Source organism: Pseudomonas sp. HS6-2, assembly GCF_049325675.2.
Classification (GTDB): Bacteria; Pseudomonadota; Gammaproteobacteria; order Pseudomonadales; family Pseudomonadaceae; genus Aquipseudomonas; species Aquipseudomonas putida_N.
This window is the reverse complement of sequence record NZ_CM143906.1, coordinates 2,882,764-2,996,303: the sequence shown is the minus strand read 5'-3', so window position 1 is coordinate 2,996,303 and position 113,540 is coordinate 2,882,764. Positions and strand designations below refer to the sequence as shown.

The following is a 113,540-nucleotide window of genomic DNA, read 5'->3' as shown; positions in this document are numbered from 1 at the left end:
GGCTGTACACCTCTCGGCACCCGAAGGTGCCAGCCAGGCATTTCACCGCTACAATGCCGCCCTAAACCGTGACAGCCCGAACCTATAACGACATGTCCCTTCCAAAGAATCACCTGGAACTGCTCAGCCCTGCCCGTGACGTGGCCATCGCCCGCGAGGCGATCCTGCACGGCGCTGATGCCATCTACATCGGCGGCCCGAGCTTCGGCGCGCGCCACAACGCCTGCAACGAAGTCAGCGATATCGCCGAACTGGTCGAGTTCGCCCATCGCTACCATGCACGCGTGTTCACCACCATCAATACCATACTCCACGACAACGAGCTGGAACCGGCGCGCAAGCTGATTCACCAGCTCTACGACGCCGGCGTCGACGCGCTGATCGTGCAGGACCTGGGGGTGATGGAGCTGGATATCCCGCCCATCGAGCTGCATGCCAGCACCCAGACCGACATCCGCACCCTGGAGCGGGCCAAGTTCCTCGACCAGGCCGGGTTCTCCCAGCTGGTACTGGCCCGCGAGCTGAACCTGCAGCAGATCCGCGCCATCGCCAGCGAAACCGACGCGGCCATCGAGTTCTTCATCCACGGTGCGCTGTGCGTGGCCTTCTCCGGCCAGTGCAATATCTCCCACGCCCAGACCGGGCGCAGCGCCAACCGCGGTGACTGCTCCCAGGCCTGCCGCCTGCCGTACACCCTGAAGGACGACCAGGGCCGCGTGGTGGCCTTCGAGAAGCACCTGCTGTCGATGAAGGACAACAACCAGACCGCCAACCTGGCCGACCTGGTCGATGCTGGCGTGCGCTCGTTCAAGATCGAAGGCCGCTACAAGGACATGGGCTATGTGAAGAACATCACCGCCCACTACCGCAAGGAACTCGACGCCATCCTCGAAGGCCGCCCGGAACTGGCCCGCGCCTCCAGCGGCCGTACCGAGCACTTCTTCCTGCCTGACCCGGACAAAACCTTCCACCGCGGCAGCACCGACTACTTCGTCACCGACCGCAAGGTCGACATCGGTGCCTTCGACTCGCCAACCTTCACCGGCCTGGCCGTGGGTGTGGTGGAAAAGGTCGGCAAGCGCGACATGCAGGTCGTCACCGAGGTGCCGCTGACCAACGGCGACGGCCTCAACGTGCTGGTCAAGCGTGAAGTGGTGGGCTTCCGCGCCAACATCGCCGAGCCGCGTGGCGAATTCGAGGAAGACGGCCAGAAGCGCTACCGCTACCGCGTCGAGCCCAACGAAATGCCGGAAGGCCTGCACAAGCTGCGGCCGAACCACCCGCTGTCGCGCAACCTCGACCACAACTGGCAGCAGGCCCTGCAGCGTACTTCATCGGAGCGCCGTGTGGGCGTGGAATGGCACGCGGTGCTGCGCGAACAGCGCCTGACGCTGACCCTCAGCAGTGAGGAAGGCGTCAGCGTGCAGGTGGCACTGGACGGCCCCTTCGGCGCTGCCAACAAGCCACAGCAGGCACTGGACCAGTTGCATGACCTGCTCGGCCAGCTGGGCACCACGATGTACCACGCCAACCGCATCGAGCTGGATGCACCGCAGGCGTTCTTCATCCCCAACTCGCAGCTCAAGGCCCTGCGCCGCGAAGCCATCGAGGCGCTGACCGAAGCCCGCGTGAAGGCGCACCCACGTGGAGGGCGCAAGGCCGAGACCACGCCGCCACCGGTGTATCCGGAGTCGCACCTGTCGTTTCTGGCCAACGTGTACAACCAGAAGGCCCGCGACTTCTACCACCGCCATGGCGTGCAGCTGATCGACGCGGCGTACGAAGCCCACGAGGAACACGGCGAAGTGCCGGTGATGATCACCAAGCACTGCCTGCGCTTCTCGTTCAACCTGTGCCCCAAGCAGGCCAAGGGCGTGACCGGCGTGCGCACCAAGGTGGCACCGATGCAGCTGATCCAGGGCGATGAAGTGCTGACCCTGAAGTTCGACTGCAAGCCGTGCGAAATGCATGTGATCGGCAAGATGAAGAACCACATCATCGACTTGCCGACGCCAGGTAGCGCGGTGGCTCAGGTGGTGGGACACATCAGCCCGGAAGACCTGCTCAAGACCATTCCGCGCGGGCCGCATTGATTTAGAGTCTGTAAGGGCCTCTTCGCGGGACGCGCCCGCGAAAGGTCCGACAAAGACACAAAAATGTCTCAGATGAGACACCAGGGCTTGATCCCCCTCCTGTTTCCTGCACAATGCCAAGCATGCACCCATGCGAGGCCCATCGATGCAACCCACGCCCCACGACGAACGCCTACTCAAGGCCCTGGCCCACGCCATCGTGGTCCACCCCCGCGCAACCCTCAAGGAGCTGGCCGAGACCGCTGGCGTCAGCAAGGCCACCCTGCACCGCTTCTGCGGCACCCGCGACAACCTGGTGGCCATGCTCGAGAACCACGGCGAGCAGGTGCTCAACCAAGTCATCAGCAATGCCGCGCTGACCACCGCCGAACCGCTGGACGCCGTGCGCCACCTGATCGCCGAGCACCTCAAGCACCGTGAAATGCTGGTATTCCTGATGTTCCAGTACCGGCCCGATACCTTGCTGGGGGACAGTGAAGACCTCCGTTGGCTAGCCTATACCAAGGCAATGGATGGCTTCTTCCTGCGGGCGCAGCAGCTGGGAGTGTTGCGTATCGACATCAGTGCGGCGGTGTTTACCGAGATGTTCATCACCCAGATCTACGGCATGGTCGATGCCGAGCGGCGTGGGCGAGCGGCCAGTGCCAATTCGGCGGTGGCGCTGGAGCAGTTGTTCCTGCATGGGGCTTTGGCCAGGGCTTGAGATCGGTGCTGGCCTGACACAAAAAGGCCCCTGGGCACAAGTCTCAAGGGCCAACGCGGTTGATCATCCAACCAAAGGAGCCTGTGCTCAGCCGCGCGCCGGCCACCCGCCGCCCAGGGCGCGGAACAGGTCGACCAACGCCAGCTGGCGTTGGGTACTGGCCTCGATGTAAGCCGCCTCATTTACGAAATCGCTGCGCTGGGCATCCAGGTAGCGCAGGTGGCTGTCGATCCCGCCTTCATAGCGTGCCTTGGCCAGTGCCAAGGTCGCCCGGCTGGTATCGGCCAACGCCCGCCGCGCCACTTCCTCACGCCGCAACGTGTCGGTTGCAGCCAAGGCATCGGCCACCTCGCGGAACGCCGACTGGATCGTGCCCTCATACGCCGCCACCGCCGAATCCTTGCGCGCCTCGGCCAGGCTCAGCCCGTCCTGGTTGCGCCCGGCATCGAACAGCGGCAACGACAGCTGCGGCATGAAGCTCCAGCTGCGCGAACCGCCGTCGAACAGGCCGGACATCTGCGCGCTCGACGTGCCGAAGCTGCCGGTCAGGCTGATACGCGGGAAGAACGCGGCCCGTGCTGCACCGATGTCGGCATTGCGCGCCCGCAGCTGATGCTCGGCGGCGAGGATATCCGGACGTCGCTCCAGCAGCGCCGACGGCGCGCCAAGCGAGATGTCCTGCAGCACGCTCGGCGCAGCCTGGCGTTCGGCCGGGATGGCCTTGCCCGCATCCGCGCTGCCGACCAGCAACACCAGGGCGTTATACGCCTGGCGTTGCTGTCGCAAATTGCTTTCCAGTTCGGCGCGGGCCTGCTCGACCAGGCCCAGCGCTTCCTGGTGGTCCAGCGCGGTGGCGGCGCCTGCCGCTCGGCGTTGGCCGATCAGCGCCAGCGAATCCTCGCGGCTGGCCAGGGTCTGGCGAGTCAGGGCCAGGCGCCGCTCGGCACCGTCAAGGCTCAGGTAGGCCTGGCTGACTTCGGCGATCAGGGCGATACGTGCGGCGCGACCGGCTGCCTCGGTGGCCAGGTATTGCTCCAGCGCGGCATCGCTGAGGCTCTTCACCCGGCCGAACAGATCGACTTCATATTCCGGCAGCGATACGCCCACCTGATATGTGCTTGTCACGCCCTCCTGTCCATCATTGGACAGGCTGCCCGGCACATGCTGCCGATTGCCCGACGCGCTGGCATTCAGGCCTGGTACGCGATCGGCCCGCTGGATCCGGTATTGCGCCCGGGCCTGTTCGATATCGAGCAGGGTCTGGCGCAGCGAGCGGTTGTTGCCCAGCGCCGTGCCAACCAGCTGGCGCAGGGCCGGGTCGACGATAAACGCCTGCCAGTCCAGTTGGTCCACCTGCCGGCCCGCATGCCCTGCCCCGTCTTGCCACTGTTTGGCCACTGGTGCCTCGGGGCGCTCATAGGTCGGTGCCAGGGAGCAGCCGCTGGCCAGCACGGCCAGGGCGAACGGCACCACAAGATTACGCATGACCATCATTCACCTCGGCAGCTTGAGCGTGCGGCGCCGGCTTGCGCTTGAGCAGCGACAGCACCCAGACAAAACAGATCGGCACGAACACCACACCCAGCAAGGTGGCACTGAGCATGCCGCCGATCACTCCGGTGCCGATGGCCCGCTGGCTGGCGGCACCGGCACCACTGGCAATCGCCAGGGGCACTACGCCGAGGATGAACGCCATGGAGGTCATCACGATCGGCCGGAAGCGCAGGCGCGCGGCCTCGATGGCGGCGTCGCGCAGGCTGTAGCCCTTCGCCCACAGTTCCTTTGCGAACTCGACGATGAGGATCGCGTTCTTCGCTGCCAGACCAATGATGGTGATCAGGCCGACCTTGAAGTACACATCGTTGGGTAGGCCGGTGACCATCACCGCCAGCACCGCGCCCAAGGCACCAATGGGTACGATCAGCATTACCGTCAATGGGATCGCCCAGCTTTCATACAACGCCACCAGCAGCAGGAACACCACCAGGATGGCCAAGGCGAACAGGCTGGTGGCCTGACCGCTGGAGACCTTTTCCTGGTAGGACAGGCCGGTCCAGGCATAGCCGATACCCGGTGGCAGATCGCTGACCAGGCGCTCCATCTCGGCCATGGCCTGACCGGTGCTGTAGCCCGGCGCGGCGTCGCCGGCGATGCGGATCGACGGGTAGCCGTTGTAGCGCACGATCTGCACCGGCCCTTCTTCCCAGCGGGTGGTGACGAAACTACTGAACGGCACCTGCTGGCCATCGGCGTTCGGTGCGTACAGGCGCAGCACGCTTTCAGGTGTCATCCGCTCACCCTGTTCGGCCTGCACCACCACGCGCTGCTGGCGGCCGGCGTTGGTGAAGTCGTTGATCACCGCCGAACCGAAGGCGGTGGCGAGGGTGTTGTTGATGGTCTCGAAGCTCACACCCAGGGTGCGGGCCTTCTCGCGGTCGATGGCGACCTGCAGTTGCGGCGCCTCGGCCAGGCCTTCCATCATCGCGTAGAGGATCACCGGGTTGCCGTTGGCCTGGCCCAGCAACTGGTCACGCGCCGCCAACAGGGCTTCACGGCCCAGGCCACCACGGTCGAGCAGGCGCAAGGCAAAGCCGCCGGAACTGCCCAGGCCATCGATGGGCGGTGGGTTGACCGCCATGATCGCGCCGTCGCCATAGCCCGCGAACTGGGTATTGATGGCGACGGTTTCGGCGTCAACTGACTGTTCCTTGCTGCGCACTGACCAGTCCTTGTAGGTGGGGAACGCCAGTGCGGCGTTCTCGCCCATGCCCGAGAAGCTGAAGCCGCTGACCATGAACGCCGAGGCCAGCGCCTCGCGCGACATCAGGAACTGCTCCAGCGCCTGGCCGGTGGCATCGGTGCGCACGCGGCTGGCACCTGGTGGCAGCTGCACGTCGACGATGGCATAGCCCTGGTCTTCCACCGGCACGAACGACTCCGGCAGGCGCAGGTAGAAGTAGCCGAGCATCGCCAGGATGCCGGCGTACACCAGCATGTAGCGCCCGGCGCGTTTGACCAGCGCGCTGTTCATGCCCGAGTAGCGCTCGGTAAGGCGGGCGAAGCCACGGTTGAAGGCGCCGAAGAAGCCGCGTTTCTCGTGGTGCCCAGGGGCCACTGGCTTGAGTAGCGTGGCGCACAGGGCCGGGGTGAAGGTCAGCGCCAGGAAGCCGGAGAACAGGATCGACACGGCCAGCGACAGCGAGAACTGCTGGTAGATCACCCCCACCGAGCCTGCCATGAACGCCAGCGGCAGGAACACCGCCGAGAGCACCAAGGTGATGCCAATGATGGCCCCCGACACCTGGCCCATGGCCTTGATCGTCGCCTGCCCCGGCGACAGCCCCTCCTCGGCCATGATCCGCTCGACGTTTTCCACCACAACGATGGCGTCGTCGACCAGGATGCCGATGGCCAGCACCATGCCGAACATGGTCATCATGTTCACCGAGAAGCCCAGCAACTTCATCACTATCAGCGTGCCGAGCAGGCACACCGGCACCACGATCGACGGGATCAGGGTGTAACGGATGTTCTGCAGGAACAGGAACATCACCAGGAACACCAGGACCATGGCTTCGATCAAGGTATGGATGACCTTCTCGATGGCCACATCGACAAAGCGCGAGGTGTCGTATGGCACCGAATATTCGACGCCTTCGGGGAAGAACTCACTCAGCTCGGCCAATCGCTCCTTGACCAGCTCGGCGGTTTTCAGCGCGTTGGCACCGGGCGCCAGCTGCACCGCGCCGGCCACCGCCGGCTTGCCGTCCAGGCGCGAGGAGAAATTGTAGCTCTCCAGGCCAATTTCCAGGCGCGCAACATCAGCCAGGCGCACCAGCGAGCCATCGGGGTTGGCGCGCAGCACCACACGGCCAAAGGCCTCTGGGTCGTTCAGGGTGCCTTGCACCGCCAAGGTGGCGGTCAGTTCCTGTTCGCTGCTGCCCGGCGTGCTGCCGAAGCTGCCGGCCGGCACCTGCACGTTCTGCCCGCGGATGGCGTTGCTCACGTCATCGATCGACAGGCCATAGCCGACCAGCTTCTGTGGGTCGACCCACACCCGCATGGCCGCTTCCGAAGAGAAGAACTGCAACTTGCCGACACCGGGCACCCGGCGCAGCTCGTTGTTGATGTTGCGCGCGGCATAGTCACCCAGGGCGGTGGTGTCGGCCTTGCCGGCAACATCCTTGTAGCTCAGGGCGTAGATCAGCAAGAAGCCCGCGCTGGTCTGCTCGACCTGGATGCCCTGGGTGGTCACCGCCTGGGGCATGCGTGCCTCGGCCTTTTTCAGGCGGTTCTGCACGTCCACCTGGGCCAGTTCCGGGTCGGTGCCCGGCTCGAAGGTGACCACCACCTCGGCCATGCCATTGGAGTTGTTGGTGGACTCGAAATACAGCAGGTTCTTGGCGCCGTTGAGCGACTCCTCGATGATGCTGGTCACCGACTCCACCAGCACCTTGGCCGAAGCACCCGGGTAGGTGGCGGTGATGGTGATCTGCGGCGGTGCCACGTTGGGGTACCGGGCGACCGGCAGCAGCGGCATCACCAATAACCCGCCCAGGGAAATGAACAGCGCCATGACCCAGGCAAAGTTCGGCCGCTTGATGAAGAACTTGGACATCTCGCTACCCTCGCCTTACCGCGCCGCGGCCTGTTGTGCCGGGGACGGGGCCACCGGCATGCCGGCAGCCAGGCCCGCCGGGCTGCCGACGATCACCTGGTCGCCCGGGTGCAGGCCTTCGGTGACCTGCCAACGGGCGCCCTGCATGGCACCGGTACGCACGCTGCGGGCCTCGGCGATGCCGCCCTTGCCGACCAGCATCACCCGTGCCTCACCGTCGCTGCCGCGCTGGATGGCGCGTTGCGGGACCAGGATCGCCTGATTGTCAGTGCCCTGGGGTGTCAGCACACGCACATACATGCCCGGCAGCAGGATGCCGTCGGCGTTGTCGAAACGCCCACGCAGGGTCACCTGCCCGGTACCGCTGTCAACCGCAACGTCGGTGAACATCAGCGTGCCCTGGCGTTGGTAGTCGGTACCTTCCACACGAGCGGTCAGGGCCGGGTTTTCACCTGCCGCCAGCACGCCGTCCTTGAGCGCCTGGCGCAGGCGCAGGGCGTCGGCAGCGGACTGGGTGAAATCAATGTAGATCGGGTCGAGTTGCTGGATGCGCGCCATCAGCGTGGCGTCGCCCTGCCCGACCAACGCACCTTCGGTGATCAGTGCACGGCCGATGCGGCCGGAGATCGGTGCCTTGACCGTGGCGTATCCGAGGTTCAACTGCGCCGTCTCGACATCGGCCTGGGCCGAACGCACGGCCGCCTGGCCGCTGCGCAGGTCGGCGCTGGCGCTGTCGAAGTCTTGCTGGCTGACCGCTTCGATTTTCACCAGCGGCTGGTAGCGGCGCACCCGGGCCTGGGCCTCGAGCATCACCGACTGGGCCCGCGCGAGTTCAGCCTCGGCACGCGACAGCGCGGCCTTGAATGGCGCCGGATCGATCTGGAACAGCACGTCACCGGCCTTGACGTCGGCGCCCTCTTCGAAGCGTTTGTGCAGGACGATGCCGGCCACCCGGGCGCGGACTTGCGCCACGCGCATCGGCTCGACCCGGCCAGGCAGGGTCGAGGCCAGGGCCAAGGGTTCGGCGGCGACCGTGACGGTCTGGACGGGAACGGTGGTGTTGGCGGCGGACGGTGGCGTTTCCTGCTCGCCGCAGCCGGCTAAAGCGACGGCAGCGGCCAGGCAACTGGCCATTCCTAGTGCACGCAAGTGCCTCATGATTCACCCGAGCTATAGATAAAAACGGCCCGAATGATATTTCCGCAAGCTTAATGAGTCAATTTTGTCTCATTTGAAACTTTGTGAAGATTTGTGAAGCCTGGGGCTGCTGCGCAGCCCCGCTTTTGAACTTACAGAATGCCCAACCCGCGCGCGGTGCGATCCACCGCAATCCGGGTCTTCTCCACTAACTCATCCAGCTCACTGTGGTTGGCCACCAAGGCCGGCGCCATGATCATCCGCCCCAAAGTCGAACGAATGATCACCCCCTCCTCGAAACCATAAGTACGGCACTGCCAAGCCAGGTCATTCTCATTGGCATAGCGCTTGCGGCTACCCTTGTCCTCGGCGAACTGCAGCGCCGCCACCAGGCCAGCGCCTTGCACCTGGCCAATCAGCGGGTGGTTGGCGAACACTTCGCGCAGGATGCGCTGCAGGTACGGCCCGGTGTCCTCCTTGACCTGGCGCACGATGCCTTCATCACGCAGCGCCTTGAGGTTGGCGATGGCCACTGCCGCTGCCACCGGGTGCCCGGAATAGGTCAGGCCGTGGGCAAACACCCCGCCCCGCTCGACCAGTGCCTCGGCGATGCGCTTGCTCAGCACCAGGCCACCCATCGGCACGTAACCCGAGGTCAGGCCCTTGGCAATCGACAGCGTGTCTGGCTCGAAGCCGAAGTATTCGTGGGCGAACCACTCGCCGGTGCGGCCAAAGCCACCGATCACTTCGTCGGCGCACAGCAGCACGTCGTACTGGCGGCAGATGCGCTGGATTTCCGGCCAGTAGCTTTCCGGCGGGAAGATCATCCCGCCCGCGCCCTGGAACGGCTCGGCGATGAAGCCGGCGACGTTCTCGGCACCCAGTTCGAGGATCTTCTCTTCCAGTTGCAGGGCGCAGCGGCGGCCGAACTCGGCCGGGGTCTGGTCACCACCGGCGGCGTACCAGTACGGCTCGTCGATGTGCGCCACATCCGGGATCATGCCGCCCATTTCGTGCATGAATTTCATGCCGCCCAGCGCGGTGGCCGCCAAGGTCGAGCCGTGGTAGCCGTTCCAGCGGCCGATCATGATCTTCTTGCTCGGCTGGCCAACGACTTGCCAGTAGCGGCGCACGGTGCGGATCAGCACCTCGTTGGCCTCGGAACCGGAGTTGGTGTAGATGGCGTGGCTGTAGTGGCCCGGCAGCAGGCTGAACAGCAGCTCGGACAGCTCGATGACCGCCGGGTGAGTGGTGTGGAAGAACATGTTGTAGTAGGCCAGCTGGTCCATCTGCGCGGTAGCGGCGGCGGTCAGGTCCTTGCGGCCGTAGCCGAGCTGGGTGCACCACAAGCCCGACATGCCGTCCAGGTAGCGCTTGCCGTCGCTGTCCCACAGGTGCAGGCGCTCGCCACCAACCATCACCCGCGGGCCTTCGGCGTTCAGCGCCTTCTGGTCGAGGAAGGCGTGGATGTGGTGGGCGGCATCGCCGGCCTGGTAGTCACGGGTGTCGCGCTGGGCTTGCAGCTTGGCTTGGAACGGTGCGTTCATTGTTGTTCTCCAGGGTAAAACGCGGCGTGCAGTTGGCCCTGCCAGACCGCTGACAGTAGAAATCGGGTGGGGTGAAGCGGCGCGATCAGCGCCTTCGCAGGTAGCTTTCCAGCGGGTCCTTGCTCAGGCCTTCCTGGGCCTGGGCCAGCGAGTCGATGAACAGCGAAAACAGCTCGGACTGCTTGGCGATGTCGAGTTTAGTGTAGAGGTTCTTGCGATGGGTCTTGACCGTGTCCTCGCTGATGCCCAGGCGCTCGGCCAGGGAACGGGTCGAGTGGCCGCGCAGCAGGTACTGGGCGATGCGGCACTCGCGCTCGGTGAGCAAGGAGGAGCCGAAGTTGTTCAGCGCGGCGTTGATCTGCCGGCCCAGGGCGCTCTCGAAACGCCCACCCAGGGCATCGACATCCAGGTGGCTCCACTGCCGCCGCACCGTGGCCACCACCCACGGCGCCACGCACTTGAGGTCATTGACCTGTTGGCGGTCCAGGCGGCGGGTGCTGGCCAGGGCCACGGCGATCGTCAGGTGCTCGTCGAGCGGCACGATGAAGTTGAGTTCGTCTTCCAGGTGAGCGTGCTGATAGAACGCCAGGTAGTACTCGCTACGCTTGAAGTGGTCGGGGGCGACATCGCTGAGGCGGTAGCAACCAGGGGCGATGCCGTCCATGCAGGCCCGGTAGAACGGGCACAGCAGGTAGTAGCCTTCGAGGTACTTCTGGATGTTGCCCTCCGGCAGCCAAGGGCCTTCCTCGTCCTTTTCGAACAGCGCCGACGGCAACCCCTTGCGCGGGTAGAGGAACACGGTGATGGCTTGGCACGGAGCAATCAGCTTGAGCGCGGCGAACAGCGCCTCGACAAAACCTGGCGACCCCTGGGCGTCGACGACACGTGCTATCTGCGCGTACCAGTCGGGCGATTTCAGCCGGTCTTTACTCATTGTCGTGGTCCCGTGCCAGGGTTGTTGTGGCAGGGATTCTTGCATGGGACCTGGTTCCAGACCATCACCCTTCGGGGTGAGCCCCTGGCCCGGTTCAGGGTAAGGCTGGTCCCAGGAGTGGGCTCAGCTGATGGCCTCGAGAAACACCCAGGACGCTACCGCAGTCAGGACCAGCACAGCAGCCACAACGAAGTTCATGTAGCGGTAAACGTTCTGAGTCATCACAGCGCCTCCCCAAATCCTCGGTTTTCAGGGAGACAGCAATTCCCATTCCACATCGTGCAGCTTGCCTATCTCATGCTTGGCTGCTTGTGGGCCTCCAACCGCTGAACGTCCCTGGCGAACCATATCCCTACCGCAATCACCATCAGGCAGATGAACACGACGTCCCATGCCCTGTGCTCGATGGCGGCCACGATCGCGAAAAACTGCAGGGCACCAGCCCACCATAGAAACGGTCTGATTTTCGAGTAGCGCATAACCCACCTCACCACCCCCAACTATTGAAAGTCTAGTTGCATCTTGAGGGGGGCGATGTGTCCTTTCCGGCACAGAGGCGTCCCATAGGGACTGAACCGGAATGGATTAAAGTGATGCGAAAGGAATTGGCAATACTGGTTGCGCTATGCGTGCTCTTCACAGGCTGCGCGAACATGTCGCCGGGAAGTAGCCGGGACACCCAGGCGCAGGGCATCCCTTGCGATGGCGACCCGCCCAATCAGCCTGGCTGCTACTCCCGCGAGAAGCGGACTGGCTGGTGGAACGAACGCAGTTACTGAGTGAGTTCGCGCGGTAGCGCTTGAGCAACTTGGTGCTCACGATGTGGGCACTTAAACAGTTGCGCTATGATTCGGCCATCACCAAGGGAGCAGCATGATGAAAAAGCTATGGATGGGGGTGGCGCTGGCCATGGTCCTCAGTGGTTGCGGGACTGTGCGCACAGTGTCCGACGAGTCGAAAGCCGTGGACGACCTGGCGAAATGGCAGACCAACTGCCATACGATTACCCGAGCGTACAGTGGCGTCGCTTATCAGTTCTGCAACTTGAATGGGCCACAACGAACCGGGTCGCATTGGGCGCCGTTTCCTATTCTGATGGACATGGCAGCATCGGGCATTGCCGATACAGTCATCCTGCCCTACACCGGCTACCAGCAGTACAAGCGCGGCAATGTGGCTATTCGCAGGCTCGAGTATTGATACAAAGCTAAAGGCCCCGGGTATTTCAGGCTGGCGGAGCTTAAATAGGCGGCGCCGGGCGCTGTAGCAAACTTGGCCGGCATCGCAAAGCAGCCTGATGCTGTCCGTCAACGCCCTGCCCTGCAACTGGTGTGTCATTCCAGCCCCCGCCGGCAATCGCCCCATGCCCACACCCACTTGGACTATCCTTGCCATCTCCAGCCACTCACATGAAGGATGCGCAGATGCCCGACGATGAGAAGCTGAGTTTTGCCGAGGCTATGGAACACTGGGTGAGAACAGTTGATTCGCTGCGGGCTCGAGAGCGCGCAGGGACTATCGCCCGACTGGAAGAGATTGAGAAGGATCGGCTAATGCAAGCCTTCCTCAGTAGTGCGTTAGGCTTGCATAACAGCATGAAATCCGAAAAGTCATAAGTGATAGCGGTATGCGCCCCTCAAAGCAGCTGTTCTGCAGTCTGTCCGAACGAGTATCGGTAGCCCCTACAAAATGCTTCCCACTCCTCATCCGACCATCCTGACCTGCGTTTGACTTGTCTCAAGTCATGGCGGCCGGCCTGCTTCGCGGTGAGGCGCTTCCTGGCCTTCTCCAGGTCAAGCAGTGCGACTTTCACGCACGCTTCGCTGAAGTCAACAAAGACATGTTTCAAGTACAAGCAACCGTGCTGCCAACGGCCAAGGTTCAATCTGGCAAGCTCTCGGCCATACGCTTCTAAAATCTCGTGGTGGCGCCTAAATCCAAGTGATTTGTCGAGGTTACGGGCATAGTAGTCATCCAGCGACAAATAACCATCCAGAGCTGCCGTCACCATTACTGCATGCCAAGCTCCGTCGCGTTTACGGACTTCGGCGTGGAGTAGCGATGGCGTGGCCACGCCCAATGACGCTGCCGCACGAAGAGCCTTCGCTTCGCGGGCAACAGTCGGATACCCAAACGGGTGTAAAAGGCTTCGATAGACATGCCCGACTTGCTGCTTTTTGTAAAAGGTCTGGCCCTCCAGCTCAATCCGAAGGACGCCACTTTCCCCGCCCCTGCGGATATTGGGGGGCTCCACCCAGTTCCCAGGCGCATTCAGGATGTCCTCTACAGGTGGGTGGGAGGTCCTCAGGCTTGTTGAATTATTATTTGTCATTGAGTACTCACTCATTTGCCAGCCTTGGTACAGCGAGATGCAAAATATAACAGTCACTTCGCAAACAAATCGACAACGTGGCTAAAGTCAAGCCCGCTCCAGGCTTTGCTTAAGCCCTATTCAAAACTTGAAAAACTGACCAGACACCCACCCTGTACGAAAGTCCAGTAACCAAACAGAGTGGTGCCGTAGTAGCGTCGAGGCAGGTCCATAACAGGAAACGCTTTATGACCATTCGCAGCTTGGCGAAAAACCTGCCTCCAGATCCTGACAAGGAAGGTTGGGTGCTTGGGTGGGGCGTTCTTCGGGATAGACATCCATGGCATTTTGTCGACGTCTATGCCGACCAGAAAACAGCCAAGGCGGAAGCGGAACGCCGCGGTGATGGTTACGTTGTGGAGTACGGCTCTCACCGTCTTGGCTCGAAAGAATTTGTGTGCGGCATCACCCTACCTGAGGGCTGAGCAGTCAGCGTGGATGAAGTGCCATTACCTCGCCACTACCCCAGCGGGTGATTCAATACAAAGCCCAGCACAACGTTGATGGCTGACACTGAGTAGCCCTGCTGGGCACATCCTCTGGTTTCATGCACGCAATAAGTGAACTGCCAGGCCGGCCAGTGCGCAGGCGAACAGCACTTGAATCACGCCTCGCTTGAAACGGAACAAGGCAATCGCGGCGCCAACCGCAATTACCGCGGAAGGCCAGTCAAACATCCCGCTGAAGCCCTTCGGCCAAAGCACGTGGTAGCCGAAGAACATGGCGAGGTTCAGGATCACGCCCACGACTGCGGCCGTGATTCCCGTCAGCGGTGCGGTGAATTTTATCTCGTTGTGGGTCGACTCCACCAACGGGCCACCGACCAGTATGAACAGGAACGACGGCAAGAAGGTGAACCAGGTGACGAGGCTCGCCGCCACTGCACCGGCAAGGAACGGGTGCTCAACCCCGAACATCGGATGCACATACCCACCGATGAATCCGACGAAGGCAACCACCATGATCAGTGGCCCTGGCGTGGTTTCCCCCAAGGCGAGGCCATCGATCATCTGGGTTGGCGTCAGCCAGCCGTAGTGCCCGACGGCCCCCTGATAGACATAGGGCAGCACAGCGTATGCACCGCCAAAGGTCATCAATGCGGCCGTGGTGAAGAACCAGCCCATCTGCGTCAGAGTGCCCTCCCAGCCAAACGACAGCGTCAGCAGCCCCATGGGCAGGCCCCAGAGCCCAGCACCGACCAGCAGCAGGCGTACCAGACGCCCCCAGCTGAAACGGGCATGTTCAGGTGTTGGGGTATCGTCATCGATCAGGGCCGGGCCATAGCTGTTCTTCGCCACCCCATGACCGCCACCGATCACGAATTTGCTTGGGGCGAAGCGCCCCCCCGCATAGCCAATGATGGCGGCAACCAGCACGATCAGCGGGAACGGCATGTTGAGGGCGAAGATGGCCACGAACGAGGCCCCGGCTATGGCCCACAGCCAACCATTCTTCAACGCTCGCGAACCAATTCGGTGGGCAGCATGGACGACAATGGCCGTGACCGCCGGCTTGATGCCATAGAAGATCCCCGCGACTACCGGCACCTCGCCAAAGGCGACGTAGACCCAGGACAAACCGATCAGGATGAACAGCGAAGGCAGCACGAACAATGCGCCGGCAATCACCCCGCCCCAGGTGCGGTGCATGAGCCAGCCGATGTATGTGGCGAGCTGCTGAGCCTCAGGACCAGGCAGTAACATGCAGTAATTCAGCGCATGCAGAAAGCGCTTCTCACTAATCCACCGCCGGCGCTCAACCAGTTCCTGGTGCATGATCGAGATCTGCCCGGCGGGCCCGCCAAAGCTGATGAAGCGCAACTTGAGCCAGAACAGGAAAGCTTCTTAGAGGCCGATCGGTTGCTGAGTCGCTTGCGATGGCGGCTGCTCGCTCACCGAGGAGGTAGTATCAACCATTTTGAGCTTCCTCACTTGCGAAAGCCGTCAGCATCGAAGATGCCTCCGGCGACCATTTTCAGTTAATCGTCATCGCCAATGCTCTCTCTCAAGCCGGCGAGGACACGCTCGATACCTGGTGCTTCGGAAGGCTGGTTCCCCCTACATCCAGGTAGTAGATTACGTCTGCCAAGCGTGTCAGACCTCGCTGCTGAACGGCAAAGCTTTCAATGAGGGTTTCGACTGAAACCCGATGGCCGACGTGGCTGAACCTGGCCCCATCAAAATCGAAGCCAAGCGCATCTTTGGGCAGTCACAGTGTGGCTGTTTTTAGCGGACGCCGGGCATCAATAATCGGTATATCCTTTTTCTCCAGGTGTATAAAAGGTCGAACTATCAGGTGCTATTAAGTTCTGCCCCAATGCGAGCTTGGCTACCAGGTCGGGGTTCGATATGAAGGGACGACCGAAAGCCACCAAGTCACCACGCTGAGCGTCGAGATCGGCATTGGCGTGCGCGACGTTGTAGCCACCGGAGAGTATGTATTGGCCGTTGAACGCGGCGCGGATACTGGTTTTCAAGGCAGGACTGACTTCCGGCGCGCCCATGGCGCTGTGATCGACGATGTGAATATAGAGCAGGCCGAGCGCATTCAATTCCTTGATCAGAAGCAGGTACAGCGCGTCCATATCGGCATCTGGCAGTTGGCCGTTGAAGACCCCATACGGCGAGATGCGCATTCCAACCCGCTCCGCGCCAATGGCGTTGACAGTTGCCCTTGCAACTTCGACCGCGAAGCGGATGCGGTTTTCAACGGGGCCTCCCCAGCGATCATCACGCTGGTTGGATGCGGTATTGAGGAATTGGTCAATCAAGTAGCCATTTGCTGCATGCAGTTCAACGCCATCGAAACCAGCCTTTATCGCCAGTTTGGCCGAGGCTGCATATTCGGCGATGCTCTGGGCAATGTCCGCCTCGGTCATGGCGTGGGGGACAGGATGCGGCTGCATGCCTTCGCTGTCGGTCCACATCTCGCCGGGAGCGGTGATCGCCGAAGGTGCCAGAACGCGAGCGCCTGCTGGCAGGTTCGCGGGGTGGCTGACCCGCCCGGTGTGCATCAATTGCACAAAAATCCGGCCGCCGGCCTGATGTACGCCATCGGTCACTCTTCGCCAGCCCTGGACTTGCTCTTCGTTGAACAGGCCAGGGATACGTGGGTAACCCAGGCCATTGGGTGATGGAGAGGTGCCTTCGGTAATAATCAGTCCGGCGTCCGCCCGAAGTCGGTAGTACTCTGCCATCAGTTCATTGGGCAGATTGTCGATCGCCCGACTGCGTGTCAGCGGCGCCATGACGATGCGGTTCTTCAAAGTGAAGTTGCCGAGCTGGGCAGGGGTGAACAAGCGGTTGTTCATAGACGTTTCCCGGGTGTTGGATTGGATTTGTCGTACTACGCGCTCAAGGTTGCGGCTGGTAGCGTTCTGCAGCGTGGGCTTGCCGAATGTCAGTCATCAGCCCTTTACGCGCCCCTTCCAGCGCATTCCAGCGCTCGGCAACATGAAGTGGCGGTATGGTTACCAACTCGCGACGGTCGAAACCGACGAGCGCAGCATCGACCAGCTCACCGACCTCCATCACCTCCGGGAGTGTGTTGACATCAATCCCGGCCCGCTCCCAGATCTCGGTGCGGGTCGCTGCCGGCAGCACCGCTTGCACGTATACGCCCTTGGGTGACAGTTCCAGGCTCAGACCCTGTGACAAAAACAGCACGAAGGCTTTGCTAGCCCCATAGATAGACATGCCGAACTCGGGCGCAAAACCCACCACCGAACCGACGTTGACGATCGCGCCGGTGCCTGACTGCGCAAGGCGCGGTGCGATCGCAGCAGCGAGTCGTGTCAGCGCGGTAATATTGAGGGTGACCAGGCGTTCAATGGATTCGGCGGACTGGTCCAGGAAACCACCCGACTGGGCCATCCCTGCATTGTTAATCAAAATGCCGATACCCGCGTCATCGCGCAGTCGATTTTCAAGTACGGACAGGTCTGCCGAACGAGTCAGGTCTGCTTGCAGAACCTCTACGGCCACTTTGCTATCGTTACGCAGGCGTGATGCAAGTTCGTCCATACGCGATTTGTCGCGCGCCACAAGGATGAGATTGTGGCCGCGACGGGCGAAACGCTCGGCGTAGGTGGCACCAATACCGCTGGAGGCACCGGTAATAAGTACGGTCGGACGCGTGGTCATGCTGGTTACCTTTATGGCTGTGTTTGGGGTTTGGTGAGAATCATGGCGGCAGTTACAGGGTGATCACGACCTTGCCTTTGCAACGCCCTTGAGCAAGGTACTCAAGCGCACCCTTTGCATCCTCGAACGGAAATACTTTGTCGATCACCGGCTGAATTCGCTGAGCTTCCAGAAGCTTGCCGATTTCGGCGAGTTGGGCGCCGTCCGGGCGCACAAAGAGAAACGAGTAACTGACGTTTCGTTTCTTCGCCAGGCGCATGATCTTGCGGCTCATCAGCCCGAATACGAAGGTCAGGAACACGTTCAGCCGTTTGGCTCGGGCAAATGCAGCGTCCAGCGGGCCGATCAGCGAGACGATCCGGCTTCCCGGTCTTAGGATGGATATGGATTTTTCAACCGTGTCCCCCCTCACGGTTCCGAGCGCTGCGTCATAGTCGCGCAGCACGGTCTCAAATCCCTGGGTCTTGTAGTCCACAACCTCGTCCGCACCCAGAGCGCGCACCAGCTCAACGTTGCCAGTGCTGGTGGTGGTTCCCACCTGCGCACCAAGGTATTTCGCCAGCTGAATTGCAAACGTACCGATCCCGCCCGACCCGGCAGGAATGAATATTTTCTGGCCAGCCTGAAGATTGATGCGTTCCTTCAGCGCTTGCCACGAGGTAAGGCCGACCATTGGGATCGACGCAGCCTGCACGAAGCTCAGATTGGCCGGTTTCAGGGCGGCAGCACTCTGCGGCACAACCGCGAACTCAGCTATTGCCCCTGTGCCCTGATCGAAGATGCTGGCGAAGACGGCATCGCCTGGCTTGAAGCGGCTCACGTTGCTACCAACCTCAATAACTATGCCGGCCAGATCACTACCAAGTGTGGCTGGCAGCTGGAAATGCAGCACAGGCTTGAACATTCCCGTCGGAATCATGTTGTCGATCGGGTTCAGGCCGGCAGCGTGGACCTGTACCAATATTTCGTCACCCTTCAACGTAGGGCGGGGAATATCGGCCAATCCGATGTCGGGTGATTTGCCATAGCGCTTGAAGGTGAGTGCTTTCATGGTTGGGCTATTCATCAAGTTTTTACTGTTTGGGACCGTCAGAGAGAAAGTCTCTTACCGCAGATAAAAGGCCTGGTAGTTTTGGAAGACGCCTCCATGGCCTGAACCGGGGTAAATCGTCAGTTGAGCACGGGGTAGTCGGCGTGCCATATCCATTTGGTGATCTGCGGCGGCCGCGCCATTCGAGTGGGGCCAGTGCCCGAAGACGCTGAGGCTGCTTGGGCGAAGGCCGGATTTTTCGTGCTCATCAATCAAGTCTCCCGAACGGGTGGATGGCTCATCATCGGAGTGTTACTATCAATTTGATACAGACAATACTCCCCTTTTGAAGGTAGGTCACTATCAAAATAGTATGGACATGAAAAATAGTTGCGATAACCCATGCCCGATCGCCCGCAGCCTGGCTGTTGCTGGTGACGCCTGGAGCGTACTGATCCTGCGGGATGCCCATGCTGGCCTCTCTCGCTTTGACCAATTCCGGAAAAGCCTGGGCATTGCACCGACAATGCTGACCCGCAGGCTGGCGACACTGACGGAGGAAGGATTATTGGAGAAGCGGCGCTACTCAGAGCACCCGCCTCGGGAGGAGTATCTGCTGACCGCTGCGGGACGCGATTTTCTGCCTGTGCTTTTCATGATTGGTGCATGGGGTCGACAACACCGAGGCGGTGGCAAGCTGACTCGCTTCTTCGACGCGGAAACAGGCACGGAAATCAAAGCTGTCGCCGTGGATGAGGTGACCGGGGCAAAGATCGGCACACGCCCCATGCGCATCGTTACACCTGACGAAAGCTGACACGACCTCTGGCCCCATCGGTAGATGATTAGTCAAGCCACTTCGAGATCTCCAGCGTGAACGTCTGCACTGGGTCGATTGCGGTCAGTCGTGAACGGCTGCAAGCGACCCAAAATCGACGCCCCACGCCGAGCCTATAGCGTGGATGGTTGGGACTGCCTTCTGGTGCGGGGCGGGACGCAGCAGCAGTTTGCCTGCGCATAGTCGCGATAGGGCCGATCGCTGGGCCCTGCTAGTCGATCGAGCAGGACATGATCACCTGTTTTGGCTCTGAACGTACTGTTCAGCCATGACCTTCCCTTCGAGAATGGCTTCAGTTGACGAGGTGAATGAGCGACTCACGCGCAGAGTTCTGGCTGTTGCGCCTGGTTTCCCTACCTCAACCAACATCCCAGTGGGAAACTCAACGCTCGATTCCCACAGCACGTAAATCGATGCCTGGTAACCAAGGTAGGAATGAACATAAAGGTCATGACTGGTGGACTGAAGGCTCATCATTCTCTCCAACTGGGCGCCACAATCGCGCCTCTGATGGAGATACGACTGATACGTTCTGACGAGCGTTCCGTTTTCCCTACCTCGTTATCTTTGAAGACGGGAGCCTCTGCGCGGGAGTGGCTCCGGCCCTGGTGCTTTTGACGCAGAAAACGTCTCTGCGACCCAGTCGCGAGCACGCTCCAGCGCCCAAGCCATAGCTGCAGACAGTTTCTGCCCGCGGCAGTCTGGGTGTAGCTCCTCAAGCAAGAGCACGCCTTTTTCCCCGTAGATCCCCAAGAAAAGTTGAGTAGCGTTCTCAAGCGAGAGCCGTGCCTGAATGTTGATTAGAGTGCCACAGGTTAGGCGCTCATCGTAGTTGCGAAAGTGCAACTCAGGATTGGCCCAATCCCAATAAATTTCGCCTCGCTTGCGCATTGAACAGACCTTCAACTTAGATTTTTGACTGGTGAAACAGCATACAGAGCTGCTCCACTGAATCCACTGCCGAAGGTGAGCATTACGATTTTTTACAACTGCTGGTCACTTGGCAGCCGTGTCGGAACATTCGCTGCGCCTTCAATCGCCACGCGGCGAGCGCGCCCTACGCCCCATGCCAGCGCCCTTGTCATTGACTCACCAGGCCTGGAGTCGAATGCCTCTTCATGGATAGTCATACCGCTGGGAGCGTACACGCCGATGAACATCTGCGTTTTTCCTGTCCGCGCCAGTCTCACCTGCACATCGATGGAGGTGCCGTCGCTTAGAGTCTCGTCATGAGTGCGATGGTGCAACGTTGGGTCAGCCCAATCCCAAAACACATCACCGCGAATTCTCATGCCGTCCTCCTACGACTTTAGTTGTAGTTAGGTGTTGTACTGCCACCATAGCTAACACCCAGTTTTACGCAAATCCGCCGACCGCGCCTGTGAGCTGAATCAGACAATCGGCAATACCTCTTCCCTCTCCCTTCTATTCACTGCCGCGATATGACGGCGAGCAGGGGCTGACTCGATCTCAATGCCGGACCAGCCCCGGGGGTGAAAACAGCTCTACCCTGCAGAAGCTTTGGCTGGGATGGTAGGCGCTCCTCCGGTTGCTAGCCGGCGCGCCGGCCCAACACCCCAGGCCATCGCACGAGTCATCGATCCGCCGGGACGGGAATCGAACGCCTCTTCGTGCTCCCGCCCGGGAAGAATGGGGAGCACGGCAAGCCGACGTCGGACCTGCACCACCAATGGCGGCCGATCCTGAAAGGTTTGGCGATCAGGTACCGCCCCCGTATAACTGCCGCCACACCTATGCGACAATATGCTTAATGTCTGGTCTCAACCCCGCATTTATCGCCCAACAGCTCGGGCATAGCGTGCAGAAGCTCTTATCGACTTATGCGCGCTGGATTAACTCGTCCACGACGGGCAGGAGCGGGACAAGCTCCAGATTGGTCCGAAATTGGTCCGTAGCTGCGAAGAAGCCACGTAAGTTATTGATAGGTAAGCTCCTTGATCTCCACCGCTAATATCACCATGCAGTTCGGCTCCAAGCCGCTGTTCGAAAACGTTTCGGTCAAATTCAACAACGGCAACCGCTACGGCCTGATCGGTGCCAACGGTTGCGGCAAGTCGACCTTCATGAAGATCCTCGGCGGTGATCTGGAGCCGTCTGGCGGCCAGGTCATGCTCGAGCCGAACACGCGCCTGGGTAAACTGCGCCAGGATCAGTTCGCCTACGAAGAATTCACCGTGATCGACACCGTGATCATGGGCCACGGCCAGCTGTGGAAGGTCAAGGCCGAGCGCGACCGCATCTACTCGCTGCCGGAAATGACCGAGGAAGACGGCATGGCCGTCGCCGAGCTGGAAACCGAGTTTGCCGAAATGGACGGCTACACCGCCGAATCGCGCGCCGGTGAACTGCTGCTGGGCCTGGGTATTCCGCTGGAGCAGCACTTTGGCCCGATGAGCGAAGTGGCGCCGGGCTGGAAGCTGCGTGTACTGCTAGCCCAGGCGCTGTTCTCGGACCCGGACGTGCTGCTGCTCGACGAACCGACCAACCACCTGGATATCAACACCATCCGCTGGCTGGAAACCATCCTCACGGCGCGTAACAGCACCATGATCATCATTTCCCACGACCGGCACTTCCTCAACAGCGTGTGCACGCACATGGCTGACCTGGACTACGGTGAGCTGCGCCTGTTCCCGGGCAACTACGACGAGTACATGACCGCGGCCACCCAGTCGCGCGAGCAACTGCTGTCGGACAACGCCAAGAAAAAAGCCCAGATCGCCGAGCTGCAGACTTTCGTCAGCCGCTTCTCGGCCAACGCCTCCAAGGCCAAGCAGGCCACTTCGCGTGCCAAGCAGATCGACAAGATCCAGCTGGCCGAGGTCAAGCCTTCGAGCCGTGTCAGCCCGTTCATTCGCTTCGAGCAGACAAAGAAGCTGCACCGCCAGGCAGTGGTCGTCGAGAAGATGGCGAAAGCCTTCGACGACAAGGTACTGTTCAAGAACTTCGACATCACCGTCGAAGCCGGCGAACGCGTAGCGATCATTGGCCCCAACGGTATCGGCAAGACCACCCTGCTGCGCACCCTGGTCGGCGAAATGACCCCAGATGCCGGCTCCGTGAAGTGGACCGACAGCGCCGAAGTAGGCTACTACGCCCAGGACCACGCCCACGACTTCGAAGACGACATGACCCTGTTCGACTGGATGGGCCAGTGGACCAGCGGCGAGCAGGTGATCCGCGGCACCCTGGGGCGCATGCTCTTCTCCAACGATGAGATCCTCAAGTCGGTGAAGGTAATTTCCGGTGGTGAGCAAGGCCGCATGCTGTTCGGCAAGCTGATCCTGCAGAAGCCGAACGTGCTGGTGATGGACGAACCGACCAACCACCTGGACATGGAATCGATCGAAGCGCTGAACCTGGCGCTGGAAAACTACCCGGGCACCCTGCTGTTCGTCAGCCATGACCGCGAGTTCGTGTCGTCGCTGGCGACCCGCATCATCGAGCTGAGCGCTGATGGTGTGGTGGACTTCAGCGGGACTTATGACGATTACCTGCGTAGCCAGGGCGTCGTGGTCTGAGGTAGCTGAGTTGGCCTGATCGCCTTTGGGTGGCTGGGCCGGCCTCTTCGCGGGGCAAGCCCGCTCCTACAGGGACACTGTCGCCCTGTAGGAGCAGGCTGGCTCTCGCCGATGAATAATTCGTTAGCCTGCTTTCATTTACTTCGCGCAGCGGCCATGATTAGGGCACGCCCAACCGCCCGCCCGCGAAAGAGCCCATGACCGCGCAACAGTCTGCCCCCGCCAGCAGTACCTTAAGTATTACCCTGCAGATCCTGTCGATCGTCTTCTTCACCTTCATTGCCTTCCTCTGCATCGGCCTGCCGATTGCGGTGCTGCCCAGCTATGTGCACGACCAGCTGGGCTTTGGTGCGGTGATCGCCGGGGTGACCATCGGCCTGCAGTACCTTTCCACCCTGCTCAGCCGCCCTTTCGCCGGGCGCGTGGCCGATACCCTGGGGGGCAAGAAGGCGATTGGCTATGGCCTGCTGGGCATCGCCGGTTGCGGGGTGCTGACGCTGCTCTCGGCCTGGTCGCTGCAGGTGCCGCTGCTGAGCCTGGCCCTGCTGCTCGGCGGCCGTGTGCTGCTGGGCCTGGCGCAGGGGCTGATTGGCGTCGCCACCTTGAGCTGGGGCATCAGCCAGGTCGGCCCGGAACACACGGCGCGGGTGATCTCGTGGAATGGCATCGCCTCGTACGGGGCGATCGCCATCGGTGCGCCGGTCGGTGTGCTGGCAGTCGCCGGCCTGGATTTCAGCGTGCTCGGCCCGGCCTTGCTGGTGCTGGCGTTAGTGGCCTTGCTGGTGCTGCGCAAACGCCCCGACGTCGTGGTGACGCGCGGCGAGCGGCTCCCGTTCTGGTCGGCCTTTGGCCGCGTCGCCCCCTGCGGCCTGGGGCTGACCCTGGCGTCGATCGGCTACGGCACCCTGACCACTTTCGTCACCCTTTATTACCTGGAGCGAGGCTGGGTCGGTGCGGCCTGGTGCCTGAGCGCCTTCGGCCTGTGCTTCATCATTTCGCGGCTGCTGTTCGTCAACGCGGTGAACCGCTTTGGCGGCTACAACGTGGCCATGGCCTGCATGGCCACCGAAGTGCTCGGCCTGAGCCTGCTGTGGTTGGCGCCCTCACCGCCCTGGGCGCTGGTCGGTGCCGGCCTGACGGGCTTCGGCCTGTCGCTGGTGTACCCGGCACTGGGCGTCGAAGCGATCAAGCAGGTGCCGAGCAGCAGCCGTGGTGCGGGGCTTGGGGCTTATGCCGTGTTCTTCGACATGGCACTGGCCATCGCTGGCCCGGTGATGGGCGCAGTGGCGGTGCACCTGGGTTATGCCTCGATTTTCTGCGTCGCGGCCCTGCTGGCCTTGGCCGGTGTTGGCCTGACGCTGCTACTGGCGCGGCGCAGTCGCCGCAGCTGAACGCTCGGCGTGCTCCGGTGCACCCAGGGCCTGGGTGAAAAACGCCGCCGTATCACGCTGCAGCGAATGGTGAATGTGGCGCCGGTCGACACCATCGGCGTCCTTGCACAGCGCCGCCATGCGCGTGCGCTGCTCCTCGTCACAGCGGGCCATGAACACGAAGTGTCCGGCCCCTGCCAGCAAGCGGTAGTCCGGGGTGATCGGCAGCTTGCGCGCCAGTTCCTCGGCATTGCGATCCACCGCCACCAGCTGGTCGCTGTCGCCACTGTAGATCAATGCAGGCACCTTCACGCCGGCCAGGGCATGGCGGCCGAACATCAGGCTCAAGGGGGCCATCAGCATCACCGCGCCAACCCGTGAGTCGGCCTTGGGCGAAAGCTCGCTGCGGTCGGCAATCAACACGCCATGGGTCTTGCAGGCATCGGTATCACCTGGGCGCTCGAGGCAGTAACGGCGCAGGCGATCCAGGTCAGGTTGGGCGCCAGACAGGATCAAGGCGGTTTCACCGCCGGCCGAGTAGCCGATCACACCGACCTTGCCGTCATTCAGGTAAGGGCCAAGCAACGCATCTTCACGGGCGGACGTGATGGCCTCACTGACCTGCAAGGGACGGCCATAAAGGTTGCTCAGCGTGCCCAGGCGGCTGTGGTCCCGGGCATTGTCGCCTGGGTGCACCACCGCCACCACGACGAAGCCCCGGCGGGCCAGGGAAGTGGCCAGGTAATGCAGGGCCAGCGGGCTGCCGGTGTTGCCGTGGGACAGCACCAGCAGCGGAAACTGCCCGAGGGCGACCGGGGCCTCTTCAGCGACGTCGATAGGGTAGCCGTCGATGCGGATATTGCGCGGTGTGCCATGGGATGGGTAGAACGCCAGGGCTTGCATCGGCCTGGCGTCGACCGGGTCGTCGAGGGTCATGTGATGCAGACCGGCCACCCACGGGGAAGCCTCGGCATGGGCCAACAGGCCACCGAGCAGCAATGCCAGCAAACGGCAGGGAGTGTTCATCGGTCAGCTATCGCGCAGCAGGCCCCAGGATAGCGTCAGCATAGATCCGGCCTTACCACCGGCAGATGAAAACTGGATGAAAAAAACGGCTGGTGCTCGGAGCACCAGCCGTTTTTTTTCGCTCGGCGATCAGGCCGCGGCGAACAGCTCGTTGGCAATCTGCGCCTGGGCGGCGTCGATGGCCTGGGTACGGTGTTCCGGGCCATAGGCCAGGCCGTGGGCACGGACCACTTCCAGGTCGGTGATACCGATGAAGCCGAGGAACACCTTGAGGAAGTCCTCATGACCAACACCGGTCGGCTGGCCAGCGTGCAGGCCACCCGCAGTGGAGACCAGCACCACCTTCTTGTTGCCACACAGGCCTTCCGGGCCGGCTTCGGTGTAGCGGAAGGTCTTGCCGGCGACGGCCACGCGGTCGATCCAGGCCTTGAGCTGAGTCGGTACACTGAAGTTGTACATCGGTGCGCCAATCACCACGGCGTCGGCGGCGAGGAACTCTTCCAGGGTTTCGGCGCTCAGCTTGGCTTCGAAGGCCTGGGCGGCGTCACGGGCTTCTTCCGGGGTGCCGGCAGCCACAAGGGTGGCGGACGAGAAATGGGCGATGGCGTCGGCAGCCAGGTCACGGTAGACCACTTCGATGCTCGGGTCTGCAGCTTTCCAGGCTTCGACCACTTCGCGGCTCAGCTGGCGAGAGGCGGAATTGTCGCCCAGGATGCTCGAATCGATATGCAACAGTTTCATGGGACTCTCCTGTGAATGAAGACCGCGGCGGTGGGCGATCACGATGGGGAGAATCCTACCGGGATGGCGAATGGCTGAAAAGTCGGTAAAAATGCGTTAGTTTGTCCCACAGGTAGAACAGTGAGACAGCCCCATGCAAGACCTCAATGACCTCTTCTATTTTGCCCAGGTGGTCGAAGCCGGCGGTTTTGCTGCAGCCGGGCGCCAATTGGGCATTCCCAAGTCGCGCCTGTCGCGGCGGATTGCCGAACTGGAAGAACGCCTTGGCACCCGCCTGCTGCAGCGCACCACGCGCCAGCTCAAACTCACGGCCGTCGGCGAGCGCTACCTGCACCATTGTCAGGCCATGCTGCTGGAGGCCGAGGCTGCCGACGAGGTGGTGGCGAGCATGAGCAGCGAACCGCGCGGGCGCCTGCGCGTGTCGTGCCCGGTAGCCCTGGCCCATGCGTTCCTGCCCGAGGTGATCAGCCGTTTCCTCGAACAGTACCCGCAGGTGCAGCTGGACATGGTCCTGCTCAACCGCCGTGTCGATCTGATTTCCGAAGGCATCGACGTCGCCCTGCGCGTACGCGATCTGGGCGACGAAGACCCGGCACTGGTGACCCGTCGGCTGCGCCAGGCTCAGATGCAACTGGTGGCAGCCCCCGGCTTTGCCGACCATATCCGCGAGCCCTCCGAGTTGGCCACGCTGCCGGTGCTGGGCGCCGCCGAAGCCGACCGGCTGGTGCACTTCCGCTTGCACGGGCCCAATGGCCGGCAGCAGGAGATCGCCCTGGAGCCACGCTTGGCCATTGACGATTTTGTCGTGCGCAACGCCGCCGTGCGCGCCGGGCTGGGCTTCACTGCCCTGCCCAGCATGTTCTGCGAAGAGGAACTGGAGCGCGGCGAGCTGGTGAAGCTGCTGCCGGACTGGTCATTGCCAGGCGGCTACCTGCAGGCGGTCTACCCTCATCGACGTGGATTGTTACCGGCCGTGCGGGCCTGGATCGACCACCTGGCGGCGTCGTTCGAAGCATGTGGAGAGCGTTATGTCTAAGCAGAAAATGACCGAGGAGCAGGTTGCAGCATTCTGCCTGAACCTGCCGGGCGCGCGGGAAGACTACAAATGGGGCGGCATCCGGGTGTTCTCCGTGGCCGGTAACAAGATGTTCGCGGTGCTTGACCTGGCCGGAGCTGGCTTGTCGTTCAAGGTCGCCGACGAGCTGTTTCTGGGTTATTGCGACCGGCCTGGCGTGCGGCCGGCGCCCTATCTGGCACGTGCCAAGTGGATCAGCATGACGCCACCCTACCCCATGGGCCGGGATGAACTGTGCGACCTGCTGCAGCGCTCGCACCAACTGGTGGTGCGACGGTTGCCAAAACGGTTGCAGCCAGGCCTGCTGAGCTGATCAGTTGAACGGCAGAAAACGGCTACCCAGGAACAGGTAGTCAAGCCAGAACACCTGATGCAGCAGCACGATACCCCAGAACACCAGCTGGTAAGACAGTTTGCGTGTCTTGTGCCGGAACAGCTGCTGGGCAACCAGCGCGCCGGGCCAGCCCCCCAGCAACTCGCTGGCATGCAGCACCTTTTCAGGCGTGCGCCAGGTATTGCCCTGGGCCTGGCGCTTGTCCTGCCAGTACAGCAGCAGGCTGATCAGGCTCACCAGCGGGTACAACGCCAATGGCACCCAGCTCTGCCCGCTCCAGCCCATCTGTACCGCGCCAAGCACCGGCAGCAGGCACAGCCCCCCCAGCAGCAACAGCTTCAGGCGCGCATTGCGCACGCCCGCTGTGCGTTCGGCGCCGCGTGGCGCCGTGTTTTGTGCCCGAGCCATGTCAGCTGTGCGCCGTCGACCAGTCAACCCAGCCGAACTGCCAGGTCGCCAGGATCAGCAGGCCAAAGATGATGCGGTACCAGGCAAAGGCCGCATAGCTGTGGTTGGCGATGAACTTCAGCAGCGCGCGCACGGCAATCATCGCGAAGATGAACGAGGTCACGAAACCGAGGGCGAACACCGGCAGGTCGTTCGGCTCGAACAGGTGGCGGTACTTGTAGCCCGAATAGACCGCCGCACCGACCATGGTCGGCATCGCCAGGAAGAACGAGAACTCGGTGGCCGCCTTGCGCGACAGGCCGAACAGCAGGCCGCCGATGATGGTGGAGCCCGAGCGCGAGGTACCCGGGATCATCGCCAGGCACTGCACGAAGCCGATCTTCAGGGCATGGGTCCAGCGCATGTCGTCGACATGGTCCACCGCCACGGTGTGCTGGCGACGTTCAGCCCAGAGCATGATCACACCACCGATCACCAGCGCCGTCGCCACGGTGATCGGGTTGAACAGGTATTCGTGAATCAGGTCGGCGAACAGCACGCCCAGCACTACCGCCGGCATGAACGCCAGCAGCAGGTTACCGGTGAAACGCCGTGCCTTCGGCTGGCTGGCCAGGCCGAACACCACTTCTAGGATCTTGCTGCGGAACTCCCACACAACCGCCAGGATCGCCGCCAGCTGGATGATGATGTTGAACGCCATGGCCCGTTCGCCACCAAACCCGATGAGGTCGGCGACGATGATCTGGTGGCCGGTACTGGAGATCGGCAGGAACTCCGTGAGCCCTTCGACCACACCTAAGATGATTGCCTGAAAGGCCGTCCAAAAATCCATTGTTCCCCCGGTGGGGCACTGCTGCTTGCAGGCCCCTTATTCTTGATTTGCTTGTGGTTGCCGCACGCGGCGCGGCCTTTTTACAGCGACTTCTGGGACCGGCGCCAGTGGAAAAGTTCAGCCTGACTAAAGGTTTCATCTTGCCCGGCCGAGATCCTATCAAAGCGGTATGACAAAGGCGCGCGCAGCCTGTGGCAGAGTAGCCAATAACTAGCACTTAGCCATTAGTCGAGTGCCTGCCGCCTGCAAAGCGTGCTTGGATGCACCTGAATAAAAAGAACAAGGTAGGAGTGGATTCGATGAAGGGATTGCGGTCGATGTCGATCAGCCGTCGTCTGTGGCTGATTCTGGTGGTAGCGGTGGGCATGCTGGCAGTGCTCGGTTTGCTGATGCTGCGCCAAATCCATGGCGACCTGTACCAGGCCAAGGCGGAAAAGACCCGCCACGTGGTGCAAACCGCCGCTGGCGTGCTGGCCTACTACCAGGGCCTGGAGGCCGCCGGCACGCTCAGCCGCGAGGCAGCCCAGCAGCAGGCCCTGCAAGTAGTGCGGGCGCTGCGCTACGACCAGAACGACTACTTCTGGATCAACGACCTGGGACCGAAGATGATCATGCATCCGGCCAACCCCAAGCTCGACGGTCAGGACCTCTCCGCCATTCGCGACCCGGACGGCTTCGCCGTGTTCAACGAGATGGTCGCCCTCGCCCGCAGCCAGGGCGCCGGCCCGGTCGACTATCGCTGGCCCAAGCCAGGCGCCAGCGAGCCGGTGGCCAAGACCTCCTATATCCAACTGTTCAAACCCTGGGGCTGGATCATCGGTTCCGGCGTCTACGTCGACGATGTGCAGGCCGAATTCGCCCGCCAGTTGCGTGATGCCTCGCTGGTCGGCCTGGCCATCGCCGTGCTGATGGCCCTGGTGGTGATGCTCATCGCCCGCAGCATTGCCCGCCCCCTGCAGGAAGCGGTGCAGGCCATGGGCAACATCGCCAGCGGCGAAAGCGACCTGACCCGCCGCCTGGATACCGACGGCCGCGACGAGATCACCCACCTGGGCCAGCACTTCAACCAGTTCAACGGCAAGCTGCAGGGGGTGGTCGGCCAGCTTCAGGGCGCGGCCCACGCCCTGGCACAGTCGGCCGGGCACGTCGGCGACAATGCTGGCGCCGCCCAGCAGCACAGCGCCCAGCAGTCTCTGCAGATGGACCAGGTGGCGACGGCGGTCAACGAAGTCACCTATGCCGTGCAGGACGTGGCCAAGACGGCCGAACAGGCCGCCGGTGAAATGCGCGCCGCGCAGCAACAGGTTGAACACGGCCAGCAGGCCATCCACGGCAGCCTGCAGCAGATCGACCGCCTCTCGGCGACCATCGAGCAGGCCGTGCAGGTGATCCGTGACCTGGCCGGGCACAGCACCAAGATTGGCGGAGTACTGGAGGTGATCCGCGCCATCGCCGAGCAGACCAACCTGCTCGCCCTCAACGCTGCCATCGAAGCCGCTCGCGCCGGCGAACAGGGCCGCGGCTTCGCTGTGGTGGCCGACGAGGTCCGCCTGTTGGCGCAACGTACCGCGCAGTCGACAGCGGAAATCCACACCATGATCGAGCACCTGCAAGGCCAGTCCGATGCGGCGGTCAAGGCCATCGACACCAGCAGCGAGGCTTCGCGCCAGACCGTGCAACAAGCCCGCGAGGCCGGTTCAAGCCTGGATGCCATCAGCCAGGCACTGCACAACCTCACCGCCCTCAACGCCTCGATCGCCAGCGCCACCTTGCAGCAGTCGCATGTGGTCGAGGAGATCAACCGCAATGTGCTGGACACCGCCGGCTTGTCGCAGCAGACCGCCGATGCCGCGCGCCAGTCCAGCGACGCCGGCTTGGCCCTGGGGCAGCTGAGCGAGGAGCTGGAACAGCTGCTGCGTCAGTTCCGCGTCTGAACAGGCTGTAAATACCGGCCCCTGAGCGGGCCGGTGCCGGTTGCGCGCTACACCTCCCGCCCTGCACAAGCTACAATCGCCGCCCTTTGCCAACCAAGGATCGCCGATGTCCGGCCTCGAACTCATCGCCGCCGTGCTCGGCGTCACCGCCGTGTGGCTTACCGTCAAGCAGAACGCCTGGTGCTGGCCGATCGGCCTGGTCATGGTGCTGATCTATGGCTGGCTGTTCTACGACGTGAAGCTGTACTCGGGCATGCTGCTGCAGCTGGCCTACGCCGTGCTGCAGTTGTACGGCTGGTGGCAGTGGAAGCGCCCGGACCGGGTCGAGGACGCTCGCCTGGTCTCGCGCCTGCCAACCCCGGCACTGTTCGACGGGTTGCTCGCTGGGCTGCTGCTGAGCGTGGCACTCGGTGCGGCGATGGCCAACTGGACTGATGCTGCCCTGCCGTGGCTGGATGCCACGTTGACCGGATTCAGCCTGGTCGCGCAACTGTGGATGGCGCAGAAGCGCGTGCAGTGCTGGCCGCTATGGATCGTGGTAGATGTGGTCTATGTCGGCCAGTACCTGCACCAGCAGCTGTACTTCACGGCCGGGTTCTTTGCCGTACTGACGCTGATCGCGGTACGTGGCTGGCTGGAATGGCGCCGTGACCCTGCATTGGTGCAGCCATGAAGGTCCTGGTGCTGTGCGGCCCCGAATCCAGTGGCAAAAGCTGGCTCAGCGGTGAAATCCAGGCGCATTTCGGCGGTATCGTGGTGGGCGAGTACGTACGCCACTTCATCGACCAGGAATGCCGAGACACCTGCTATGCCGACATTCCCACCATCGCCCGCGGCCAGCTGGCCTGGGAAGACCAGGCGCGCCAGCAGGCACCTGAGCTGCTGATCCTAGATACCCACCTGCTCAGCAACATGCTGTGGAGCCGCGCCCTGTTCGACGATTGCCCGCCCTGGCTGGAACAGGCTCTGCTTGCCCGCCGTTACGACCTGCACCTGCTGCTCAGCCCGCACGGGGTAGGATGGGTCGCCGATGGTCAGCGCAGCCAGCCGGAGCTTGCCGACCGCCAGGTGTTCTTCGATGACAGCCGCCGATGGCTGAAACACCATGGGCAAGCGCTACAGATCATCGAGGGAGACTGGCCGCAACGCAGTGCAACGGCCCTGCTTGCGGTTCAGCACCTGCTACAGGGAAAAACCCCGCTGTGCCCCACCGAATGTTAACCCCATGACACACACGACTTAGGCCAAGCCCCCGTTTTTGTGGGCTCCCAGCCATTTGTGGGGGAGGTGTCAAGCTGGTGATACATTCGTTGAAAATGCCCTTCGAGTAACGTAAATGCTGGGCCAAAGGCCAAATCACTGAAAATTTGTCTCAGCGCTGATACAGCAACTTGACGGTTTCTTCAGGCAATGCGCGCAAGCTGCTGATTTTCAATAGATATCCAAAACCGGCACGGCTTTCGCTGTCCTCCTTCGCAACGCTGATCAAGACCAGCGCTCTAAGAAGGAGTAGCCGTCATGGGGAAACTGGATAGAGGCGTTTTATGCCTGTTGCTGGTCGGCTGTGCACTCGGCTCGGCGCTGCCTGCGCAGGCCGATAACGGCATCATCGTGATCACCCGCGATGTGCAACCGCGCATGGCCATTCGTGCGCCCCTGGCGCCCGACCCCTACCCCACCACCGCCAATGCCAACCCCTCCGCGCAAGTGCTCAGGCAAACCAACGAACTGAGCGATGGGGACTTCGCCAGCATCACCAGCGGCACGGGGATTTCCTCGCTGATTACCCAACAGACCGACAACCTCGGCGGCCAAATCGGCAACCAGACGCAGCTGTCAAACCAGGCAGCCGGGCGTGGCACCGGTTCGGGCAACGGCATTTCCAACATGGTCAACTCGAGCGTCCAGCGCGGTCTTGCCCCACTGCAGATCCTCACGGGAGGCAAATGACATGAGGCAGACGCTGTTAATCCTGGCCCTGTTGAGCAGTGCCTCGGTACTGGCGCAATCACCCATACCATCACCAGTTCCAGTAATCAACGACGCCAACATCGACAGCTCTGGCGCGCAATACCAAGGCAATTTCAGCGTCAACCAGGCCGCAGGCGATGGCCAGCAACAGGCCAACGCCCGGGCAATCGCCACCGGCCACCAAGCCAATGCGACCACGCAGATCCGCCAACGCCAATTGTCCATCGTCGACCCAAACATGGGCGCCAGTGCCAGCATCCAGGGCAATGCCTTCAGCCATGGCAGCGGCGCACTGGGCGTCAACCAGAGTGCGGGGGCCGCAACCCAGCAGGCCAACGCCCTGCGCATCAGCATCAGTACACAGCCGCAAAGCATCGATGACAGCGTCCTGCTGCAACAGAACGTGGCGCTGATCAACAGCTCCGATCCATCTGATACCTCACCCGGCTATCGCCATGTCACCACCGGTGACCAGGCATTCACCGGTAGCCGCGGGGTCATCCAGCTGAATCAGAGCGCCGGGGTGGGCAACCAGACGGCAAACACCCTGAGCGTAAGGGTCGCGAACTGACCCAGATAGCTAGGTACAGGTAAGAACAACACTTAACCTAAAGACGGAGAAACACCATGAAACCCTTGATGGCAATCAAGCCTCTGGTTTTCGCAATTGCTGCGGTCATGGCTGTTGCTGCACAAGCGAATCAAAACGATCGTCGTGGCCACGACAACCACAACAACCACACACCGCCGGCACGTGCGGTACTGACCGATGCCACTGCCAATGCAAATGATGGCCAGAGAAGCACCGGGAACACCATCAACAACCAAGGTACCGTCAACGCCGCCGAGATGAGCAGCTCGGGCGCTGGTGCCAGTGGCAACGTGGGCGTCAACGTGGCGGCCGGTAACGGTAACCAGCAGGCCAACGCCTCGGCTATCGCCAACACCTCGTCCGACAACGCTGCGATCGACAACAGCTTCGTCTTTGGCACCTCCACTGCCACTGCCGAGATCACCCAGCGCAGCAACAACAACAAGGTCAACAACTGGTCGACCCAGAGCTCAGCCGTCATGAGCGGCTCGGCTCAGGGCAGCAGCGGCAACCTTGGCATCAACATCGCTGGCGGCGACCTCAACCAACAGAAAAACAGCATGGCCATCGCCAACAATGCTGCGCCTATCGGTAACTCCACCGCCACTGCATCGGCTAACCAGGATGGCCCTGGCCTGCAGGTGAACAACGCCGCCGACCGCACCTACCGGGTCGATACGCTGACCTTCACCACGTCCTCGAGTGGTTCGGCCTCGCGTAGCGGCGCGTTCGATGCCAGCGTCGACAAGAGCTCCAGCTCCAGCTACAGCGCGTCGGGCAGCCAAAGCGCCAGTGCCAGCGGCAGCAAAAGCAGCAGCTCCAGCGGTTCGAGCAGCATGACCGCCAGCGGCTCCAACAGCAGCAGCTCCAGCGGCAGCAACAGCATGAATGCCAGTGGCTCCAACAACTGGGCTGCAAACGGCTCGTCCAGCCGCGACCACAGCTCGTCGTCCAACACCACGGTTAGCGCATCGCTCGATGCCAACGCCAATGGCAGCGCATCGTCGTCGCAAACCTTCGGCAACTTCACTCGCTCGCGCAGCAGCGACTTCGACGCATCGCTCAGTGCATCGCTGGATGCATCGGTCGACAAGTCGCATCAGTCGAACAGCAACTCGTCGTTCGACAAGTCGCTCAGCTCGTCCTTCGATAAGTCCTATGACTCTTCGTATGACCGTAGCCATGACTCGTCCTATGACAAGGCTCGCGATACTTCCTACGAGAAGGCCAACGCCTCGGCTTGGGAAAAAGCCAGTGCCTCGGCCTACGACAAAGCCGGCGAAAAAGCTTCGCAGTCGTCGGACAGCATCTCGAAGAGCTTCAGCGAGTCTAGCGAGTACGCTCTGAGCAACACCGTGTCGTTCCAAGTGCTGACCCCGACCGGCTGGGCCAACCCTGTGACCAACACCGCCACCCTGAGTGGTTCGGTGAACGGTGGCAGCGGCAACCTGGGCGTGAACGTGGCGGCAGGTGTGGGCAACCAGCAAAGCAACTCGCTGGCCATCTCCAACACGTCGATGTAACCACTGCGGTCTGGAGGCTCCCTTCGGGGAGCCTCTTTCTAACAAGAAAAAGGCAGGGGGCGTCGAGTATGCGCATTATCGCCTTGGCAATTCTGTTGTGCATCGCCAGCGTCGGCGAAGCCTCGCAGATGCCGTTGTCCGTGCTGCCCGGTGGTGCGGTGATCTACAAACCGGTCCAGAGTATCCGCGAGCGCAAATTCGCCGACCTGGTCCAGCAAAAAACCGACTTCAGCTGTGGCGCGGCTTCGCTGGCGACCATCCTGCGCCAGGCCTACTGGCTGGACGTGGATGAAAACCAGGTGATCGAGGGCATGCTCGCCCACGCCGACGAGGATCTGGTCCGTACCCAAGGCTTCTCGATGCTCGACATGAAGCACTACGTGGAAAGCCTGGGCATGCGTGCACGCGGCTACAAGGTAGCCCCCGACACCCTGCACAGCATCCGCATCCCGGTGGTCGTGTTGATGGACATCCGCGGCTACAAGCACTTCGTGGTGATGCAGAAGGTCGACAGAGGCTGGGTGTACATCGGTGATCCGGTCCTGGGCCACAAACGCTTCAAGCTCGACGATTTCGTCAAAGGCTGGAACGGCATCATCTTCGCCGTCATCGGCAAAGGCTATGACAAGAACAACATCCTGCTCGACCCACCGCTGCCGCTGAGCGCGAAGAACCGCGTGAGCAATTTCACACCGGTGCCAGACGCGGAGTTGATGGACTTCGGTTTCATTCAAAGCGACTTCTTCTAATGACCTTCTTTCAATGAAGTAGGGCATGACGCTCTGGGAGCATTCCATGAAGACTTCCCTGTGGCTGGCAGTGATCTGCCTGGCCGCCAGCCTGCCAACCCAGGCAGAAACGTTCAAACCGATCGAACTGAAGGACCAGGAACTGGCCAACCTGCGCGGGCGTTACGTGATGCCTGGGCGGATCGTGAGCTTTGGCGTGGTCATGACCAGCACCTGGCAGAACGCCAACGGTGAAGTGATTGGCGCGACTTCGGCGATGCAGATTCAGCAATCGACCATCAAGCCGCAGTTCTACGTCTCGATGATCGACGAAAAAGGCACTGGTAACTCGCAGAGCAGCAGCACCGGTACCGGCACGGTCAGCGGCGGCAGCGGCCTCAACACGACCCAGGGCGTGACCCAGGTGGTCCGTGCCGCAGGTGACTTCAACGCGGCCAACAACAATGTCGACATCAACGTCACCAAGGGCAATGAAGCGCCAGCCGCTCAGCCACAGGGCCAGGCCCTGGCTGCTGGCTCCACCCTGAGCGGGAGCAATGGCGCAGGCTCGTTGAGCGTGTCGTCCACCAGCAGTGGCGTGCAGATGAACATCGTCGCCAACGGCAACCAGGGTAATTCAACGCAAAGCCTGGGCCAGGGTGGGCTGATGCAGAACACCACCCTGCTGGGCGCCAGCAACCGTGTCAGCAACCTGACATCACTCAATGTCGTGCTGCGCGACAGTCCGCCAATGGCGGGTTCCGTGAGCGCCAATCTTGAGCAGCTCAAAGGCCTTCGCAATCTCGGATACTGAACTACGCTCATGTCTCATCGTATGCAGTCAGAAGGGACGGCTAATCCATGCACCGTTTGTCGACGTTCAGAGCTATCGTTTGTATTTCAACATTGGCCCCGGCCACTCTGCTGCAAGCGGCAACCGACCCTCAGGTCGAAGCACTCAAACAGGAACTGATTGCGCTGAAACAGCGCTACGAGGCACAACAGAACGCATTGATGGTGCTCGAACAGCGGCTCAAGCAGGTCGAGGAGGCCCCCGCACAGCCACAACCGAAGCGCCTGACCAAGTCCCCCGCACAGGGGGTGAAAGGCGGCCAGACCGTGGCCACCGGCACGCCGGGCAGCAGCGGCGCCTCCTATGGGCAGTCACTGCAGGACAACTCGGAGCCGGCTCAGAGCGTGTCCAACCTGTATGACGAGGCCAGCGGCTTCTTCGGTGGCGGCAAGTTCAGCGTCGAAACCGGGCTGACCTACACCCATTACGACACCCGTGCCCTGGTGCTCAACGGGTTCCTGGCGCTGGACTCGATCTTCCTCGGCAACATCAACATCGACCGCATCAAGGCGGACAACTGGACCCTGGACCTGACGGCGCGCTACAACGTTGACCAGCGTTGGCAGTTCGACATCAACGTGCCCATCGTCTACCGCGATTCCACCTACTCGTCCGGTGGTGCCGGCGGGGCTGCGGGGGTCACGTCCGACGCTTCGGTCACTCGCGACCCGACCATCGGCGACGTCAACTTCGGTATCGCCTACAAGTTCCTCGATGAGAACGAGACCTGGCCGGATGCCGTTGCCACCTTGCGCGTGAAGGCACCAACCGGCAAGGACCCGTACGGCATCAAGCTGCAGCAGGTGGCGGGCAACGACAACCTGTCGGTACCTGAGGACCTGCCGACCGGCAACGGTGTGTGGGCCATCACGCCCGGTATCTCGCTGGTCAAGACCTTCGACCCCGCCGTGCTGTTCGGGAGCCTGTCGTACACCTACAACATGCAGGACTCGTTCAGCGACATAAGCCCGCAGGTGAATACCAAAGTGCCGGGTGACGTGAAACTCGGTGATTCCTGGCAGATCGGTGGTGGTATTGCCTTTGCACTCAACGAGAAGATGAGTATGTCGTTCTCGGTCACCGACCAATTCGCCCGCAAGAGCAAGATCAAGCCCGACGGCAGCGATTGGCAATCGATCACCAACAGCGATTACAACGCGGCGAACTTCAACGTCGGCCTGACCTTTGCTGCCTCCAACAACCTGACGATCGTGCCGAACTTGTCGATTGGCCTGACAGACGATGCACCGGACTTTTCCTTCAGCCTGAAGTTCCCGTATTACTTCTGACATCCGGGGCGCAGCGCGCCCCAATTGGTTACCAACCTTGTAGCCAACGGCTTTCCGGGTATCGGCCTGTTATCATCCCGCACAAATGTGTGACGATTTCATGGCAAAAGGAAAGTTTTCGTGAAGAACCTGCAAGGCCCACCACGTACCCAGCTGCTCGCCTTGGCAACACTGGTGCTGGTGATTCCTCTGGTCGTGCGCGCCGTGCTGGGCTGGTCCAGCCCGTATGGCTATCTGTCGGACCTGGCGCTGGGCAGCCTGCTGGTGTTGCTGTTGCATCGCCGCGCGTGGTGGCTGGCGCTTCCGGTTCTGCTGGCCTGGGCCGCGCTTTGGGTGGCTTGCGCCGAACTGGTCAGCGCTGTTGGCAGGCTGCCGATCAGTGCCGACCTGGCCTATCTGTTCGACCCGCAGTTCATGGAAAACTCCACCGGCGGCGGCCTGGCCCATGCCTGGCTGCCCGTATTGCTGGCGGGCGGCCTGCTGGTCTGGCTGGGAAGCGCCTGGCGCAGCCGCCGCCAACCTGGCGAACGGTTCGCGCGCAAGGCCTGGGCCATCCCGGCATTGCTGTTAGCGGCCCACTGGGGCAGCCAGCACCTGGCGCCAAGCGACGCTGACCAGTGGCGCCAGTATAATCTTCCCCACCAGCTGCTGACTGCCGCCACTGGCGACCTGCAGCGTCAGGTCCAGCACTGGGCCGGCCAAACGCCCACGGTCTCGCCGCTACCCAGTGCCGGCCTGACCCAGCATGACCTGAGCGGGCAGAAGCTGCTGGCCGCTCCAGGTCGTGCCCGCAACCTGCTGGTGATCACCCTCGAAGGCATCCCCGGCGCCTATGTGCGCCCCAACCGCCAGGCCCTGCACAGCCGTTTCGACGAAGACCTGATGCCCAAGCTCAGCCACTGGGCAGAACGCGGCATGAACACCCCGGACTACGTATTGCACACGCACCAGACCATCCGCGGCCTGTATGCGATGCTGTGCGGCGACTACGACAAGCTGGCCAACGGTACGCCGAAGGGTGTCGAACTGCTCACCCAGCAACAGCGCAACCAGGCCTGCCTGCCGGCACAGCTGCGCCAGGCCGGCTTCACCACGCACTACCTGCAAGGCGCCGGCCTGCGCTTCATGGCCAAGGACCGGATCATGCCGCATATCGGCTTCGACTCGGTGCACGGCCTGGAGTGGTTCAGCAACAAGAATTACCTGGAGTTCCCGTGGGGCAAGGATGATCGGGCCTTCTTCGAAGGCGCCCTGGATTATGTCGGCCAGTTGCGCCAGCAAGACCGCCCATGGATGCTCACCTTGCTGACGGTGGGCACCCACCAGCCCTACTCCGCCCCCGAGCAATACCTGCAGCGCTACGACACTGCCAAACAAGCAGCGGTTGCCTACCTCGACGATGCGATCGGCGCCTTCCTCGACAACCTCGACCGCCAGGGTGTGCTCAAGGACACCCTGGTGGTGATTACCTCGGACGAATCCCACGGTATCGATGGCGTGCGCCTGGCCTCATCCTGGGGCTTCAACCTGACCCTGGCACCCGAACAGGCAGAACTGCCGCGCATCAAGAACGGGACCTACGGCCACATCGACTTGGCCACCTCCCTGCTCGACTACTTTGCCCTGCCGATCCCGGTCGCCCTTGGCGGGCGCTCGCTGTACCGTGATTACGACAGCGGCCGGGAGATGATTTCCTACACCAACGGCATGCTGCGCTACCACGATGGCAAGGGCGTCTTCACCGAGTGCGACTTCCAACAGCGCTGCCGCCGCTACGACAGCCCGGGTTTCATCGCCGACAAGGCCCGCTATCTCGGCCCCGGCGACGCTACCCTCGGCCCACAGATCGGTGCGCTGGCCGGGGTGCTCGACCAGTCCCTGCTGCAAACGCCGCTTAACCTGCGCTACCAGTTCGGCGGCCCGTCCGCCATCCAGTTGCAGGCACGCATTCGCGACGACTGGGCAGACAACCTGATCGGCGCACAGTACCTGGAAATGCCCGAGGGTTCGCACACCCGGGTGCGAGTCAAGGTCCGTGCGCTGGACCCGCAGCACGCGGCCTATATCCAGCTCAAGGCCAAGGAGCTGGAGCAGGATGTACCGCTGGGGTTGCCTGAGGAGATCCGGGTGACGGCCGACAAACCGCTGGAAATGGAATTCGGCTTCGATAACCCGACCATGCGCAAGGCGTTTTCCTTTCACTTGCTCGGTTATGGCGGCGGCGAGGTCGAGGTCAGTGACTTCAGCGTGATCACCGCGCTACCGGGCGAAGAAGAGCCGCTGGAAGACTTGTCTGACGGGCATATCGCCCAATCCAGCTGATCAGCGGATCTGGTGCTTGTGCAGTAGCCGGTAGAACGTCGGCCGTGATACTCCAAGCACCTTCGCGGCAATGCTCATGTTGTTGCTGTGCCGGCCCAGCACATCGCACAGCGCCTGACGCTCAGCCCGATGCTTGTAGTCTTCCAGAGTGCCCAGAGGCTGCTCTTCCTGCTCCAGCCCCTGCAGGCCAAGGTCCTGGGCCTCGATCTGACGCCCTTCGGCCAGCACCAGCCCGCGCCTTACCCGGTTGGCCAGTTCACGTACATTGCCCGGCCAGTTGTGGCGCCCCATCGCAGCCAGCGCATGATCGCTGAATGAGCGGGGCCTGCGGCCTGTTTCCAGGCTGTAGAAGTGGGAAAAGTGATTGGCCAGCATCGACAGGTCGCCATGCCGGTCACGCAGCGGCGCGGTCACCACTTGCAGCACATTGAGCCGGTAGTAGAGATCTTCACGAAAGCGCCCGTGTTCGATGGCTTTTTCCAGGTCCACATGGGTTGCCGCCAATACCCGCACATCGACCGGTATCGGCTGGCTGCCACCTACCCGCTCGATGTGCTTTTCCTGCAGGAAACGCAGCAAGTTGGCCTGCAACTCCAGCGGCAGGTCGCCAATTTCGTCGAGGAACAAGGTGCCGCCATGCGCTGCCTCGATCCGCCCCACCTTGCGCTGATGGGCGCCGGTAAAGGCCCCTTTCTCATGCCCGAACAACTCGGACTGGATCAGGTTCTCGGGTATCGCACCGCAGTTGATGGCGATGAACGGCATTTCGCTGCGCTGTGATTGCCGGTGCAATGTGCGCGCTACCAGTTCCTTGCCGGTACCGCTCTCGCCGCGGATCAGCACAGGTGACTCGGTAGGCGCCAGCTTGCCGAGCAATTTGCGCAATTCCAGGATCGGCCGGCTGTCTCCGAGCAGCTCGTGTTCCAGCCCATCCACCCTCACAGTGCCCTTGCCGCGTAAGCGGGCCATGCCGAACGCCCGGCCCAGTGTCACCAGTACGCGGGAAAAGTCGAACGGCAAGGTGTGGAAGTCGAAGAACCACTCGCAGACAAAATCACCGACGTTCTGCATGCGCAACTGCTCGGCGTTGAGCACGGCAATCCACTCGGTGTTGCTGCGCTTGATCATGTCCTTGACCGCGTCAGGATGGCGCAGGTGCGACGCCTGCAGGCGCAGCAGGCCAATATCGCAACGATGCTCCAACGCCAGGTCGAGGCTACAGCTGTGAACGTCCCAGCCGGCACTCTCCAGGCTTGGTAACAGACGGTGACAATCGTCGCAGGGGTCGACGATGAGCAAGCGACGCAGGGCGGCAGTCTCGTGCATGACCGTTCCTTGGCGCCAATTGTTGGTTTTTTACATGAAAACAGTAAGTTGCGGCGCCGAATTAACAGTAGCAACGAACTTGACGCCGCCCACGACCGTCTGTCTGCAGGATTCTGCACGGCCAGAACCGTTGGGGAATTTTTCATATTTATTGGCGTCACAGCGGCGCTGGGAAACAAAAAAATTTGTAACTCGCAAAAAATTTACACGCGCTGTGTGACTCCACCCCTAACTTGGAGCATCAGTACGAGTAACCCCGCGCTGCGGATCGCGATAACACCTGAAGCGACGTAGCAGTTACGCGGACCTAATTTCGATGTTTGGGACCATAGAGAGACCGAACCATGAATGCACCGCTGCGTGTCAACGAGGCACTGCTGATTGCCGACCACGCCTTCGAACCCTTCCAGTGCGTTGCCTGGGATGCGCCCAACGGCACCGGCGAGCTGAGCCTGGCGGTGATTGACCGGACCAGCACCCGTATCGGCAGCAAACAAGTATCGTCGCGTATCTATTCGGACCCTGCACAATGGGCCAGCCTGATTGAGGAAGTACGTGCCGAACTGTCCCAGAAAGGTTATGACCTGCAGCCTTGGTCGATGCCGAAGTAATATCGCTGCGTCCCTGCAAGTGCGTGCCCAGCACGCACTTGAACAACTATTCATTGGCCTGCCAGGCAACTTTCTTATTGCGGCATAGTGTCGCACCTATCCCGTTCGCCTAACTCACTCCATTACCTTGAACTGCTCAAGATGCTGATAATCGGCCTGTAGTTCCGTGGCCAATTGTTGTGCCCGGCCCAGGCGAACTGGCGCCAATTCCATGTCCACCACTACGGTGGCGCAAGGCATCGGCTGCACGGCCTGCCAGCGCTGCAGGCGACCATCGGTGAATACCAGGCAGCGCTGCAACTCGTGGGGATGCGCTTTCTGCCGGGCCTGCAGCCAGCGCCGGGCCTGCTCCAGTGCTGCGATCAAAGGCGTGCCGCCGCCAGCCCCCAGGGCCTGCAACCAAGGCTGCAGGCTTGCCGACGCCTTGAGGCCATGGCGCTGCCATTGTGGTGCACCGCCGCTGGCCGTCAGCAGGGCAAGACGGGCACGTTGCCGATAGGCCTGGTCGAACAATTCGGCCAGCAGGCCCTTGCACTGCGCCAGGGCCTGATGACGCCGCGTAGAAGCCGAGGCGTCCACGACCACCAGCCACAGTTCATTGGCCTGGGCCTGGCGCTGCTGCCAGCAAAGATCCTGGCGCAGCTTCGGGCGCCCCTTCAGCAAGGTCGGCAGCCAAGCCACCCGGCCTGAGGATGCCGCGCAGGCGCGGCCACGGCTGGCACCCGCCAGTTTTCCGGCACGGGGCATGGCATCCGCCATCCTCAAACCTGGTTGGCGGATGCTCAGGGCTTTTTTGCCCAGTTCGGCACCTCTCGCCGCGCACCGCTGCTGACAGGCTGCGCAGGCAGGGCGCCCCAATCGCCCTGCCCGCCCTCGCCCTGCCGGTCGCGGCCATCCGCTGCACCGGGTGGCGCGGTGGCTGGCGCATCGGGCGCCGTACGCCGGCGATGGCGCAAGGCGAATTCAGCCACGGCATCGACATCCCCCTCCTCGATCGCCTGGCCACCGCGCCAGGCACAATGGGCCCGGGCCGCGCGCAGCCAGACCAGGTCGGCACGCAGGCCATCGACGCCGGCGGCGAAACAGCGCTCGGTGATCCAGGCCAGGGCCTGATCGTCCAGGGCAATTGCCGCCAGCCCCTGGCGCGCCGCCTGGCAGCGCGCGCGCAGTTGCGCCTGGGCACCGGCCCACTGCTCGCAGAACGCCTGCGGATCGCTGTCGAAGGCCAGCCGCCGGCGGATGATCTGCTGGCGCGCCTCCGGGGCTGGCAGGCCATCGAGCGCCACATTCAGGCCGAAGCGGTCGAGCAGTTGCGGGCGCAGCTCGCCTTCCTCGGGGTTCATGGTGCCGATCAGGACGAAACGGGCACTGTGCCGATGGGAAATGCCGTCACGCTCGATGCGGTTGGTGCCACTGGCGGCCACATCCAGCAACAGGTCGACCAAGGTATCGGGCAGCAGATTGACTTCATCGACATACAGCACGCCGCCATCGGCGTGGGCAAGCACGCCAGGGGAAAACTGCGCCTTGCCTTGGCCGAGCGCGGCATCCAGGTCCAGCGTGCCGATCAGGCGCTCCTCACTTGCTCCCAGCGGCAAGGTGACGAACGGGCCCTCGCCCAGCAGGTCGGCCAGGCCACGAGCCAGGGTGCTCTTGGCCATACCGCGCGGGCCTTCGATAAGCACGCCACCGATCTTAGGGTCGATTGCGGTCAGGCACAGGGCCAGTTTGAGGTCCTCGGCACCGACCACGGCTGCCAGTGGGAATTGTACGGGTTCACTCATTTCAAGCCTGTTCCTCGCCGTCGAGCAACTGCGCCTCAAGCGCCTCGCGGTACTCACCTGGGGCTTCCCAGAGCCCGCGCTGCTGGGCTTCCAACAAGCGTTCGGTGAGGTCGCGCAGGGCCTCGGGGTTGTGCTCGCGCATGAAGTCGCGAGTCGCCGGGTCGAGCACATAGGCATCGGCCAGCGACTGGTAGTGATGGTCGTCGATCAGGTGCGTGGTGGCGTCGAAGGCGAACAGGTTGTCGACGGTCGCGGCCAGCTCGAACGCTCCCTTGTAGCCATGGCGTTTCGCCCCGTCGATCCATTTCGGGTTCAGGGCACGGGCACGGATCACGCGGTTGAGCTCTTCCTTCAAGGTACGGATCCGCGGCCGGTCGACCTGGCTGTGGTCGCCGTGGTAACTGGCCACTGCCCCGCCAGACAAGGTCTCCGACGCCGCCAGCATGCCACCCTGGAACTGATAGTAATCGTTGGAATCGAGCAGGTCGTGCTCGTGGTTGTCCTGGTTCTGCAGCACCGCCTGCACCTGGCCCAGGCGCTGGGCGAACTGGGCGCGCGCCGGGGTGCCTTCATCGCTGGCACCGTAGGCGTAGCCGCCATGGTTGAGGTAAACCTCGGCGAGGTCGTCACGGCTGTGCCACAAGCGGCCATCGATGGCGTTCTGCACGCCGGCACCGTAGGCGCCCGGTTTGGCCCCAAATACCCGCCAACCCGCCTGGCGCGCCGCCTGTTCGGCGTTCACGCCCTGCGCCTGCAGGCTGGCGCGCTCGTTGCGCACCCGCGCGGCCAGGGGGTTGAGGTCGTCCGGCTCGTCCAGCGCTGCCACGGCCTGCACCGCCGCATCGAACAGGCGGATCAGGTTGCCGAAGGCATCGCGGAAGAAGCCCGAAACCCGCAGCATGACGTCCACCCGTGGGCGGTCGAGCAGGCTCAGGGGGAGGATCTCGAAGTCGTCGACCCGCTGGCTGCCGGTGGCCCACACCGGGCGCACGCCCATCAGCGCCATGGCCTGGGCGATGTCGTCGCCACCGGTGCGCATGGTTGCCGTGCCCCACACCGACAGGCCCAGCTGGCGCAGGTGGTCACCATGGTCCTGCAGGTGCCGTTCGAGGATCAGGTTGGCCGAGGCGAACCCCAGACGCCAGGCCGTGGTGGTCGGCAGGTTGCGCACATCCACGGTGTAGAAGTTGCGACCGGTGGGCAATACGTCCAGGCGGCCGCGGCTGGGTGCGCCGCTGGGGCCTGCCGGTACGAAACGCCCGGCCAGCGCGGCAAGCAACCCATTGATTTCTGCCGCGCCGCAGGCATCCAGGTCCGGTGCGACCTGCTCGCGCAGGGCTTTTATCACCTCGTGCACCGGTTGCCAGTCGGGCTGCTCGGGCAGTTGCGCCTGCCCCTCCAGTGCCTGCTCGATGGTGCGCAACGCGAGCAGCTCAAGGCGCTCGCGGGTATCGCCACAAGTGCGCCACGCGCCGTCGCTGACGTCCTGCAGCAGCGCCGGACGTGGCCCTGACCAGGCCTCGCCGAGGTCGCAATCGAGGGGGTCGAAGCCCAGCGCCAATGCCTTGGCCAGCCCCCGCAACAAGCTGGCATTGCCACCGCGTCCATCGCCACGCTCCACCCGCAGCAACGCCAGCAAGGTATCGATGCGCAGACGGGCCTGCGGCGACTGGCCGAATACATGCAGGCCGTCGCGAATCTGCGACTCTTTCAGGTCGCACAGGTAGGTGTCCAGGCGCGGCAACCACACGGCGGCATCGTCCAGCTGGCCTTCCAGCTGCAACTCACGGTCGATATGGTTGGCCTTGACCAGCTCCAGAATGTCGCGCTGCAGCTCACGCGCGCGCCGCGGGTCGAGCAGCTGGGCTTCGTAGAACTCGTCTGCCAGCTGCTCCAAGTGGCGCAAGGGGCCGTAGGTTTCGGCGCGGGTCAAGGGCGGCATCAGGTGATCGATGATCACCGCCTGGGTCCGGCGCTTGGCTTGGGCACCTTCGCCCGGGTCGTTGACGATGAACGGGTAGATGTTCGGCAGCGGGCCGAGCAGCGCGTCCGGCCAGCATTGTGCGGACAGGCCGACACCCTTGCCGGGCAGCCATTCCAGGTTACCGTGCTTGCCGACGTGGATGACTGCATCGGCGGCAAAGGCATGGCGCAGCCAGAAATGAAACGCCAGGTAACCATGAGGTGGCACCAGATCCGGGTCGTGGTACACCGCGCTGGGGTCGACCTGGTAGCCGCGCGCCGGCTGAATGCCGACGAAGGTCAGGCCATAACGCAAACCAGCCACCATCAGGCGGCCTGCGCGGTACATCGGATCCTGCTCTGGCGGCCCCCACCGTTCCAGCACGGCTTGGCGGTTGGCCTCGGGCAGGCGTTCGAACGCCGCCTGGTAGTCCGCAAGGCTCAGGCTCTGGGCGCAGGGGCGCTGATCGAGGTGTTCGAGGTCGTTGGTGACGCCGCCGAGCAACTGATGAATCAGTTGCGTGCCGCTGCCTGGCAGCTCTGCGAGCGGATAGCCCTCGGCCTGCAGCGCCTTGAGGATGTTCAGGGCAGCGGCCGGGGTATCCAGGCCAACGCCATTGCCAATGCGGCCATCGCGGGTCGGGTAGTTGGCCAACACCAGGGCCACGCGCTTTTGCCCATTGGGCAGGCGCGCCAGTACGACCCAGCGCCGTGCCAGCTCGGCGACGAAGTCCATGCGCTCGGGGTGCGCGCGGTAGCAGACTACGTCGGACTGGCTGCGCTCGCTGCGCCAGGCCATGTCCTTGAAACTCACCGGGCGGGTGATGATGCGCCCGTCCAGCTCCGGCAAGGCAATGTGCATGGCTAGGTCACGAGCACCGAGGCCCTGCTCGCTAGCCTCCCAGCCGGGTTGGTTGTCTTGCGCGCAGATGGCCTGCAACACCGGGATGTCACGGCGAAACGGGCGCAGGTTGGGGCGTTCCGGGCTGGACAGGGCAAACCCTGTGGTGTTGATCAACACCTGCGCGCCCACTTCGTCCAGCCAGGCCTCAACCTGTTCCAGGCAGGCGCTTTCCTTGAGGCTGGCCACTGCGATGGGCAGCGGGTTGAGGCCGGCGGCCTGCAAGCGCTCGCAGAACACGTCGATGAACGCGGTGTTGGCGGCCTGCAGGTGTGAACGATAGAACAGCAATGGCGCCACCGGGTGTTCGGGGTTCCACTGGCGGTACCAGTCCTCTGGCAGCGCACCAGGTTTGCGCGGGTGATACACAGAAGTCCGCGGCAAAGGCTGCGGTTCGTCCCAACGGTAATCGCGCCCCAGCCACTGGTTGGCCAGGCACTTGAACAGGTTGACGGCGTTGCTCTTGCCGCCTTGGCGCAGGTAGTGCCAGAGGCGCTCGGCCGGCTCGCCGGTGACTGTTCCGAGGCCGGTCAGCTCCGGGTCCGGGCGGTCATCGCCGGGCACCAGAATCAACTGCACGCCCCGTGCCGCCAGCTCGACCAATTGTTCGACGCCATAGCGCCAGTAACCGACACCGCCGTGCAGCGACACCAGGATCACCTTGGCATGGCGCAGGACCTCATCGACATACAAATCGACCGAGGCATGGTTCTGTACCTGCATCGGGTTGGCCAGGCGCAGGCTGGGGAAATCGTCCGGCAGTTGCTCGGCGGTTTCGGCGAGCAATGCCAGGTGCGAATCGCCGCTGCAGAGGATCACCAGATCGGCGGGTGTCTGGCCGAGGTCGGCGATGCTATCGTCCGGCACGAAGCCGCCGGGCTGGGTCCGCAGCAGGTGCATGGGTCAGGCGCCCAAGGCCTGGCGCAGGCGCGCTTCCAAGTGCACGGCATCGAGGTCCTGGCCAATCAGCACCAGACGGGTGATGCGTGGCTCGTCGGCGCGCCAGGCGCGGTCGAAGTGCTTGTCGAAACGGGTACCCACGCCCTGCACCAGCAGGCGCATCGGCTTGCCGGGGATGGCCGCGAAACCTTTGGCGCGCAGGATGCCGAACTCCACCACCAGCTGGGTCAGGGCATCGAGCAGCAGGCTTTCGTCGGCTTCGGGCAGGTCGATGGAGATCGAGTCGAAGGCGTCGTGGTCGTGATCGTCGTGGTCATCGCCGTCATGGTGGGAATCGTGGTGGGTACGACGGCCATCGATGTGCGCCTCGGCCTGCGCGCCCACGCCCAGCAGTACTTCCAGCGGCAGCCGGCCGCTGCTGGCCTCGATCACCTTGACCGCCGGTGGCAGCTCCTCGGCCACTTCGGCACGGACCTTGGCCAGGCCTTCGGCGTCGATCAGGTCGGCCTTGTTCAGCACCACCAGGTCGGCGCTGGCCAGCTGGTCGGCGAACAGTTCGTGCAGCGGCGATTCGTGGTCCAGGTTGGGGTCGAGCTTGCGTTGTGCGTCGACCTGGTCCGGGTAGGCGGCAAAGGTACCCGCGGCCACGGCCGGGCTGTCGACCACGGTGATCACCGCGTCGACGGTGCAGGCGTTGCGGATTTCCGGCCACTGGAAGGCTTGCACCAGGGGCTTGGGCAATGCCAGGCCGCTGGTTTCGATGAGGATGTGATCGAGGTCGCCGCGGCGTGCGACCAGCTCGCGCATCACCGGGAAGAACTCTTCCTGCACAGTGCAGCACAGGCAGCCGTTGGCCAGTTCATAGACGCGGCCGCTGGCTTCTTCCTCGGTGCAGCCGATGCTGCATTGCTTGAGGATTTCGCCGTCGATGCCAAGCTCGCCGAATTCGTTGACGATGACCGCGATGCGGCGGCCCTGGGCGTTGTCGAGCATGTGGCGGAGCAAGGTGGTCTTGCCCGAACCGAGGAAGCCGGTAACGATGGTGACGGGGAGCTTGGCCAGTGTTTTCATGTCGCGTTGCCCTTGGCAGGTTGGCGCGGGCACACGGGACGAAAGCCGCGGGCCAGGCCGGGCTTGTTCGCCACCGGATCACCCCGCCCGGTTTAAAGTCGAATTCGTCTCGAGGCAGGTCTCCTGGCTTGCACCGTTCCAGCTCTTCGCAGCAAGAAGCTGGCGGGACGACGCCTTCCCGCGCGCGGCGCAGTGGCTGTGTCGATCCGTTGTCGGTGCGCACAGTTGCGGGGGCAGCCGCGGCTTGTACCGCGTTCCCGTCTTAGCTTCGGCAGGGCCGAAGAACCTCGAAGTCGCAAGGCTACGCGGGGGGTGGCGGGGGGTCAACTGGTGTCCGCCGAAAACCTTGCAGCGCTGACAGATCGAGCGCCGCCCGCGCGGCGCATCGCGAGCTTTGCTCGCTCCTACGTTTGTTTCGGGCCAGTTATTCCTGTGGGATTTGCGCGCGAACGCCTTGGCGCATGACGCGATATCGCGTCGTACCAACAAGGCGGTCGCGCGCGCCTGTCACAGGCATTACTGTCCCGAAACAAACGTAGGAGCGAGCAAAGCTCGCGATGCGCCGCACGGGCGGCGCGCGATCTGACAGGCGCTGCAAAACTACCGGCGAACACCTGCCAGCCCTCACACAATCACAAACCAAGCATCCATTGAAAGGAACCGGTGGCACACGCCAATGCCTGATGCTGTGCCAATTTTCAACTTATCTATATGTTGTATCCCTGCTGCCCCCATCGAAACGGAGCCGGCATGAAGAAAATCCCGCTAAGCCAACGCAAGGACGATCACCTGGATATCGTGCTGACCGCCAGTACCACCGCGCACGGCGTGGACCCCGGCTGGTCGGCGCTGCGCTTCGAGCACTGCGCATTACCCGAGATGGCCCTGGACGACATTGACCTGAGCACCGAGCTGTTCGGCTGTGCCCTGCGTGCCCCGCTGCTGATCAGCTCCATGACCGGTGGTGCCGAACGCGCACGCTTCATCAACCAGCACCTCGCCGAAGCCGCCCAGGCACTGGGCATCGCCATGGGTGTGGGCTCACAACGGGTAAGCCTGCGTAGCGACCAGGACCAGGGCCTGACCGACGAACTCCGACGCCTGGCACCGGATGTGCCGCTACTGGCCAACCTCGGCGCCGCCCAGCTGCGAGAAGCCGACGGCCTGGACCTGGCGCGCCGCGCAATCGACGCCCTGCAAGCCAATGCCCTGATCATCCACCTGAACCCCCTGCAGGAAGCCGTACAGCCTGAAGGCGACCGTGACTGGCGCGGCGTACTCAAACGCATCGAAACCCTGACCTCCCAACTGCCGACGCCGGTGATCGCCAAGGAAGTCGGCGCGGGCATTTCACCCCGCGTGGCGCGCATGCTCTGCGACGCAGGTGTAGCCATGGTCGATGTAGCCGGTGCCGGCGGCACCAGTTGGGCAGCCGTGGAAGCCGAGCGCGCCAGCACCGCCGCCGAGCGCGAGGTCGCCATAGCGTTTGCCGACTGGGGCAACCCGACCGCGCACTGCCTGCTGGCGGTACGCCGCGCCGTGCCGGAAATCGGCCTGATCGCCTCCGGCGGCGTGGCCAACGGCGTCGATGCCGCCAAGGCCATTCGCATTGGTGCCGACCTGGTTGGCCAGGCAGCCCATGTACTGAGTGCGGCGATGATCTCTACTCAGGCAGTGGTGGAACATTTCGAGATTCTTCTGCGCCAGTTGCGTATCGCCTGCTTCTGCACCGGCTCGCGCAACCTTGCGCAACTGCGCCGGGCGCGCTTGCTGCCGAGCAACCTGACGCCGCCATGACGCTTGCAGCTGTGGCATGATCAGCGGCTCCCTTCCTACGGGCCCCTGTGCATGCTGATCGACGAAGAACTGACCCTGAAAAAGCTCGAGACCTTCCTCGCCTTCATGCGCAGCGGTAACCTCGGCCGCGCCGCTGCCGATCTGTCTACCAGCGCAGTGAGCGTGCACCGCGCCATCCACTCCCTGGAAAGCGCCCTGCGCTGCCCGCTGTTCAAGCACGAAGGCCGCCAGCTGATCCCGCTGGAAAGCGCCTACGTGCTGGAGAAGAAAGCCCGCCAACTGATCCAGGACGCCGAGCAGATGGTGCGCCAGACCCGCGAGGCCGCCGGGTTCTATGCCGAGCGTTTCCGCCTCGGCGCGCTGTATTCGCTGACGGTAAAGACCGTGCCGAAGCTGGTGATGGGCCTGAAGCTGCGGCGCAGCGAACTGAATATCGACCTGACCCTGGGCTCCAACGTTGACCTGCTGCAACGCCTGAAAAACCACGAGCTGGAAGCCATTCTGGTATCTCTGGACGAAAGCGTCGCGGACCCGGCCTGCGAACAGCTGCCGCTGTTCTCCGACGACATTTTCCTCGCCGTGCCGACCGATTCACCGTTCGCCGAACAGCAGGAAGTGGACCTGGCGGACCTGGCCGACTCCACCTTCATCACCTTGACCCAAGGCTTCGCCACCCACCGCGATGGCGCACGGGTATTCCAGCAGGCCGGGTTCGAGCCAAAGGTGGCGATGCAGGTGAACGACATCTTCACCTTGCTGAGCATGGTCAGTTCGGGGGTTGGGTTCGCGCTGCTACCGGGGCGGATCGCGGCGGTATACGAGAACCGCGTGAAGTTGATTGCACTGCAACCGCGCTACCGGCTGCAGCAGCATATCGGTGTGGTCTTTCTGAAGGCCCGGGAACGGGAGCCGAACTTATTGGCCTTGTTGGCCGAATGCCGAATGTACAGCGCCGCCCTGGCTTGAGCCTGAGCGGCGCAGGCCTCATGCCGCAACCGCCCGCATGATGAAGAACAGCAGCGAAGGCCCAAGCAGGCAGCCCAAGGCCGTGTAGAACGCCGCCGTCAGGCAGCCATAAGGCACCAGCTTCGGGTCGGTGGCCGCCAGCCCACCGGCCACACCACTGGAGGTGCCCATCAGACCACCAAAGATCACGGCAGTGCGGGGGTTGTTCAGGCCGATCATCGGCGCTACGAAAGGTGTGACCACCATCACCAGGATTGCTTTGACCAGCCCGGCGGCAATCGACAGCGCCATCACTTCGGAGCTGGCCCCGATGGCAGCACCGGTCACCGGGCCAACGATGTAGGTCACGGCACCGGCACCGATCGTGGTCAGGCTGACCGCATCGGTGTAACCGAATGCCATGGCCACACCGACGCCCGCGACAAACGACACCCCAATGCCAAAGAACAACGAAACGACTCCCGATACTCCGGCACGCTTGAGTTCATCGATGTTTACACCGAAAGCCGTGGCGACAATCGCGAAATCACGCAACATCGCGCCACCCAACAGGCCGATACCGGACAGCAGCGGAATATCCACCAGCCCTTTCTGCCCGCCTGTGAGCACCCCGCCGAAATAGCTCAGGACCAGGCCCAGGAAGATCGCGATGGCCGAGCCGTGCAGGCGGCCTCGGGTAAGCCTGGCGGACAGCCAGTAAGAGAGCCACATGGTCACACCAATGACGGCAAAGCCACTCACCAGCCCATAACCACCGATTACCTTCATCATGGATTCGTACATGGCGATCACCGCTGTGGCGTTGTCAGAGGTTTGTCTGCAACCGGCTCAGGCTTTTTTTGGCCCAGGCGGTCCAGCAGCGGCACCATGGCGAAACTGGCCACCACCGCAACGGTACCTGCAAGAATCGCCATAGGCCCGCCGGACAGCGCGCCAAATACGTTCTGCTGAGCGGCCATGGCCACCACGATGGGGATATAGATGGCGCTCCAGAACTCCACGCCCTGTTCGGACTTGGCCGTGATCAGGCCGCGCTTGTTGAGGTAACTGCCGATGAAGATCAGCAGCAGCATGGCAATGCCCACTCCGCCGACGTTGGCGGGCACGCCCAGAAGCTTGCCCAGCAGCTCGCCGATAAACAGGCCCACAAGGGTACACAAGGCCAGGAAGGCCACACCGTAGATAATCATTATTGTTGTCCTCGCGTTGGGTCGAAGTTGCTTGTTGTTGTCCTTCGAAAAACACGGCGTTTGTCAGTGTTGATTCACCTCCTGGCGCAACAGCGCGTCGACGGTGTCCCAGCGAGTGGCTTCGAGGGCAACCACCCTGCCCTGTTCGAACACCGGGCGGGCCAGGCCGCTGAGCACGCTGCCCGGCGGCATCTCCAGGTGCAGTCGCACGCCGCGTTCATAGGCGTTGCGCAACGTAGCACGCCAGTCGACCAGCCGGGCCATGTTGCCGGCCAAGTCATCGCGCAGGCGCTGAGGATCGAAGATCGGCCGCGCACTGCTGCTGCTCAGGTAGGTGATGCGCGTGCGCCTTAGCTCTACGTCGGCAAAGGCCGTTGCCAGCTCGGCGGCCGGGCCGTCGAGCAATGCGCAGTGGGACGGCACGCTCACCGCCAGGCGCCGGGCCACACCCTGGCCGCGGCAACGCGCCTTGGCAGCGACCTCAGCCATGGCTGTGTCGCTGCCGGCGATGACGATCTGGTTGTCGCTGTTGAGGTTGGCCAGGTACACCTCGCCACCCACTTCCTCCAGCAAGCGTTCGACACTACTCAAGTCGACGCCGCTGAGGGCGGTCATGCCGTAGCCCTGGGGGTAGGCCCGCTGCATCAGCTCGCCACGCAAGGCCACCAGGCGCACCGCATCGACGAACTCCAGTGCCCCGGCCGTCACGGCGGCGGGATAAGCACCGATGGACAGGCCGGCCACATAGTCTGGTGCCGGGCTGCGCTGCAGCAGCCAACGCGCCCAGGCCACCCCGGCCAGCAGCAGGCAGAGCTGCACGGCACGAGTCGACTGCAACGCCTGATGGCTGTCGAGCGCCGCGACCTGTTCGCCCAGCGCCTCACTGGCCTCTTCCAGTAACAGCGTGGCGCCCTCGGGCAGGCGCTGCAGCATGCCAGCCTGTTGCGCGCCCTGGCCAGGGAAGGCGAACAGGCTGCTCACGCTGCACACTCCAGCGCATTCCAGGGGTCGGCGACAAGGCGTGCGCCGTGGGCTGACTTCAGCAACACCCGGCGCGCCAGGCCAGCCCACTCGCGCAGGGCCACGGCACCGGCTGGCGTTTCCAGTTGCACATCGATACGGCACGGGCCGCAATCGAGAATATCCAGCAACTCGCGCGCCTTCGCCCGGTCCATGAGCTGTGGCGCGCGCACCAGCAGGTCGAGGTCACTAGCGTCATGCACGACATTACAGCCGGTGGCCAACTGGTAACCGACGCCTCCCGTCGGCCCCCAAACCAGCCCGCAGGCATCGAGCACCGGTGCCACCGAGACCAGCGCCCGCAAAGCTGGCCAGGGGCTCTGCCCCGCCCCGCGCAACGACTCGGGGGTCAACTGCCGCTGGATATCGCGCACGCGCATCTGCACGCCCAGGCGCTGCTCACGCCCCTGCCCGCGCACGCCCACTGCCACCCAGCCGCTGGCACAGGCGGCACGCCGCACCACCACCGGCTGCCCGGCTGCCAGTGCCCGAACAGCCCAGGCAGGCGCATCGGCAGGCAGGTCGGCCGGGGGCATGCCCCAGAGCAGGTCATGTGGCTGCGGCAGGTTCATCTCAGGCCTCCTGCCACTGGCTGCGCAGGCGGGCGCGCACGTCGCGGGAGGCGCTGCGGTGTTCACCGTTCAGGCGTGACTTGAGGTCAGTCGAATGGCCGATATCACGCACAGCCTCGGCCAGGCAGGCACGTACCTGGGCAATGTCAGCAGCACTCGGTGCATCGGCCCTCTCGACCTGCAGGCGCCGCCAGAGCAGGCCCAAAGAGGCGTAGCTGGCAAGATCATAGGCCATCGGCGGCACCTCCGCGGCCAACGCCTCCAGTTGTTCGACACTGCGCAAGGTGATCCGCGCTGCGGCCGCCTTGCCCATGGCATGCACCATCACCCCACTGTCATCCAGGGCTATCAGCCGTTGCGCCTGATAGCCATGGGCCAGGAAGGCACCGGACATGGCCTTGCCGACCAGCAGGCCAATCACCGGGTGCCCCGCCAGGCGCGCCTGGGCGTAGGCCTGCACGGCGGCGGCCAACGCCTGGTGGATACCCAGGGCTTCTTCACGGCGGCCATAGGCCTGGCTCGGCACATCGATGATCGCAACGATGGCGCGCTTCTCGCCCTCGCGGTCCAGCTCGACCGCATCGCTCACGGCCTTGGCCAGGCCCCAGCCTTCCATCAGGCCCACTTCGCCCTCTCGCGCCCGGGGGAACGGGTTGTGCGCATCCGGTACCACAGCAATGAAGCGCGCCAGGCGGTTGTCCAGTTCGCCATCGATCACCCGCAGTGAAGCGGGATAACCCGACAGCGCTTCACCACCGGCCAGGCCCGGCAGCCAGTTGAGGGCACGGTTCATGGGGCATCTCCTTGGTAGAGGGCGCGCACCGCAGCGGCGTCCAGTTGCGGGCAATCGGCGCCCAGGCTGGCCAGGCGTTCCAGGTACCAGGCGTGGCGGCCGGCACGGTTGGCCGATGGCGTGTCCAGCAGTTGCAGCAAGTGCTGGCGGATACTGTCGACGTCATCTGCCACATAAGCGTCCACCAGACCGCTGGCGTGGCGTTGTTCGCCCCCTGTCAGGCTCCAGATGAACGGGCGGTCCTTGGCGTCGTACTCGGCCATACCGGCCTCCTGCTCGATCACTTGCGGGCCATTGAGGCCCACACGTGCTTCGCGGGTGACCAACAGGTGGCTGCACAGCCCGGCCGCGATGGACATGCCACCGAAGCAGCCGACCGAGCCTGCGACCAGGCCTATCACCGGTTGATGGGCGCGCAATTCGACAATTGCTGCCTGGATCTCGGCAATCGCCGCCAGCCCAAGGTTGGCCTCTTGCAAGCGCACGCCACCGGTCTCCAGCAGCAGCACGGCACAGGTGGGAATGCCGTTGCGGTTGTCTTCGATGGCCAACTCCAAAGCGCCGGCGATCTTGGCACCGCCCACCTCGCCCATGCTGCCGCCCTGAAACGCGCCTTCGATGGCGGCGATTACCGCATTGCGGCCATTGAGCAGGCCCTTGGCAATGACCACGCCGTCGTCGGCCTGGGGCACGATGCCCTGGCGTGGCAGCCACGGTGACATCAACCGGTCGAACGGGCCGAGCAGTTCACGGAAGCTGCCAGCATCGAGCAAGGCACGGGCGCGCTGGCGGGCGCCGAGTTCGACGAAGCTGCGGCTTTGCAGCAGGCGGGCGGTGTCAGTCATGGGCAATCTCCTCGAAACCCTGCTCCAGGCGCAGGCGCACCACGCCAGGGGTGGCGCCGAAGTCGTGGATGTCGATCTTCACCGCCGGCAGCGTGCGGCCATCGAACAGGCGCTGGAACAGCTGCTGCCAGCGTGCGCTGCTGCCATTGACCGAAGTGACCACCTGGATCTCCAGGCGACCGGCGTTGCCGGGCTCGATCAGCACTTCCAGGTCGCCGGAGCTGACGCAGCCGACCAAAGTGCGGCCACGGCCAGGCTCGGCGGCGGGGAATTGAAAGTTCAGGGTTTCCATTTCACAGGCTCCCGGCTTTGTCGAGGAACAGGCAGGCGGCCAACAGATCGGCGGCGCCGCCCGGTGAGGCATTCAGTTGCAGCAGTTGTGTGTCCAGCAGGCGCAGCTGACGGCGGCCAGCGAGGCTGGCGCAGCCACCCGCTTGCAGCACCGCGCGAGCGCCTGCCTGCAGGGTTTGCAGGCCTTGCGGGCCGGCGCGCCAAAGCACACAGGTGTCGCTGAGCGCGGCCATGATCGCCAGCAAGGCATCCAGCCGGGCGTGGCTTTCGCTGGCACCGCCGGCGCGGCTGCGGCGCAGTTGTGGCAGGCCGTGTTCGAGCACGGCGGGAAAACCTTGCTGGGCCTGCTCGCGGGCGCCGCTTGCGCCGTAGCGGTGACGGACGTGGGTGCCGTGGCTTTCCTGAGCGGGGGCTGCCGGATCGTCGATCAGGGCGATGCGGCCGGCACGAGCGGCAACTGCCTGGGGATCGGCTTTAGCATCGAGCGCTTGTGCGGCCACCAGCAGGCCAAGGGCCCAAATCGCGCCGCGGTGCGTGTTGATGCCGCCCGTGGTGGCGAGCATGGATTGCTCGCCTTCGCGGCCGATGCGGCCGAGCTCGGCGCGCAGTGGTGGGCCGATATCACCATGGGCCTGCGCGGCTTCGGCCATCTGCCGCAGGCAAGGCCACAAGGTCAACGCCGAGGCGTGCATCAGGGCCAGGGTCATGTCGTTGTGGGCGCCACTGCTGCGGCGGTCGACCAGGCCGGGTTTGGGGGACAGGTCGGCTTCGTCGATCAGGGCCTCGATGGCCAGATCGGCCAAGCGCTCAGACAGGGAGAGTTCGGTTTGCTGGGCTGGCCTCTTCGCGGCTGAAGCCGCTTCTACAGGGATCGCGTATGCCGTCATTTACCAGCTCCTGAACCGTGCAGGCGGGTTGTAGAGGCCACCGGACCATTCCACCAGGTCGGCAATGCTGCGCGCGGCGAGCAGCTCGCGGCTGGCGTCGGTGCGGCGGATGCCGAGGTCCTCGGGCAAGGCGATCAGGCCTTGCTGGCGCAGGCGCAGGGTGTCCTTGGGGTCATGGCGCAGGCCGATCGCAGTGACCCCGGCCACGGCGGCAATCATCTGCTGGCGCTCTTCCAGGCTGCGCGCCTTGTACAGGTAGGCAATACCTTCTTCGGTGAGCAGGTGGGTGACGTCGTCGCCGTAGATCATCACCGGTGCCAGCGGCATGCCGGCTTTCTTCGCCACCTCCACGGCATCGAGGGTTTCGACGAAAGTGGGTTTGCCGCCTTCCTGATAGGTCTCGACCATCTGCACCACCAGCTTGCGGCCACGCTCAAGCATCGTCTCGGGCACGGTCATGTCGAGCCAGGCCGGGCTGGCGTGGCGCCGGCCGCGGGGGTCGTGGCCCATGTTCGGCGCCCCGCCGAAACCCGCCAGGCGGCCACGGGTGACGGTCGAGGAATGGCCATCGCCATCGACCTGCAAGGTGGCGCCGATGAACAGGTCGACTGCGTACTGCCCGGCCAGCTGGCACATCATGCGGTTGGAACGCAGCGAGCCATCGCGGCCGGTGAAGAAGACGTCTGGGCGCTGGGCGATGTAGTCCTCCATGCCCAGTTCGGTACCGAAGCAGTGCACGCTCTCGACCCAACCGGTTTCGATAGCCGGGATCAGGGTCGGGTGCGGGTTGAGTGTCCAGTTGCGGCAGATCTTGCCTTTGAGCCCCAGCGATTCACCGTAGGTCGGCAGGATCAGCTCGATGGCGGCGGTGTTGAAACCGATGCCGTGGTTCAACGACTGCACCTGGTGTTTCTCGTAGATGCCACGGATCGCCATCATCGCCATCAGCACGTGCACCGGCTTGATATGGCGTGGGTCGCGGGTGAACAGCGGCTCGATGTAAAACGGCTGGTCGGCGACTACCACGAAGTCGACCCAGGACGCTGGAATGTCCACGCGCGGCAGGTCGTCGACGCGGTCCACCAGCTGGTTGACCTGGGCGATCACTAGGCCGTCGCTGAAAGCGGCAGGCTCGACCAGCGCCGGGGTGTCTTCGGTGCTGGGGCCGGTGTACAGGTTGCCGTCGCGGTCAGCCATGAAGCCGGCGACCAAAGTGACATTGGGGATCAGGTCGACCAGCAGCCGCGAGTACAACTCGATATAGGTGTGGATGGCGCCGACTTCGAGCAGGCCGTCTTCCAGCAGCTGGCCGATACGCAGGCTCTGCGGGCCGGCGAAGGAGAAGTCGAGCTTGCGGGCGATGCCGCGCTCGAACAGGTCCAGGTGTTCGGCGCGGCTGACGCTGGGCATGATCATGTGCAGGTCGTGCAGGCGCTCGGGGTCGGCCTTGGCCAGCGAACGCGAGAGGAAGTCAGCCTGCTTCTGGTTGTTGCCTTCGAGCACCACGCGGTCGCCGGGAGCGATCAGCAGTTCGAGGGCTTCGACGATCCGCTCGGTGGGCAGCACCACACCGTCGGCCAGGTGACGGACGCGGTCCAGGCGGCGCTGCTTCTCGGCGCGTCGCCTGGACCATTGCGGCGGTGGATTCTTCGTTATGGTCATTGGGTGACTCCACGGGTTCGCTGTCGTGGGGGCACAGTAGGGCGAGCGGGATTGGCGGATCAATCAAGCTGGAAGGTTGATCGTTACGGTCAGGGTAATGAATGGGGTTGAAGGTGTATGGCGACGGTTTTGCAGCGGTTGTGGGAGCGAGCGCCGCGCGGGGCGGCGCTCGATCTCCCAGGCGCTGAATGCCCAAAGGCAAAAACGCACGATCCCCCTGCAGATTTGTCCATTGCGTAAGACAAATTCGCATGCCAGGATCCAGCGATCCTCCAGCGCACTCCAGACTTCACTTGGAAAATCAATAACAAAGCAGGGAGAACGCGATGACCGCGCACGCTCATACCTCGGCAACGGCTCATGTACTGGCCGAAGTCCGCAACCAGATTGGCCACCTCACCCTCAACCGCCCTGCCGGCCTCAATGCCCTGACCCTGGACATGGTGCGCAGCCTGCGCCAGCACTTCGACCAATGGGCCGAAGACCCACAGGTGCAAGCCGTGGTACTGCGTGGCGAAGGCCCCAAGGGCTTCTGTGCCGGCGGCGATATCCGCTCGCTGCACGATAGCTACAAGGCTGGCGACACCCTGCACGAAGACTTTTTCGTCGAGGAGTACGCCCTGGACCTGGCCATACACCGATACCGCAAGCCGGTGCTGGTACTGATGGACGGTTTCACCCTCGGTGGCGGCATGGGCCTGGCCCAAGGCTGCGACCTGCGCATCGTCACCGAACGCAGCCGCCTGGGCATGCCCGAGGTTGGCATCGGTTACTTCCCGGATGTGGGTGGCAGCTACTTCCTGTCGCGCATCCCGGGTGAACTGGGCACCTACCTGGGCGTCAGCGGCACTCAGATCCAGGCCGCCGATGCCCTGTACTGCGGGCTGGCCGACTGGTACCTGGCCAGCGACAAGCTTGCCGCGCTGGATGAAGGCCTGGATACGCTGCGTTTCGGCGACCACCCGCTCAAGGACCTGCAGAACCTGCTGGCCAAGCTTGGCAGCCAGGTGCTCGACGATGCGCCGCTGGAAAAGCTGCGCCCGGTCATCGACCACTTCTTCGCCCAGCCCGACCTGGCGGCGATCATCGAGCAACTGCGCGCGGTGCGCATCGGTGACAGCCACCCATGGGCGTTGGCGACTGCCGAACAGCTGGAAAGCCGCTCGCCGCTGGCCATGGCGGTTACTCTGGAGATGCTGCGCCGCGGGCGCCACCTGGCGCTGGAAGACTGCTTCGCCATGGAGCTGCACATCGACCGCCAGTGGTTCCAGTACGGCGACATCATCGAGGGCGTGCGCGCCCTGATCATCGACAAGGACAAGCAGCCGCGCTGGAACCCGCCGACCCTGGCCGGGCTGTCGCGCCAGCGGGTCGACCAATTCTTCGAAGGCCTGTGAGCCCGGGAGTACGCAGATGCAAGACCTGGAACTGAGCGAAGAGCAGATCATGATCCGCGACATGGCTCGGGACTTCGCCCGTGGCGAGATCGCCCCCCATGCCCAAGCCTGGGAAAAGGCCGGCTGGATAGACGATGGCGTGGTGCGCAAGATGGGCGAGCTGGGCCTGCTCGGCATGGTCGTGCCCGAGGGCTTCGGCGGCAGCTACACCGACTACGTGGCCTATGCCCTGGCCGTCGAGGAAATCGCCGCCGGCTGCGGCGCCACCGGCGCGATGATGAGCATCCACAACTCGGTTGGCTGCGGCCCCCTGCTGGCCTATGGCACCCCTGAACAGCAGCAGGCCTGGCTGCCGCGCCTGGCCACTGGCGAGGTGATAGGCTGCTTCTGCCTGACCGAACCACAGGCCGGCTCGGAAGCGCACAACCTGCGTACCCGCGCCGAGCTGGTCAATGGCGAATGGGTCATCAACGGGTCCAAACAGTTCGTCAGCAACGCCCGCCGTGCCGGGCTGGCCATCGTCTTCGCCGTCACCGACCCGGAGCTGGGCAAGAAAGGCCTGTCGGCCTTCCTGGTGCCGACCGACAACCCGGGCTTCAAGGTTGACCGCAGCGAGCATAAGATGGGCATCCGCGCCTCCGACACCTGCGCGGTGACCTTCGACAACTGCCGCATCCCGGCGGCGAATATCCTCGGTGAGCGCGGCAAGGGCCTGGCCATCGCCCTGTCCAACCTCGAAGGCGGGCGCATCGGCATCGCCGCCCAAGCCCTGGGCATCGCCCGTGCGGCGTTCGAGGCGGCGCTGGTGTACTCGCGCGACCGCATCCAGTTCGGCAAGCCGATCAATGAGCACCAGAGTATCGCCAACCTGCTGGCCGACATGCAGGTGCAGGTGAATGCTGCGCGGTTGCTGATCCTGCATGCCGCGCGGCTGCGCACGGCAGGCAAGCCGTGCCTGTCGGAGGCTTCGCAGGCCAAGCTGTTCGCCTCGGAAATGGCCGAGCGGGTGTGCTCGATGGCGATCCAGGTGCATGGCGGGTATGGCTATCTCGAGGACTACCCGGTCGAGCGTTACTACCGCGATGCGCGCATTACCCAGATCTACGAGGGGTCGAGCGAGATCCAGCGCATGCTGATCGCACGCGAACTCAAGCACTACCCCTTGTAAGCCCTCTCACTGGCGCTGCCTGAAGGTTTCCGAGGGCAGCTGGCCAAAACGCTGGCGATACACCTCGGAGAACCGCCCGAGGTGCAGAAAGCCATAATCCATGGCCAGTTCGGTGACGCTGCGTACCGCGCAGCTGCCATCGCTCAGGCACGCATGCACCCGCTCAAGCTTGCGCTGGCGCACATACTGCTTGGGCGTGGTGCCCAGCTGGCGATCGAACAGCGCATACAACGAGCGCACGCTCATGCAGGCCTGCTCTGCCAGCGCTTCGGCTGGCAGCTCCAGCTTGAGGTTGCGCTCGATGTAATCAAGGATCCGCTCCAGGTTCGCACCCGGCGTACCCAGGCTTTCCCGACGGATATTGGTGCTCATCAGCGTCATCAGCTTGCTGGCGACGATCTGGCTGTAGTGCCCCTGCACCCGCGGTAACGAGTCAATGACCTCGGCTTCGTGGCATACCATGGCCAGCAGGTTGACGAAGCCATCCAGCTCTTCCAGCCGGTAGTGATTGCGCAGGAAGCGCACGCCGCCATCTGGCCGCTGCCAGCGTTGCTCGTCGCAGATGGTGTCGAGCAGCCGTGTCGGCACCTTGAGGATGAATTTCTCGCAGTCTTCGGAATAAGTCAGGTCGACTGGGTCGTCCGGGTTGATCAGCAGCAGCTCGCCCGGCACCAAGTGGTGCTCGCGCTGGTGCCCGCGCCACAGGCAGTTGCCGTTGAGCAGGACCTGCAGGTGATAGATGGATTCCAGTGCCGGCGAGGTCACCCGCACGCTGCCGCCGTAGCTGATGCGGCACAGGTCGAGTTCGGCGAACTTGCGATGGCTCAGGCTGGCCTGGGGGTGGGTGGTACGCGACAGGCCGATGCAGTGCTGGCCGACGTGCTGGTTGACGTAGTCGGACACCGCATAGGGGTCGGCGTGATGGAACACGCTACTGCGCTCGCTCAGCAGGCGGCTTTCCATAGGCTAGGCACTCGGCATCGTTATTGTTCTGGGCGCCGCTTCCTACTGGCCTTGGGCTCGTGGTTGCGGTCGTTCACGGATATTCTATCGGGCTGGGGTCAGGGTTTGGGGGCAGCTGACCACTGGCGCATAGGTGACACACTAAGCAAAAAGGCGGGGGTTGGGCAATGAGATGTTCGGATTGGATGGGCGAATAGCGGACAGTGGGTCGACCACTATTGCGCGATAATCGAACACCGCTCCTACAAACAACAGCGCAATCTGCAGCGTCAGTGAACCGCCACTTCCTGCCGCCCTGCCCAGCCCTGGTTACGCGCGCGGAACTGGCGCGGGGCAATGGCGCGAGCTGGAAACGCTGAGTTGCCCGCGCTTGGGCGAATGGTTGCTGCAGGAGTGCCAGTCGTTGCTGGAGCAGTTGCGTAGCGCCCGTTAGTGTCCAGAAACAGCTTGCAACCAAGCAAGCTCACCATTCGGTAACTTTTCCGACATCAAGCCCTACGCATCTGATAAAAACCCAGCATGCCTGCCCGCCTCCTCACTCACCTGCGCCGCCGCTGGCTCGCCTGGTCGTGCGTCAGCCTGATGGTCATCGGCCTGCCCGCTGGCTGCGCGATGCTGCAGCACAAGGAACGCGAACTGCTGTTCCGTATTGAGCCCGGCCAGGCCAGCTGGTTCCACGGCCTGCCCAACGACGTGCAGGAACTGGACCTGCGCCCGCGCAGCTTCACCGATAACCAGAGCCTGCATGCCTGGTGGTGGCCCGCCAAACGCGCCGGTGCGCCGGCTATCCTCTACTTGCACGGCGTGCGTTGGAACCTGACCGGCCAGCTTTTCCGCATCGAGCAGCTACATGCCATGGGTTACTCGGTGCTGGCCGTGGACTACCGCGGCTTCGGCCAGAGCCGCGGCGACCTGCCGTCCGAAGCCACGGTATACGAGGATGCGCGTATCGCCTGGGAACGCTTCGTGCAGTTGCAGCCTGATGCCGGCAAGCGCCTGATCTTCGGCCATTCGCTCGGTGGCGCCGTGGCTGTCGAGCTGGCCACCGAGCTGGCCAGGCAGGCGCGGGAGGAAGAAAGTGCAGCACCAGCGCGTGGCCTGATCCTGGAGTCGACCTTCACATCGCTGGGCGATGCTGCAGCGGCTGTTGCCAATACATCACTGCCCGTGCGCTGGTTGATGTCGCAGAAGTTCGATTCGCTGGACAAGATCAAGGATGTCGGCTTGCCCGTGCTGCTGGTGCACGGTATGGATGATCGCTTCGTGCCGCCGCGCTTCAGCCAGGAGCTGTTCGATGCCGCGCAGCAGCCCAAGACCTTGCTGTTGGTACCGGGAGCGACCCATAACAACAGCATGAGCCTCGCTGGGCAACGTTACAGGCGTGCCATTCAAGCATTGCGTTGAAGTCACTGCACCGGCAGGAAATTCATCAGTAACAAGCTCTGCGCGTAATTCAGGCCGATTCGTCGGTAACGCTCATCCAGCAACTCCGCCAGCAGATCCAGCCGTGCCACGATCTTGCCGAACTCCACGGCAAAACTCAGGTTGCTGCCCTCCTCCGAGATCTCGTTGGAGAACAGCAACAGCACCCCGTTGGCATCCTGGCGCTGACTGAGCATCCAGGTCGCCTTCTCGATATTGCGCGCCGCGTTGTTGATGAACAGCGGGTCGAGGGTATCGGTCATGTAGAACTCGGTACGCCCGCCGTGCGCGGTGATCAGCATGCTGCCGATGGCGTAGATGAAGGCCCCGACCCGGTCGCCGCGAAACTCCGGGCTCAGGGCGTAGCTCAGGGCGGCAAGGTCGCGGCGGTTGCCCAGTTGCGCCAGGGGTTGGCGCTGTTGGATGGCGATGCGGATCTGCCGTTCGGCGGTGGCGGCGTCGAGGTAGCCGGACATCTTCCACTGGCTGGGGTTGCGCAGGTACAGCTTGTTCATCAGCAGGTACAGGCTCTGCAAGTTGTCGCGCATGGCCAGGGTGGCCATGCGGTCGACGCTGGTCTGGAACAGCTCGCTGGGCTTGCCGTTGCCAAACTGGCTGACGATGTCGTGGCCTTGCTGCTGGCTGCAGCCGGCCAGGCCTAGCAGGGCGCCTGCCAGCAGCAGGCGCGGGAAAAATCGGGGATTGCTTGCAACCATTGGCACCGGGTCGAAATCGGCGGCCGCGCTGGGGATCGGCGCAGCCTGGCCAAGCATAGAGCCCGAAAAACCGGAAAAGTGCGGTGGATGAGGAGAATGGAGGCCAGTGCTGGTAACCCATCAATTACATGGCGTGGCGCAACATCTCCACTACCTGCGCATGCAGCGTCCGGTCACCACAGGCCACCACACAGCCGCCATCTTGCGCGCTGCTACCATCCCAGGCAGTGATCACCCCGCCGGCCCCTTCGATAATCGGCATCAGCGCCTGCACGTCATAAGGCTGCAGGCTCGCCTCGACGATCACGTCAACGAAGCCCGAAGCCAGCATGCAGTAGGCATAGCAATCACCACCGTAACGCATCAGCCGCGCCTTGCCAGCCACAGCCTCGAACGCCACCTTGCGCTCGGCGGTGTCGAACATGTCCGGGGTGGTGCACATCAGCGTGGCCGAGGCCAAGTCGGCGCAGGCGCGGGTCTTCAGCGGCGTGCCACTGCGCCAGGCGCCGGCAGGCGTGCCGACGAAACGTTCACCGGTGAACGGCTGGTTCATCACCCCCACCACCGGGCGCGTGCCATCGTTCAGAGCAATCAGCGTGCCCCACAGCGGCAGCCCGGTGATGAATGCGCGTGTGCCGTCGATCGGGTCGAGCACCCAGGTCAGCGGGCTGCTGCCCACCGCCACGCCGGCCTCTTCACCGAGAATGCCGTGCGCCGGATAGCGTGCCTGGATCAGCTCACGCATGGCATCCTCGGCCGCCTTGTCGGCCACGGTGACCGGGTCGTACAGGCGCCCGCCCTTGTCCTCGACTTCCAGGCTGGCACGGAAGTACGGCTTGATCGCCAGCGCAGCGGCATCGGCCAGCTGCTCGGCGAAGGCTTGGAATTCGCCGATCTGTTCAGCATTCAGGGACATGGGGCAGGCCTCGTGAAAAATGGTGTGGCGCGCATCATACCCGACAACCCGCAGCGCAGTGGACCGACCGAAGCGCTAGAGCGGTCTAGACTGTACAGACCAGATGACATGGCATGAACCGGGGGGCTGCCACACGTGGAGGTGTGCGATGAGCCAGTTCAAACGTCTGTTCGTCATGCTCGGCCCGCAAATGCGCCATACCCCGGCGCTGCAGCGCGCGGCGGCACTGGCCGAGTCCAGTGGTGCCCTGCTGGATATCAATGTGTTCGTCGACGATGTCGACACCTTTGGCCTGATGAGCGACGGCCGCGAGCGTGAGCGGCTGCTCGGCGACAACCGCCAGTGGCTGGCCGACGAAGCCGAGCAACTGGGCAACGCCGGGCTCGATGTCTCCACCGAACTGCTGCTGACCCGCGACCCGCTGGGCAGCGTGCTCGAACGCATCGAACGGCTGGGTTGCGACCTGCTGATCAAGGACGTGCAGCACGAACCGGTACTCAAGCGTCTGTTGGTCACGCCGCTGGACTGGCAATTGCTCAGGGAAAGCCCGGTAGCCGTGCACCTGGTCAGCGACATCCGCCTGCCGCTGCCCCGGCAGATTGCGGCGGCGGTGGACCTTAACTGCCTGGGTGCAGGCGAGCATCTGGACGATCAGGTGATCCACAGTGCCCATGCCCTGGCCCTGCAATGCAACGCTGAGCTGCACCTGCTGCATGTCTGCGATGCGGCCAAGACCCATATCGCCGACTTTGGTGCCGGCACTGTCACCATGCCGGGGTTCGATGGCAGTGTGCGCACAGCGCAGCGTGCGGCGTTCAACCGGCTGGGCGACCACCACCAGATTCCGCTGGAGCGACGGCATTTTGTCGAAGGTGCGGCGATCCGGGCGATTGCCCAGTTCGTCAGCCACAGCCGGGTCGATGTGATCGTGATGGGCAGCCATCGGCATGATGCGATGCAGACGTTCCTGGGAGGGACCACGGCGCATGTGCTGGAGCATCCACTTTGCAACGTGCTGGCAATCAAGGGCGATCACTAAGATCCGGCTGCCTGCATTGGCCTCTTCGCGGGGCAAGCCCGCTCCTACAGGTATACCACCAGCCTGAACGGGCTGCGCGGGCGCTGTGGGAGCGGGTCTAGCCGCAACAAGGATGGTCCTGCCAAGCACATGGTATCTGGTACAGCAGTTCTGATTAAAAATAATGCACTTGATAATGATTCGTAGTAGTTTCTCGGCGCTTCCCACACTTCCCCTCAGCGCCCTACTCCAGGATCGTACCGTCGATGCGTCGCACGTTCGTTTCGCTTTGTGTGCTTCAAGCTTTCTCCCCGCTGGCCTTCGCCGAGCCCGAATCGCTCAATGACCCGGCCCAGATCGAACTCCAGGCTCTCAACATCACCAGCAGCGCCGACAGCGAGCGCGCCGATGGCCCGGTGTATGGCTACAAGGCCAACCGCTCGGCCAGCGCCACACGCACCGACACCGCCCTGCACGAAACCCCGCAATCGATCAGCGTGGTGCCCAAGGATGTGCTCGAAGACACCGGTGCCAGCCGCCTGCAGGACGGCCTGGACTATGCCGGTGGCGTTGGCCGGGCCAACAACTTCGGCGGCCAGGGACTGACCACCTTCACCGTGCGCGGCTTCACCACCGGCGAGTTCTACCGCAACGGTTTCCCGATCAACCGCGGCTACCCCAATGCCCCCGATGCCAACACCGTCGAGCGCCTGGAAGTGATCCGCGGCCCGGCCACCAGCCTGTATGGCCGTGGCGACCCCGGCGGCACCTTCAACGTGGTCAGCAAGCAGCCGCTGACCGAGCCCAAGGTAACCCTTGGTAGCCAGTTCGATGACCAAGGCATGCACCGGGCGACCCTGGATGCCAGCGGGCCGCTGAACGCCGATGGCTCGCTGGCTTATCGCCTGAATGTGCTGGGCGAAGGTGGCGACAGCTTCCGCGATGATGTCGAAAGCGAGCGCTATGACGTTGCGCCGGTGATCAGCTGGCAGGTCAACGATGCCACCAAGGTCATCTTCGAAGGTGACTTCATGCGCAACAACCACCCGCTGGATCGCGGCCTGACCCGCCTGCCCGGCCAGATCGGTACGGCCTCGCGCGACACCAACATCTGGGAAAAGGGCAGCGACAACCTGCTGCACAACGACAACAACATGGTCCAGCTGCGCTTTGAGCACCTGCTCAACGACAGCTGGACCCTGGGTGGCGGCATGCAATGGCTCGACGGCTCGCTCAAGGGCAACGCCGTGGAAGCCAACGGCCTGCAGGCCGACGGTCGCACCTTGGGGCGCAATTTCAACTACCGCAAGCTGGAGTGGACCGACCGCGACTACCAGCTCAACCTCACCGGCCACTTCGACACCGGCGGCTTCGCTCATACCCTGCTGACCGGCATCGAATATGAAGACTACGACTACAACTCGATCATCCAGCGTTCGGCCGCAGGTACCGGTGCCTACCCGATCGACATTTTCGATCCGGTACTGGGCCAGCCGCGCCCTGCCCTGACCCGCACCACCACACATGACAAGGAAAACCTCAAGACCTGGGCGGCATTCATCCAGGACCAGGTGGCCCTGACCGAGCGCCTGAAAGCCCTCGCCGGGGTGCGTTTCGAGCGCTTCGAGCATGACTACGACAACAAGCTGGACAATGCCGGTGACTTCAACAAGGGCGAGAACGGCGTCACCCCCCGCTTCGGCCTGATCTACGACCTCACCGACACGGTTGCCGTCTACGCCAACACCGCGCGCTCGTTCAAGCCCAACAGCGGTGCGAGTCTGCAAGGTACTGGCTTCGACCCGGAAAAGGGCAAGTCATACGAGCTGGGCGTGAAATGGGAAGCGCTGGACCGTCAGCTGAGCGTGGACGCGGCGATCTACCACATCGTCAAGGAAAACGTGCTGACCCGCGACGCAAACGACCCGACCGGCACCTACAGCGTCGCTGCCGGCGAAGTGCGCAGCCGCGGCCTGGATATCAACGTGGCCGGCAACCTGACCCCGCAATGGCGGATGATCGGTGGCTACGCCTACGTCGACGCCGAGGTGACCAAGGACAACAGCCTCCCCACCGGCACCCGCCTGGCGAACATCCCGCGCAACAGCTTCAGCCTGCTCAACACCTATGAGTTCCAGGATGGGCTGGCCAAGGGCCTGGGGCTGGGGGTTGGCGTGAAGTACGTGGATGACCGCGCCGGGCAGACGGCGGCCAGTACCTACACCATGGAACGCTACAGCGTGGTCGACCTGCTGAGCTTCTACAAGGTCAACGAGCACGTGCGGTTGAATCTGGACGTGAAGAACGTGTTCAACAAAGGCTATGACGAAGGGGCGTTCAACACCTACGTGTACCCGGGGGCGCCTCGCACGGTGCAGGCTGGGGTTTCCTACACCTTCTGAAAGGCTGGGGCCGCCAGGCGGCCCCAAACATCAGAAGCTCTTGCTGTAGAACAGCGAGTAGGACTCGATACCGTCGTTCGGTTGCTTGATGCCGGCATTGGAGTAGTGAATCAGACGGACCCCGACCTTTTGCGCCCCCGGCAGCTTCAGGCCAAAGCCGATGCGGTCTTCGAAGTTGACGGCCGAACCCAGGTCATGGTCGCCCACCTCGGTCTTGGAGAAGGCCGCCAGGCCAATCCCGGCTTCGACATACGGGGTGTAGGTGAAACCACTGAACTCATAGGTGAACACCGGGCTGAACGACAGCGAGTGGGCGCCGCTGGCATCGCCACCTTCCCAGTAGGTGTAGGCCGCATCCCAATAGCCCGTCACAAAACCGATGTCGCTTTTCATCCACTGCTTGTCCCAGTCGAACGACATGCCGAGACGGTAGGTCATGTCGCCTTGACCGGTGGCCCCCACGGCACCGGAAATCTGCGCGGCCTGGGCCAGATTGCTGCCGGCGAGCGCCAAAAGGGCAGCGGCCAGCGTGCTGGCAAGACGGGTTTTCATCAATGACTTCTCCTGATGGTCACACGGGCAAATGGGGGCTTGGGCCCCTCGATTTCTGCGGTGAACGGTGCATCCAACCGCTCACACGGGGTAACACTTTTCTGATTATTGTCTAGATAATCAGAAAGTTGAAAGTGAATTGCCAGCATTGTTCGAATTTACCCGCAGTGCCCAGGTACCTCAGTCGTATTCAGCCTCCTCATGCTCCCCGAGCAAGCGCCGTTGCCGGGGTGTCGCCTGCTCCAGCACCTGTGGGTTGAAGTGCCAGTTCAGGTAGGGGGAAAACTTCTGCGCCACCATGCGCCGGCCATAGTGCACCTGCAGCATGTCGCGCTGGCGGGTATTGCTGCAGTTGGCGCCGCCGCTGTGCCAGATGTCACTGCGAAACACCAGCACGTCGCCCGCCTGGCACAGTACCGGCTGGGCTTCGCGGCCCTGCCAATGCTGTTCGCCAGGCAGCGGTGGGCGCGCAGCGCGATGGCTGCCGGGCACCACCCAGGTCGGGCCGAGGTCGAGGTCGATATCGCTCAGATATACCTGCGCAGTCAGAATTTGCATGGGCTGGCAAAAGTCGCCGCGCGCCACCAGCCAGGCAGGCAACGCCATGGGCAGATGGTCCAGGTGCAGGCCCATGCCCGGATAGCCGGGGTGGCTGCGCCAGGCGGTCTGGCCGATCACATGGCAGTCTGCGCCGAGGGCCGCTTCGGCAAGGTCGATCAAGGGTGGCAGGTCGAGAAATGGCAACCACAGCGGGTCGCGATTGAACACGCACTTGTAGTGTTCCAACAGCCCCTGATAGTCCCAATGGAGGGGCTGCAGATCATCGATGGCGCAGCGCAGCAACGCCACGCGCACGCCATCGACAACGTCGCGTAGCAAGACGTAGCCCTGCTCCTCCAGTGCTTGCAATTGTGAGTCGAGGCTCATGCCGACAGGCTCCCATGCAGGCGGAGTACAGATGTACTCCACCTGGTTTTACCGATCAGTGCCAGTTCAGGCTGGCAGTGGCAGGCGTCTTGCCGTTCACCGTGACCCGTTGCTGGACGGTAGTGCCTTGCGCCTGACCGACGACCTTGTACTGGCCCGGTGGCAGCTGGACATAGACCAATGGCCCGGCATCCTGAAGGCTCAACACCGACTTGCCTTGTGCATTCTGGATATCGACCGCAGCTCCGCTTTCGAACTGGCCGTGGGCGCCGGTCGACATTTCGACGTGCAGGTCATAGCCCTTGGTGTGGCGCATGGCATTGGCCTCGTCCTGGCCGATACCACCCTCCAGGTAGCGCACGCCGTTCTGCTCCTGCGGCTGCAGTTGCACGGCTTGCATGTCGATGGGGGCGTTGTGGTCGTCCACTTCCGCCGCGGCTGCCAGGGTCCAGGGCAGCGCCAGTGCGATCAGCAACGTGGCGCCAAATGCATAGTGATGGTTACGCATGGTCAGCTCCTCCTCAGGGAGATGGCTTACCTAATGTTGGACCCCATCCACTGCTGATGTTCACGCCGTTCGCCGCTCTTCGAGAAGTTTCACGAACATGCTGAGGCTGCGCGAAACCGTGCCTCGGCGCCACACCAGCCAGGTCTTGAGGTAACGGAACTGCTCTTGCATCGGCCAGGCGCAGACTGTGCTGCAGCCGGGCATGTTGTCGAGCATGCTGCGCGGCAGCATGGCCAGGCCGGCGCCGGCGCTGACGCAGGCAAGCATGCCGTGGTACGACTCCATTTCATGGATCTTGCCGGGCACCGCCTGGTCCTGGACGAACCAGTTCTCGAAGTGGTGGCGGTACGAACAGTTGGCACGGAAGGCGTAGATGCTCGCGCCGTTGACATCCTGGGCGCGGGTGACCGGGGCATGGTTGAGCGGCGAGATGATCACCATCTCCTCCTCGAACACCGGCATGCCTTCGAGCGTGGGGTGCAGCACCGGGCCGTCGACGAACGCCGCCACCAGGCGCCCCGCCAGCACGCCTTCGAGCATGGTCCCCGAGGGCCCGGTGGACAGGTCGAGGTCAACCTTTGGGTAGCGCTGGTTATAAGCGGCCAGCAAGGCCGGAATACGCACCGCTGCCGTACTCTCCAGCGAACCCAGGGCGAAGGTGCCTTGCGGGTCCTCGCCGGCCACGGTCAGCCGCGCCTCGTGCACCAGGTCGAGGATGCGCCGGGTGTACTCAAGGAAATTCCAGCCCGCTGGCGACAGGCGCAGGCGGCTTTTTTCGCGGATGAACAGCTCGACGCCGAGGTCTTCCTCCAGCTGCTTGATGCGCGTGGTCAGGTTCGACGGCACCCGATGGATGTGCTGGGCGGCGGCGCTGATGCTGCCCTGCTCGGCCACGGCCTTGAAGATCTCCAGTTGCACCAGGTCCACAGTCATTCTCCAAACGTGAATGTTTCACTCATTATTATTCAGTTTTCATTAAAGCCATAGCCCACTAGTCTGGCCTCACTGATTAACAACAACGAGAGTGTCCAGCCATGAGTGCGATCAGCAGCCTGACCCACGCCATCTCCGTCGACCCGTTCAGCGGCGAGCAGATCGGCGCCTACCCCTTCGACACCGACGCCGCACTGGAAGCGGCGCTGCAACGTGCCAAGGCTGGCTACGGCCAGTGGCGCCAGGTGTCGCTGGGTCAGCGCAGCGAGTACCTGCTCGCCCTAGCCGGCACCCTCGAAGCCAAGGCCGAAGCCTTCGCGCAGATGATCAGCCGCGAAATCGGCAAGCCGATCGCCCAGGCCCGTGGTGAAGTCGCCAAATGCGTCGGCCTGTGCCGCTGGTATGCCGAGCACGGTCCGGCCATGCTCGCCGCCGAGCCGACCCAGGTCGAGAAAGCCCGCATCGAGTACCGCCCGCTGGGCCCGATCCTGGCGGTGATGCCGTGGAACTTCCCGGTCTGGCAGGTACTGCGCGGCGCGGTGCCGGCGATCCTGGCGGGCAACACCTACGTGCTCAAGCACGCACCGAACGTGATGGGCAGCGCCTACCTGCTGGGTGAGCTGTTCAAGGACGCCGGCCTGCCTGAAGGCGTGTTCGAGGTACTGAACGTCACCCCGGACGGCGTCACCCGCGCCATCAACGACGTGCGCATCGCCGCCGTGACCCTGACCGGTAGCGTGCGTGCCGGCATGGCCATCGGTGCCCAGGCGGGTGCGGCGCTGAAGAAGTGCGTGCTGGAGCTGGGCGGTTCCGACCCGTTCATCGTGCTGGCTGACGCCGATATCGACGCCGCCGTGCAGGCCGCCGTGATCGGTCGCTACCAGAACACCGGCCAGGTCTGCGCCGCCGCCAAGCGCCTGATCATCGAAGAGGATGTCGTCGAGGAATTCACGCGCAAGTTCGTCGAAGCCACGCGCAAGCTGAAAATCGGCAATCCGCTGGAAGACGACACCTACATCGGCCCGATGGCCCGCTACGACCTGCGTGACGAGCTGGATGGCCAGGTCCAGGCGACGCTGGCCGAAGGTGCCACCCTGCTGCTGGGCGGCAACAAGGTCGAAGGCGTGGGCAACTTCTACGCACCGACCGTGTTCGCCAACGTCACCCCGGACATGACCGCCTTCAAGCAAGAGCTGTTCGGGCCGGTGGCGGCGATCATCACTGCCCGTGATGCCGATCATGCCGTCGAGCTGGCCAACGACAGCGAATTCGGCCTGGCGTCGACCATCTACACCGCCGACTATGCGCTGGCCGAGCGCATGACCGCAGCGCTGGATACCGGCGGCGTGTTCATCAACGGCTACTGCGCTTCCGACCCCCGCGTGGCGTTTGGTGGCGTGAAGAAGAGCGGTTTCGGGCGCGAGCTGTCGCACTTTGGTGTGCGCGAGTTCACCAATGCCCAGACCGTGTGGCTGGATCGTAACTGATTCATTGATTGGGGCTGCTTTGCAGCCCTGATTGTTCAATCCCGGACCTGGTCCTTGACCCAGTCCAGCATCCCCCCCGGCACGATCAGTTCATGCCGCGCCCGCGAACAGGCGGTATACAGTCCCGCCAGCATCCGCGCCCGCTCGTTGCGATTGCCCGCCGTGCTCGGCGCCACCATCAGTTCCGGCGACACCATCACCCGGGCGAACTCCATGTTCTTCACATCCCGCACCCGCCCGAGGAACAGCTTCGGCGCCTTGTCCCAGCGGTAACGGCTCTTGGCCTTGGCAAAATGCTCGGCGGTATAGCCTTTGCGCAGCATGCCGGCCACGGCAACAAACGCCTTGTCGTCACCCTTGTCCTGCTCCAGCGCCTGCCAGCTGGGGTAACGGAACAGCATCGGATGGCGCGCCCGGGTGCCGTAACGGTACAGCTCGATGCAATCCTCGACGAACAGCTCGAAGTCCTTGCGCGCACTTTTCAGCAGCACGAACGGTACCCCTTGATGGGTCAGGCGCTGGAACCAGCCGAACAGGCCCCACTCGTCATCGACGATCAGCGCGGTGGGCTGTTCAGGCACCGTCACCGTGTCGAAGAAGCTCACCCGCGTGTAATGCTCGGCACTGCCACTGAAGGCCGCCTGGATCGCCGCCGGGTGCGCCTGGATCAACGGGTTGAGCACGCCATCCATGGCCGGGCCGGCGCGCAGCGAATGGTCGATGTAGCGCTGGCGGATGAAGTTGCCATGGTGCGGGCTGAGGCCATTGAGGTTCTGCAGTTCGTCGCCCAGGGCAATCACTGACTGCGGGCTGCGATCGAGCACGGCCAGCATCGGAGCCGAAAGCTCATGGGCCTCGTCGACGATGACGTGGCTGTAGCGGCTGTCGATCACCTCGGCCGTCAGCGACAGCAGCTTGACCCGGTGGTAGTCGCGTACCGGCAGCTGGATTTCACGGGCGGACGGACGGATCAGTTCGTGCCAGTACAGGCGGGCCTTTTCCAGCAGCACTTCCTGGTCGAGCGGCGTGGTGCCCGGCCCAGCCCAGGGCAAGTGATGCAGCTGCAACTGGCTGTCGCCACTGCGGCAGAAGCTGCGCACGGCCTTGACGCACAGGGCCACCACATCGCGTGCGGCGAGCGGGCCGATGTCAGGGATGTTCAACCAGCGCACCACCTGCGCCTCCTGCGGTCGCCAGGACAGTTTGGTGCGGTACGGGTCGCGCAGGCGCCAGCCGTTGCTGGTGAGGTCACGGTTGAGGATGTCGTCAGCCAGCTGGCCGAAAGTCATCGCAGTGTAGGCTTGGGCATCCTTCACCCGTGCCTGCAATGCCCGCAGCTGGCCTTCGGTGAGGGCCAGCAACAGCGTGCGCTGGGGGTCGAGCAAGCGCGCGAACTGGTGGATCAGGAAGGTCTTGCCGGTACCAGCGAAACCCTGCACGGCAACCGATTCGTCGACGCCGCACAGGAACTCGCGCAGCAGGCGGTTCTGTTGGTCACTGAGCATAAGGTCACTGGCCAGTGACGGCAGGTACACCGGGTGCAGCGGGGTCACACGCTGGCGGTAGCTGTCGGCGAACTGGAAATTCCACTGGCCTTCGGCGTCCTGGAACTCATCGGCCTGGTACTCGGTTTCGGCCGACACCAGGGCGACGCCGTTCTCACCGAGCATGCCCAGCCCCATGGCGAACGCCTCGCGGTCAAAGTGCTGGGCGACCTGCCGCTGGAATCGGCCCGGCGCGGCGGCTTCGACTTCATTGGCGATGCGCACGATCTCGGCGAAGCGGCGCTCTTGTGCGTCCGCCGAAGCGCTGGCCGGTTGGCGTGGCAGGTTCTGCACGAACAGCACGGCGGCAGCTTCCAGCAGGCTGGCGCTCGGGAAGAAGTCGGTGGCGGGGGGCGCGCTGGCCAGGCGGTCGGCCTGGTCGCTGGGCAAAGGCAGGTAGAACATCGGGACCTCGGGTGGAAACTGCCGGGCACGATAGCAATTTTCTGGCTTGAATGCTGGGTTGCCTGTGAGATCGAGCGCCGCGCGGGCGGCGCTCGATCTCACAAACGACCAAACTGCCATGGCGAATAGCCAACGATTCAGCCCCTGCGCCGCTTCAAGGTCTCGCTCGGAAACTCCTTGAACAACTGCCGGTAACTCTCTGAAAACCTTCCCAAATGCCAGAACGACCAGCGCATGGCCACCTCAGCCACGGTCACCTCACCGCCGCGCAACAGATCCCGCCGCGCGCCGTTGAGCCGACGCAACCGCAGCCAGTGCGCTGGCGGCATCCCGGTGAATGCCTTGAACGCCTGCTGCAACTGGCGCAGCGACACACCGGCCACCTCGGCCAGCTCCACCAGGTTAAGGGTTTCTTCCGGGCAGTCTGCGGCCCACTCACTGACCCGCTGCATGATCGCCCGCTCCTCGCCGCGCCGTCCCAGCGCCCCGCCCTGCAAGCGCTGGCAGGCATTGTCGAGAATGAACAGGCAGTCCTCAAGCAGCTGCTCGGCCAGTGCCTGCCCCTGCAGTGGGCAATCAGCCTGGCCAAGGCGGGTCAAGGTGGCGCTCAGCCAACTGCCGAACAAGGCATTCTGGCCACTACCCAACGGCACCATGAACAACCCTTCGAGCCGTTGCGGGTCAAGACCGTGGCGGGCAAGAAACGCCTGGTCGAACACCACTGCGACTTCCTGGTAGTTTTCCGGCGTGATCCAGATATTGCGGCTCTGTTCGTTGAGCAGGTACAGGCTGTTTTCGCTCTGATCGAAACAGAACGCCAGTGAACCGCTTGGCGCACGGAAGAACTGCTCGACCCGGGTATTCAGGCGCTCTTCGTATACCTCCACACCATCGAGCCCCAGGCAGCGCAGCTGACCGCTGAAATGCCCTGGCGACATCTGCCGGTACTGCTGCTGCCACCCGGGGGTGGCGCGTACCTGTTCGGTGACATCGGTGGTGTGGAAAGCCTGAACCTGCAAGGCATTGGGCGTTGTCACGCTTTGTCCTATTTGCACTATTTTGGTGCATCAATTGCCGAAGAAAGTGGATAGATGGCTTTACGGGCCTGCGCTCAAGATAGTCTCCAGCGCGCCACCTGGGAAGTCACCGGCACCTGCCGCGCACACAAGAAACCCAACCAAGAGGTCTGTATGAACGCCCCCTTCGATCAGCTGTCCACCTGGCTGAAAGAACACCGCATCACTGAAGTCGAATGCGTGATCAGCGACCTGACCGGCATCGCCCGCGGCAAGATCGCACCGACCGCCAAATTCCTCCACGAGCGCGGCATGCGCCTGCCCGAAAGCGTGCTGCTGCAGACGGTCACCGGCGACTATGTCGACGACGACATCTACTACAACCTGCTCGATGCGGCCGACATCGACATGATCTGCCGCCCCGACCCGACGGCGGTCTACCAGATTCCGTGGGCCATCGAGCCCACCGCCATCGTCATCCACGACACCTTCGACAAGCATGGCAACCCGATCGAGCTGTCGCCGCGCAACGTGCTGAAGAAAGTGCTCAAGCTGTATGCCGACAAAGGCTGGCAGCCGATTGTCGCGCCGGAAATGGAGTTCTACCTGACCCAGCGCTGCGAAGACCCAGACTTGCCCCTGCAAGTACCGCTGGGCCGTTCGGGCCGTGCCGAAAGCGGGCGTCAGTCGTTCTCGATCGACGCTGCCAACGAATTCGACCCGCTGTTCGAAGACGTCTACGACTGGTGCGAACTGCAGGGCCTGGACCTGGACACGCTGATCCACGAAGACGGCCCGGCGCAGATGGAGATCAACTTCCGCCATGGCGACGCGCTGGACCTGGCCGACCAGATCACCGTGTTCAAGCGCACCATGCGTGAAGCTGCGCTCAAGCACAACGTCACCGCCACCTTCATGGCCAAGCCGATCACCGACGAACCGGGCAGCGCCATGCACCTGCACCAGAGCGTGGTCGACATTGCCACCGGCAAGCCGATATTCGCCAATGAAGATGGCAGCATGAGCGAGCTGTTCCTGCACCACATCGGTGGCCTGCAGAAGTACATCCCCAAGCTGCTGCCGATGTTCGCGCCGAACGTCAACTCGTTCCGCCGCTTCCTGCCGGACACTTCGGCACCGGTCAACGTCGAGTGGGGCGAGGAAAACCGCACCGCCGGCCTGCGGGTGCCGACCTCCAGCCCCGATGCCATGCGCGTGGAAAACCGCCTTCCGGGTGCCGACGCCAACCCTTACCTGGCGATCGCCGCCAGCTTGCTGTGCGGTTACCTGGGCATGGTCGAGAGAATCGAGCCGAGCGCGCCGGTCCAGGGCCGTGCCTATGAGCGGCGCAACCTGCGGTTGCCGATCACCATCGAGGATGCCCTGCAGCACATGGAAGATTGCGAAACCGTGCAGCAGTACCTGGGCAAGCAGTTCGTCCAAGGCTATGTGGCGGTCAAGCGCGCCGAGCATGAAAACTTCAAGCGCGTCATCAGTTCCTGGGAGCGCGAGTTCCTGCTGCTGAGCGTGTGATTTTCCGGGGGCGGCAGCCGCCCCCCCTTGCACCGAATTCAAGAACAAGACCAACGAGGTGTCGACATGCGTCATCTGCAAGCCCTGATCCCCGCCACATTCGCCCTGCTGTTCGGCGCCGCCGCACAGGCCACGCCCAGCGTCAGCGTGTACAACTGGACCGACTACATCGGGGACACAACCCTGGCCGACTTCCAGGCCAGCAGCGGGATCAAGGTCGTCTATGACGTGTTCGACTCCAACGAAACCCTGGAAGGCAAGCTGCTCGCCGGCCGCACCGGCTACGACGTGGTGGTGCCTTCCAACCACTTCCTGGCCCGCCAGGCCCAGGCCGGTGCGTTCCTGCCGCTGGACCGCAGCAAGCTGCCGAACTGGCAGCACCTGGACCCGAAGCTGCTCAAGCAGCTTGAGCAGAACGACCCCGGCAACCAGTACGCGGTGCCGTACCTGTGGGGCACCAACGGCATCGGCTACAACGTCGAAAAGGTCAAGGCCGCACTGGGCGTGGACCATATCGACTCCTGGGCAACCCTGTTCGAGCCGGAAAACCTGAAGAAGCTCAAGCAATGCGGCGTGGCCTTCATGGACTCGCCCGACGAGCTGTTCCCGGCGATGCTCAACTACCTGGGCATGGACCCGCGCAGCGAAAAGCCGGGCGACTATGCCAAGGCCGAAGCGCGCCTGCTCGAACTGCGCCCGTACATCACCTACTTCCACTCCTCCAAGTACGTCTCGGACTTGGCCAATGGTGACATCTGCGTGGCCTTCGGCTATTCCGGCGACGTGTTCCAAGCGGCCAACCGGGCCGCGGAAGCGAAAAACGGCGTGAAGATCGCCTACAGCATTCCCAAGGAAGGCAGCAACCTGTGGTTCGACCTGCTGGCCATCCCCAAGGACGCCCAGAACCCCGAACAGGCCCTGGCCTTCATCAACTACCTGCTTGACCCGAAGGTGATCGCCAAGGTCAGCACAACGGTCGGCTACGCCAACGCCAACCCTGATGCCCAGGCCTACATGGACAAGTCGCTGGTCGACAACCCCGAAATCTACCCACCCCAGGCGGTACTGGACAAGCTGTACATCTCCAGCACCCCGAGCCCGAAGATCATGCGCGTCATGACCCGCTCCTGGAGCAAGATCAAGTCCAACCGTTGAACCGAGAACGCGCCATGCCTTTCGATACCCAACATACCGCGTCGTACTACGCCGCCACGGCGCGCAACACGACGCCCTACCCCAGCCTCGACGGCGAACTGACCGCTGACGTGTGCGTGGTCGGCGGTGGCCTGACCGGGGTCAACACCGCGCTGGAACTGGCTGAACGCGGGCTCAGCGTGGTGCTGCTGGAAGGCCGCCGCATCGGCTGGGGCGCCAGCGGGCGCAATGGCGGCCAGCTGATTCGCGGCATCGGCCATGATGTCAGCGGTTTTGCCCGCTACGTCGGCCAGGACGGTGTGCGCTACCTGCAGCAGGCCGGCATCGAGTCGGTGGCCCTGGTAGCTCGCCGCATCGAACAATATGCGATCGCCTGCGACCTGCGCTGGGGCTTCTGCGAACTGGCCAATACCCCGGCACAGTTCGCTGCTTTCAAGGCTGAACAGGAGGACCTGGCCAGCCTTGGCTACCGCCACGAAACCCGCCTAGTCGGGCCCGAGCGCATGCACGAGATCGTCGCGAGCGACCAGTACGCCGGCGGCCTGGTAGACATGGGCTCAGGCCATCTGCACCCGCTCGACCTGGTCCAGGGCGAAGCGCGCGTGGCCCATGGCCTGGGCGTGCGTATTTTCGAACAGAGCCCGGTGCTGCGCATCGAACATGGCCCCACGGTGACCTTGCACACGGCACGGGGCAAGGTGCGGGCACAGAGCCTGGTGCTGGGCTGCAACGCCCACCTCGACGAACTGGAACCACGCCTGAGCGGTAAAGTGCTGCCGGCCGGTAGCTACGTGGTGGCAACCGAACCGCTGCCGGAAGCACTGGCGAGCAAGCTGATTCCACAGAACATGGCCATGTGCGACCAGAAGGTCGGCCTGGACTACTACCGCCTCACTGCCGATCGCCGCTTGCTGTTCGGCGGCGCCTGCCACTATTCCGGGCGCGACCCCAAGGACATCGCGGCCTACATGCGGCCCAAGGTGCTCAAAGTGTTCCCGCAACTGGCCGATGTGCGCATCGACTACCAGTGGGGCGGCATGATCGGCATCACCGCCAACCGCTTCCCGCAAGTGGGGCGGCTGAGCCAACACCCCAACGTCTTCTATGCCCAGGGCTATTCCGGCCATGGGCTGAACGTGACCCACTGGACGGCGAAGTTGCTGGCCGAAGGCATCGCGTTGGGGCAGAGCCAGGGGCTGGATGTGTTCAGCGCAGTGCCACACCTGACGTTCCCGGGCGGCAAGGCGCTGCGCTCGCCGCTGCTGGCGCTGGGGATGTTGTGGTACCGGTTGCGGGAGGCGCTGGGATAACAGGGCGTATGCCTTGAAAGCTGCGCCGTGTTTGAGATCGAGCGCCGCCCGCGCGGCGCATCGCGAGCTGCGCTCGCTCCTACGCTTGTTTCGGGCCAGTAACGCTTGTGGCAGCGGCGCGCGACCGCCTTGTTGCTACGACGCGATATCGCGTCATGCGCCCAAGCGCTCGCGCGCAAATCGCGCAGGAATAATTGGCCCGAAACAAGCGTAGGAGCGAGCGCAGCTCGCGATGCGCCGCGCGGGCGGCGCTCGATCTAAAAGGCACTACGATTTTCAAGACATGCACAACCATGAAAGGGTTTTCAAACGTCCACTGGCCATTCGCCAAGCACCTGCTAGCGTTGTTCTGGCCGACCCATAATGGATGCATGACCATCATGAAATCATTGCCTCGCGTTACCTTGTTGTGTGCCGCTTTGCTCGCTGTAGCCGCGTGCTCCAGCAACCGCGTGGACCCGAAGGATTATTCCGGCTTCCTCAAGGACTACAGTCGCCTGCAGGAAGCCAAAAGCCCAACTGGTGCACCGGTGATGCGCTGGATCGACCCCAAAGTCAATGTCAACCAGTACACGCAGGTCTTCATCGAGCCCAGCCAGTTCTACCCCAAGCCACAAGCCACAGCGGTCATTTCCCAACAGACGCTGGCTGAAATCACTCGCTACTTCAACGATGCCTTGCGCCGTGAAATGGGCAGCGTGCTGACCCTGGCCAAGGCGCCCGGCCCGGGCACCATCGTGGTACGCCCGGCGATCACCGCGGTAGCTACCAGCAATGAAAGCCTCAAACCTTACGAATTCATCCCGATCGCGCTGATTTCGGCGGGCGTCAACACCGCGATGGGCGGCCGCGACCAGGAAGTGGATGTCGGCGTCGAAGCGGCCTTCCTCGATGGCGCCAACCAGAAGGTACTGGCCCAGGTGGTGCGCAAGGGCACCGGCAAAGAGCTGGAGAACGACAAGACCAAGCTGACCCTGAACGATGTCAAACCCGTGCTCGACGGCTGGGCCAAAGACATGCGTGCCAGCTTCCTCACCCTCAAGAACAAGAGCAAGTAACACAAAGCCGCTCCGCTCGTCGGAGATAATGCAAAAACGCCATCACTGCCAGGCAGCCCTGCTTTACTCAAGCGGGCTGCCAGGCAGGCGGCACCGCAGACCAGGGACTGGTTGCACAAGCTGGCCGACAACGGCCGCTCGCTCCGGGCAAGCAACACCGCCGCCCGGCTCCCTCATCTCCCCGCCTTTTCCGCCCGCCTTCGCAGCTGTGTAACGGTCATTCATTCATCGAATGCAACGGAGGCAATCATGTCTGATTCACTGCTCGCACCTTCGGTAGGCCTGTTCCCGGTGTCCTACCAGATCGGCAACAACGCCGCCGGCGCCCCGCGCCTGCAACTGGACCTGCTGGTCTATACCCCGGACCGTAGCCTTAACGGCGCGGCCCAGATCACCCAGGCCATCAACCCACCGCTGGACCTGCACCTGGACGTCTGGGGCAGCTACACCTACCTCACCGTCCAGCCACCGAGCGAAGGCAGGATCCTGATCACCGCCCAGGGCAACCAGGGTGGGCCGCATGCCAACTCACCGGTGCAGTTCAAGTTCAGGGCACTGCTCGACCCAAGCTGGCAGCACGGCGTGGCCGACTACGAGTACTACAATGGCCAGCGCTGGGTGAACGTGGATAACGTCCCGGTCACGCTGGAAGGCCAGCGCATCCAGCAGCTGGCCAACGTCGACCTGCACAGCGAACTGCACAACGCCACCCTTGAGGCCGCCATCGCCAACGGCGATCTCGCGCACCTCAAGCAGCTGGCCACCGGCGGCCTCGATCAGGCCCTCGCAGCGACCAAGTCCCCGGCCACCAAGGCCGCCAAGAAAGCCTGAGCAGGCAAGGAGAGACACCATGGCAATCGGACTGTTCCATGTTCGCCTGAACGTCAGCAACGGCTTGCTCGGCGCCCCGACGTTGACCCTCGACCTGCTGGTCAACACCGTGACCAAGAAGGTCTCCGGCAAGGCTCGCGCCAGCCAGGCCACCTACCCGTCGCAGCCATTCCAGGCCAACGTGTGGGGTGACTACAGCGAGCTGCAATTCGCGCCGGCCGGCGCGCCGTCGATCGTCCTGAGCCTGGACGGCAGCCCCAGCGGCCCGCTCAGCCAGATCGCACAGACCTTCCATCTGCACGGCCTGCTGGAAACCGGTTGGAACAATGGCTCGGCCAGCTACCGGTACTTCAGCAACGGCCACTGGGTCGACCAGTACGGGCGAGTGCGCAAGGCGCCGGATGTGACCCACCAGGGCCGTCCGCAATTGACGCAGCGGCTGAAGGCTGCCGTCAGCCAGCTGGAAAGCGTGTAACCCGCAAGCAGCGTTCGCCGGCAAGGCCACTTGCCGGCGCAACGCCGATCAACACTCGACGAACGCTACCGCCAGGCCACCGCGCGACGTCTCCTTGTAGTTGGCATGCATATCGGCGCCGGTATCGCGCATGGTGCGGATGACACGGTCAAGCGAGATGAAGTGCTCGCCATCACCGCGCAACGCCATCTGCACGGCATTGATCGCCTTCACCGCCGCGATCGCATTGCGCTCGATGCACGGCACCTGGACCAGCCCGCCGACCGGGTCACAGGTCAGCCCGAGGTTATGCTCCAGGGCGATTTCGGCGGCGTTTTCCAGTTGTGGCGGTGTGGCGCCCAACACTTCGGCCAAGCCCGCAGCAGCCATCGAGCAGGCCGAGCCAACCTCGCCCTGGCAACCGACCTCAGCCCCCGAGATCGATGCATTCTTCTTGCACAGGATGCCGACTGCGGCAGCGGCCAGCAGAAACGCCACCACATCGTCGTCACAGGCGCTCGGGTTGAACTTCATGTAGTAATGCAACACAGCCGGGATAATGCCCGCGGCGCCATTGGTGGGCGCTGTGACCATGCGCCCGCCGGCGGCATTTTCTTCGTTGACCGCCAGGGCAAACAAGTTGACCCACTCCATGGCGCTCAAGGTCGAACCGATCACGTTGGGCTGCCCGGCCTCCTGCAGGCTGCGGTGCAACCGTGCGGCACGTCGCTTGACGTTGAGCCCGCCGGGCAGGACGCCTTCGTTGCGCAGGCCGTTGTCGACACAGTCGCGCATCGCCGCCCAGATCCGCAACAGGCCTTCGCGCACCTCGGCTTCTGGCCGCCAGGCGCACTCGTTGGCCAGCATCAGTTGGCCAACGCTCAGGTTGCTGGCCTTGCACAGGGCCAGCAGTTCGGCGCCGCTGGAAAACTCGTACGGCAGGTGAACGGTATTGGCCTCGACCTGCGGTGCATCGATCTCGCTCTGCTCGACGATGAAGCCGCCGCCGATGGAATAGTAGGTCTGCTGCAACAGGCAGCCCTGCCCGCCCAAAGCCTCAAGGGTCATGGCATTGGGGTGATAAGGCAGGCTTTCGTCCAGCAACAGCATGTCGCGGGCGTACTGGAACGTCAGCGGATGGCTGCCATCGAGCATCAGGCACTGCTCCTGCAGCAACTGGTTGATGCGCGGTTCGATGGAGGCCGGGTCGATGCGGTCCGGCCACTGGCCCATCAGGCCGAGCAGGCAGGCGCGATCAGTGGCATGGCCTACCCCGGTGGCGGAAAGCGAACCGTACAGCCGCACTTCGATGCGCTGCACCTGCGCCAGCAGGCCTTGCTCGCGCAACGCCTGGGCAAAACTCGCCGCCGCCCGCATCGGGCCTACGGTGTGGGAGCTGGACGGGCCGATGCCAATCTTGAAAAGGTCGAAAACACTGATAGCCATGCTAATGCCTGACCGTGTCGGCGCTGAATGCTGCCGCACGGTTATCTGAGAAAATTGAACGGTATTGCCAATTTGCGCGATACTGCCGCGCTCGCTGGCAGATGACCAACGAAACTTTCTAAGCAAGGCTTTAGCAGGGCTAAACAATGCGACGGCAACTCAATGGCCAGATGTTCGTCTGGCTGCATGTCTTCTCTTGTGCGGCGCGGCACCTGTCGTTCACCCGCTGCGCCGAAGAGCTGCACATCACCCCCGGTGCGGTCAGCCAGCAGATGCGCCAGCTCGAAGAACGCTTGGGCTACAAACTGTTCCTGCGCCGGGCGCGCGGTGTGGAGCTGAGCGCCGAGGGCCAGCGCCTGGCACAGACGGTCACCGAGGCCTATGGCAGCATCGAGGCCGAACTAGTGCGTCTGGATGCCGGGGAAATCCGCGGCACCTTGCGCCTGCGCTCGATCCCTTCGTTTCTGGCCAAGTGGCTCACCCCCCGGCTGCCGCGCTTCCAGCAGCGCTACCCGGACATCGAACTGCGCCTGGTCGCCGAAGACAGCGCCCAGGCCTTGCACCCCGGCGACTTCGACCTGGCCATCGACCTCAACGACGGCAGTTACCCCGGCATGCTGTCGACCCCGTTGCTGGACGAACAGATCTTCCCGGTCTGTTCACCCACGCTGCTGCGCGGCCGCCCACCGCTGCATGGCCCGGCAGACCTGATGCATTACCCGTTGCTGCACGACATCACCGCCTGGCGCGGCAGTTCGGAATACGCGGAATGGGAATTCTACCTGGAAGGTATCGGCGCCAGCGGGCTGGATGTGCGCCGCGGCCATACCTTCAACCGCAACCACCTGACCATCGAAGCGGCGATCGCCGGCATCGGCGTGGCCATTGCGCGGCGCACACTGCTCAATGACGAGCTTGAGCGCGGCGCACTGATCGTGCCGTTCGGCCACCCCATCGCCAACCACAAGCGCTACATGGTGCACTACCCGCCAGGCGGGTTGAATCAGCCAGGCGCCCGTGCGGTGCATGACTGGCTGGTGGAAGAAGCCCAAGGTTTCCGTACTTTGCACTCACTGGTGCTACCCGCCTGATCACTCGGCGGCGATGTGCTTGATGTCGAAGTTGAACGACGGCACATAGCCGGTGCCGAGCAGATGCGGGCATTGCGAGGTCTTGAAGTCATCGCTGAGCAAGTCCTGCGTGCTGTCATAGCCCGGCATCGATATCCCGGTCATGTTCAGCAACGTATGCGGTAGCGAGGCGATGCTGACCTGCTGATCTTCCCTGGCCTTCAACTTCTGCAGTTTGCCCGACTGCGCCGGCGAGAGGTTGCCGCTGGACCAGACAAACGCCGACGTCGCCAGGTCATACTCGTTGCCTATGCCATGGCCCAACAGTTGCCGGCTGTCATCCAGCAGGTTCTCGCCGTGGTCCGACGAGTAGACCAGCAGCGCTTTCTTCTGGCTGACCGTCAGTTGCTGCATGATCGAGGACAGTAGCCAATCGGTATACAGCACCGAGTTGTCGTAATCGGCGGTGATCCGGTCTTTCTGGCTACCGCTGGCAGGCTTGAACTGGGCGAAGTCGCTTGGGAAACGCCGCGCGTATTCGAAGTGGCTGCCCTTGATATGAATGAATATCGCCTGCCGGTGCCCATTGGCCTTGCCCAGCACGCTCTGTAACACCGGTATCAGCGATCCGTCATAGCTGCGTTCCAGGTACTGGCGGTATTGAGCTTCAGCGGCAATCTGCGGAATGATCCCACCAAAGCTGTCGACCTCCTGTGAGGACAGCCAGTAGGTGTCGTAGCCGGCCGCGCGCAAGATCCCTACCAGCGATTTGTTCGACGCAATCAGGTCCCAGTCACGGATCGGTTCCAGGCTGAGCAGCGAAGGCACGGCGACCGAGGTGTAGGGCGCGGTCGTGCACATGCGGTTGAACTTGAACAGCCCAGGTTGCTGATCGAGGTGGGGGGTGGTCCTGTTCTGGTAGCCGTACAACGACCAGTTGTGCGGGCGCGAAGACTCGCCGATCACGAACACCAGGGCATCGATATCGGCCTGGTCGGAGATGCTGGTGATCTTCACCTCTGACGCCAGGCGCTGTTTGATGTACCCCTTGGACTCCACATACAAGGTCGCCGTCAGGCCGATCTGCGAAAGGTAACCGACGGGCGTGCTCTGGTCTTTCGCCACCAGGTCGAGCACTGCCCCTTTACTCAGCGAGTTGGCCTTTACGGTCTTGTAGAAGTAAGCCCCATAGCCCAGCAGCAAGCCGCCTAGCGCCAGCACAACAATTGCTTTGTTGCGGTACAGCCGACGGCCACGTAATCCGGCCAGCCCCACCCCGTAGCACAATACGAACACAGCCAGAATGCCGGCGATCGAGCGCCAGTAGGTGGCGAAGAAATCCGTCGCTTCCTTGTAATTGGTCAAGGCAATGAACAGGTAGGCCGCCGTCAGGCGCGAACCGAAGTTCAGCACGACGAACAGATCGATGCTCGCCAACAAGTAGAAGGGCAACAGCAGCAAATGCACCTTGAATTGATTGGCGGATGCGAAACGGATTGCCAGCAGCCACAAAAATGAAATGGCAAAGGTGTACAAGACCAGTAAGTCGATCTTCGCGCATTGGCAATCCGCCAACAGCCTGGCCAGCAGCGGCGAAAACAGAAACGCCCATAACACCAGCGAGGGCCACTCGGCTTTCAACAGCCTGGCGGCACCTGCCCCTCCCGCTGACAAGAGGCTCATGCCCCCTCCCCCTTACGCCAAGCCGGATTCCGGCGTCAGTAAGCCTGCTTGCCGGTGAAGGCATTGAGCGTTCGCACCAGGATCACGAAGTCGAGCCACAACGACCAGTTGTTGATGTACTCGATGTCCGAATTGACCCGCTGGATCATCTGCTCGATGTCCTTGGTTTCACCCCGATAGCCACGCACTTGCGCCAGGCCGGTCATGCCGGGCTTGATGTTGTGGCGGGCGAAGTAATCGACGATGTCCTGGGAGTACAGGGTGTCGTGCTGCAAGGCATGAGGACGCGGGCCGACCAGCGACATGTCGCCGGTCAGTACGTTGAACAGCTGCGGCAGCTCATCAAGGCTGGTGCGCCGAATGAATGCGCCAACCCGGGTCAGCCGCTTGTCATTACGCTGCGCCTGCTCGACCACGCCGTTTTCCGGCTGATGCACGTGCATGCTGCGGAATTTCCAGATGCGGAACGACTCCCCGGTCCAACCCGTGCGGTCCTGGCGGAAGAACACCGGCCCCGGGCTGTCGAACTTGATGATCAATGCGACCGCCAGCAACACCGGCGATGCGCACAGCAGGATGAGCGCGGCCAGCACGCGGTCCTCAAGGTTCTTCAGGAACAGGCTGGTCCCGGTCAGCGGCGTTTCCGACAGGGTCAGCACCGGAATCCCGGCAATTTCACGCACGCTGTGGTTGATCAGGCGCAACGAGAAGATGTCCGGCACCCAATTGACCGCGATGCACTTGTCGAGCAGCTTGAGGTACACATCCTGAATGACTGCGGAACCGCCAAGGGGCGTTACCAGGTACACCGTGCGAATGCCATGTTGGGCAATGATCTCGTCCAGATCGGCGATGCTGCCCAACACCGGCAGGCGCTGCTTTGCATCTTGTTGCGCCTCACGCTCCGAGTCCTCTTCCTGATCGACCCAGATGCAGCCCATCACCCGCTCACCGAACCACGGGTTGTTGCTGATCTTTTGATACAGGAAGTTGGCCAGGTCGCCATTGCCGATGATTAACGCGTTATCCAGCCGCGCGTGGGCGGTGAAGCGCTTCTGCAACTCGCGCATGGCCACGTGCAGGAACAACTGCACGATATAGCCGATGACAAACAGTTGCACCACCAGCAGGCGGGAATAGGTTTCGCTCTGCTTGGTCAGGAAGGCGATGACCACCAGGAAACAGAATGTCGCCGACCAGGCCTTGAACAGCCGGAAGGCCTTTACCGAAAGCCCCACATTGCTGCGATAGATGGCGTAGTGGTCATAAATGACCGCCAGCGCACCGATCAGCAGAAGCAGCATGATCACGTAGTCCGAGGTGATGTAGCCGAACTGGTCGTATATCAGATACCACGCCACACCGGTGACGGCAATCCCGTCAAGGCCCGCTTGAATGGCGTTGCTGACGCTGCTTCTACGCTGGAGCAATGACCGGCTGCTTCTGGGTTCGAACACCATCGTAAGGCCTCACTGATCTGTGTGTGGCAAATGCCTGACCATCACAACGAAGCGATGGAAACTCACCTCAGCTACCTGAAAAACCTTTGAAATTCTGCAGCACGGCGCCCCGTGTCGATTGATATCACTGTAGCAGCACCCGACGTTTGCTGCGGAGCCGTTCGACCACCCCGACAGGCAGCATTCAGCTTCATCGCTAGGCCCGATGCGCAGGCGCCCTGGCATAGAGCAGCGCACGCAACAGGAACAACGGATTACCAATCACATAGCGCGTAAACAGGCGCTTCGGCTCTTTGAGCAACCTGAAAACCCACTCACCGTTCAACCGCCGTACCCAGTGGGGGGCTCGCGTTACCTTGCCACCCAGAAAGTCGACAATGGCGCCGCCGCACACGATCAGGCAGGGGCCGTCGAGCGCCGCCAGCCGAGCGGCCACCTGCTCCTGTTTGGGCATTCCCATGCCCAGCACGATCAGCGCTGGCTGGTGAGCCTGGGCGAGGCCGAAGTAGGTGTCCACCTCGGCAAAGCCATCGTGCCGTGACACCACGTGCACGCCATACTGCGCTTCGCAGCGCTGAGCGGCCGCGGACAGGAACGGCTCGCACGTCCCCCAGAATGCCACGCGCCTGCCGTTGAAGGCCGCAAGCAGCTTGGGGATGAAGTCCGTGCCGTTCATGTTGAGCCCGGGGGCCAGCCCCAGGCGCCGCAGCAATATCGCCATGCCGGCACCGTCACGCAGCAGCACGTCCGCTGCCGCCAGTGCCTGACAGTAATCGGCCTTGCCCGCGACCAGGTTCATGGCATGGGCGTTGACGAAGCCCAGCACGGTTGCCCGCTGTGGTGAACTCAGCGACGCCAGCAGGCGTTGTTCGTCGGTTGCATCCTGAACCAGACGCAGCTTGCCCATGACCGACTTCCAGCGTTGCAGCCAGGCCCATGCTTCCATCAGCTGTCATCCCGCTTCGAACGCACCCAGTCCACCTGGCGCTTGAGTAGAAACCCCAGGTACAGGGGGATCTTTTTGGCCGCATAGAACGGCGTGTACATCAGTACCGCAAACGGGATCAGCTCCCGTGCAAAGCGCACCCACGCCAGCATGACAGCAGCGCCGAGCAGGCCCAACGCCAGCGTGGCAAGCAGCGCTGGCAACAGCACATCGAATACCCCGAACGCCAGCCAGGTGAGTGCAAAAAGCGCCATCAGCAGCATTGACAACAAGGCCAGCGGCGGCACCAGCAGGTCGGCGGCCATGCCCAACAGCGGCCAGTTGCGTTGCAACAGCGCGCGGCCCAGAAGCCTTGGCCCCTCGGCCAGCACCACCCCCAGGTGACCATGCTCCCAACGCTTGCGCTGGATGCTCAGGCCTTCCTGGCTGGTGGGGAAGTGGCTGTTGACGACAGCCTCCGGGCAAAACAGCGGCGGCTTGCCAAGCGCAGCACACTCCAGGCCCAGCTTCAGGTCTTCGACCAGGTGCCCGGTTGCCAGGTTGACGGCCGACACGTCTTGCCAGGCAAAGGCCATGCCCGCCCCCATCAACTGACAGGGCAAGCCCGCCCGGGCCCAACCACGCGGGCGGACCAGGTTCTTCACTCGCCAGGCAAAGGCGGCGACCTGCACCTTCAACCCGGCGCCGGCAGGCGCATGCATCAGATACAGCGCTTGCGCGGGCCGGGCGTTGTCGCCACAACAGTGCGCCAAGTGCTCGAGCGCACCCGCGCCTACCTGGCAGTCTGCGTCGATGATGATCAGTACCTCAGGGGGCGACTGACGCAGATGCTGCACCCCGAAGTCCAATGCATAGCCCTTGCCTCGAAGCTGTTGATCCTGGCGCTCGACCACGTGCGCGCCCGCTTCGCGGGCCAGGCTTGCGGTCTGGTCCGTGCAGTTGTCCGCGACCACCAGCAGCTGGTCGCCTTCACGCAATTGCGGCCTGATACTGGCAAGCGTGGACGCGATCAGCGATGCCTCGTTGTGCGCGGGCACCAGCACGGCAACCCGTGCACGAGGACCTTGCCGGGCGCCTCGCACAGGCGCAGGCAGGCAGGCCAGCACCACCTGGGTAAACAGCACCAGCGTCGGCAACAAGACCAGCAGCGCCGCCAGGCCCAACAACCCGCTCAACAGGGTCAGCATGTCGGCACCTTGAAATGGCCGACCAGCCTGGCGGCTTCAGTATCGATGTCGTGGCGCTTGAGCACGCGCTGGTAGGCAGCCTCGCCCATGCGCTGCAGAACCTCCACCGGTTGCTGCAGGCAGTCGAGCATGGCCTCGGTCAACGCCTCGGCGGAACCTGCCGGGAACAACCAGCCGTTATCACCCGGGTGGACCAGTTCGGGAATACCGGCCACGTAGGTGGTAAGCACTGGCCGGCGCAACGCCATGGCCTCCATGATCACCACCGGCAAGCCCTCGGCAAAACTGGGCAGCACCAGGGCACGCGCGGCGAGGAGTTCGTCCCGCACCTGTGCACTGCTGATCCAGCCGGTGATGCGCACTTGCGCCTGCAAGCCATGGCGGGCGATAAGCGCCTCAATCGGGCCACGCAATTCGCCATCGCCGGCCAAGACCAGTTCGAAGGCCACGCCCCGGCTCGCCAGGCTACGCGCCGCCTCGATCAGCAGCAGCTGGCCTTTCTGCTCGCACAGACGTCCCACGCAAACCAGCCGAGGCGCAGCGGGCGGTGCAAGCGCGGTGCCCTCGTGGAAACTGCGCTCCAGGCCACAATGCACGACCTTGACCTTGCCCCAATGCTCATGGGCCACCCAGCGGTACAACTGGCTACGACCGAAAGAGCTGACGGCAGCCACGAAAGCGGCCCGCCGCACCTTCTCACCCAGGTGCAGGATCTGCGCCTTGTCGAATTCTTCCGGCCCATGCACGGTGAAGCTGTAGGCCGGCCCGCCAAGGGCATTGGCCAGCATCACCACCTCGGTCGAGTTGGTGCCGAAGTGCGCGTGCACATGCTCCGCAGCGGAGGCCTGCAGCCATTGCACCACCCGGCACGCTTCGGCCAGGTAGATCAGGTGGTAGGGCCATGGGCGATCAGCGCGCCAGCCCAGGCGAAGCGCCAGGCGCAGGGCACCAAGAAACCGTTTGGGTTGTGCCCGCACGATTTCTGCCAACGGTTTCAGCAAGCCCCTCACCCCCTGCTGCAGCACATAGCGCGTCTTGCCGCGTTCTGCCAGGTCCTGGTCATCGTGCAGCTCGGCATCCCAGCCTCGCAAGGCAATACGTTGCACTTCGATGCCCTGGCGCTCCAGTGCCAGTATTTCACGGCGGATGAAACTGTGACTGACCTTGGGATACTGATTGATGAAATAAGCGATGCGCATAGTGCCCCGAATCTGTGTCCGTTTACTGAATGGCCAGGCTTGCCGTGCCATGCTGCACAGGGCTGCCGGCCAAGGCCGCCTGTATCTGGCCGAACGCGTCATCCAGCAACGCATGGCGCCTGCGGTACATGGCCCGTTTCTTCGCTGCGACTTCCTCTACCGCGCGCTGCGCAGGTGCCAAGGGGATGGTGAAAAAGTCCTCGCGGTCCGAAGGACCGGCGCCGTTTTCCTGCCAGATCACATCGTAGTTGGCCGCCAGATCCTGATGCTTGTCGGTGCCAAAATAGGGATGGCGATGGTGGCGGTAATCGTCCCCCACCGCATAGATACACACGGCCCCCAGCGTTCTTGCTACGCACTTGATCGCTTCGATCAACAGGCTTCTGGGGCGCAAGCCTTCGAAGTCCTTGGTCAGGTCGCGGTAGATCGTCAGCGAGGTCTCGCTGTCCACGCCCTTGTGGATGCCCTGCACTGCGCCGATATACAGGCACAAGCCCTGCGCTTCACGGCATAGGGTAAAGGCGAGCGAGGCCACGCGCAGTTCGCGCTGGAACAGGTTGATCACCAGCTCACCTTCGCGCTTGAACCAGATCGGCCGGTCGAGCACCAGGCTGCAGCCGCTGGAGTACGCCGACAGGTCGCACAGCTGCCGGTGCTCGTCACGCCGCAACAGCAGCAACGGGGCACAGTGTGCAGCGACCACTTCATAGTGCGACGCCACCGCTTCCAGACGCTGCGGGGCGCTCCAGCATTTGCTGATGTAAGGCCACTGAACGACGCCAATGCAATCGACGCCCAGCCGCTCGAAGCGGTCCTGGCCCAGTGCCCGTGACATGCGCTGGGCAAAGGCCTGCAAGCCGGACCACTCCCGGGCCATGGATACCGTCAACTTGTACTTGTTGTTGAGCGCGCGCAGCGAATAACCGGGCTGTAAGGTGAGCACACTCTTGGCCAGCGATCTGAACGTCATCGTCATGTCATTTGTACTCGATCAGCAGCGCCTTGCCGGCCGCATACCTGTTCAGCAGGAACTTCGCCTGGCCGAGCATTTCCGGGAACTTGCCCAGCACCAGAAACACCGCCTGCCACCAGTTTTCCCGCGCCGAACGCTCCCCCCGGCGGGCCAGGCGCACGATCTGCAGCGGATAGATCAGCAACAACAACAGCCCCCAACCGCCCGTCAACAGGCTCATGGCGAGTATCGCCAGCGGCAGGTTCAGGCCCCATAACCAGGCGCGCCGTGACTCACGCAACCAATGGCGCTCCGGCGTCTGGCCATGCAGGTAAGCACCTTCGGCGTAGGCATAGCCGGCACGTAGACTGCGCCGCCACCATTGCCCGAAACGGGTCATGGCGGCATCGTGGAGGGTCATTTCATCGGGCAGGCGCCAGATCTTCCAGCCTCCTGCACGCAAGCGCACGCACAGCTCCGGCTCTTCGCCGGCAATTAGTTCCGGGCGAAAACCGGACACCGCCATGAAGGCGTCGACACGCATCAGCGCATCGCCCCCGCAGGCTTTGGCCTCCCCCACTGGCGTGTCCCATTCCAGGTCGCACAGCAGGTTGTACACCGAGCGTTGCGGGAAGCGTTCACGGCGACGCCCGCACACCACTGCCACGTCCGGGTGCTGGTCGAGAAACGCCTGGGCCTTGCCCAGCCAGTTGGCATCCACTTCACAATCGCCATCGACAAACTGCACATGACGGATACAGGGCACGATGCCTTGCAGGCAGGCAAAGCCTTCGTTGCGCGCTCGTGCAGCGGTAAAGGGCTGGGTCATGTCCAGCGCCACCACTTCGACGCCCAGCCGATGCGCCAGCTGTACCGAGCCGTCGGAGGAGCCGGAGTCCACGTACACCAGTTGGTCCGCACGCCCCATCAGCGACAATAGGCAGCGCTCCAGGCGCTGGCCCTCATTGCGGCCGATCACCACCACTCCAATGCCTGTCGCCATGAGCTCACTCGTCCGCTTTGGGCTAGGTCACGTGTACTGCATCGCATCGCTGTGCTTGCGCGCCTTGATGGTCGCGGGCACTCCCACTGCCAGGCAGTTGTCCGGCACATCGATCAGCACTACCGCGTTAGAGCCTATCGTCACGTTGTTACCGATGCGTATATTGCCCAGTACCTTGGCGCCGGCGCCGATATCCACGTTGTTGCCGAACACCGGGGCGATGGGTTCGTCGACATTCTTCAGGCCCACCACCACGCCGTTACGGATCCGGCAGTCATCGCCAAAACGCGCATAGCCGCTGATGACGATGCCGCCGAAGTGGTCGATGACGAAGTTGCGGCCGATCACCACCTCGCAGGGCAGTTCGACCCCGGTGATGATCTGCACGAACTTGAACAGCACCTTGTAGACGAAGGAGCACACTTTGCGCAGCAAGGCCGGGCGTACGCCATAACGCCAGCGGCCAAAGCGGTAGACCAGCAGCACCCAGAACCCCTGGGCGCCCCAATCACCCCCATGCGCGCGCAAGTCTGCACGGATGTTATCGAACATGTTTTCACCTACCGTGTGGGTTGGCTGGCAAACTGGGTCTTGAACAACAGTGACCAGGTGGCGCGGGCGTGCCGCCAGCACGCCTTGATCGCAGCCAGGCCGCGGCCCTTGAGCAATGCCTTGAGCGCCAGCACCAAGTCGCCCAGGCTCACCAGCAGCATGTGCAGGGCCAGCCCCGCCGCGCCGTGATGCTTGCGGAAATACAACAGTTCGCTCTCGATCTGATAACCGGATATCTGCCGGCTCGCCGCTTCCAGTTCGGCCACCGATTTGGAGCTTTCGCCACCGATGTGCACCACGGTGGTGTCGGGGAAGTACACCACTTTCCAGCCGGCGGCCTTTACCCGCTTGCAGTGGTCCACCTCCTCGTAATAAAGGAAGTAGCGCGGGTCGAACAGGCCCACCTGGTCGAGCACTTCACGGCGCACCAGGTAGAAGCAACCGGGCAGCCAGTCGCACTCACGCACCGAGGCGTGGTCCCAGTCCATTTCATCGACCATCTTCAGCCCCGGGAAGAAACGCCCAAGCCCGGTGCGCCCGACGAATACGTTCAAAGGGGTCGGGAAATAGCGGCAACTCGGCTGCAGGTCGCCATCTCGGCCCACCAGGCGCACACCGAGAATGCCGCACTCCGGGTGAGCTTCCATGTAGTCGATGGTTTTCTGCAGGCTGTCGGCAGCCACGAAGGCGTCGGTGTTGAGCAGCAGCGCGTACTTGCCTTGCAGGTGCGCCAGCAGCTGATTGTTGGCGCGGCCAAAACCGACGTTGAGCTTGTTGCTCAGCAGCAGCGCTTCAGGGCAGACCTTGGCCAGGCGCTCCACGGAGTCGTCAACCGAGGCATTGTCCACCACCAGGTAGCTGGCCAACGCCTCACCACCTGCGGCGCGCAGTGCATCGAACATCGGCTGCAGCAACGCCGCGGTGTTGAAGTTGACCACCATCACATCGACAGGCTTCTTATCCATTGCTGCCGTCCCCGAAGAAGAAGCGACGCCGGTGCATCGCCAAGGTTGACTCCAGTGCCGGGTCAAAGGAACCTTTGCGTTGCTTGATCAGGTCTATCCAGGGGTAGGCATTGCAACGCTCTTCGACCCGCTTGATCAGGTCTTCAGTGGTGCAGATGAACTTGGCCGGGTTACCGCCGACCACCGTCCCTGGGGCCACGTCCTTGGTCACCACGGCACCGGCAGCCACCACCGAATCAGGCCCGATGGTCACCCGCGGCATGACGATCGCGCCATGGCCGACGAAACTGTTGTCCCTGACATCGATGACACCGACCGAGTCCAACTTCTTGCCATAGCAGAGTTCGATCAGCGCGACTACGCCGTCGTGGCCAAGCAGCGTGCAATCGGACAAGCCGACATTGTTGCCGATGCGCACCAGCGCCGGGTCGGTGACGTTGCAGCCGACATTCATGTGAAAATTCTTGCCCACGGAATAGAACTTGCCCCATCGGTACTGGAATTCGCCCCACTGCCTCGGTGTCGGTTTGCAAAGTTTCAGGTAGGCCGTGACGCCTTTCCCGGTCGAGTTGGCATAATTCGCCACTGCATTGCGTATCCATCCAAACATATGGCAAGCCTCGCAAATCAAGCGATCCTGGACTGTCCCTGAGGCACGCAAGGTCTCGTTCTTGTAGGTGCTGACCCTGTTGCACTCAACCCTTTCACACCACTACTTCAGTTCTGCCGGTTCAGGCCGCCGCTCCCTTTATGGTGCTCATCTTCTCGTTGAGGTGGTCGGCCAGCCTCAAGGCGAACTGCAGCAGTGGCATGGTCGGGTTCGAGGCCCCGCCGGTAGCAAAGACACTGCTGCCGGCGACATAGAGGTTTTCGGTGCCGAACACCTTGCAGTTGGTATCTACCACCCCGTCCTTCGCGGCGGCCGCCATCCGCGTGGTGCCCATGTGATGCGCATGCGGCGACAACACCAGCGGCAGGCTGGTGTCGTAGACGTAATCGCTGAGTTTGATGAAACCCAGGCCCATTTCGGCGAACTGCTTGGCCAGTTCGTTGCCGATGCACTTGATGGTGTGCCGGTCATCGGCGCTCAATACCCAGTTGACATTGACCTTGGCCACACCCAGTTCGTCCTTTTCATCCAGCAGCGAGATACGGCTCTGAACGTTGGGGAACTGCTCGATCAGCGTGGTGATCACGCCATCGCCCGGGCAGCTGAACTTGGCCACGAACTCGATCTTGCTGGCAACGCCCATTTCGCAGGCCAGGTTTTCCAGAAAGTGCTTCACTTCCGCCGTACGGCCATAGGTCCTCACATCTTCGAGTACCGACGCCAGTACATTGCCCTTGCCGGCGCGGTATTCGGCGACGAAGGCATCGGTGGTGAAGTATTGACGCGGCTCGGTATCCTCCCCGCTGCGCAGGATGAACTTGCCCATATCGATATTCAGGTGCTCCATGAAGCACCGGCCGACCAGGCCGTCCTTGCGCACGATGCCCGCGGCCGCCAACGACTGGCTGTTGAGCAGCTGCCTGGCGTTTTCAATGGCGCCCATGGCCAGGACGTAGTTGCGCGCGGTGACCGGCTGACGCTTGCCGTCGTAATCGGACACCTCAATAGCTTTCAAGTGGCCGTTGGCCTGATCGAACAGGAGGTCGACGCAGTTGCAGTTGATGAACACATCCAGCCCCGGCGTGTCGTCAAGCGCCGCGGCGTATTTCTGCGCAAAACGTGTTGGCGGGCTGAGCAGGAAACGGTCGGCATCGAAATCGCCACCTTTCAGGCCCGGGTTCACTGCGCGAAACTCCGCGCCCTCGGGTAGATCGACGATCTCCATGGCGCCCGGCAGATAGCGCTGGATTTCAGCGTAGGGGATCGGCCAACCGGGCATGTCGACGGGCGGTGGCACGGCAAAATCAGATTCGGTGAACGGCCGGCAACGCCCCATCCAGTGATTGGAGGTGCCGCCCAGGTAACGCAGGCGTGCTTCCCCGGGATACAGCTCGAGGCCGGTGGAGGTGCATTTGTACAGGGCCTGCGAGCGCGGCGTGTACTCGCGCGCGCCACCTTCGAGCAACGCCACGCTCCATCCCGCAGCCGCCAGGCGCAAGGCCAGCGTGATCCCCGCAGGGCCTGCACCGATGATGCAGAAGTCGTAAGCGTTACGCAGGGTCTTGTCGGTGTCGTAGTCCTTGATCATGAGCGTCCGTCCTGGAAGTACCCCACCGGCAACACCCAGCCATTGATGATGACGAAGCCGCCCTTCGGCTCTGGTTTGCGCGCCGCATTGGCGTTGGCATTGACGCAGACACCGAACACCGCTGCCCCGGCACTCAACAAGACACAATTACGTAGAAAGCCTCTCCGCCCCAGCAACGGAGTACAAAACTGCAGCTTCCCCATGATCACAGCCCCATACCGTTGATTTTCTTATGCCCCGCTCACTACCGCGGGCCTTGTCGGGCGACCATCAGGGTCAATCGAAAAAGCGCGTCGACAGCGAGGCACTGAGTGCCGCTATCGCAATCATAGGCATAACCTGCGACACGCGCCTGTGCTGGATTTTTCGCATCGCCACAACTTCAATCGACTGCATGACTTCAATCTCTGACCGAATGGCTATAACTCACTATAGTTTCATTTAGCCACGATGCTAGCCTCCATCCAGTCCACCGAGGGATAGGTGCCTACAACCCATGCCTGAACATTTAAGAGCCCTGGTCGTCATTATGCTTGTGGCCAGTGTGGTTTTCTTCATGGCCCGGCGTCCGGCAACGGACCTGATCCCCCTGGCGGACTTCAAGCGACGCCGCAACCTGTGGTTTGTGCTGACCCTGGCGGCTTTTTTCGCCCACAGCTTCTGGCTGTATGCCGGCGCCGCCACGGTGATCTTGCTGGTTGCCCAGCGCCGCGAGCACAACCCGCTGGCGCTGTTTTTCCTGTTGCTGTTCCTGATCCCGCCTGCGATGACCGAAATACCCGGTTTTGGCGTGATCAACTACCTGTTCGACATCAACCACCAACGGGTCCTGACCCTGTGCGTACTGCTGCCGGCGGCGCTGGTGCTGCGCAAGCACAGCGACAGCATTCGCTTCGGCCGCCTGCTGCCCGACAAGCTGCTGCTGGCCAGCCTGGTGCTGACCAGCGCACTGGCGCTGCGCGAAACCACTGTCACCGACACACTGCGCCAGGTGCTTAGCCTGTACATCGATGTGTTCCTGCCCTATTACGTGGCCAGCCGTGGCTTGCGCGAACTCAGTGACTTCAAGGACGCCATGCTCGCGTTCGTCCTGGTGGGCTTTCTCCTGGCGCTGCTCGGGGTTGCCGAGTACGTACGTAACTGGCTGCTGTACAACGCCCTGCTCGATGCCTTGGGCCTGCAATGGGACATGAAAGCCTACCTGAGCCGTGGTGGCTCGTTGCGTGCCAGTGTCACCACCGGGCAGGCGATCGTGCTCGGCTACGTGATGGCCGTGGCCATCGGCTTGTTCCTGTTTGTGCAGCACTTCGTGCAACGGCCTGCGCACCGCTACCTGGGTGCCCTGCTGCTGGCCGCCGGGCTGTTTGCCCCGCTCTCGCGCGGTCCGTGGATCGGCGCCGGGGTGATCGTGGTGGTGTTCATCGCGCTGGGCAGGCGCGCCGTATCGCGCCTGGCGTTGCTGGCCCTGGCCGGGGTGCTGAGCATACCGCTGCTGAGCGTCATGCCCGGTGGCGACAAGATACTCGACCTGCTGCCCTTCATCGGCAAGGTGGACACAGAGAACATCACCTACCGCCAACGCCTGCTCGACAATTCGTGGATCGTCATCCAGCGCAACCCGCTGTTCGGCTCCTTCGACTACCGCAGCACCCCGGAAATGCAATCGATGATCCAGGGCGAAGGCATCATCGACATCGTCAACACCTACGTCGGCCTGGCCTTGCGCATCGGCCTGGTGGGGCTGGGGCTGTTCCTTGGCTTTTTCGCCTGCATCCTGCTGGGTATCCACCGGGCGATGCGCGCGATCAGCGACAACGCTGACCCCTATCGCCTGCTGGGGCGGGTGTTGCTGGCAACCTTGCTGGGGATACTGGTCACCATTTTCACCGTCAGCAGCATCACGGTAATCCCTATCGTGTACTGGTCGATTGCCGGGCTCAGCGTCGCCTACATCCAGATGATGCGCCGACAGGCCGCTGAAGAAACCAGCCAGGTGACCACCATCAGCCTTCAACCGAGGTAGTTCGATGCCCAGCCTTGCCCTGCGTACATGGACTCGCACATCGCTACTGGTCGGCCTGCTGGCATTGCCACTGGGCGCCTGGGCATCCGAGTGGGTCGTGCGTGTCGACGAACAGAACGGCCTGCCCACACTGACCCGCGGCGGTGGGCCGGCCTTCGTGCCCAGCTTCGACTTCTGGGGCGCGGACTGGGGCTGGACCGGGTTCTATCCTGCGCTCAAGGTCGTTGGGCCCTACCGTTACACACTGACCGGCAGCAACAAAGAGCTGGACTTCGACCTGAAGGCCGACATCCAGAAATCCCAGGCACAGACCCTCACCTGGGACTTCGATCTGCAGGCGCACAGCAGGCAGAGCAACGTGATGGGGGGCGGTATCGTCTGGCGCTTCGATCCGACTTTGATTGCCGGGGAAATGGGCGACCCGGTGCTGTTGCCAGATAACCGCGGCTGGTCATGGGGCAAGAACCCCCAAGGGCCCCACGTCGAAATGCGCTTCGACCCACCGTTGGCCAAGGTCTATTTCGAACGCGGCAACACCGACCAGGTGCGCACCTTCTTCTACACCGACCCGATCAAGCCTGGGCAACAGCAGATCAAGGCACAGCTGAGCGTGACCGGGGATATCACCATCGGCCAGACCGCCACTGAACGCTTTGGCATGACCGACCCCACGACGTGGCCGGATGACCAGCTCGACTGGCGCACTTCACCGGTTGACCTGTCCTTCCTCAATGCGCCGGAAAAACCGGCCGGCAAACGCGGCTTCGTCAAGTCCGATGGCGAGCAGCTGGTGTTTGCCGACGGCACCCCAGTACGCTTCTGGGGTACCAACCTGTCGGCCTATGCGCTGTTCCGTACTCCCGACGAGGAAATCAAACTACAGGCCAAGCGCCTGTCGGCCCTGGGCTTCAATCTTGTTCGCCTGCACCACCACGACTCCCCGTGGGTGACACCTAACATCTTTGGCGACCTGCAGCAGATCAAGGACACCCAGCAGCTCAGCGCCGAGTCGCTGAAGAAGATCGACCTGTGGATCAAGAGCCTCAAGGACGAAGGTATCTACGTTTGGCTCGACCTGCATGTGTCGCGGCCAGTCACGGCGGCTGACAACATCTATGGCTTCGACGAGCTGCCCAAGGACCATGCTGTCGCCGGCCTCAAGGGCTACCTGTTCGTCAACGACACCATGCAACAGGCCTTGAAGCGCTTTGCCGAGCAGTACCTGACCCACGTCAACAGCTACACCGGGCTCGCCTACAAGGACGACCCGGTGATTGCCGCCGTGCTGATCACCAACGAGAACGATGTCACCCATCACTTCGGCAACGCACTGCTGCCCGACAAGAATGTCCCCAAGCACAGCCGCCTCTACATGGAGCAGGCCAAGGCCTTCGCCCAGCGCCACGACCTGCCGGCGGACAAGACCTGGCGCGCCTGGGAACACGGCCCGTCGAAGCTGTTCCTCAACGACCTGGAGCAGCGTTTCTATGCCGACATGATCGGCTACCTGCGCAGCACGCTAGGGGTCAAGGTGCCGATCGCCACCACCAGCACCTGGGGCCTCAATGGCCTGTCCTCGCTACCCGCATTGACGGCTGGTGATGTGGTCGACGCCCACAGCTACGGCGGCCTCGGCCAGCTGGAGAAGAATCCGCTGAGCAGCGACGGCATGATCAACTGGTTGGGCGCGGCCCAGGTGCTGGGCAAGCCGATGACCGTCACCGAGTGGAACGCCGAACCCTTCCCCCTGCCTGACCGCCACACCTTGCCACTTTACGTGGCCGGCACCGGCAGCCACCAGGGCTGGGACGCGATCATGCAATACGCCTACAGCCAGCAGGCGTTCTTCGAACCATGGCGCCGGGCCGACAACTGGAACGCCTACAACGACCCAGGGCTGATCGCCACCCTACCTGCGGCCGCCCTGCTCTATCGGCGCCAGGACGTGCACCAGGCAAAGACCCGCTATGTTTTCGCACCCACCGCGGCGACCCTGTTCAATCAGGACATCTCACCGGCCAACTCGGTGATGTTGCGCACCGCCATGGAGAAAGGTCGCCTGCAGATCGCCATGCCGCAAACTCCAGAGTTGCCATGGTTACAGGCCAGTGCAATTCCCGCAGATGCACAGGTGCTGAAAGACCCTGGGCAGTCACTGATCGATGCCAATGCCAGCGAAGCCGTAAGCGACAGCGGCGAACTGCGCCACAACTGGCAACAGGGCCTCTACACCATCGATACGCCCATGACGCAGGCCGCGACGGGCTGGCTGGGTGGCCAGTCGCTGAGCGTGGGCGACATCCAGGTCCAGCTGAAAACCGGCTATGCCAGTGTCGTGGTGCAGAGCCTCGACAGCAAGCCACTCGCCCAGTCGCGCAGCTTGCTCATTTCGCTGGGCAGCCGCGCCATCCCCAGGCCCGAGGACGTCACGCCCTTCCACGTCGAACCACTCGAAGGCAGCCTGAGCATCAAGGCACCGGCGGGCCTGAAACTCTTCAGCCGCAACAGCGACGGCAAGGAAAATGCCCTGCCTGCGAGCTACAAGGATGGGCGCTACCTGATCACGTTCGATGGCCAGCACATGGCCAACTGGCTGTTCTTGAAATAGGGCATATCGCCATCTACAGTCATTGAAGCCCTGTATTCCAGGCATTCGACGCTGCGTCTGTTCCAGGAGGATTGGATGAAGTACTTGGTTGTCGGTGGTGCAGGTTATATCGGCTCACACATGGTCAAGCACCTGCTGCGTGCCGGCCATGAGGTGGTGGTTGCGGACCTCCAGGCGCCGGCGCCCGGCATCGAGTGGGACTGCCTGGACATCGCCGACGGCCACGCGCTGGACGCCCTGTTCAGCGACTATCACTTCGATGCCGTGTTCCATTTCGCCTCGTTCATCCAGGTCGGCGAGTCGGTGGCAGACCCCGACAAGTACTACCAGAACAACGTCTGCGCAACCCTGAGCCTGTTGGAGGCAATGGTACGGGCAGGCATCAAGCGGCTGATCTTCTCCTCAAGTGCCGCCGTGTATGGCGACCCTCAGTATGTACCCATCGACGAGCAACACCCCAAGGTGCCGATCAACCCCTACGGGCGCACCAAATGGATGGTGGAACAGATGCTCGAAGATTTCGACCGGGCCTATGGCCTGCGTTCAGTGAGCTTGCGTTACTTCAACGCGGCTGGTGCTGACCCGGACGGTGAGCTGGGCGAGTGCCATGAGCCGGAAACCCACCTGATTCCATTGATCCTGCAGGCGGCCTCCCGGCGTCGCGAGGCCGTGACCGTGTTCGGCCATGACTACGACACTCCGGATGGTACTTGCATCCGAGACTATGTCCACGTTGCCGACCTGGCGTCGGCACACGCGCTGGCCGTGGACTACCTGCTGGCCAACGGCGAGACCACGGCGTTCAACCTGGGTAACGGGCTGGGGTTTTCGGTGCAGGAAGTGATCGATACTGCGCGCGCGGTGACCGGGCGGCAGATCAATGTCATCGAAGCGCCACGCCGCGCTGGCGACCCGCCCCGGCTGGTGGCAGATGCGGCAAAGGCCAGGTCGGTGCTGGGCTGGCACCCCGCGCACACTTTACTGGATGAGATCGTGAACCATGCGTGGGCGTGGGAGTTGAAGTATCCCTGGAAGTGACAGCCAGCCCCTTGCGCGACGGCTCGACGCGAAGGGGCCACCCCTCAGTAGTACGTCCGCAGTTGCTCATCCGCCTTGTTCAACACTGCCCCCACCAGGTTCGATGAAGCCAGGTGATACAGGCAATCCTCGATGTCCTTCTTGCTGTTCATGCCGTTGGCCACCACCAGCAACACGCAGTCGAACTTCGGCAGCACGGTGATCGCGTCATCCGAACTCAGCAAGGGCGGCAAGTCGAAGATGCAGATGCGCGAGTCATAGCGGTCGCGCAGGTCGGTGATCAGGTTGTTGACCTTGGCTGACGACAGCACTTCGGTAGACATCGGTACCGGCTCTCGCGTCGGCAACACGACAAAGCGTGGCAGCGTCGGGTTGACCAGCGCCTCTTCGAGCCAGGCCTTGCCATCGAGCACGTCGTTGAGCGCCTTATCCATCGGCAAGCCGAGACTGCTGCCAACCCGTGGGCGGCGCAGGTCGAAGTCCACCAACAGGGCCGTCTTGTTGGTGTGGTGGGCGATGCTCATGGCCAGGTTGACGGCCAGCACTGTCTTGCCCGCCTCGGGGGTTGGCGAGGTAATCGCCAGCGTGCGCCAGCCATTGTCTTCCATGGCCTGCAGCACCTGGGTACGCAGCAGGTCGATCGCCCCGCTCAGGTTCGAGTTCTTGTTGAAGGAAACGATCCGGTTACGCTCCAGGTGTTCCGCATTCAGCGGCACTACCTTTGTCTGCACGTAATCGAATTGCCCAAGCTCCCCGGGCTTCTCCATGACCGAAGGCACCTGCGGCGTCTCGGGCGTGACCGGTGATACCTGGTGAATGTTCTTACCAATAGCCGGCGTACTTCTGTCCATCGCTGCGCTCCCTATTCAAACCGAGCCATAGCTTTGAAAAGCAGGAGGTCCAAAGGCATGTAAAAAATATGGACGCCCACCAACAGGATAGCAACCAGCAGCAATCCGGCACCGATCATCATCGACATCAGCCGCTTGCGCCTGGCTTTCTCTGCCTTGGTCGAGATATACGGCACCGCCACCAACACGCGCCGGCCCAGTACGCTCTCCAGGGCACCGACTCCGCGCACACGTTGATTGAGCATTTCCAGCAGCATCACCAGGCCACCGCCAGCCGCCGGTGCCAGCACCAGGCCAAGGGCGACGATTTTCTTGCGGTTGGGTTTGACCGGTTTTTCCGGCATCAGCGGTGGCTCCAGCAGCACGAAACGCTCGGCCTTGTTTTCCTGTTCGAGGCTTTCGGTAATCTTCGCGCCCATCTGCTTGTTGCGGATTTCTTCGTATTTCTTGCGTGCGTTGTCATGGTCACGCAGCAGCGTCACCAGGCCGCGCTCGACTTGCGGCGCCTCGAGGATATCGGCCTCGTAGCCTTCCATCTTGGTGGTCAGCTGGCGCTTCTGATCGGCCAGCGAGGCAATGCGCGACTGCGCAGCAGCCATCTTGGTGCGTACGCGCGCGGCGTCGAGGTTGCCGCCAGCCACTGCGGCAATGCCCTGGTTACCCGATGCCTTGAGCGCATCGATCTTGCGTTTGATCGCCACCACGTCCGGATGCGCTTCGGTGTATTTGGTCAGCAGTCGGGCGTATTCGGCCTTCAACCCAGGCAGATCCTGAGGGTCTGGGGCAACGGCCCTGCCATTGGCCGCCTGGGTAGGCACGCCGGAGTTGGCCGCCGCAAGTTCCAGTTCCAGATAGCGCAGTTCTTCCTGCGCAGCCTTGTAGTCACGGTCCACCTCACGGAACTCCAGTTCCGAGCGCGACAACATGCTCATGCGCAACTGCTGGTTTTCAGGCAAGGCATTGGAATGCGCCTGCTTGAAGTCCGCCAGCTTGTTTTCCAGGTCGGCCAGCTCGGCGCCAAGCTTGTCAGCTTCCTGGGAGAGGAACTCGGTGGTTTCGGTGGCGCGTTCGGTACGCTGCTTCATGTTCTCGTTGAGGAACAGCGACACCAGTTCGTCAGCCACTTCCTTGGCCACGTCCGCACGTTTGTCCTCATAGGATACGGTGAAGGCCACGGTGGCCTCACCGCGCCCCTTGACGTACGTGCTGAGCGTGGCGACCACGATCGCACTGCGCATCTGCTCGATCTTGTCGGTCTCGCTGAAGCGGCTACCGCGGTCGGCGAACAGGTTGTACTTCTCGATGATCCGCGCCAGGTTCTCGCGGGTCATCACCCGCTGGCGGATGACCTCGATACGCTCATCGGCAAAGGTGTTGTTGCCGGCCGAGACCAGGTCTGGGGAGATCTGCTGCGACTCCACCAGAATGGTCCCGGTCGATTGATAGATTGGCGGTACACTGATCGCCACCCCGATGGTAGCGGCCACCACGACCACTATGACGATCGCCAGCAGCAAGGCACGGTCCTTGATGATGGCGACGTAATCTTTGATAGAAAGCTCGTACTCAGATTTCATAGTGGCCACCAATCCGAAATTCAGATGTCGGGGTATCTATACGTCAGCGTCAAACCAGCAATGGTAGCGTCGGCATTGGGCAGGCCACTTTGCTGGCGCTCCTTGTACAGCAACGAAAAACGCAGGTCCCAGGCCGGCGAAAACGCCCGGCTGGCCCAGACGCTGTAGGTCTGCATAGTGTTGGGGTTCTGCCCTTTGCTGTCCTGCCACCAGGCGTCTGCGCCGACCCGGGTGGTTTCTGTCAGCAGGTAGCTCCAGCTGCCACGCACCATGTCCATTTCGGCAGCACCGCCCTGGGCGTTGGACATCGTGGTGCGGTCGGCACTGAAGCTGGCCTCGTGACGCAAGCCACGGTAGGTCAGCGATGCGCCGCCTTCACCACGGCGCTGAGTACCGGCACCGTTGGTCTGGTTGACGCCGACATGCATGGCGCCGACCAGGCTGTCGGAGAACTGATACTTCAGGCCAATGCTGGGGACATAGCTGTTGGTGGCGATGGCCGTGCTGTTGCTGTCTGGCTCGTAACGCCGGGCTTCGAAGCCAGTGATGATGTCAGTGCGCTCGCTCCAGGCGTACGTCCAGTTGAAGTCGTTGGCGTACTCGTCATAACCGGTCAGCGTACTGATGTCGTAGCTGGCATGGGAGTAGCGAAGTTCGTTGGACAGGGTGCTGCGCTCGGTTACCGCGCTGCTCCAGTTGCCCGTGAGCCTGGACATCTTCTGGGTGCCGTCGGTGGTTACTATCACACCGGTATCCTGCACCGCACCGGACAGCGTCGAGCTCTCGTCGTATTGCGCCAGCAGGCCAAAGCCGCCGCTTTCGGTCTCGCGCTGCCAGCCCAGGCGCAGGTTCGGGTCTTCACGGTCATCCATCACCGAGCGGTCGGATGAACGCAGCACATGCATGCCCACACCCATGCGCAACTGATCGCGATCGAACTGACCTACCAGGGTGTAATCAGGCGCAATGATCGTACGCGTCACACCTTTCTCCTTGGACGTCAGGAGCAATGGGTTGCTGTCGTACTCGACAGTCGTGGGAACCTCGACTGAAGACTGCCAGTTGGCGGCATCAACCACCCCGGAGAACGGCATCATCATGATTGCCGTTACAACACTCGTTGTTTTATTGATAGGCACAAGTCGTTCTTAGTTATTAGGAGAGTCAGGGTACGACCAGCGTATCGCCAGCCTGAAGTTGGAAGTTGGTGGACATGTCACGCCCAGAAACCAGATCCTTGTAACGCACCGGCATGACCTTTTGGCCGCGAATGACCTTGATGGCACTTTCGTCGGCGAATTTGTCCATTCCACCCGACATGCTCAGGGCCTGAAGCACCGCCGTAGGGCCTGCCATCGGCACCGGTCCGGGCTTGATCACTTTGCCTTGAACATACACCAGATTGCCAGCGGTGCTGGTGACGACCACGCTGACATTCGGCTGGGCCAGATATGGCTTCAGTGCGGTCTCGATCTTTTTCGCCACGGCGGTGGCTTCAAGGCCGGCGACATCCACGCGCCCCGCCAGCGGGAAGGTAATACTGCCATCGGGAAGGACCACGGTTTCCTGACGCAGGGTGTCTTCCTGCCAGACCGAGATCATGACTTTGTCACCGGGGCTTAACAGGTAAGTAGAGGAAGTATCGGCGGCAGCGGTGCCAGACCAGACCACCAGAGCGCAGAGAACGGACATCAGCAAACGTACCATGAGGGATCCCTCCGGCCAGTCGGCCCAGGTTAAGAGCACTGAATGAGTACAACGACGAACCTCTCGCTCCGCTCGCAGCGTGCCTGCTGCGACGGCCTCACCCATCCTCGAGGCCCTTTACCGCGATGCCGCCTGCCTGTCTCTTGCTGCTGTGCGCACCTAGGGCGCTGGCTACTGGAATATAGCAACAGCTGTAAAATTGACAAGCACTTGCGCCTCCGAAAACACGTAAAGACCCACCTATTAGCGTCAACGCTTTGGCATCGTGATAAAAATGAGAAAACTTAGATCTTCTTCCTATTGGCGACCGCGATGAAACCAATCACTGCGGATGCAAACAACCATCCCGCCGAAGACAGCGGAACTATGGTGTTTTCGGTCAAGTAAGAGTCGGCCGCTCGCGCTGCACCCGTCAATAATACCAACAGGAAGAAAGACTTGATGAACAGAGTCGAGCGCATGTTCGCCCCCTGCAAGAGGTAAGTTGTTATTGATTTGGCGCAAGAGTGGATCGCTGTTGATTTGAGCTTATGGGCACAATGACATTACGTCAATGATCCGACACCATAATAAATCTCAATGGGACATGTCTGGGCTCGTCAAAATGCCGTCAGCATGATTTTGCTGGGATTTCACCCTGCCAGGGCTGCGTTTCTACGCGCAGCCTGGCAGTCGACTGCCGACAGATCGAGGATCAATAAGGGAACAGATCCAGGGTTCGCTCCACTTCATCGATATCGATGGTGAAGCCTTCTCCTTGCGGTGTGCCGACCACGAAACCGAAGTGCTGATGGTCGCGATCCGTCAGGTACTTGTAGTAGCTCACGAAGCGGTTCGGCGGCTGTAGCGCCAGTATCGAACCACCGGGCTGCAAGACATTGACGCCATGCACCAGCTGGCTACCTTCAACGCCAATCACCGTTCTCGCCCCCGCACAGGCGGCGACGATACCTGGCACATCGCTCTTCATCGGGTCGATGATGCGAAAACCGCGGTATTTCTGCAGGTGCGAGGCGACTTCCAGCTCATTGCGCATCAGGCGCAGGTCGCCATCGCTGCCACGCAGTATGAACACCCCCGGGTGCGGCGACGGGTCGACATGCGACAGCAACTTGTCACCCATGGCGCGGTAGCGCGAATACCGGTTGCGGTTGTTGCTGAGGTCGTCGAACAGCACCAGCTCATGGAAGAACGCGCCACGCGTGCGCAGTGGCTGCATGCCCAGCCAGCGTTCATACGCGGGCCCTTGGCTGAACAGCGGGTAGCGAGCCGAGGGCGCGGTGGTCACCGGCACGCCTTCTTCGCAGGCCAGGGCGTAGGTCGGGCAGTCTTCCATCAACCAGGTACCAAACCAGGTATTGCCATTCTGTGTGCAGTACACGGCCCCGCGGTCGATTTCGTGATCCACCGTGACGCCAGGGAACCGGCTCGGCTTCAACGACAACCAATGGCTGGCATTGCCCTTGTACAACGCACCGTCGATCAGCCAGACGTCCTTCAGCAGATAGCCGCGTGTCGGCCCTTGCTCCATAGTGATCGCGCCTTCCATGGTCCGCGCAGGATGCACATACGGATAGAAGCGCTTGGCTTCCCAGCCCGTTACCCGCTCCAATTGGTTGGGCAAGTAGAATGCCGGTGGCGATACCGTTGTTTCACCGGGTGCGATATCCCAGACCTTCTCGGCGACACGCTTGATATCGATATCAGCCTTGCGTGCCAGGCGCTTGCGCACAATGTGCTGGTAGGCCGCCAAGGTCCAGGTGTTCTGGCTGGCGACCGAAGAGCCACTGAAGTTCGAAATACCGCTGCCCATGAAACGCCCCTCCCGAAGTGACAGGTGTCTGGTCTGAGGCAAGGCACGCACTCCCGGCATGCCTTGAAGTCGGTTCAGCTGGAAACGACAACCCTTTCCATCATGGGCGGGGACTGTAGCGTGGCGTAACGGCTGCGCAGGGTTTGCAGGAACGACTCACCACTGCTCCCGGCGCCATAGAGGTAGATCTTGTGCAGGCCACCAAACACCATCTCGTGATAACGGCTGGCGACCTCATCATCACTGGGCCCGTCCGGCAGGCCCAGGTGAAGGGTCAATTTGTTGCCCTCGACGGCGAACAACGGAGTGTCCCAAAGAAACTGCGCGGTCCCCGTGCGGGGCAAGCGGACGAACAGGTAGGCATGATTGCCCAATTCGTCGATATCACCGCCACGCCGGCGCTTCCACTTCAACAGGCCGTCGTCCGGCCGTGCCAGGCACATGCCGATATCGTAGTAGTCGTAACCATTGGCCAACGCCCACTCGAGGGCCATGAACGTGGTGATCGAATTGACCTCGCGCAACTTTTTCGGGTCTGAGAACACCGCTTCGCAATAGCCGAAACGCAGGGTGCTCCAATAGCGTTTGCCGTCCCGCGTGATCTCACAGCCCAGATGGCAGCCGATGACCTCATCGCCGCAGGTGATCAGGTCCAGGCGCCCTACACCTTTTGCCAGACGAAACACTTCGTCGGTTGGAAACTGCGCCGCATGAATACCCTGCCGGGCACTGGCATAGGGCCGCAGCAGCTGTTGATCGGCCATGGCGATCTCGTCATCGGCCAGCGTCTGGCGCATCTGGTAGAGCGGGCGGTTCTTGCGAATGCTGCGACGCAGTTCACTGTCGTAGCGGGCGGTGATGTCATCGAGCGAACGGCCCAGGGGCACCACGGCGCTCAGGTAGTGGGGCACCGTCAGCGCACCGGAAGTCGGCATCTCGCTCACCACCACCACATGCCGGGGCTCACTCGGGGCAGCCTCATCGGCCGCTTCGGCCGGTGGCTGCTGGCCCTTGCCGCCAATCAGCAGCTTGGCCATTTCGCGCTGCTGCTTCCTGCCGATGTAGAGGATTTCGTACGGGCTGGCCTGCTGCAGCCGGAAACGCGAGATTTCCCAGCGCCAGAAGCAGGTACGCGCCAGCAGCTCGCGTAACTTGCTTGAAACGGTCCGGATCTCGTAACGCATGGAAGGCGAGATCACTTTTCGCGCCACAGCCGCCAAGTTCTCTTTCATGTCTTCTTCGACGTCCTTTGATGTTGTCAACGGGGCTGATCGGAAAACAATAGAGTGGAGCTTTAAAGCCTGCATAACGTGTTGATTTATAAACAATCAACTTCGGACACCGCCTTCACATTCAGTAACAATTTAAGATGCAGGTGCGCTGCTTGGCAAGCGGCATTTTGACAGCATTGCAGCTTTATTAATGGCGTCAAATTTATTGGCACAGGCAAAAGCCACGTACTGCTTTTGCTATATATCCTCACTGTTTCAATACGCTGAAAGTTGCATTACCAGGTAAGCGCTGCGCCAGCAGGCCCTTGGTCGCCCAGCTTATGAGCTGTTCAACATCCCGCTGTAGCTAGGCTGTCACTACCGCGGCAAACGCGCCCTGAGCGGGTTGCGTGCCACCCACTTCTGCAACTCGGCGGCCGGCATCGGCCGCCCCAGCAGGTAGCCCTGGCCCTGGTCACACCCGGCGTGGCGCAGGAAGTCATACTGCTGCTGGGTCTCGATGCCTTCGGCAGTGATGCGGTAGCCCAGGGCATGCCCCAGGTCAATGATCGCCCGGGCGATGGCCACCGCATCATCGTCATCCGGCAGGTCCTTGATAAACGCCCGGTCGATCTTCAGGTGGTCGATGGGCAAGGCACGCAGGTAGGCCAGCGACGAATAACCGGTGCCGAAGTCGTCCACCGCCGTGGCCACGCCCATGGCTTGCAGCTGGGCCAGCGCCGCACACGCCTGTTGCTGGCTTTCCATCAGCAGGCTCTCGGTGATTTCCACTTCCAGCAGGTTGGGGGCCAGGCCATGGCGTTCCAAGGCAATGGCCAGGCTCGAGACATAGTCGCTGCGCTCGATCTGTAGCGCCGCCACGTTGACCGCCAGGGGCCCCGGCAGGCAATCGGCGGCGCGCCAGGCGGCCAGTTGCGCACAGGCCAGGTCGAGCACGCGCTCGCCCAAGGGGATGATCAGGCCGGTGCGCTCGGCCAGCGGGATGAATTCGCCAGGCGGTATCAACCCATGCTCCGGATCACGCCAGCGCAACAAGGCCTCGACCCCTTCCAGCTGGCCGCTGAACAGGTCGACCTTCGGCTGGTACCACAATTCAAACTCGTTATCCTGCAGCGCCCGGCGCAAGTTGCGCTCCAGCTCCAGGCGCTGGTGCAGCCGTGCCGTCATGTCCGGGTGGTAGGGGCGCCAGGCGTTGCGCCCCCCCTCCTTGGCCGCGTACATGGCCGTGTCGGCATGGCGCAGCAGGCTGCCAACGTCTTCGCCATGTTGCGGGCACCAGGCCAGGCCAATGCTGCCCGTTACCAGCGCGGCATTGCCATTGAGGTCGAACGGCCGCTGCAGGCAGCGCAGCAGCTGCCGCAGCTGATGGCTGACCTGGCCCTGGGTGCCCTGGAGCATGAACACGAATTCATCGCCGCCTAGCCGGCATACCCGGTCGCCGGTGTCGAGTTCCTGAAGAAAGCGCGCGGTCGCCTGCTGCAGCAGCAGGTCGCCCATCGCGTGGCCCAGGCTGTCGTTGACCTGTTTGAAACCGTCGATATCCAGCAGCAGCACGGCCAGGCCATGGCCTTCGGCAGTGGCTTCGGCCAACTGCTGCTGGAACAGCACCCGGTTAGGCAAACCGGTGATGGTGTCGTAATGCGCCAAGCGTTCCAGCTGCGCCTGCGAGCGCTGCAGCTCGCGGTTACGCTGTTGCAGCTGGCGCTGCTTGCGGTTGATCTGCGTGATGAACAGGCTGAGCAGGCCACTGCAGGTCAGGGCGAACCAGAACAGCGGCGAGTGGAACAGGCTCACGTCCTGCTGGCTGTGCTGGCGCTGGATGTCCACATGGCCAAGCGCCAGGGAAACGCCGATACCGGCCAGGGAAACGCCGACCGGCAACAAGCGGCGAAGGGCGCGAGGCAGCGTGCCGGTAGTCGGTGTCTGTTCGTGGGTCATCGGGGAATTGGACGGGGTCATAAGCCTGCAGATATGCGCGATTGCCCCTGTATCGGCGCGGTGCGCGCAAAATTGAGCCAGACTGGTGTTTTTCTTGCCCAGGGTGCATGCTCGAAGCTGAAGCGTTTCACCCGCCAAGACACATGAGGTGCAGTACCCATGGAACATCTGCTCGATTCGCTGTTTCCCGCCGCTGGCGACATTCCCGAGAACTGGCGCCTGGGCGCACCACTGGAACAACGCGACTACCTGGTGAACGGTGAACTCAGGCGCTGGGACGGGCCACTGGCCACGGTGCGCAGCCCGGTCTGGCTGAAGGAAGCGGACGGCGAGCGCCAGGTGGTGCTCGGCAGCGCGCCCTTGCTCGATGCCGACACCGCCCTCACCGCCCTGGACGCGGCGGTAAACGCCTATGACAAGGGCCGTGGTACCTGGCCGAACATGCGCGTGGCCGAGCGGATCCAGCACGTGGAAGCCTTCCTCGCACGCATGCGCGAGCAGCGTACCGCCGTGGTCAAGCTGCTGATGTGGGAAATCGGCAAGAACCTCAAAGATTCGGAAAAGGAATTCGACCGCACCTGCGACTACATCGTCGACACCATCAACGCCCTCAAGGACCTCGACCGTCGCTCCAGCCGCTTCGAACTCGAACAAGGCACCCTCGGCCAGATCCGCCGTGCGCCGCTGGGCGTGGCACTGTGCATGGGCCCTTACAACTACCCGCTCAATGAAACCTTCACTACGCTGATCCCGGCTCTGATCATGGGCAACACCGTGGTGTTCAAGCCGGCCAAATTCGGCGTGCTGCTTATCCGCCCACTGCTCGAAGCGTTCCGCGACAGCTTCCCGCCAGGGGTGATCAACGTCATCTACGGCCGTGGCCGTGAAACGGTCAGCGCGCTGATGGCCAGCGGCAAGGTCGATGTGTTCGCTTTCATCGGCACCCACAAGGCGGCCAGCGACCTCAAGAAGCTTCACCCTCGCCCGCACCGGCTGCGTGCGGCACTGGGCCTGGATGCGAAGAACCCGGGCATCGTCCTGCCTCAGGTCGACCTGGACAATGCCGTGGAAGAGGCCGTGACCGGCGCATTGTCGTTCAATGGCCAGCGCTGCACGGCGTTGAAAATCCTGTTCGTGCACGAGGACGTGGTCGACACGTTCCTCGACAAGTTCAAGCGCAAGCTCGCCGCCCTCAAACCAGGCATGCCCTGGGAGCCGGGCGTTGCGCTGACGCCGCTGCCGGAGCCGGGCAAGGTCGACTACCTTGACCAGTTGGTGGCCGACGCCAAGGCCAAGGGTGCGCGGGTACTCAATGAAGGTGGCGGGCAGAGCCGCGGCTCGTTCTTCTACCCCGCCCTGCTCTACCCGGTGACACGCGACATGCGCGTGTACCACGAGGAGCAGTTCGGCCCGCTGGTGCCGGTGGTGCCTTACCGCGACCTGCAGACCGTGATCGACTACGTGCTCGACTCCGACTACGGCCAGCAGCTGAGCCTGTTCGGCAACGACCCGGCCACTGTCGGCCACCTGGTCGACATCTTTGCCAACCAGGTCGGCCGCATCAACCTCAACGCCCAGTGTCAGCGCGGCCCGGACAACTATCCGTTCAACGGCCGCAAAAATAGCGCCGAAGGTACCCTGTCGGTGCACGATGCCTTGCGTGTGTTCTCTATCCGCACCCTGGTCGCGACCCGCTTCCAGGAGGCCAACAAGGAACTGATCAGCGAAATCATCCGCAACCGCCAATCGAGCTTCCTGACCACCGACTACATCTTCTGACACCCGCGCTTATAGAGAATCGATCTAGGGTGATTGTCGATTTTCCATCTGTGCAAACGACTCTAAG

Annotated in this window: 99 protein-coding genes, 4 pseudogenes and 1 riboswitch; of the genes and pseudogenes, 42 read left to right on the top strand and 61 right to left on the bottom strand. The window is 62.9% G+C overall.

Annotation, left to right across the window (positions count from 1 at the left end):
• Positions 1–92 precede the first annotated feature (92 nt).
• Both ACOKS3_RS13945 and ACOKS3_RS13940 read left to right on the top strand, forming a co-directional pair.
• Positions 93–2,093: a peptidase U32 family protein gene (locus ACOKS3_RS13945; RefSeq protein WP_422764643.1), complete on the top strand. Its 2,001-nt coding sequence runs from the start codon at positions 93–95 to the stop codon at positions 2,091–2,093.
• A 145-nt stretch (positions 2,094–2,238) separates the two neighbouring features.
• Positions 2,239–2,796, top strand: coding sequence for a TetR/AcrR family transcriptional regulator (locus ACOKS3_RS13940; protein WP_103447253.1), 558 nt, complete (start codon positions 2,239–2,241; stop codon positions 2,794–2,796).
• Positions 2,797–2,883: 87 nt separating this feature from the next.
• Here the strand turns inward: ACOKS3_RS13940 and ACOKS3_RS13935 are convergent, their stop codons facing one another.
• The 5 genes from ACOKS3_RS13935 to ACOKS3_RS13915 form a co-directional block, all read right to left on the bottom strand.
• Complete coding sequence (locus ACOKS3_RS13935; protein ID WP_422764653.1) at positions 2,884–4,287, bottom strand: efflux transporter outer membrane subunit; 1,404 nt, start codon at positions 4,285–4,287, stop codon at positions 2,884–2,886.
• A complete protein-coding gene (locus ACOKS3_RS13930; RefSeq protein WP_422764642.1) occupies positions 4,274–7,414 on the bottom strand; it encodes a multidrug efflux RND transporter permease subunit in 3,141 nt (1,046 codons plus the stop codon). Before ACOKS3_RS13930 ends, ACOKS3_RS13935 begins: the two co-directional genes overlap by 14 nt.
• 15 nt (positions 7,415–7,429) lie before the next feature.
• The gene (locus tag ACOKS3_RS13925) at positions 7,430–8,572 is read right to left on the bottom strand and encodes a MexC family multidrug efflux RND transporter periplasmic adaptor subunit (RefSeq protein ID WP_103447250.1); all 1,143 of its coding nucleotides are present in this window, start codon (positions 8,570–8,572) and stop codon (positions 7,430–7,432) included.
• Between the two features lie 131 nt (positions 8,573–8,703).
• On the bottom strand, positions 8,704–10,098 hold the full coding sequence (locus tag ACOKS3_RS13920; protein WP_103447249.1) for an aspartate aminotransferase family protein: 1,395 nt from the start codon (positions 10,096–10,098) through the stop codon (positions 8,704–8,706).
• 85 nt (positions 10,099–10,183) lie between these two features.
• Positions 10,184–11,032, bottom strand: coding sequence for a helix-turn-helix transcriptional regulator (locus ACOKS3_RS13915; protein ID WP_103447248.1), 849 nt, complete (start codon positions 11,030–11,032; stop codon positions 10,184–10,186).
• Positions 11,033–11,905: 873 nt separating this feature from the next.
• On the opposite strand from ACOKS3_RS13915, the gene ACOKS3_RS13910 reads away from it, so the two are divergent.
• Positions 11,906–12,232 (top strand): YceK/YidQ family lipoprotein, encoded by a 327-nt coding sequence (locus ACOKS3_RS13910; RefSeq protein ID WP_463581488.1) that lies wholly within the window; start codon positions 11,906–11,908, stop codon positions 12,230–12,232.
• A gap of 224 nt (positions 12,233–12,456) precedes the next feature.
• Positions 12,457–12,648 (top strand): hypothetical protein, encoded by a 192-nt coding sequence (locus tag ACOKS3_RS13905; RefSeq protein ID WP_103447245.1) that lies wholly within the window; start codon positions 12,457–12,459, stop codon positions 12,646–12,648.
• A gap of 20 nt (positions 12,649–12,668) precedes the next feature.
• Here ACOKS3_RS13905 and ACOKS3_RS13900 read toward each other — a convergent pair whose 3' ends face one another.
• A complete protein-coding gene (locus ACOKS3_RS13900; protein WP_422764641.1) occupies positions 12,669–13,379 on the bottom strand; it encodes a lipopolysaccharide kinase InaA family protein in 711 nt (236 codons plus the stop codon).
• 212 nt (positions 13,380–13,591) lie between these two features.
• Here ACOKS3_RS13900 and ACOKS3_RS13895 point away from each other — a divergent pair, with 212 nt between their 5' ends.
• Entirely contained in the window at positions 13,592–13,828 is a 237-nt protein-coding gene (locus ACOKS3_RS13895; protein WP_422764640.1) for a hypothetical protein, read from the top strand.
• A gap of 120 nt (positions 13,829–13,948) precedes the next feature.
• Here the strand turns inward: ACOKS3_RS13895 and chrA are convergent.
• From chrA to ACOKS3_RS13870, 5 genes and pseudogenes are all read right to left on the bottom strand, one after another.
• Positions 13,949–15,319 (bottom strand): annotated as a pseudogene (gene chrA, locus ACOKS3_RS13890) (chromate efflux transporter).
• A gap of 65 nt (positions 15,320–15,384) precedes the next feature.
• Positions 15,385–15,608, bottom strand: a pseudogene (locus ACOKS3_RS13885) (chromate resistance protein ChrB domain-containing protein); the annotation flags it as partial.
• Positions 15,609–15,645: 37 nt separating this feature from the next.
• Positions 15,646–16,713, bottom strand: a complete 1,068-nt coding sequence (locus ACOKS3_RS13880; protein WP_422763209.1) for an alkene reductase — start codon at positions 16,711–16,713, stop codon at positions 15,646–15,648.
• A 43-nt stretch (positions 16,714–16,756) separates the two neighbouring features.
• Complete coding sequence (locus tag ACOKS3_RS13875) at positions 16,757–17,545, bottom strand: SDR family NAD(P)-dependent oxidoreductase (RefSeq protein ID WP_422763208.1); 789 nt, start codon at positions 17,543–17,545, stop codon at positions 16,757–16,759.
• A 52-nt stretch (positions 17,546–17,597) separates the two neighbouring features.
• The gene (locus ACOKS3_RS13870) at positions 17,598–18,596 is read right to left on the bottom strand and encodes an NADP-dependent oxidoreductase (protein ID WP_103447241.1); all 999 of its coding nucleotides are present in this window, start codon (positions 18,594–18,596) and stop codon (positions 17,598–17,600) included.
• Between the two features lie 352 nt (positions 18,597–18,948).
• Here ACOKS3_RS13870 and ACOKS3_RS13865 point away from each other — a divergent pair, with 352 nt between their 5' ends.
• Positions 18,949–19,392 carry a winged helix-turn-helix transcriptional regulator gene (locus ACOKS3_RS13865; RefSeq protein ID WP_103447240.1) on the top strand — a complete coding sequence of 148 codons (444 nt, stop codon included), beginning with the start codon at positions 18,949–18,951 and terminating at the stop codon, positions 19,390–19,392.
• Positions 19,393–19,647: 255 nt separating this feature from the next.
• Here the strand turns inward: ACOKS3_RS13865 and ACOKS3_RS13860 are convergent, their stop codons facing one another.
• Positions 19,648–19,887 carry a hypothetical protein gene (locus ACOKS3_RS13860; protein WP_103447239.1) on the bottom strand — a complete coding sequence of 80 codons (240 nt, stop codon included), beginning with the start codon at positions 19,885–19,887 and terminating at the stop codon, positions 19,648–19,650.
• 509 nt (positions 19,888–20,396) lie between these two features.
• Positions 20,397–20,705 (bottom strand): hypothetical protein, encoded by a 309-nt coding sequence (locus ACOKS3_RS13855; RefSeq protein ID WP_103447237.1) that lies wholly within the window; start codon positions 20,703–20,705, stop codon positions 20,397–20,399.
• A 336-nt stretch (positions 20,706–21,041) separates the two neighbouring features.
• On the opposite strand from ACOKS3_RS13855, the pseudogene ACOKS3_RS13850 reads away from it, so the two are divergent.
• The 3 genes and pseudogenes from ACOKS3_RS13850 to ACOKS3_RS13840 form a co-directional block, all read left to right on the top strand.
• Positions 21,042–21,348: pseudogene (locus ACOKS3_RS13850) on the top strand (site-specific integrase); the annotation flags it as partial.
• A 20-nt stretch (positions 21,349–21,368) separates the two neighbouring features.
• Positions 21,369–22,955, top strand: a complete 1,587-nt coding sequence (locus tag ACOKS3_RS13845; protein WP_027919182.1) for an ABC-F family ATPase — start codon at positions 21,369–21,371, stop codon at positions 22,953–22,955.
• A 197-nt stretch (positions 22,956–23,152) separates the two neighbouring features.
• On the top strand, positions 23,153–24,346 hold the full coding sequence (locus ACOKS3_RS13840) for an MFS transporter (protein WP_103447236.1): 1,194 nt from the start codon (positions 23,153–23,155) through the stop codon (positions 24,344–24,346).
• Here ACOKS3_RS13840 and ACOKS3_RS13835 read toward each other — a convergent pair.
• Positions 24,317–25,351 carry an alpha/beta hydrolase family protein gene (locus tag ACOKS3_RS13835; protein ID WP_422763207.1) on the bottom strand — a complete coding sequence of 345 codons (1,035 nt, stop codon included), beginning with the start codon at positions 25,349–25,351 and terminating at the stop codon, positions 24,317–24,319. The genes ACOKS3_RS13840 and ACOKS3_RS13835 overlap by 30 nt on opposite strands.
• Before the next feature lie 129 nt (positions 25,352–25,480).
• Positions 25,481–26,092, bottom strand: a complete 612-nt coding sequence (locus ACOKS3_RS13830) for an FMN-dependent NADH-azoreductase (RefSeq protein WP_060507230.1) — start codon at positions 26,090–26,092, stop codon at positions 25,481–25,483.
• A 133-nt stretch (positions 26,093–26,225) separates the two neighbouring features.
• Here ACOKS3_RS13830 and ACOKS3_RS13825 point away from each other — a divergent pair, with 133 nt between their 5' ends.
• Positions 26,226–27,128 (top strand): LysR substrate-binding domain-containing protein, encoded by a 903-nt coding sequence (locus tag ACOKS3_RS13825; RefSeq protein WP_103447234.1) that lies wholly within the window; start codon positions 26,226–26,228, stop codon positions 27,126–27,128.
• Positions 27,121–27,480 carry an MmcQ/YjbR family DNA-binding protein gene (locus ACOKS3_RS13820; RefSeq protein ID WP_103447233.1) on the top strand — a complete coding sequence of 120 codons (360 nt, stop codon included), beginning with the start codon at positions 27,121–27,123 and terminating at the stop codon, positions 27,478–27,480. Before ACOKS3_RS13825 ends, ACOKS3_RS13820 begins: the two co-directional genes overlap by 8 nt.
• Here ACOKS3_RS13820 and ACOKS3_RS13815 read toward each other — a convergent pair whose 3' ends face one another.
• Positions 27,481–27,909, bottom strand: a complete 429-nt coding sequence (locus tag ACOKS3_RS13815; RefSeq protein WP_103447232.1) for a DUF1294 domain-containing protein — start codon at positions 27,907–27,909, stop codon at positions 27,481–27,483.
• Between the two features lies 1 nt (position 27,910).
• Positions 27,911–28,741, bottom strand: a complete 831-nt coding sequence (locus ACOKS3_RS13810) for an undecaprenyl-diphosphate phosphatase (protein ID WP_103447231.1) — start codon at positions 28,739–28,741, stop codon at positions 27,911–27,913.
• Between the two features lie 260 nt (positions 28,742–29,001).
• On the opposite strand from ACOKS3_RS13810, the pseudogene ACOKS3_RS13805 reads away from it, so the two are divergent.
• The 11 genes and pseudogenes from ACOKS3_RS13805 to ACOKS3_RS13755 all read left to right on the top strand — a co-directional run.
• Positions 29,002–29,802: pseudogene (locus ACOKS3_RS13805) on the top strand (cache domain-containing protein); the annotation flags it as partial.
• Between the two features lie 138 nt (positions 29,803–29,940).
• On the top strand, positions 29,941–30,675 hold the full coding sequence (locus ACOKS3_RS13800; RefSeq protein WP_422763215.1) for a methyl-accepting chemotaxis protein: 735 nt from the start codon (positions 29,941–29,943) through the stop codon (positions 30,673–30,675).
• Between the two features lie 106 nt (positions 30,676–30,781).
• A complete protein-coding gene (pnuC, locus tag ACOKS3_RS13795) occupies positions 30,782–31,348 on the top strand; it encodes a nicotinamide riboside transporter PnuC (protein ID WP_422763206.1) in 567 nt (188 codons plus the stop codon).
• A complete protein-coding gene (locus ACOKS3_RS13790; RefSeq protein WP_422763205.1) occupies positions 31,345–31,896 on the top strand; it encodes an AAA family ATPase in 552 nt (183 codons plus the stop codon). Before pnuC ends, ACOKS3_RS13790 begins: the two co-directional genes overlap by 4 nt.
• Positions 31,897–32,193: 297 nt before the next feature.
• Entirely contained in the window at positions 32,194–32,625 is a 432-nt protein-coding gene (locus ACOKS3_RS13785) for a hypothetical protein (protein WP_103447227.1), read from the top strand.
• Between the two features lies 1 nt (position 32,626).
• Positions 32,627–33,217, top strand: coding sequence for an adhesin (locus tag ACOKS3_RS13780; protein WP_422763204.1), 591 nt, complete (start codon positions 32,627–32,629; stop codon positions 33,215–33,217).
• 56 nt (positions 33,218–33,273) lie between these two features.
• The gene (locus tag ACOKS3_RS13775) at positions 33,274–34,761 is read left to right on the top strand and encodes an autotransporter outer membrane beta-barrel domain-containing protein (protein ID WP_103447225.1); all 1,488 of its coding nucleotides are present in this window, start codon (positions 33,274–33,276) and stop codon (positions 34,759–34,761) included.
• A gap of 68 nt (positions 34,762–34,829) precedes the next feature.
• The gene (locus ACOKS3_RS13770; RefSeq protein ID WP_422763203.1) at positions 34,830–35,510 is read left to right on the top strand and encodes a C39 family peptidase; all 681 of its coding nucleotides are present in this window, start codon (positions 34,830–34,832) and stop codon (positions 35,508–35,510) included.
• A 46-nt stretch (positions 35,511–35,556) separates the two neighbouring features.
• Complete coding sequence (locus ACOKS3_RS13765; RefSeq protein ID WP_103448250.1) at positions 35,557–36,303, top strand: hypothetical protein; 747 nt, start codon at positions 35,557–35,559, stop codon at positions 36,301–36,303.
• 47 nt (positions 36,304–36,350) lie between these two features.
• On the top strand, positions 36,351–37,631 hold the full coding sequence (locus ACOKS3_RS13760; protein WP_099813680.1) for a coiled-coil domain-containing protein: 1,281 nt from the start codon (positions 36,351–36,353) through the stop codon (positions 37,629–37,631).
• 120 nt (positions 37,632–37,751) lie between these two features.
• Positions 37,752–39,953 (top strand): LTA synthase family protein, encoded by a 2,202-nt coding sequence (locus ACOKS3_RS13755; protein ID WP_103447223.1) that lies wholly within the window; start codon positions 37,752–37,754, stop codon positions 39,951–39,953.
• Here ACOKS3_RS13755 and ACOKS3_RS13750 read toward each other — a convergent pair whose 3' ends face one another.
• Complete coding sequence (locus ACOKS3_RS13750; RefSeq protein ID WP_103447222.1) at positions 39,954–41,279, bottom strand: sigma-54 dependent transcriptional regulator; 1,326 nt, start codon at positions 41,277–41,279, stop codon at positions 39,954–39,956.
• 344 nt (positions 41,280–41,623) lie between these two features.
• On the opposite strand from ACOKS3_RS13750, the gene ACOKS3_RS13745 reads away from it, so the two are divergent.
• The gene (locus ACOKS3_RS13745; RefSeq protein WP_054886513.1) at positions 41,624–41,890 is read left to right on the top strand and encodes a hypothetical protein; all 267 of its coding nucleotides are present in this window, start codon (positions 41,624–41,626) and stop codon (positions 41,888–41,890) included.
• A gap of 114 nt (positions 41,891–42,004) precedes the next feature.
• Here the strand turns inward: ACOKS3_RS13745 and ACOKS3_RS13740 are convergent, their stop codons facing one another.
• From ACOKS3_RS13740 to cobW, 4 genes are read right to left on the bottom strand one after another with little or no spacing between them, the layout of a single operon-like run.
• Entirely contained in the window at positions 42,005–42,637 is a 633-nt protein-coding gene (locus tag ACOKS3_RS13740) for a vWA domain-containing protein (protein WP_103448249.1), read from the bottom strand.
• A 35-nt stretch (positions 42,638–42,672) separates the two neighbouring features.
• A complete protein-coding gene (locus ACOKS3_RS13735) occupies positions 42,673–43,674 on the bottom strand; it encodes an ATP-binding protein (protein ID WP_103447221.1) in 1,002 nt (333 codons plus the stop codon).
• 1 nt (position 43,675) lies between these two features.
• Entirely contained in the window at positions 43,676–47,437 is a 3,762-nt protein-coding gene (gene cobN / locus ACOKS3_RS13730) for a cobaltochelatase subunit CobN (protein WP_422763202.1), read from the bottom strand.
• A 3-nt stretch (positions 47,438–47,440) separates the two neighbouring features.
• Entirely contained in the window at positions 47,441–48,508 is a 1,068-nt protein-coding gene (gene cobW / locus ACOKS3_RS13725) for a cobalamin biosynthesis protein CobW (protein ID WP_103447219.1), read from the bottom strand.
• A gap of 96 nt (positions 48,509–48,604) precedes the next feature.
• Positions 48,605–48,813, bottom strand: a riboswitch (cobalamin riboswitch).
• A 445-nt stretch (positions 48,814–49,258) separates the two neighbouring features.
• On the opposite strand from cobW, the gene fni reads away from it, so the two are divergent.
• The gene (gene fni / locus ACOKS3_RS13720) at positions 49,259–50,305 is read left to right on the top strand and encodes a type 2 isopentenyl-diphosphate Delta-isomerase (protein ID WP_422763201.1); all 1,047 of its coding nucleotides are present in this window, start codon (positions 49,259–49,261) and stop codon (positions 50,303–50,305) included.
• A 51-nt stretch (positions 50,306–50,356) separates the two neighbouring features.
• Positions 50,357–51,271: a LysR family transcriptional regulator gene (locus ACOKS3_RS13715; protein ID WP_103447217.1), complete on the top strand. Its 915-nt coding sequence runs from the start codon at positions 50,357–50,359 to the stop codon at positions 51,269–51,271.
• 18 nt (positions 51,272–51,289) lie between these two features.
• On the opposite strand, the gene madM is transcribed toward ACOKS3_RS13715, so the two are convergent.
• The 9 genes from madM to mdcA all read right to left on the bottom strand — a co-directional run bounded on the left by madM (position 51,290) and on the right by mdcA (position 58,531).
• Positions 51,290–52,054 carry a malonate transporter subunit MadM gene (gene madM / locus ACOKS3_RS13710; RefSeq protein WP_103448248.1) on the bottom strand — a complete coding sequence of 255 codons (765 nt, stop codon included), beginning with the start codon at positions 52,052–52,054 and terminating at the stop codon, positions 51,290–51,292.
• Positions 52,055–52,059: 5 nt separating this feature from the next.
• Positions 52,060–52,461: a malonate transporter subunit MadL gene (madL, locus tag ACOKS3_RS13705; protein ID WP_103447216.1), complete on the bottom strand. Its 402-nt coding sequence runs from the start codon at positions 52,459–52,461 to the stop codon at positions 52,060–52,062.
• Positions 52,462–52,524: 63 nt separating this feature from the next.
• Positions 52,525–53,442 (bottom strand): malonate decarboxylase subunit epsilon, encoded by a 918-nt coding sequence (mdcH, locus tag ACOKS3_RS13700; RefSeq protein WP_422763200.1) that lies wholly within the window; start codon positions 53,440–53,442, stop codon positions 52,525–52,527.
• Positions 53,439–54,053 (bottom strand): malonate decarboxylase holo-ACP synthase, encoded by a 615-nt coding sequence (locus tag ACOKS3_RS13695; protein ID WP_103447214.1) that lies wholly within the window; start codon positions 54,051–54,053, stop codon positions 53,439–53,441. Before ACOKS3_RS13695 ends, mdcH begins: the two co-directional genes overlap by 4 nt.
• A 1-nt stretch (position 54,054) precedes the next feature.
• A complete protein-coding gene (gene mdcE / locus ACOKS3_RS13690; RefSeq protein WP_103447213.1) occupies positions 54,055–54,846 on the bottom strand; it encodes a biotin-independent malonate decarboxylase subunit gamma in 792 nt (263 codons plus the stop codon).
• Complete coding sequence (locus ACOKS3_RS13685; RefSeq protein ID WP_422763199.1) at positions 54,843–55,691, bottom strand: biotin-independent malonate decarboxylase subunit beta; 849 nt, start codon at positions 55,689–55,691, stop codon at positions 54,843–54,845. Before ACOKS3_RS13685 ends, mdcE begins: the two co-directional genes overlap by 4 nt.
• A complete protein-coding gene (locus tag ACOKS3_RS13680; RefSeq protein WP_103447211.1) occupies positions 55,684–55,983 on the bottom strand; it encodes a malonate decarboxylase subunit delta in 300 nt (99 codons plus the stop codon). Before ACOKS3_RS13680 ends, ACOKS3_RS13685 begins: the two co-directional genes overlap by 8 nt.
• A 1-nt stretch (position 55,984) precedes the next feature.
• On the bottom strand, positions 55,985–56,869 hold the full coding sequence (locus tag ACOKS3_RS13675) for a triphosphoribosyl-dephospho-CoA synthase (RefSeq protein WP_103447210.1): 885 nt from the start codon (positions 56,867–56,869) through the stop codon (positions 55,985–55,987).
• Complete coding sequence (gene mdcA / locus ACOKS3_RS13670) at positions 56,870–58,531, bottom strand: malonate decarboxylase subunit alpha (protein WP_103447209.1); 1,662 nt, start codon at positions 58,529–58,531, stop codon at positions 56,870–56,872.
• A 326-nt stretch (positions 58,532–58,857) separates the two neighbouring features.
• On the opposite strand from mdcA, the gene ACOKS3_RS13665 reads away from it, so the two are divergent.
• Positions 58,858–59,928, top strand: a complete 1,071-nt coding sequence (locus ACOKS3_RS13665; RefSeq protein ID WP_422763198.1) for an enoyl-CoA hydratase/isomerase family protein — start codon at positions 58,858–58,860, stop codon at positions 59,926–59,928.
• Between the two features lie 16 nt (positions 59,929–59,944).
• Positions 59,945–61,096: an acyl-CoA dehydrogenase family protein gene (locus ACOKS3_RS13660; RefSeq protein ID WP_103447207.1), complete on the top strand. Its 1,152-nt coding sequence runs from the start codon at positions 59,945–59,947 to the stop codon at positions 61,094–61,096.
• Between the two features lie 6 nt (positions 61,097–61,102).
• On the opposite strand, the gene ACOKS3_RS13655 is transcribed toward ACOKS3_RS13660, so the two are convergent.
• A complete protein-coding gene (locus ACOKS3_RS13655) occupies positions 61,103–62,059 on the bottom strand; it encodes a helix-turn-helix transcriptional regulator (protein ID WP_422763197.1) in 957 nt (318 codons plus the stop codon).
• A 519-nt stretch (positions 62,060–62,578) separates the two neighbouring features.
• Here ACOKS3_RS13655 and ACOKS3_RS13650 point away from each other — a divergent pair.
• Entirely contained in the window at positions 62,579–63,463 is an 885-nt protein-coding gene (locus ACOKS3_RS13650) for an alpha/beta hydrolase (RefSeq protein WP_103447204.1), read from the top strand.
• A 2-nt stretch (positions 63,464–63,465) separates the two neighbouring features.
• Here ACOKS3_RS13650 and ACOKS3_RS13645 read toward each other — a convergent pair whose 3' ends face one another.
• Complete coding sequence (locus ACOKS3_RS13645; RefSeq protein ID WP_422763214.1) at positions 63,466–64,197, bottom strand: hypothetical protein; 732 nt, start codon at positions 64,195–64,197, stop codon at positions 63,466–63,468.
• A 124-nt stretch (positions 64,198–64,321) separates the two neighbouring features.
• Positions 64,322–65,113: a histidinol-phosphatase gene (hisN, locus tag ACOKS3_RS13640; protein ID WP_103447203.1), complete on the bottom strand. Its 792-nt coding sequence runs from the start codon at positions 65,111–65,113 to the stop codon at positions 64,322–64,324.
• A gap of 148 nt (positions 65,114–65,261) precedes the next feature.
• On the opposite strand from hisN, the gene ACOKS3_RS13635 reads away from it, so the two are divergent.
• Together ACOKS3_RS13635 and ACOKS3_RS13630 are read left to right on the top strand one after the other, a co-directional pair.
• Positions 65,262–66,152: a universal stress protein gene (locus ACOKS3_RS13635; protein ID WP_103447202.1), complete on the top strand. Its 891-nt coding sequence runs from the start codon at positions 65,262–65,264 to the stop codon at positions 66,150–66,152.
• Between the two features lie 245 nt (positions 66,153–66,397).
• The gene (locus ACOKS3_RS13630; protein WP_422763196.1) at positions 66,398–68,533 is read left to right on the top strand and encodes a TonB-dependent siderophore receptor; all 2,136 of its coding nucleotides are present in this window, start codon (positions 66,398–66,400) and stop codon (positions 68,531–68,533) included.
• Between the two features lie 30 nt (positions 68,534–68,563).
• Here the strand turns inward: ACOKS3_RS13630 and ACOKS3_RS13625 are convergent, their stop codons facing one another.
• The 4 genes from ACOKS3_RS13625 to ptrR form a co-directional block, all read right to left on the bottom strand.
• The gene (locus tag ACOKS3_RS13625) at positions 68,564–69,085 is read right to left on the bottom strand and encodes an acyloxyacyl hydrolase (RefSeq protein WP_103447200.1); all 522 of its coding nucleotides are present in this window, start codon (positions 69,083–69,085) and stop codon (positions 68,564–68,566) included.
• Between the two features lie 180 nt (positions 69,086–69,265).
• On the bottom strand, positions 69,266–70,012 hold the full coding sequence (locus ACOKS3_RS13620) for a phytanoyl-CoA dioxygenase family protein (protein WP_103447199.1): 747 nt from the start codon (positions 70,010–70,012) through the stop codon (positions 69,266–69,268).
• 55 nt (positions 70,013–70,067) lie between these two features.
• Complete coding sequence (locus ACOKS3_RS13615) at positions 70,068–70,520, bottom strand: hypothetical protein (RefSeq protein ID WP_103447198.1); 453 nt, start codon at positions 70,518–70,520, stop codon at positions 70,068–70,070.
• A 60-nt stretch (positions 70,521–70,580) separates the two neighbouring features.
• A complete protein-coding gene (gene ptrR, locus ACOKS3_RS13610) occupies positions 70,581–71,447 on the bottom strand; it encodes a putrescine utilization regulator PtrR (RefSeq protein WP_218278049.1) in 867 nt (288 codons plus the stop codon).
• Positions 71,448–71,554: 107 nt separating this feature from the next.
• Between ptrR and ACOKS3_RS13605 the strand changes: the two genes are divergently transcribed.
• The gene (locus ACOKS3_RS13605) at positions 71,555–72,940 is read left to right on the top strand and encodes an aldehyde dehydrogenase family protein (RefSeq protein WP_103447196.1); all 1,386 of its coding nucleotides are present in this window, start codon (positions 71,555–71,557) and stop codon (positions 72,938–72,940) included.
• Between the two features lie 35 nt (positions 72,941–72,975).
• Here ACOKS3_RS13605 and ACOKS3_RS13600 read toward each other — a convergent pair whose 3' ends face one another.
• Together ACOKS3_RS13600 and ACOKS3_RS13595 are read right to left on the bottom strand one after the other, a co-directional pair.
• Positions 72,976–74,889 carry an AAA family ATPase gene (locus ACOKS3_RS13600; RefSeq protein ID WP_103447195.1) on the bottom strand — a complete coding sequence of 638 codons (1,914 nt, stop codon included), beginning with the start codon at positions 74,887–74,889 and terminating at the stop codon, positions 72,976–72,978.
• A 137-nt stretch (positions 74,890–75,026) separates the two neighbouring features.
• The gene (locus tag ACOKS3_RS13595) at positions 75,027–75,926 is read right to left on the bottom strand and encodes a helix-turn-helix domain-containing protein (protein ID WP_103447194.1); all 900 of its coding nucleotides are present in this window, start codon (positions 75,924–75,926) and stop codon (positions 75,027–75,029) included.
• Positions 75,927–76,079: 153 nt separating this feature from the next.
• Between ACOKS3_RS13595 and ACOKS3_RS13590 the strand changes: the two genes are divergently transcribed.
• The 6 genes from ACOKS3_RS13590 to ACOKS3_RS13565 all read left to right on the top strand — a co-directional run bounded on the left by ACOKS3_RS13590 (position 76,080) and on the right by ACOKS3_RS13565 (position 82,267).
• Entirely contained in the window at positions 76,080–77,438 is a 1,359-nt protein-coding gene (locus tag ACOKS3_RS13590; protein ID WP_103447193.1) for a glutamine synthetase family protein, read from the top strand.
• Positions 77,439–77,504: 66 nt separating this feature from the next.
• Positions 77,505–78,593 (top strand): polyamine ABC transporter substrate-binding protein, encoded by a 1,089-nt coding sequence (locus ACOKS3_RS13585; RefSeq protein WP_422763195.1) that lies wholly within the window; start codon positions 77,505–77,507, stop codon positions 78,591–78,593.
• Between the two features lie 14 nt (positions 78,594–78,607).
• Entirely contained in the window at positions 78,608–79,903 is a 1,296-nt protein-coding gene (locus ACOKS3_RS13580; RefSeq protein ID WP_103447191.1) for an NAD(P)/FAD-dependent oxidoreductase, read from the top strand.
• Between the two features lie 380 nt (positions 79,904–80,283).
• Positions 80,284–80,961 (top strand): DUF3313 domain-containing protein, encoded by a 678-nt coding sequence (locus ACOKS3_RS13575; RefSeq protein WP_103448246.1) that lies wholly within the window; start codon positions 80,284–80,286, stop codon positions 80,959–80,961.
• A gap of 249 nt (positions 80,962–81,210) precedes the next feature.
• Positions 81,211–81,792 (top strand): DUF1842 domain-containing protein, encoded by a 582-nt coding sequence (locus tag ACOKS3_RS13570; RefSeq protein WP_103447190.1) that lies wholly within the window; start codon positions 81,211–81,213, stop codon positions 81,790–81,792.
• 19 nt (positions 81,793–81,811) lie between these two features.
• Positions 81,812–82,267: a DUF1842 domain-containing protein gene (locus ACOKS3_RS13565; RefSeq protein ID WP_422763194.1), complete on the top strand. Its 456-nt coding sequence runs from the start codon at positions 81,812–81,814 to the stop codon at positions 82,265–82,267.
• Positions 82,268–82,315: 48 nt separating this feature from the next.
• Here ACOKS3_RS13565 and ACOKS3_RS13560 read toward each other — a convergent pair whose 3' ends face one another.
• Positions 82,316–83,692: an L-serine ammonia-lyase gene (locus ACOKS3_RS13560; protein ID WP_422763193.1), complete on the bottom strand. Its 1,377-nt coding sequence runs from the start codon at positions 83,690–83,692 to the stop codon at positions 82,316–82,318.
• Between the two features lie 146 nt (positions 83,693–83,838).
• Here ACOKS3_RS13560 and ACOKS3_RS13555 point away from each other — a divergent pair, with 146 nt between their 5' ends.
• Positions 83,839–84,783 carry a LysR substrate-binding domain-containing protein gene (locus ACOKS3_RS13555; RefSeq protein ID WP_103447187.1) on the top strand — a complete coding sequence of 315 codons (945 nt, stop codon included), beginning with the start codon at positions 83,839–83,841 and terminating at the stop codon, positions 84,781–84,783.
• On the opposite strand, the gene ACOKS3_RS13550 is transcribed toward ACOKS3_RS13555, so the two are convergent.
• From ACOKS3_RS13550 to ACOKS3_RS13495, 12 genes are all read right to left on the bottom strand, one after another.
• Positions 84,784–86,445 carry a phosphoethanolamine transferase gene (locus ACOKS3_RS13550; protein WP_422763192.1) on the bottom strand — a complete coding sequence of 554 codons (1,662 nt, stop codon included), beginning with the start codon at positions 86,443–86,445 and terminating at the stop codon, positions 84,784–84,786.
• 35 nt (positions 86,446–86,480) lie between these two features.
• A complete protein-coding gene (locus ACOKS3_RS13545) occupies positions 86,481–87,905 on the bottom strand; it encodes an undecaprenyl-phosphate glucose phosphotransferase (protein WP_103447185.1) in 1,425 nt (474 codons plus the stop codon).
• A 196-nt stretch (positions 87,906–88,101) separates the two neighbouring features.
• Positions 88,102–88,851, bottom strand: a complete 750-nt coding sequence (locus tag ACOKS3_RS13540; protein WP_422763191.1) for a WecB/TagA/CpsF family glycosyltransferase — start codon at positions 88,849–88,851, stop codon at positions 88,102–88,104.
• Positions 88,851–90,038 (bottom strand): glycosyltransferase family 2 protein, encoded by a 1,188-nt coding sequence (locus ACOKS3_RS13535; protein ID WP_103447183.1) that lies wholly within the window; start codon positions 90,036–90,038, stop codon positions 88,851–88,853. The genes ACOKS3_RS13540 and ACOKS3_RS13535 overlap by 1 nt, the downstream gene beginning before the upstream one ends.
• Positions 90,032–91,237 carry a glycosyltransferase gene (locus tag ACOKS3_RS13530; protein ID WP_103447182.1) on the bottom strand — a complete coding sequence of 402 codons (1,206 nt, stop codon included), beginning with the start codon at positions 91,235–91,237 and terminating at the stop codon, positions 90,032–90,034. Before ACOKS3_RS13530 ends, ACOKS3_RS13535 begins: the two co-directional genes overlap by 7 nt.
• A gap of 22 nt (positions 91,238–91,259) precedes the next feature.
• Positions 91,260–92,207, bottom strand: coding sequence for a DUF535 family protein (locus ACOKS3_RS13525; RefSeq protein WP_103447181.1), 948 nt, complete (start codon positions 92,205–92,207; stop codon positions 91,260–91,262).
• Positions 92,208–92,214: 7 nt separating this feature from the next.
• Complete coding sequence (locus ACOKS3_RS13520) at positions 92,215–93,192, bottom strand: glycosyltransferase family 2 protein (RefSeq protein ID WP_103447180.1); 978 nt, start codon at positions 93,190–93,192, stop codon at positions 92,215–92,217.
• Positions 93,193–93,219: 27 nt separating this feature from the next.
• Positions 93,220–93,744 (bottom strand): serine O-acetyltransferase, encoded by a 525-nt coding sequence (locus ACOKS3_RS13515; RefSeq protein ID WP_103447179.1) that lies wholly within the window; start codon positions 93,742–93,744, stop codon positions 93,220–93,222.
• Between the two features lie 8 nt (positions 93,745–93,752).
• Positions 93,753–94,709: a glycosyltransferase family 2 protein gene (locus tag ACOKS3_RS13510; protein ID WP_103447178.1), complete on the bottom strand. Its 957-nt coding sequence runs from the start codon at positions 94,707–94,709 to the stop codon at positions 93,753–93,755.
• A complete protein-coding gene (locus ACOKS3_RS13505) occupies positions 94,702–95,319 on the bottom strand; it encodes an acyltransferase (RefSeq protein WP_103447177.1) in 618 nt (205 codons plus the stop codon). Before ACOKS3_RS13505 ends, ACOKS3_RS13510 begins: the two co-directional genes overlap by 8 nt.
• Positions 95,320–95,440: 121 nt before the next feature.
• Positions 95,441–96,907: an FAD-dependent oxidoreductase gene (locus ACOKS3_RS13500; protein ID WP_103447176.1), complete on the bottom strand. Its 1,467-nt coding sequence runs from the start codon at positions 96,905–96,907 to the stop codon at positions 95,441–95,443.
• The gene (locus ACOKS3_RS13495; protein ID WP_258035854.1) at positions 96,904–97,044 is read right to left on the bottom strand and encodes a hypothetical protein; all 141 of its coding nucleotides are present in this window, start codon (positions 97,042–97,044) and stop codon (positions 96,904–96,906) included. The genes ACOKS3_RS13500 and ACOKS3_RS13495 overlap by 4 nt, the downstream gene beginning before the upstream one ends.
• A 359-nt stretch (positions 97,045–97,403) precedes the next feature.
• On the opposite strand from ACOKS3_RS13495, the gene ACOKS3_RS13490 reads away from it, so the two are divergent.
• The 3 genes from ACOKS3_RS13490 (at position 97,404) to galE (ending at position 102,576) form a co-directional block, all read left to right on the top strand.
• On the top strand, positions 97,404–98,930 hold the full coding sequence (locus ACOKS3_RS13490; RefSeq protein ID WP_103447174.1) for an O-antigen ligase family protein: 1,527 nt from the start codon (positions 97,404–97,406) through the stop codon (positions 98,928–98,930).
• A gap of 4 nt (positions 98,931–98,934) precedes the next feature.
• Complete coding sequence (locus tag ACOKS3_RS13485) at positions 98,935–101,538, top strand: cellulase family glycosylhydrolase (RefSeq protein WP_103447173.1); 2,604 nt, start codon at positions 98,935–98,937, stop codon at positions 101,536–101,538.
• Between the two features lie 75 nt (positions 101,539–101,613).
• Positions 101,614–102,576: a UDP-glucose 4-epimerase GalE gene (gene galE / locus ACOKS3_RS13480; RefSeq protein ID WP_422763190.1), complete on the top strand. Its 963-nt coding sequence runs from the start codon at positions 101,614–101,616 to the stop codon at positions 102,574–102,576.
• A 44-nt stretch (positions 102,577–102,620) separates the two neighbouring features.
• Here galE and ACOKS3_RS13475 read toward each other — a convergent pair whose 3' ends face one another.
• From ACOKS3_RS13475 to ACOKS3_RS13440, 8 genes are all read right to left on the bottom strand, one after another.
• Positions 102,621–103,427, bottom strand: a complete 807-nt coding sequence (locus ACOKS3_RS13475; RefSeq protein WP_103447171.1) for a CpsD/CapB family tyrosine-protein kinase — start codon at positions 103,425–103,427, stop codon at positions 102,621–102,623.
• Positions 103,428–103,438: 11 nt separating this feature from the next.
• Positions 103,439–105,004 carry a GumC family protein gene (locus tag ACOKS3_RS13470; RefSeq protein ID WP_103447170.1) on the bottom strand — a complete coding sequence of 522 codons (1,566 nt, stop codon included), beginning with the start codon at positions 105,002–105,004 and terminating at the stop codon, positions 103,439–103,441.
• Between the two features lie 20 nt (positions 105,005–105,024).
• Positions 105,025–106,143 (bottom strand): hypothetical protein, encoded by a 1,119-nt coding sequence (locus ACOKS3_RS13465; protein ID WP_181004479.1) that lies wholly within the window; start codon positions 106,141–106,143, stop codon positions 105,025–105,027.
• 25 nt (positions 106,144–106,168) lie between these two features.
• Entirely contained in the window at positions 106,169–106,711 is a 543-nt protein-coding gene (locus ACOKS3_RS13460; protein ID WP_103447169.1) for a polysaccharide biosynthesis/export family protein, read from the bottom strand.
• A gap of 284 nt (positions 106,712–106,995) precedes the next feature.
• On the bottom strand, positions 106,996–107,172 hold the full coding sequence (gene eppA / locus ACOKS3_RS13455; RefSeq protein WP_181004478.1) for an EPS-associated small membrane protein EppA: 177 nt from the start codon (positions 107,170–107,172) through the stop codon (positions 106,996–106,998).
• A gap of 233 nt (positions 107,173–107,405) precedes the next feature.
• Positions 107,406–108,524, bottom strand: a complete 1,119-nt coding sequence (locus tag ACOKS3_RS13450) for a glycosyltransferase family 61 protein (RefSeq protein ID WP_103447168.1) — start codon at positions 108,522–108,524, stop codon at positions 107,406–107,408.
• Positions 108,525–108,598: 74 nt separating this feature from the next.
• Positions 108,599–109,756, bottom strand: coding sequence for a GNAT family N-acetyltransferase (locus ACOKS3_RS13445; RefSeq protein WP_103447167.1), 1,158 nt, complete (start codon positions 109,754–109,756; stop codon positions 108,599–108,601).
• A gap of 357 nt (positions 109,757–110,113) precedes the next feature.
• Complete coding sequence (locus ACOKS3_RS13440) at positions 110,114–111,715, bottom strand: putative bifunctional diguanylate cyclase/phosphodiesterase (protein WP_103447166.1); 1,602 nt, start codon at positions 111,713–111,715, stop codon at positions 110,114–110,116.
• A gap of 138 nt (positions 111,716–111,853) precedes the next feature.
• Between ACOKS3_RS13440 and ACOKS3_RS13435 the strand changes: the two genes are divergently transcribed.
• Positions 111,854–113,473, top strand: coding sequence for an NADP-dependent glyceraldehyde-3-phosphate dehydrogenase (locus ACOKS3_RS13435; protein ID WP_422763189.1), 1,620 nt, complete (start codon positions 111,854–111,856; stop codon positions 113,471–113,473).
• Positions 113,474–113,540 lie beyond the last annotated feature (67 nt).

Excerpts from the sequence above, each read along its gene's own strand:
- mdcA (WP_103447209.1), bottom strand. The coding sequence starts at position 58,531 with ATGACCATAACGAAGAATCCACCGCCGCAATGGTCCAGGCGACGCGCC.
- ACOKS3_RS13785 (WP_103447227.1), top strand. The coding sequence starts at position 32,194 with ATGGGGAAACTGGATAGAGGCGTTTTATGCCTGTTGCTGGTCGGCTGT.
- ACOKS3_RS13930 (WP_422764642.1), bottom strand. The coding sequence starts at position 7,414 with ATGTCCAAGTTCTTCATCAAGCGGCCGAACTTTGCCTGGGTCATGGCG.
- ACOKS3_RS13470 (WP_103447170.1), bottom strand. The coding sequence starts at position 105,004 with ATGAAATCTGAGTACGAGCTTTCTATCAAAGATTACGTCGCCATCATC.
- ACOKS3_RS13915 (WP_103447248.1), bottom strand. The coding sequence starts at position 11,032 with ATGAGTAAAGACCGGCTGAAATCGCCCGACTGGTACGCGCAGATAGCA.
- ACOKS3_RS13905 (WP_103447245.1), top strand. The coding sequence starts at position 12,457 with ATGCCCGACGATGAGAAGCTGAGTTTTGCCGAGGCTATGGAACACTGG.
- ACOKS3_RS13765 (WP_103448250.1), top strand. The coding sequence starts at position 35,557 with ATGAAGACTTCCCTGTGGCTGGCAGTGATCTGCCTGGCCGCCAGCCTG.
- ACOKS3_RS13815 (WP_103447232.1), bottom strand. The coding sequence starts at position 27,909 with ATGGCTCGGGCACAAAACACGGCGCCACGCGGCGCCGAACGCACAGCG.
- galE (WP_422763190.1), top strand. The coding sequence starts at position 101,614 with ATGAAGTACTTGGTTGTCGGTGGTGCAGGTTATATCGGCTCACACATG.
- ACOKS3_RS13645 (WP_422763214.1), bottom strand. The coding sequence starts at position 64,197 with ATGGTTGCAAGCAATCCCCGATTTTTCCCGCGCCTGCTGCTGGCAGGC.
- ACOKS3_RS13715 (WP_103447217.1), top strand. The coding sequence starts at position 50,357 with ATGCTGATCGACGAAGAACTGACCCTGAAAAAGCTCGAGACCTTCCTC.
- ACOKS3_RS13530 (WP_103447182.1), bottom strand. The coding sequence starts at position 91,237 with ATGCGCATCGCTTATTTCATCAATCAGTATCCCAAGGTCAGTCACAGT.
- ACOKS3_RS13870 (WP_103447241.1), bottom strand. The coding sequence starts at position 18,596 with ATGAAAGCACTCACCTTCAAGCGCTATGGCAAATCACCCGACATCGGA.
- ACOKS3_RS13590 (WP_103447193.1), top strand. The coding sequence starts at position 76,080 with ATGAACGCCCCCTTCGATCAGCTGTCCACCTGGCTGAAAGAACACCGC.
- ACOKS3_RS13630 (WP_422763196.1), top strand. The coding sequence starts at position 66,398 with ATGCGTCGCACGTTCGTTTCGCTTTGTGTGCTTCAAGCTTTCTCCCCG.
- ACOKS3_RS13865 (WP_103447240.1), top strand. The coding sequence starts at position 18,949 with ATGGACATGAAAAATAGTTGCGATAACCCATGCCCGATCGCCCGCAGC.
- ACOKS3_RS13500 (WP_103447176.1), bottom strand. The coding sequence starts at position 96,907 with ATGATCAAGGACTACGACACCGACAAGACCCTGCGTAACGCTTACGAC.
- ACOKS3_RS13555 (WP_103447187.1), top strand. The coding sequence starts at position 83,839 with ATGCGACGGCAACTCAATGGCCAGATGTTCGTCTGGCTGCATGTCTTC.
- ACOKS3_RS13895 (WP_422764640.1), top strand. The coding sequence starts at position 13,592 with ATGACCATTCGCAGCTTGGCGAAAAACCTGCCTCCAGATCCTGACAAG.
- madM (WP_103448248.1), bottom strand. The coding sequence starts at position 52,054 with ATGTACGAATCCATGATGAAGGTAATCGGTGGTTATGGGCTGGTGAGT.
- ACOKS3_RS13680 (WP_103447211.1), bottom strand. The coding sequence starts at position 55,983 with ATGGAAACCCTGAACTTTCAATTCCCCGCCGCCGAGCCTGGCCGTGGC.
- ACOKS3_RS13825 (WP_103447234.1), top strand. The coding sequence starts at position 26,226 with ATGCAAGACCTCAATGACCTCTTCTATTTTGCCCAGGTGGTCGAAGCC.
- ACOKS3_RS13750 (WP_103447222.1), bottom strand. The coding sequence starts at position 41,279 with ATGCACGAGACTGCCGCCCTGCGTCGCTTGCTCATCGTCGACCCCTGC.
- ACOKS3_RS13450 (WP_103447168.1), bottom strand. The coding sequence starts at position 108,524 with ATGGGCAGCGGTATTTCGAACTTCAGTGGCTCTTCGGTCGCCAGCCAG.
- ACOKS3_RS13445 (WP_103447167.1), bottom strand. The coding sequence starts at position 109,756 with ATGAAAGAGAACTTGGCGGCTGTGGCGCGAAAAGTGATCTCGCCTTCC.
- ACOKS3_RS13660 (WP_103447207.1), top strand. The coding sequence starts at position 59,945 with ATGCAAGACCTGGAACTGAGCGAAGAGCAGATCATGATCCGCGACATG.
- ACOKS3_RS13880 (WP_422763209.1), bottom strand. The coding sequence starts at position 16,713 with ATGAACAACCGCTTGTTCACCCCTGCCCAGCTCGGCAACTTCACTTTG.
- ACOKS3_RS13655 (WP_422763197.1), bottom strand. The coding sequence starts at position 62,059 with ATGGAAAGCCGCCTGCTGAGCGAGCGCAGTAGCGTGTTCCATCACGCC.
- ACOKS3_RS13790 (WP_422763205.1), top strand. The coding sequence starts at position 31,345 with ATGAAGGTCCTGGTGCTGTGCGGCCCCGAATCCAGTGGCAAAAGCTGG.
- cobN (WP_422763202.1), bottom strand. The coding sequence starts at position 47,437 with ATGCACCTGCTGCGGACCCAGCCCGGCGGCTTCGTGCCGGACGATAGC.
- ACOKS3_RS13585 (WP_422763195.1), top strand. The coding sequence starts at position 77,505 with ATGCGTCATCTGCAAGCCCTGATCCCCGCCACATTCGCCCTGCTGTTC.
- ACOKS3_RS13810 (WP_103447231.1), bottom strand. The coding sequence starts at position 28,741 with ATGGATTTTTGGACGGCCTTTCAGGCAATCATCTTAGGTGTGGTCGAA.
- ACOKS3_RS13580 (WP_103447191.1), top strand. The coding sequence starts at position 78,608 with ATGCCTTTCGATACCCAACATACCGCGTCGTACTACGCCGCCACGGCG.
- ACOKS3_RS13570 (WP_103447190.1), top strand. The coding sequence starts at position 81,211 with ATGTCTGATTCACTGCTCGCACCTTCGGTAGGCCTGTTCCCGGTGTCC.
- ACOKS3_RS13925 (WP_103447250.1), bottom strand. The coding sequence starts at position 8,572 with ATGAGGCACTTGCGTGCACTAGGAATGGCCAGTTGCCTGGCCGCTGCC.
- ACOKS3_RS13550 (WP_422763192.1), bottom strand. The coding sequence starts at position 86,445 with ATGAGCCTCTTGTCAGCGGGAGGGGCAGGTGCCGCCAGGCTGTTGAAA.
- ACOKS3_RS13875 (WP_422763208.1), bottom strand. The coding sequence starts at position 17,545 with ATGACCACGCGTCCGACCGTACTTATTACCGGTGCCTCCAGCGGTATT.
- ACOKS3_RS13475 (WP_103447171.1), bottom strand. The coding sequence starts at position 103,427 with ATGGACAGAAGTACGCCGGCTATTGGTAAGAACATTCACCAGGTATCA.
- ACOKS3_RS13525 (WP_103447181.1), bottom strand. The coding sequence starts at position 92,207 with ATGACGTTCAGATCGCTGGCCAAGAGTGTGCTCACCTTACAGCCCGGT.
- ACOKS3_RS13775 (WP_103447225.1), top strand. The coding sequence starts at position 33,274 with ATGAAACCCTTGATGGCAATCAAGCCTCTGGTTTTCGCAATTGCTGCG.
- ACOKS3_RS13945 (WP_422764643.1), top strand. The coding sequence starts at position 93 with ATGTCCCTTCCAAAGAATCACCTGGAACTGCTCAGCCCTGCCCGTGAC.
- ACOKS3_RS13830 (WP_060507230.1), bottom strand. The coding sequence starts at position 26,092 with ATGAAACTGTTGCATATCGATTCGAGCATCCTGGGCGACAATTCCGCC.
- ACOKS3_RS13575 (WP_103448246.1), top strand. The coding sequence starts at position 80,284 with ATGAAATCATTGCCTCGCGTTACCTTGTTGTGTGCCGCTTTGCTCGCT.
- ACOKS3_RS13820 (WP_103447233.1), top strand. The coding sequence starts at position 27,121 with ATGTCTAAGCAGAAAATGACCGAGGAGCAGGTTGCAGCATTCTGCCTG.
- madL (WP_103447216.1), bottom strand. The coding sequence starts at position 52,461 with ATGATTATCTACGGTGTGGCCTTCCTGGCCTTGTGTACCCTTGTGGGC.
- ACOKS3_RS13780 (WP_422763204.1), top strand. The coding sequence starts at position 32,627 with ATGAGGCAGACGCTGTTAATCCTGGCCCTGTTGAGCAGTGCCTCGGTA.
- ACOKS3_RS13855 (WP_103447237.1), bottom strand. The coding sequence starts at position 20,705 with ATGAGAATTCGCGGTGATGTGTTTTGGGATTGGGCTGACCCAACGTTG.
- eppA (WP_181004478.1), bottom strand. The coding sequence starts at position 107,172 with ATGCGCTCGACTCTGTTCATCAAGTCTTTCTTCCTGTTGGTATTATTG.
- ACOKS3_RS13440 (WP_103447166.1), bottom strand. The coding sequence starts at position 111,715 with ATGACCCCGTCCAATTCCCCGATGACCCACGAACAGACACCGACTACC.
- ACOKS3_RS13545 (WP_103447185.1), bottom strand. The coding sequence starts at position 87,905 with ATGGTGTTCGAACCCAGAAGCAGCCGGTCATTGCTCCAGCGTAGAAGC.
- ACOKS3_RS13695 (WP_103447214.1), bottom strand. The coding sequence starts at position 54,053 with ATGAACCTGCCGCAGCCACATGACCTGCTCTGGGGCATGCCCCCGGCC.
- ACOKS3_RS13840 (WP_103447236.1), top strand. The coding sequence starts at position 23,153 with ATGACCGCGCAACAGTCTGCCCCCGCCAGCAGTACCTTAAGTATTACC.
- ACOKS3_RS13605 (WP_103447196.1), top strand. The coding sequence starts at position 71,555 with ATGAGTGCGATCAGCAGCCTGACCCACGCCATCTCCGTCGACCCGTTC.
- ACOKS3_RS13835 (WP_422763207.1), bottom strand. The coding sequence starts at position 25,351 with ATGAACACTCCCTGCCGTTTGCTGGCATTGCTGCTCGGTGGCCTGTTG.
- ACOKS3_RS13745 (WP_054886513.1), top strand. The coding sequence starts at position 41,624 with ATGAATGCACCGCTGCGTGTCAACGAGGCACTGCTGATTGCCGACCAC.
- ACOKS3_RS13760 (WP_099813680.1), top strand. The coding sequence starts at position 36,351 with ATGCACCGTTTGTCGACGTTCAGAGCTATCGTTTGTATTTCAACATTG.
- ACOKS3_RS13650 (WP_103447204.1), top strand. The coding sequence starts at position 62,579 with ATGCCTGCCCGCCTCCTCACTCACCTGCGCCGCCGCTGGCTCGCCTGG.
- ACOKS3_RS13675 (WP_103447210.1), bottom strand. The coding sequence starts at position 56,869 with ATGACGGCATACGCGATCCCTGTAGAAGCGGCTTCAGCCGCGAAGAGG.
- ACOKS3_RS13540 (WP_422763191.1), bottom strand. The coding sequence starts at position 88,851 with ATGGAAGCATGGGCCTGGCTGCAACGCTGGAAGTCGGTCATGGGCAAG.
- ACOKS3_RS13510 (WP_103447178.1), bottom strand. The coding sequence starts at position 94,709 with ATGGATAAGAAGCCTGTCGATGTGATGGTGGTCAACTTCAACACCGCG.
- ACOKS3_RS13515 (WP_103447179.1), bottom strand. The coding sequence starts at position 93,744 with ATGTTCGATAACATCCGTGCAGACTTGCGCGCGCATGGGGGTGATTGG.
- cobW (WP_103447219.1), bottom strand. The coding sequence starts at position 48,508 with ATGAAAACACTGGCCAAGCTCCCCGTCACCATCGTTACCGGCTTCCTC.
- ACOKS3_RS13860 (WP_103447239.1), bottom strand. The coding sequence starts at position 19,887 with ATGAGCCTTCAGTCCACCAGTCATGACCTTTATGTTCATTCCTACCTT.
- ACOKS3_RS13625 (WP_103447200.1), bottom strand. The coding sequence starts at position 69,085 with ATGAAAACCCGTCTTGCCAGCACGCTGGCCGCTGCCCTTTTGGCGCTC.
- ACOKS3_RS13620 (WP_103447199.1), bottom strand. The coding sequence starts at position 70,012 with ATGAGCCTCGACTCACAATTGCAAGCACTGGAGGAGCAGGGCTACGTC.
- ACOKS3_RS13935 (WP_422764653.1), bottom strand. The coding sequence starts at position 4,287 with ATGGTCATGCGTAATCTTGTGGTGCCGTTCGCCCTGGCCGTGCTGGCC.
- ACOKS3_RS13485 (WP_103447173.1), top strand. The coding sequence starts at position 98,935 with ATGCCCAGCCTTGCCCTGCGTACATGGACTCGCACATCGCTACTGGTC.
- ACOKS3_RS13770 (WP_422763203.1), top strand. The coding sequence starts at position 34,830 with ATGCGCATTATCGCCTTGGCAATTCTGTTGTGCATCGCCAGCGTCGGC.
- ACOKS3_RS13900 (WP_422764641.1), bottom strand. The coding sequence starts at position 13,379 with ATGAGTGAGTACTCAATGACAAATAATAATTCAACAAGCCTGAGGACC.
- ACOKS3_RS13665 (WP_422763198.1), top strand. The coding sequence starts at position 58,858 with ATGACCGCGCACGCTCATACCTCGGCAACGGCTCATGTACTGGCCGAA.
- ACOKS3_RS13615 (WP_103447198.1), bottom strand. The coding sequence starts at position 70,520 with ATGCGTAACCATCACTATGCATTTGGCGCCACGTTGCTGATCGCACTG.
- ACOKS3_RS13685 (WP_422763199.1), bottom strand. The coding sequence starts at position 55,691 with ATGACTGACACCGCCCGCCTGCTGCAAAGCCGCAGCTTCGTCGAACTC.
- pnuC (WP_422763206.1), top strand. The coding sequence starts at position 30,782 with ATGTCCGGCCTCGAACTCATCGCCGCCGTGCTCGGCGTCACCGCCGTG.
- ACOKS3_RS13940 (WP_103447253.1), top strand. The coding sequence starts at position 2,239 with ATGCAACCCACGCCCCACGACGAACGCCTACTCAAGGCCCTGGCCCAC.
- ACOKS3_RS13505 (WP_103447177.1), bottom strand. The coding sequence starts at position 95,319 with ATGTTTGGATGGATACGCAATGCAGTGGCGAATTATGCCAACTCGACC.
- ACOKS3_RS13560 (WP_422763193.1), bottom strand. The coding sequence starts at position 83,692 with ATGGCTATCAGTGTTTTCGACCTTTTCAAGATTGGCATCGGCCCGTCC.
- ACOKS3_RS13920 (WP_103447249.1), bottom strand. The coding sequence starts at position 10,098 with ATGAACGCACCGTTCCAAGCCAAGCTGCAAGCCCAGCGCGACACCCGT.
- ACOKS3_RS13535 (WP_103447183.1), bottom strand. The coding sequence starts at position 90,038 with ATGCTGACCCTGTTGAGCGGGTTGTTGGGCCTGGCGGCGCTGCTGGTC.
- ACOKS3_RS13635 (WP_103447202.1), top strand. The coding sequence starts at position 65,262 with ATGAGCCAGTTCAAACGTCTGTTCGTCATGCTCGGCCCGCAAATGCGC.
- ACOKS3_RS13460 (WP_103447169.1), bottom strand. The coding sequence starts at position 106,711 with ATGGTACGTTTGCTGATGTCCGTTCTCTGCGCTCTGGTGGTCTGGTCT.
- fni (WP_422763201.1), top strand. The coding sequence starts at position 49,259 with ATGAAGAAAATCCCGCTAAGCCAACGCAAGGACGATCACCTGGATATC.
- ACOKS3_RS13435 (WP_422763189.1), top strand. The coding sequence starts at position 111,854 with ATGGAACATCTGCTCGATTCGCTGTTTCCCGCCGCTGGCGACATTCCC.
- hisN (WP_103447203.1), bottom strand. The coding sequence starts at position 65,113 with ATGTCCCTGAATGCTGAACAGATCGGCGAATTCCAAGCCTTCGCCGAG.
- ACOKS3_RS13600 (WP_103447195.1), bottom strand. The coding sequence starts at position 74,889 with ATGTTCTACCTGCCTTTGCCCAGCGACCAGGCCGACCGCCTGGCCAGC.
- ACOKS3_RS13565 (WP_422763194.1), top strand. The coding sequence starts at position 81,812 with ATGGCAATCGGACTGTTCCATGTTCGCCTGAACGTCAGCAACGGCTTG.
- ACOKS3_RS13490 (WP_103447174.1), top strand. The coding sequence starts at position 97,404 with ATGCCTGAACATTTAAGAGCCCTGGTCGTCATTATGCTTGTGGCCAGT.
- ACOKS3_RS13740 (WP_103448249.1), bottom strand. The coding sequence starts at position 42,637 with ATGCCCCGTGCCGGAAAACTGGCGGGTGCCAGCCGTGGCCGCGCCTGC.
- mdcE (WP_103447213.1), bottom strand. The coding sequence starts at position 54,846 with ATGAACCGTGCCCTCAACTGGCTGCCGGGCCTGGCCGGTGGTGAAGCG.
- ACOKS3_RS13735 (WP_103447221.1), bottom strand. The coding sequence starts at position 43,674 with ATGAGTGAACCCGTACAATTCCCACTGGCAGCCGTGGTCGGTGCCGAG.
- ACOKS3_RS13520 (WP_103447180.1), bottom strand. The coding sequence starts at position 93,192 with ATGGCGACAGGCATTGGAGTGGTGGTGATCGGCCGCAATGAGGGCCAG.
- ACOKS3_RS13910 (WP_463581488.1), top strand. The coding sequence starts at position 11,906 with ATGATGAAAAAGCTATGGATGGGGGTGGCGCTGGCCATGGTCCTCAGT.
- ACOKS3_RS13800 (WP_422763215.1), top strand. The coding sequence starts at position 29,941 with ATGGACCAGGTGGCGACGGCGGTCAACGAAGTCACCTATGCCGTGCAG.